Annotated in this window: 82 protein-coding genes (1 of these 82 only partly in view); 39 read left to right on the forward strand and 43 right to left on the reverse strand. The window is 49.9% G+C overall.

All coding sequences use genetic code 11. The features are described 5' to 3' along the window. The 5 genes from C8E01_RS11565 to C8E01_RS11585 all read left to right on the forward strand — a co-directional run. Positions 1-916, forward strand: partial view of a TROVE domain-containing protein gene (locus C8E01_RS11565; RefSeq protein WP_116543595.1) — the 3' portion only. The gene continues 602 nt to the left of window position 1, outside the view; only the last 916 of its 1518 coding nucleotides appear in the window; its start codon lies off the left edge, out of view; the stop codon is at positions 914-916. A 736-nt stretch (positions 917-1652) separates the two neighbouring features. Then, a complete protein-coding gene (locus tag C8E01_RS11570; protein ID WP_116543596.1) occupies positions 1653-3029 on the forward strand; it encodes a 3' terminal RNA ribose 2'-O-methyltransferase Hen1 in 1377 nt (458 codons plus the stop codon). Next, positions 3026-5569 (forward strand): polynucleotide kinase-phosphatase, encoded by a 2544-nt coding sequence (locus C8E01_RS11575; protein ID WP_116543597.1) that lies wholly within the window; start codon positions 3026-3028, stop codon positions 5567-5569. The genes C8E01_RS11570 and C8E01_RS11575 overlap by 4 nt, the downstream gene beginning before the upstream one ends. Positions 5570-5887: 318 nt before the next feature. Continuing rightward, positions 5888-7228 (forward strand): SWIM zinc finger family protein, encoded by a 1341-nt coding sequence (locus tag C8E01_RS11580; RefSeq protein ID WP_116543598.1) that lies wholly within the window; start codon positions 5888-5890, stop codon positions 7226-7228. Between the two features lie 17 nt (positions 7229-7245). Next, complete coding sequence (locus tag C8E01_RS11585) at positions 7246-10212, forward strand: DUF6493 family protein (RefSeq protein ID WP_116543599.1); 2967 nt, start codon at positions 7246-7248, stop codon at positions 10210-10212. A gap of 247 nt (positions 10213-10459) precedes the next feature. On the opposite strand, the gene C8E01_RS11590 is transcribed toward C8E01_RS11585, so the two are convergent. Then, entirely contained in the window at positions 10460-11299 is an 840-nt protein-coding gene (locus C8E01_RS11590) for a hypothetical protein (RefSeq protein ID WP_116543600.1), read from the reverse strand. A 439-nt stretch (positions 11300-11738) separates the two neighbouring features. Continuing rightward, complete coding sequence (locus C8E01_RS11595) at positions 11739-12782, reverse strand: helix-turn-helix transcriptional regulator (RefSeq protein WP_116543601.1); 1044 nt, start codon at positions 12780-12782, stop codon at positions 11739-11741. 102 nt (positions 12783-12884) lie between these two features. On the opposite strand from C8E01_RS11595, the gene C8E01_RS11600 reads away from it, so the two are divergent. From C8E01_RS11600 to C8E01_RS11645, 10 genes are all read left to right on the forward strand, one after another. Next, positions 12885-13166, forward strand: coding sequence for a multiubiquitin domain-containing protein (locus tag C8E01_RS11600; protein ID WP_116543602.1), 282 nt, complete (start codon positions 12885-12887; stop codon positions 13164-13166). Next, complete coding sequence (locus tag C8E01_RS11605) at positions 13141-14316, forward strand: ThiF family adenylyltransferase (protein WP_116543603.1); 1176 nt, start codon at positions 13141-13143, stop codon at positions 14314-14316. Before C8E01_RS11600 ends, C8E01_RS11605 begins: the two co-directional genes overlap by 26 nt. Beyond that, on the forward strand, positions 14297-14749 hold the full coding sequence (locus tag C8E01_RS11610) for a DUF6527 family protein (protein WP_207774894.1): 453 nt from the start codon (positions 14297-14299) through the stop codon (positions 14747-14749). The genes C8E01_RS11605 and C8E01_RS11610 overlap by 20 nt, the downstream gene beginning before the upstream one ends. 227 nt (positions 14750-14976) lie before the next feature. Further along, the gene (locus C8E01_RS11615; RefSeq protein ID WP_116543604.1) at positions 14977-15702 is read left to right on the forward strand and encodes a type IV toxin-antitoxin system AbiEi family antitoxin domain-containing protein; all 726 of its coding nucleotides are present in this window, start codon (positions 14977-14979) and stop codon (positions 15700-15702) included. After that, entirely contained in the window at positions 15699-16703 is a 1005-nt protein-coding gene (locus tag C8E01_RS11620) for a nucleotidyl transferase AbiEii/AbiGii toxin family protein (protein WP_116543605.1), read from the forward strand. The genes C8E01_RS11615 and C8E01_RS11620 overlap by 4 nt, the downstream gene beginning before the upstream one ends. Before the next feature lie 778 nt (positions 16704-17481). Next, complete coding sequence (locus C8E01_RS11625) at positions 17482-18951, forward strand: DUF3375 domain-containing protein (RefSeq protein WP_116543606.1); 1470 nt, start codon at positions 17482-17484, stop codon at positions 18949-18951. Positions 18952-18954: 3 nt separating this feature from the next. Then, positions 18955-19545: a DUF4194 domain-containing protein gene (locus C8E01_RS11630; RefSeq protein WP_116543607.1), complete on the forward strand. Its 591-nt coding sequence runs from the start codon at positions 18955-18957 to the stop codon at positions 19543-19545. Beyond that, on the forward strand, positions 19529-22936 hold the full coding sequence (locus C8E01_RS11635; RefSeq protein WP_116543608.1) for an ATP-binding protein: 3408 nt from the start codon (positions 19529-19531) through the stop codon (positions 22934-22936). The genes C8E01_RS11630 and C8E01_RS11635 overlap by 17 nt, the downstream gene beginning before the upstream one ends. A gap of 4 nt (positions 22937-22940) precedes the next feature. After that, on the forward strand, positions 22941-24098 hold the full coding sequence (locus C8E01_RS11640) for a Wadjet anti-phage system protein JetD domain-containing protein (protein WP_116543609.1): 1158 nt from the start codon (positions 22941-22943) through the stop codon (positions 24096-24098). 258 nt (positions 24099-24356) lie between these two features. Further along, complete coding sequence (locus C8E01_RS11645) at positions 24357-25244, forward strand: hypothetical protein (RefSeq protein ID WP_116543610.1); 888 nt, start codon at positions 24357-24359, stop codon at positions 25242-25244. Positions 25245-25518: 274 nt separating this feature from the next. Here C8E01_RS11645 and C8E01_RS11650 read toward each other — a convergent pair whose 3' ends face one another. The 7 genes from C8E01_RS11650 to C8E01_RS11680 all read right to left on the reverse strand — a co-directional run bounded on the left by C8E01_RS11650 (position 25519) and on the right by C8E01_RS11680 (position 35965). Further along, the gene (locus C8E01_RS11650; RefSeq protein WP_116543611.1) at positions 25519-26178 is read right to left on the reverse strand and encodes a HEPN domain-containing protein; all 660 of its coding nucleotides are present in this window, start codon (positions 26176-26178) and stop codon (positions 25519-25521) included. After that, positions 26162-27292 carry a DUF262 domain-containing protein gene (locus C8E01_RS11655; protein ID WP_116543612.1) on the reverse strand — a complete coding sequence of 377 codons (1131 nt, stop codon included), beginning with the start codon at positions 27290-27292 and terminating at the stop codon, positions 26162-26164. Before C8E01_RS11655 ends, C8E01_RS11650 begins: the two co-directional genes overlap by 17 nt. Positions 27293-27570: 278 nt before the next feature. Then, on the reverse strand, positions 27571-27795 hold the full coding sequence (locus tag C8E01_RS11660) for a hypothetical protein (protein WP_116543613.1): 225 nt from the start codon (positions 27793-27795) through the stop codon (positions 27571-27573). 196 nt (positions 27796-27991) lie between these two features. Further along, positions 27992-31783: a DEAD/DEAH box helicase family protein gene (locus C8E01_RS11665; protein WP_116543614.1), complete on the reverse strand. Its 3792-nt coding sequence runs from the start codon at positions 31781-31783 to the stop codon at positions 27992-27994. 1 nt (position 31784) lies between these two features. Then, entirely contained in the window at positions 31785-33068 is a 1284-nt protein-coding gene (locus C8E01_RS11670; protein ID WP_116543615.1) for a restriction endonuclease subunit S, read from the reverse strand. A 1-nt stretch (position 33069) separates the two neighbouring features. After that, positions 33070-35139: an HsdM family class I SAM-dependent methyltransferase gene (locus C8E01_RS11675; RefSeq protein ID WP_116543616.1), complete on the reverse strand. Its 2070-nt coding sequence runs from the start codon at positions 35137-35139 to the stop codon at positions 33070-33072. 400 nt (positions 35140-35539) lie between these two features. After that, positions 35540-35965, reverse strand: a complete 426-nt coding sequence (locus C8E01_RS11680; protein WP_116543617.1) for a helix-turn-helix domain-containing protein — start codon at positions 35963-35965, stop codon at positions 35540-35542. Positions 35966-36739: 774 nt separating this feature from the next. Here C8E01_RS11680 and C8E01_RS11685 point away from each other — a divergent pair. From C8E01_RS11685 to C8E01_RS11710, 6 genes are all read left to right on the forward strand, one after another. Continuing rightward, the gene (locus tag C8E01_RS11685; RefSeq protein WP_116543618.1) at positions 36740-37060 is read left to right on the forward strand and encodes a hypothetical protein; all 321 of its coding nucleotides are present in this window, start codon (positions 36740-36742) and stop codon (positions 37058-37060) included. 46 nt (positions 37061-37106) lie between these two features. Then, positions 37107-38471 carry a TlpA family protein disulfide reductase gene (locus tag C8E01_RS11690; protein ID WP_116543619.1) on the forward strand — a complete coding sequence of 455 codons (1365 nt, stop codon included), beginning with the start codon at positions 37107-37109 and terminating at the stop codon, positions 38469-38471. Between the two features lie 76 nt (positions 38472-38547). Beyond that, positions 38548-41769 (forward strand): SusC/RagA family TonB-linked outer membrane protein, encoded by a 3222-nt coding sequence (locus tag C8E01_RS11695; RefSeq protein ID WP_165820618.1) that lies wholly within the window; start codon positions 38548-38550, stop codon positions 41767-41769. Positions 41770-41779: 10 nt separating this feature from the next. Beyond that, positions 41780-43159 carry a RagB/SusD family nutrient uptake outer membrane protein gene (locus tag C8E01_RS11700; protein ID WP_116543621.1) on the forward strand — a complete coding sequence of 460 codons (1380 nt, stop codon included), beginning with the start codon at positions 41780-41782 and terminating at the stop codon, positions 43157-43159. Positions 43160-43176: 17 nt separating this feature from the next. After that, positions 43177-43638 carry a protein-disulfide reductase DsbD domain-containing protein gene (locus tag C8E01_RS22155; protein WP_116543622.1) on the forward strand — a complete coding sequence of 154 codons (462 nt, stop codon included), beginning with the start codon at positions 43177-43179 and terminating at the stop codon, positions 43636-43638. 1 nt (position 43639) lies between these two features. Continuing rightward, complete coding sequence (locus C8E01_RS11710; protein WP_116543623.1) at positions 43640-45646, forward strand: protein-disulfide reductase DsbD family protein; 2007 nt, start codon at positions 43640-43642, stop codon at positions 45644-45646. Between the two features lie 298 nt (positions 45647-45944). Here C8E01_RS11710 and C8E01_RS11715 read toward each other — a convergent pair whose 3' ends face one another. The 4 genes from C8E01_RS11715 to C8E01_RS21645 all read right to left on the reverse strand — a co-directional run bounded on the left by C8E01_RS11715 (position 45945) and on the right by C8E01_RS21645 (position 47745). Beyond that, entirely contained in the window at positions 45945-46229 is a 285-nt protein-coding gene (locus C8E01_RS11715) for a hypothetical protein (RefSeq protein ID WP_116543624.1), read from the reverse strand. A 26-nt stretch (positions 46230-46255) separates the two neighbouring features. Then, positions 46256-46882: a MauE/DoxX family redox-associated membrane protein gene (locus tag C8E01_RS11720; protein WP_116543625.1), complete on the reverse strand. Its 627-nt coding sequence runs from the start codon at positions 46880-46882 to the stop codon at positions 46256-46258. Positions 46883-46946: 64 nt separating this feature from the next. Next, positions 46947-47561, reverse strand: a complete 615-nt coding sequence (locus C8E01_RS11725) for a Crp/Fnr family transcriptional regulator (protein WP_116543626.1) — start codon at positions 47559-47561, stop codon at positions 46947-46949. A gap of 28 nt (positions 47562-47589) precedes the next feature. Further along, positions 47590-47745: a hypothetical protein gene (locus C8E01_RS21645; protein ID WP_165820619.1), complete on the reverse strand. Its 156-nt coding sequence runs from the start codon at positions 47743-47745 to the stop codon at positions 47590-47592. A 141-nt stretch (positions 47746-47886) separates the two neighbouring features. Between C8E01_RS21645 and C8E01_RS11730 the strand changes: the two genes are divergently transcribed. Together C8E01_RS11730 and C8E01_RS11735 are read left to right on the forward strand one after the other, a co-directional pair. Continuing rightward, positions 47887-48951: a sensor histidine kinase gene (locus C8E01_RS11730; protein ID WP_116543627.1), complete on the forward strand. Its 1065-nt coding sequence runs from the start codon at positions 47887-47889 to the stop codon at positions 48949-48951. After that, the gene (locus C8E01_RS11735) at positions 48948-49670 is read left to right on the forward strand and encodes a LytR/AlgR family response regulator transcription factor (protein ID WP_116543628.1); all 723 of its coding nucleotides are present in this window, start codon (positions 48948-48950) and stop codon (positions 49668-49670) included. Before C8E01_RS11730 ends, C8E01_RS11735 begins: the two co-directional genes overlap by 4 nt. A gap of 205 nt (positions 49671-49875) precedes the next feature. On the opposite strand, the gene C8E01_RS11740 is transcribed toward C8E01_RS11735, so the two are convergent. The 6 genes from C8E01_RS11740 to C8E01_RS11765 form a co-directional block, all read right to left on the reverse strand. Continuing rightward, a complete protein-coding gene (locus C8E01_RS11740) occupies positions 49876-50679 on the reverse strand; it encodes a DUF6602 domain-containing protein (protein ID WP_116543629.1) in 804 nt (267 codons plus the stop codon). Positions 50680-50776: 97 nt separating this feature from the next. Further along, entirely contained in the window at positions 50777-51415 is a 639-nt protein-coding gene (locus C8E01_RS11745; protein WP_116543630.1) for a hypothetical protein, read from the reverse strand. Between the two features lie 404 nt (positions 51416-51819). Next, positions 51820-54897 carry a lantibiotic dehydratase gene (locus C8E01_RS11750; protein ID WP_116543631.1) on the reverse strand — a complete coding sequence of 1026 codons (3078 nt, stop codon included), beginning with the start codon at positions 54895-54897 and terminating at the stop codon, positions 51820-51822. A 134-nt stretch (positions 54898-55031) separates the two neighbouring features. Further along, on the reverse strand, positions 55032-55655 hold the full coding sequence (locus tag C8E01_RS11755; RefSeq protein WP_116543632.1) for a P-loop NTPase family protein: 624 nt from the start codon (positions 55653-55655) through the stop codon (positions 55032-55034). Further along, entirely contained in the window at positions 55639-56424 is a 786-nt protein-coding gene (locus C8E01_RS11760) for a transcriptional regulator (RefSeq protein WP_116543633.1), read from the reverse strand. The genes C8E01_RS11755 and C8E01_RS11760 overlap by 17 nt, the downstream gene beginning before the upstream one ends. Beyond that, complete coding sequence (locus tag C8E01_RS11765; RefSeq protein WP_116543634.1) at positions 56421-56693, reverse strand: helix-turn-helix domain-containing protein; 273 nt, start codon at positions 56691-56693, stop codon at positions 56421-56423. Before C8E01_RS11765 ends, C8E01_RS11760 begins: the two co-directional genes overlap by 4 nt. Positions 56694-57023: 330 nt before the next feature. On the opposite strand from C8E01_RS11765, the gene C8E01_RS11770 reads away from it, so the two are divergent. From C8E01_RS11770 to C8E01_RS11845, 16 genes are all read left to right on the forward strand, one after another. Beyond that, complete coding sequence (locus tag C8E01_RS11770; RefSeq protein ID WP_116543635.1) at positions 57024-57422, forward strand: plasmid mobilization protein; 399 nt, start codon at positions 57024-57026, stop codon at positions 57420-57422. Beyond that, the gene (locus C8E01_RS11775; protein ID WP_116543636.1) at positions 57416-58678 is read left to right on the forward strand and encodes a relaxase/mobilization nuclease domain-containing protein; all 1263 of its coding nucleotides are present in this window, start codon (positions 57416-57418) and stop codon (positions 58676-58678) included. Before C8E01_RS11770 ends, C8E01_RS11775 begins: the two co-directional genes overlap by 7 nt. 4 nt (positions 58679-58682) lie before the next feature. Further along, on the forward strand, positions 58683-60620 hold the full coding sequence (gene mobC, locus C8E01_RS11780; RefSeq protein WP_116543637.1) for a conjugal transfer protein MobC: 1938 nt from the start codon (positions 58683-58685) through the stop codon (positions 60618-60620). Between the two features lie 227 nt (positions 60621-60847). Continuing rightward, positions 60848-61696 (forward strand): RteC domain-containing protein, encoded by an 849-nt coding sequence (locus tag C8E01_RS11785; RefSeq protein WP_116543638.1) that lies wholly within the window; start codon positions 60848-60850, stop codon positions 61694-61696. A gap of 227 nt (positions 61697-61923) precedes the next feature. Beyond that, positions 61924-62439, forward strand: a complete 516-nt coding sequence (locus C8E01_RS11790; RefSeq protein ID WP_116543639.1) for a hypothetical protein — start codon at positions 61924-61926, stop codon at positions 62437-62439. Positions 62440-62478: 39 nt separating this feature from the next. After that, positions 62479-62820 (forward strand): DUF4134 domain-containing protein, encoded by a 342-nt coding sequence (locus C8E01_RS11795; protein ID WP_116543640.1) that lies wholly within the window; start codon positions 62479-62481, stop codon positions 62818-62820. Positions 62821-62830: 10 nt separating this feature from the next. After that, entirely contained in the window at positions 62831-63178 is a 348-nt protein-coding gene (locus tag C8E01_RS11800; protein ID WP_116543641.1) for a DUF4133 domain-containing protein, read from the forward strand. Next, a complete protein-coding gene (locus C8E01_RS11805; RefSeq protein ID WP_116543642.1) occupies positions 63162-65660 on the forward strand; it encodes a TraG family conjugative transposon ATPase in 2499 nt (832 codons plus the stop codon). Before C8E01_RS11800 ends, C8E01_RS11805 begins: the two co-directional genes overlap by 17 nt. Beyond that, positions 65644-66333 carry a conjugal transfer protein TraI gene (locus C8E01_RS11810; RefSeq protein WP_116543643.1) on the forward strand — a complete coding sequence of 230 codons (690 nt, stop codon included), beginning with the start codon at positions 65644-65646 and terminating at the stop codon, positions 66331-66333. The genes C8E01_RS11805 and C8E01_RS11810 overlap by 17 nt, the downstream gene beginning before the upstream one ends. A gap of 1 nt (position 66334) precedes the next feature. After that, on the forward strand, positions 66335-66979 hold the full coding sequence (locus C8E01_RS11815) for a hypothetical protein (RefSeq protein ID WP_116543644.1): 645 nt from the start codon (positions 66335-66337) through the stop codon (positions 66977-66979). Continuing rightward, positions 66976-67614: a TerB family tellurite resistance protein gene (locus tag C8E01_RS11820; protein ID WP_116543645.1), complete on the forward strand. Its 639-nt coding sequence runs from the start codon at positions 66976-66978 to the stop codon at positions 67612-67614. The genes C8E01_RS11815 and C8E01_RS11820 overlap by 4 nt, the downstream gene beginning before the upstream one ends. Before the next feature lie 137 nt (positions 67615-67751). Continuing rightward, complete coding sequence (traJ, locus tag C8E01_RS11825; protein WP_243409542.1) at positions 67752-68846, forward strand: conjugative transposon protein TraJ; 1095 nt, start codon at positions 67752-67754, stop codon at positions 68844-68846. An 11-nt stretch (positions 68847-68857) separates the two neighbouring features. Next, a complete protein-coding gene (traK, locus tag C8E01_RS11830) occupies positions 68858-69475 on the forward strand; it encodes a conjugative transposon protein TraK (RefSeq protein WP_116543647.1) in 618 nt (205 codons plus the stop codon). A 62-nt stretch (positions 69476-69537) separates the two neighbouring features. Next, positions 69538-70833, forward strand: coding sequence for a conjugative transposon protein TraM (gene traM, locus C8E01_RS11835; RefSeq protein ID WP_116543648.1), 1296 nt, complete (start codon positions 69538-69540; stop codon positions 70831-70833). Between the two features lie 41 nt (positions 70834-70874). Further along, positions 70875-71699 (forward strand): conjugative transposon protein TraN, encoded by an 825-nt coding sequence (gene traN / locus C8E01_RS11840; RefSeq protein WP_116543649.1) that lies wholly within the window; start codon positions 70875-70877, stop codon positions 71697-71699. Between the two features lie 44 nt (positions 71700-71743). Beyond that, entirely contained in the window at positions 71744-72511 is a 768-nt protein-coding gene (locus C8E01_RS11845) for a hypothetical protein (protein ID WP_116543650.1), read from the forward strand. Positions 72512-72944: 433 nt separating this feature from the next. On the opposite strand, the gene C8E01_RS11855 is transcribed toward C8E01_RS11845, so the two are convergent. From C8E01_RS11855 to C8E01_RS11970, 24 genes are all read right to left on the reverse strand, one after another. Further along, positions 72945-73244: a hypothetical protein gene (locus C8E01_RS11855; protein ID WP_133242760.1), complete on the reverse strand. Its 300-nt coding sequence runs from the start codon at positions 73242-73244 to the stop codon at positions 72945-72947. 361 nt (positions 73245-73605) lie between these two features. After that, positions 73606-74478, reverse strand: coding sequence for a WG repeat-containing protein (locus tag C8E01_RS11860; RefSeq protein ID WP_116543653.1), 873 nt, complete (start codon positions 74476-74478; stop codon positions 73606-73608). Between the two features lie 3 nt (positions 74479-74481). Continuing rightward, entirely contained in the window at positions 74482-74991 is a 510-nt protein-coding gene (locus C8E01_RS11865) for a hypothetical protein (protein ID WP_116543654.1), read from the reverse strand. A 299-nt stretch (positions 74992-75290) separates the two neighbouring features. Beyond that, a complete protein-coding gene (locus C8E01_RS11870; protein ID WP_116543655.1) occupies positions 75291-76034 on the reverse strand; it encodes a LytR/AlgR family response regulator transcription factor in 744 nt (247 codons plus the stop codon). Then, on the reverse strand, positions 76027-76689 hold the full coding sequence (locus C8E01_RS21650) for a sensor histidine kinase (protein ID WP_243409543.1): 663 nt from the start codon (positions 76687-76689) through the stop codon (positions 76027-76029). Before C8E01_RS21650 ends, C8E01_RS11870 begins: the two co-directional genes overlap by 8 nt. 526 nt (positions 76690-77215) lie before the next feature. Continuing rightward, entirely contained in the window at positions 77216-79654 is a 2439-nt protein-coding gene (locus tag C8E01_RS11880) for an outer membrane beta-barrel family protein (protein WP_116543657.1), read from the reverse strand. A gap of 359 nt (positions 79655-80013) precedes the next feature. Continuing rightward, complete coding sequence (locus C8E01_RS11885; protein WP_116543658.1) at positions 80014-80142, reverse strand: transposase; 129 nt, start codon at positions 80140-80142, stop codon at positions 80014-80016. Positions 80143-80446: 304 nt separating this feature from the next. Then, positions 80447-80950: a hypothetical protein gene (locus C8E01_RS11890; protein ID WP_116543659.1), complete on the reverse strand. Its 504-nt coding sequence runs from the start codon at positions 80948-80950 to the stop codon at positions 80447-80449. A 161-nt stretch (positions 80951-81111) separates the two neighbouring features. Further along, on the reverse strand, positions 81112-81531 hold the full coding sequence (locus C8E01_RS11895) for a DUF1761 domain-containing protein (protein ID WP_116543660.1): 420 nt from the start codon (positions 81529-81531) through the stop codon (positions 81112-81114). Between the two features lie 7 nt (positions 81532-81538). Beyond that, positions 81539-81949, reverse strand: coding sequence for a DUF6157 family protein (locus C8E01_RS11900; RefSeq protein WP_116543661.1), 411 nt, complete (start codon positions 81947-81949; stop codon positions 81539-81541). 101 nt (positions 81950-82050) lie between these two features. After that, positions 82051-82413 carry a hypothetical protein gene (locus C8E01_RS11905; RefSeq protein WP_116543662.1) on the reverse strand — a complete coding sequence of 121 codons (363 nt, stop codon included), beginning with the start codon at positions 82411-82413 and terminating at the stop codon, positions 82051-82053. A 123-nt stretch (positions 82414-82536) separates the two neighbouring features. Further along, on the reverse strand, positions 82537-82725 hold the full coding sequence (locus C8E01_RS11910; RefSeq protein WP_116543663.1) for a hypothetical protein: 189 nt from the start codon (positions 82723-82725) through the stop codon (positions 82537-82539). A gap of 375 nt (positions 82726-83100) precedes the next feature. Beyond that, positions 83101-83916, reverse strand: coding sequence for an ankyrin repeat domain-containing protein (locus C8E01_RS11915; protein ID WP_243409544.1), 816 nt, complete (start codon positions 83914-83916; stop codon positions 83101-83103). A gap of 158 nt (positions 83917-84074) precedes the next feature. Next, a complete protein-coding gene (locus C8E01_RS11920) occupies positions 84075-84569 on the reverse strand; it encodes a hypothetical protein (protein ID WP_116543665.1) in 495 nt (164 codons plus the stop codon). Further along, positions 84566-84892 (reverse strand): hypothetical protein, encoded by a 327-nt coding sequence (locus tag C8E01_RS11925; RefSeq protein WP_133242761.1) that lies wholly within the window; start codon positions 84890-84892, stop codon positions 84566-84568. The genes C8E01_RS11920 and C8E01_RS11925 overlap by 4 nt, the downstream gene beginning before the upstream one ends. A gap of 110 nt (positions 84893-85002) precedes the next feature. Further along, positions 85003-85701, reverse strand: a complete 699-nt coding sequence (locus C8E01_RS11930) for a hypothetical protein (protein ID WP_116543667.1) — start codon at positions 85699-85701, stop codon at positions 85003-85005. A gap of 85 nt (positions 85702-85786) precedes the next feature. After that, entirely contained in the window at positions 85787-86197 is a 411-nt protein-coding gene (locus C8E01_RS11935) for an immunity 70 family protein (RefSeq protein ID WP_116543668.1), read from the reverse strand. A 99-nt stretch (positions 86198-86296) separates the two neighbouring features. Then, entirely contained in the window at positions 86297-86680 is a 384-nt protein-coding gene (locus tag C8E01_RS11940) for a hypothetical protein (RefSeq protein ID WP_116543669.1), read from the reverse strand. Between the two features lie 72 nt (positions 86681-86752). Beyond that, complete coding sequence (locus C8E01_RS11945; protein WP_116543670.1) at positions 86753-87148, reverse strand: hypothetical protein; 396 nt, start codon at positions 87146-87148, stop codon at positions 86753-86755. Continuing rightward, positions 87149-87571, reverse strand: a complete 423-nt coding sequence (locus C8E01_RS11950) for a hypothetical protein (protein ID WP_116543671.1) — start codon at positions 87569-87571, stop codon at positions 87149-87151. Positions 87572-87656: 85 nt separating this feature from the next. Continuing rightward, on the reverse strand, positions 87657-88202 hold the full coding sequence (locus tag C8E01_RS11955) for a hypothetical protein (RefSeq protein ID WP_116543672.1): 546 nt from the start codon (positions 88200-88202) through the stop codon (positions 87657-87659). A 70-nt stretch (positions 88203-88272) separates the two neighbouring features. Continuing rightward, complete coding sequence (locus tag C8E01_RS11960; RefSeq protein WP_116543673.1) at positions 88273-88890, reverse strand: hypothetical protein; 618 nt, start codon at positions 88888-88890, stop codon at positions 88273-88275. Positions 88891-88971: 81 nt separating this feature from the next. Beyond that, entirely contained in the window at positions 88972-89715 is a 744-nt protein-coding gene (locus tag C8E01_RS11965) for a hypothetical protein (protein ID WP_116543674.1), read from the reverse strand. Positions 89716-89788: 73 nt separating this feature from the next. Then, complete coding sequence (locus C8E01_RS11970; protein ID WP_165820622.1) at positions 89789-91045, reverse strand: erythromycin esterase family protein; 1257 nt, start codon at positions 91043-91045, stop codon at positions 89789-89791. Positions 91046-91669 lie beyond the last annotated feature (624 nt).

Genomic DNA, 91669 nt, shown 5'->3' on the forward strand with positions numbered 1-91669 from the left:
GGAGACGGAGCTCTCGGAACTAGGGCAGCGGCCATTTGAGAACGCCGAGGCCAAAGCCGCCGCGGTGCGGGCAAAGTGGGAAGAGTTGATCGACAGCGGCCGGCTGGGCTACATGGCCCTGCTGCGCAACCTGCGCAACATCCTGCAGGCAGAGGTATCGGCGGCGCACATGTTGCGGGTATGCGCTACCCTCTCCGATGCCCGCGCCGTGCAGCAGGCCAAACAGCTGCCCTTCCGCTTCCTGGCCGCTTACCGCGAGCTGCTGCCCCTCACCTCCGGCTATACCGCCATGGTGCTGGGGGCGCTGGAGCAGGCCGTGCAGGCGAGCGTACAAAACATGCAGGGCTTCAGCGAGGAGGTGCGCGTGGTGGTGGCCTGCGACGTGTCGGGCTCCATGCAGCGCCCGATCTCCAACCGCAGCAAGATCCTCAGCTACGACATCGGGCTGATGCTGGGCATGCTGCTGCAGCTCCGTTGCCGCAACGTGGTGACAGGTATGTTCGGCGACCGCTGGAAGGTGATCAACCTGCCACAGCGCCGGGTGCTATCGAACGTGCAGGAGTTCTACCGCCGCGAGGGCGAAGTGGGCTACTCCACCAACGGCTACCTGGTGATCCGCGACCTGATCAATCGCCGCGTGCAGGCCGACAAGGTGATGCTCTTTACCGACTGCCAGCTCTGGGACAACACCGGCTACAACCACAGCCTGACCGAGGAGTGGAAGAAGTACAAAGCCATTGCGCCCAATGCCAGGCTATACCTCTTCGACCTGGCCGGCTACGGCAGCTCGCCTCTCAACCTGGTGCGGGACGATGTGTTCCTAATCGCCGGCTGGAGCGACAAGGTGTTCGATGTGCTGGAGGCCATTGAAAAGGGCGGAGATGCCCTGGCAGTCATTGAGGAAATGGAACTATAAAACAAGAACAGGAGGTGCCGTAAGTGCGTGATACTTCGGTGAAGTCTAATATGACGAGCAGGTTCGAACCCTGCACGCTGCCTACAGCGTTACCACGTGCTGCCTTTCGCCCTCCTGTTTCTTTCATAAGATTTGAGCGGTGCCGTAGGTCGGAGTTACTTCGATTCAGGTTCGGATGATGCAGGTTCGACTCCTGCTTTTCGCTTCTTTCACAGGAACGGAAATGGTGTAAATGGCAACACGTCAAAAAAGCACTCCGGTCGCCTGTCGCCCGCTCATTTTAATAATAGAAAAGTGGTGCCGTAGACAAGGGTTACTTCGTGGGTCGCAGGTTCGATTCCTGCCAGGGCGCGAGCGCCTTGTAGCTCAGCTGGTAGAGCAACGCCTTGCAAAAGGTTTAGGTCCTTTGTCGTCTGTCGCCCACTTTTATAAAAAATAGAGTGCCGTAAAATGGAGATACTTCGCCTGTAACGCAAAAGACTCCATTTGCCCATCGCCTCTATACCTACTGCAGGTGCCGTAGGCAAGCGTTACTTCGACTGTTAACCGGCAGGTCGCGGGTTCGACTCCCGCCATTCCTTTGGGAATGTAGCTCAGTGGTAGAGCAGCATGTCGCTTGCTGCCTGTCGCCCTGCTTTTTGTATCTGAGGCCACCTTTGGCACGTAAGCCGAAGGGTTTTCAGGGATAAAACCTTATATTCATTTCAGCATACCGCTATAGCCGAAAACAAATCAGATGATCTTAGAAATCACCACCACCCACTCCCCGGCCACAGACCTGGGCTACCTGCTGCACAAGCACCCGGATAAGGTACAGTCTGTAGAGCTGGCGGCGGGGAAAGCGCATGTCTTTTACCCCGAGGCCACTGCCGAACGCTGCACCGCCTGCCTTATGCTCGACATCAACCCGGTAGACCTGGTGCGGGTGCGCAAAGGCAATTATGCACTGCAGGACCAGTACGTGAACGACCGCCCCTATACCAGCAACTCCTTTTTAAGTTCGGCCATCTCCAAAGCCTTTGGCTCGGCGCTCAACGGCAGGTGCAACCCTAGGCCGGAGCTGCCCCAGACGCCCATGCCCTTCACGCTGCGGCTGAGTTCGCTGCGTGTGGATGCGGAGTTGGAAGCCGTGGAGCGGCTCTTTGTGCCGCTGGGCTATGAATTGGAGGTGCAGACCATTCCGTTGGACACCGCTTTCCCCGGCTGGGGCCTGAGCAAGTACATCAACCTGACGCTGCACAAGACCTGCACGCTGCAGGAGCTGCTCTCCCATGTCTATGTGCTAATACCAGTACTCGACAACAGCCGTCACAGCTACGTCTCGCAGCACGACATCGAGATACTGATGCAGAAAGGCGAAGGCTGGCTGGAGCAGCACCCGGAGCGCGACTGGATCACCCGCCGCTTCCTGCGCAACCTGCGCACCTATGCCAACGAGGCCATTCTGCGCCTGGCTGGCGAAGAGGCCTTGCCGCTAACTGATTACCGGTCGCCGCTACAGGAGAGCCTGCACCAGCAGCGCCTCCGCCGTGCCTTTGAGCGACTGAAAGAGAGCGGTGCGCAACGTGTGCTGGATCTGGGCTGCGGCTCGGGCAAACTGCTGCAGCTCCTGCTCCGCGAAGGGCAGTTTAAGAAGATCACAGGTATGGACGTGTCGTTTTCAGAACTGCAGCTGGCCAAGGAAAACCTGCACCTGAACGAGGCCTCCCCTGCCCTGCGCGAGCGGCTCTCGCTTTTCCAGGGGTCGGTGACATACCTCGACGAGCGGCTGAAGGGCTACGACGCCGTGGCCCTGGTGGAGGTGATCGAGCACCTGGACGAGGAAAGGCTGCCGGCCATGGAGCGTGTCGTCTTTGGCTACGCTGCCCCGGATACGGTGGTACTCTCCACCCCCAATGCTGAATACAACGTCATTTATGAAAAGCTGGACGCAGAGGCCTTCCGACACGAGGATCACCGTTTTGAGTGGACGCGGGAGCAGTTCAGCAATTGGTGCGACCACATCTGCCGCAGCTTTGGTTACGAGGTCAGCCTGGAGCCGGTGGGCCAGGAAGAGCCAGGAGTTGGAGCACCCTCCCAACTGGCGGTATTTAAAAAGACGAAACAAGCATGAAAGAAATAAAACTACCCGAAATAGCCCTGGTCCTGCTGGTGGGGCCGAGCAGCGCCGGCAAGAGCACCTTCGCCAGAAAACACTTTTTAGGCACCGAAGTGATCTCCTCCGACTATTGCCGCGCCCTGGTATCGGATGATGAGAACGATCTGAGCGCCACCGGAGACGCTTTTGAAGTGCTGAACTTTCTGGCCGCCAAGCGCCTGAAGCGGGGCAAGCTGACGGTGATCGACGCGCTCAACCTGCACAAGGACGACCGCGCCAAACTCGTCAAGCTGGCCAAGGACAACTACGCCCTGGCAGCCGCCATTGTGCTTGACACGCCTATACGCAAGCTGCTGGAAAGGCACGATGGGCGCACTGACCGCAACTTCGGGCGCCAGGTGATCGAGAAGCATTACGATATGTACCGCCGCACGCTCAAGTCCATCAAGCGCGAAGGCTTTGGCTATACCTATGTGGTGGACCCGGAGGCGGAGCTGCGGATCATACGGCAGCCGCTCTGGAACAACAAAAAAGAAGAGACCGGCCCCTTCGACATCATCGGCGACGTGCACGGCTGTTTCGACGAGCTGCAGGAGCTCCTGACAAAGCTTGGCTATAACTTAAGTAAAGGTGCAGACGGACGCTACCAGGTACAGGCCCCTGCCGGCCGTAAGGCCATTTTCCTGGGTGACCTGACAGACCGCGGACCCAAGTCGCCGGAGGTGCTGCGCCTGGTGATGGACATGGTGCGAAGTGGCAGTGCCCTCTGCATCCGCGGCAACCATGACGACAAGCTGCTGCGCTACCTGCAAGGCAAGAACGTGAGCCTGGCGCACGGGCTGGAGAAATCGGTGCAGCAATTAACCGACACTTCTGATGATTTCAAACATGAAGTCAGCGCCTTCCTGGACGGACTTATCGCGCACTATGTGCTCGATGAGGGGAAACTGGTGGTGGCGCATGCCGGCCTGCCGGAAGAAATGCACGGACGGGCCGCCGCTGCGGTGCGCGCCTTCTGCCTCTACGGCGAAACGACCGGCGAGGTGGATGCGTTCGGGCTGCCGGTGCGCCACGACTGGGCCAAGGGCTACCGCGGAAAAGCTACTGTGGTCTACGGCCATACCCCGGTGCCGGGCATCGACTGGCTCAACAACACGCTCAACATCGACACCGGCTGCGTGTTCGGCGGCAGTCTGACGGCACTGCGCTATCCGGAGCGGGAGACCGTTTCCGTGGACAGCCAAGCAGTATACAGCGAACCCATCAGACCGGTTATACCTGAAACGACAACAACAGCGCCACAACCAGAGGACGACATGCTCGACATTAGCCTGGTGCGGGAGAAGTACATCGTGGAGACAGGTATTGGCAAGCGCGTGATTGTGCGGGAGGAGAACGCGGTGGCGGCGCTGGAGGTCATGAGTCGCTTTGCCGTAGACCCCAAGTGGCTGGTCTACCTGCCGCCGACTATGTCGCCGCCTGAAACCAGCGGGTTGCCCGAGTATTTGGAGCACCCGCTGGAGGTCTTCAGCTACTACCGCAAGAACGGTGTGCGGCACCTGATCTGTGAAGAAAAGCACATGGGCTCCCGCGCCATCGCCATCGTCTGCAAAGATCCGGAAGTGGCCGTGAAGCGTTTCGGCATGCAGCACGCGGCGCCGGGCATTATCTACACCCGCACGGGACGCCGCTTCTTTTCGGATATGGCGACAGAAACAGCTTTCCTGGAGGTGCTACAAAAAGCACTCACGGCGGCGGATTTCTGGGACAGCTTCGGCACCGATTGGGTGTGCCTGGATGGGGAGCTGCTGCCCTGGTCTTCCAAGGCAAAGGATCTGGTCGTAAACCAGTACGCAGCAGTCGGGGCTTCTGCCTCCAACAGCCTGGCCCGGGCTGGCGAAGTGCTGCAGCAGGCCCTGGCGCGAGGTCTGGAGGTGGATGAGATGCTGGAAATTGTCACGCAGCGGGCACAGGCCATTGATCAGTACATCACCTCCTACCGACACTATACCAGCGAAACGGAAGGAATCGAAGGGATGTCCTTTGCGCCTTTCCATATCCTGGCCTCAGAGGGGAAAGTGCACGCGGACCAGCCGCATACCTGGCACATGGAGCAGATCAGCCATATCTGCCGCCAGGACGAGCTCTTCCTGCTCCTGACCAGCCACCTGCTGGTGGACCTGGAGGATGCCGAGAGCGTCAATACCGCCGTGAACTGGTGGACGGAGCTGACAGCAGCCGGTGGCGAAGGCATGGTGGTCAAGCCGCTGGACTTTGTGCCGACATTCAAAGATAGGCTGATACAGCCGGCCATGAAGTGCCGCGGCAGCGAGTATTTGCGCATTGTCTACGGCCCGGAGTATGACCTAAGCGGTAACCTGGAGCGGCTCAAGCAGCGCCACGTCAAGGCCAAGCGGGAGCTGGCCCTGCAGGAATTTGCGCTGGGTGTGGAAGCACTGGAGCGCTTTGTAAGGCATGAGCCATTGCGCAGGGTGCACGAGTGTGTGTTCGGCGTGCTGGCGCTGGAGAGCGAATCAGTAGATCCGAGGCTATAGCTAAAAGACTCGAATGGATAGAAGTTTAAAGACGGTTTACTGTAACGTAAAACTTTGCGGCTACAATAAACCGTCTTTTTTATTTACCTCCTAATCAGGTGTGAATACATTCGTTAACTACCAGAATCATAAAGTACCGCGTCAATTAAGTCAGGTTAATAAAGGCCAAGGCGTGGACAATAAGTTTTCTACTTCACACGGTGAAGACTTTGCAGCATAATACTATCTTTAGCTTACTAAACAGAGATCGACCATCTAAGTAATTTACACTCATTTTTAAAGGGTTGATTTCCTATCCTCTATTGTTACGATTGCATTATGTCAGATACTATTGTTTACCAGTACAAGCAACCCTCCTTGCTCAACAAGGCAAATGGCCTTGACGAACTGTTCCTAGCCCAGTACAGTGAGGTTCAGAAAAAGGATGTCGACTGCTTTTTTTGGGGAAAGCTTACAAATCCCTACATCACCGCACGCTGCCTGATCACCCTTTCCAATGTGGTACAGTCCAGTTTTAACCTCTCCCCCTTCCAGTTAGCCTTGCTAAAAGACCCAATCGTAACAGCGGGTAACAGCAAGATCCGGTTTGAAGGCTTCTCTCACTGTGCCGGCGTATACGCCCGTGTTGATGTAGGGCCGGATGGCCATGACGGAGAGTTTCTGGCCAATGGCACAACCAATGTGGACTTCAATCAGCCCATGCTCTCGGCATTGAGCAGCATTGGCAAAAGCGATAAGGTGATGCTCTCAGTAGGCAAAAAAGAAGTCGCCCTGCTCAAAGATGAGCGTAAGGTAGTGGAACGCAAGGTACCGCTCCCAACCAAATGGATCAAGGGGCTCACCACCGTGCAACTCTACCTGGCCGAGGCTGAAAAAGCCTATACCTTTAACCGCTTACAGGCTTTACAGCTTTTCAAGAGCATCCCGAATGGCAAACCTAAGACAGATTACTACCTGACTGTGCGTGGCAATAAGCCTGCTTTCTCCCCGGTGAAATCAACTGCCGCTATCTGCATTGGAGGTATACACCGCTTGCGTTTGCTGGAGCCTCTTTTGCCTTTAGCAGACGAGCTCCGGGTTTTCCCACACCCCACTATGCAATCTACCACCTGGCAGCTATACTTTGGCAATGTGCGTTTCAGTCTTTCTCTTTCCCGTGATGCGTGGCGTGGCTTTTCAGGTGAAGGAGCCGCCTTAGAGGCATTGATTGCGGACGTTCCGGAGGAATGGATAGACCTGGTAGATAAATACAGTTATGCCAACCAGGAGTTCAACCCAACCCTGCTTGCCATACAGGAAGGATTGGACCTGCGGAAGATGGAAAACATCACAGGAAGGCTCTCTGCGATGGGCTTATTGGGCTTTGACCTGGATGAGAACCACTTCTTTTACAGAAGCCTTCCTTTCAAGCTAAACCGTATCCTGAACCTGAATCCGCGCATGAAAGACGCTGAAAAGCTTTTGTCCGAAGGGAAGGTGGAGTTGGTGCTTCAGACCGATATAAAGGTAGAAGCCCGAGTAGAAGGCAGCGGTGTTAACCACGTGGTGCTGCTGGAAGGAGAGAAAGAGCGCTGTACTTGTACCTGGTACAGTAAACATCAGGGAGAAAGAGGTCCTTGCAAACATATATTGTCTGTAAAAAAGAAACTGGCCTGTTAAAAGACCACCACAAGAATATGAAAGAGCAGCTTACCCACCTCATTGAAAACGAGCGTGAAGAGGACCTGATTCCATTTCTGAGATCATTGGACCCCAAGCAGAGGAAAAGCCTTGTCCCACATGTAAAGAAATTGAATAAAGAATACCTGGAGTATAAGTCAGTCACCCTAGATAATAAGACCACTTTTACGAGTATTGCCACAACGTCCCAACGACAAATGCTCGGGATCGCCTCCTTTGTGCTCTTTAACCTGTCCGAGTTTGAGCGATCATGGGCCGCCTCGCAAGTGTTGGAGAAAGAGACATTGGCCAGGATCAGCCACTGGTATTGCCCGCCCTGGTTCAGTGATTTCATAAACAAATACGGTGAGGCTGAGTACACGCCCTATTTTATAAGCTATGAATGGGTCATGGAGCTGACCGAGCAGGGTTACCTGGTTCCTGCCAAAAACCTGCTGGCAAAGCTTCTCCCTCAGGCAATATTTGAGAGGAACGGTAACGAATGGAGCTATAGGCCTGAGAACCTCCTTCTCCGGGAGGTAACGCTCCGAGAGCATATATGGTATTTATTTGAAATGGAGTCAGGCATTAACTGGAGTGACAGATACCTGAACTTCTCGAAAAACTCCGCTTCAGAGAAAACCGGTTGGATAGAAGCCTTTACAACCATGTCCAACCAAGGAAAGATAAACAGGGAACGACTCCTGAAAGAAACCCTGGCAGCTACTAACCGGAATTTCAATAAGACATTATCCGGCTGGTTTGCTGAGCTTTTCATCAAGCTGAACCCGACAAGAGAGGAGTTGCTGGCCTTACAAAGGGATTTACTGCACGTCTTCAATTCCCCGCATAGCAAGGTGGTCAACATGTCGCTGAAATACCTTAAAACACTGGCGGCAGAGCAGGCCTTTTACCTGGATGCGTTCCTGGAAAGCGCACCCCTATTGCTGACTTCAGAGACTAAAGGGGTGGTTGCCTCGACGCTGATGATACTGGACACACTGGCCAGGAAGAACAAAGACAAAGCCAACAGCATCAGCCAGGCGGTATGCCAGGCTTTTATACAGCCCGATGACGCCATCCAAAGCCGGGCGGCCAAGCTGGTGCAGCAGTATGGAGATCCCGCTGACGCAGCGGTGAGGGAAGCGGTGGCCACATATTACGATTCCCTCTTCGTTAATGCCAGAAACCTGTTGCAGGATTTAGTCAGCACATCAGCGATGTCGGAGACATCCCTTCCGGGGCTTTCTGAGGATGTTGTACACGAGCCAATTTTAGGTACTGAAAACCAAATAGAGTCTGTTCAGACCTTTGATGAGCTGGTCTACTTAGCAAGCCAGGCTTTTGACAATAACCAACCTTACCACTTTGATCTTCTGTCCGCGGCGCTAGTGGATCTGCAGCACGAGATCCGGGGAGAGAACATCTCAAAGCTGGAGCCGGCTTTTCAAAGGGCCTATAAACTTCTGCTCAGTGACTGGCAGAGCAACATGGGCTATCTGGAACATATGCTGGCCACCTTCTTTGTGAACTATGCTTATATGCTGCATGAAAACTACCCGGAAGAGACGCAGTCCCTGGCCGACATGCATAATAAATACATGAAGGAGGACCAGGAAAACAAGGAGCGGGGGTCCTTTTACAACCTGCGGCTATTCAGCTTTGAAGCCTGGAAAACGCATACGGAGAATCCTGTTTATGAGCCTCACAAGCAAATCCTGCTGACCGTAAAGGAAAAGCTCAAGCAAGGAGACAGCCTGCCCTTACTGTCGACGCCCACGCATGCTCCGGGCTGGATAGCCCCCACCGTTCTGGTAAACCGTCTGGCTCGGTATGCAGCAGCCGGTAAGAAGCCAGCTACTATGGATCTGCAGGTGGCCATTTCACGTTGTGCACTGGAGAATGCTGCTGAAGCCCTTGCTGCTGCGAAGGAGTTGCCGGGTGAATATGGCCGTCTCTTCCAGTTCCTGCTACAGCCGGACGTCTTACCCAATTCTCCTTTCGGTACACCCGCGGCCTGGACGTCCGCTGCATTATCCAAGACACCTAAACAGCTCCACCCGACAATCTTAGCGTCTTCCAATTCACAATTACCGCTTCAATATCTGACCGGACAATTTGAATGGCAGGCGCTGCTGGAGACCTATACTTACAAGAAATACGATTATGCAACCCAGCAAGAGCTCCAGCAGCAGGATACAAGAAAAGTACTGCGGGTGCATTTCGAGCAGGCAAAGTCAAAGCAACACGAGACCGGTCTCAAAGGTAAACTGATTAAGCTGCTCCCGCTCCAGAAGAGATCATCGCCGCTGGTGTATGAGTTCTTGATCCTGAAAGTGAATCACCTGGACGCCGAGCATAACGATATCCAACGCCTGCTGATGCTCACTCCCAATAACCCGGAGCCACTGCTGGCCCAGGTTATCGGCCACTGCCTCACCTACCCTTCCTTTTGGAGTGAGGCAGACAGAAAAATGGTGTTAGCTTCCATCAGCACCCTGCAGGAACTATGGCAGCACTTTGGAACGACTGCTCATTTGTTTGTGGCCACCTGTATGCTAAGCAGCGATAAAACCATTCGGGCTTTTGCCGCTGAGATCTGGATCAAGGGGGTAAGTGATGAAACCATCCAAAGTGAATTGATCGGTGAAATCATCGGCCTGCAGGAGCAGATTGAATTTGCCCCGCTGAAACGCTTTACTGATCTAATCATAAGCAACATGTTCCAGGTTTCGGGCAAACATAATGCGAAGCTGAAAGAACTAATCACTGCCCTGCTGCTTCAGTTGCCGGATGAACCGATCAAGCACCAGAAGAAACTGCTTGAACTTTACCTGGAGGTTGTTTCCCTGAATAAGTCAGCCGCAGACAAAGATCTCGCACCAAAGCTGGAGGCATGGAAGCATTCACCTGCTTTGCGTATAACGGTCAACAGAATCCTGCAGCTACTCCCTGTTGGCAAAAATACACTTTTGAAAGCATAGCATCTTCTGATACACGAGATCCCGGCTTTTTGCTATGCCCGCTTAGGCGTCAATATAGTACTAGCCATGGCCGCAGGCATGGAGCAGGCGCCCAGGCAAGGCTTTGCCCCGGAAGAGAATGAAAGGCTGGTTTTAGCAGATTAGGGCTGTAAGGAACTGAAGTACAGCGGAGCTACCGTTCCGCTGTACTTACAGGCTCCCCCGAAATCAGTTGATCCTTCTTACAGACAGGATTCAGAAGGACTTATTAGCTATTCCAGTAGTTAATCTCTCTACTGAACAGCGACTTCAATTTCCTGTTCTTTTTCCCATTCTTTTTGAAAGTCACCTCGTAAGCCCGCTGCTCAATCCAGTTGCCCGTCCCGTCGTACTCGTAATCGAACTCCTTGTAGTGGATACTACCGTCATGCCATCTACTCTGTGAGGCGATGACATCCCCATGTTGATTATACTTTGTCGTGGCTGGAAACTTGAATTGATGCGCGTTTTTAAAGCTTATCTTCAACGTATCAGAGGATAGCAGTTCGCCTCTGTTATTGATTACCTGCACGATGGCCTGATTCTCGCTTGGCCTATATGTACCCAACTCTACTCCGATCATATTGCCTGGCGGTTCATACAGTATGAATTCGGTTGGCAGGCCTGTTGCATCATTCGTCAGATGCACTTCCGTCACGACATTTCCTTGCTGGTTATAATAAGTGATGTTTACCAAATGCCCTAAAGCATCATAGGTGTAGATCGTGCGGACTTTGTTTGTCGGAAACCGAACCTTCAGCTGACTCAGGTGCTTCTCCAGTATGACCCGATTGACCCTGTCGTACCGGAAAGTGGTCACCGAGGTGACCTGTTTGTGCTCGTCCAGCACTTTCAGCGATACAGGCAGCCCCAGACTATCGAACTCCGTGATGTCTTGCTTTATGTCAACGCCATCCGTGTTGTAAAATGTCCGGATTTCGGTTATCTGTCTGGGCACACCCTGGTGCACGGCGGTTTCCTCGTTCAGGTGAAGAACAGAGAACAGGCTCTGCGCCCTCAGATTCAGGGTCGCACACAGCACAAATGATAAGGTCAGTAACGCTTTCATGACTGATCTCTTCCCATTCACCTGTGATCTAAAGTCTCTATGGGTGAAATAAAGCCCTCTTAGAAACCCACCTCCTGTAGATGCCATGTAATCAGCTTTTAGCATAAGTAAATTGAAGCTTACGGAGTACAAATATGTCCAGTTTTTTAATTAAACAACTGGACATTCACCTGACACCAGGTAAAACAACCAGGTGTATCCTAGGCAGGTTAAATCGGCAACATTAGGGACAAAGTAGAAATGCTTCAGCATAAATGCATACCGCTGATAGCTGATCCGGGATTTGCTCTGATAGTTATCCTGCCTGGTGGTCTCCTCATGGCTCATGTTCACCAACTCGGAAGTGGATAGATGGAGGAACTGATCTTTTAACCACTCCAGAATATTTAGCTCCTCAGACCGAAAAAAGAAGTGTCAAAGCGGGTGTCAGCTAAATATCCTAAAAATCAATGGCTTTCACCTCTTCACTATCAGGATAGTAAAACTGACAACACTCTGCCAGTATATTGGCTATTTGCTGCCTAAGAACTACAGGGCTTATTACCCTTACACCTTTCCCGAAGCTTAATATGGTGGAGATCAACTCATAGTTAATAACGACATTCAGCTTTATTCTCAATTCGTTGTTATCATCTACCAGCGTTTCCTGCGAGTTGTGAAGGTGCTGTGTTTTTACATAATTGCCGTCGTGTGGTGAGAAAGAAAGTATAACCTCTTCGACTTTCTCTCCTTCGAAGGATATTCCAATAACGTTTCTGAAATACAGTTCAGGATTGAGGCTCGTGTAATTCTCATAGCTGACATTGTGTGCAGGCTCAAGACTAACAATCCGGTCAAGCCCGAACTTCCTTAATTGCCCGTTTTCATGTTGCACGCAAAGCAAATACCACCTATTCCGGTATTCTTTAAGTAGATAAGGGCTAACTGTACGGGAATTTGGCATGCTGTCGTCAAACTTCAAATAAGAGAGTTTGACAGCCTTTCTGTTTCTAATAGCTTCAATAAGGAAATCAAGGTGCTCGTTTCCTTTTGAGTAAGGAGCCTTTTCAAAATCAATGAAGCTAAAGCCATCACGGGTCCCCTCCTGCTTTAGGTTCTTCACTAAGGTTATTACCTTGTCAATGGTAGAGGAGAACTGACTCAACACGTCCACGTGCTTGTACTGCCCTAGTGTAGCAGCGGCCATAGCGAGTGCATTGATCTCTACCTCGTTTAAGGGAAGCTTCTCTATTGAGAAATTGGGGTCCGTATAAAAGTACCCGTCTTCTTTCTTTAAGTACTCAATAGGGGCATTGTAATTAAGCTGCGAACAGTAACGCATTTGATAAATGTCATGGTCTAGGGTTCTCCTGCTTACCCTGATGTCTTTCGCTTCACCGATCCGATCAATCAACTCACGTTTGGACCAGTACTTTTTAGTCCTACTTCTCAGGCACGCATCAATCACCTGCATGCGAACGAGCGCATTCTTATTTTGAGGCATAAAAATTTATTTTTGAGAAAGATACAAAAAAACAGGTGAACGCAAATAGGCTGCGTTCACCTGTTTTAGCTTTGGGTCAACATCAAAGAAAAAAATAACATTATGAACAACACAGAGCAAAGTAAGAATGACGCTCCAGGACAGAATAAGGAGTACAACATTATTGTATCGGGAAGGCCAAGGACATTCAAGGGGAAGGAGATCTCCTTCAACGAAGTAGTTATGCTTGCCTATGGAGCAACACCTCAAAACCCCAACACAGCTTACACAGTCACTTACAAAAGAGGTGAAGGAAACAAGCCCGAGGGGTCTATGGATGCAGGAGATGTAGTGAAAGTAAAAGAAGGGATGATATTCAATGTCTCAGCAACTAATAAATCGTAGCCCCGACCTCAAACGCCTTTGGGATGAAGGCTTTGAGATGGAAGTCAAAGGTGGGTACTTACTGGTACACCATGTACCCTACCTGAATTCCTCAGGAGAAATAAAGTATGGCGTACTTGTTTCGACTTTAACCCTTGCTGGGGAAATGACATTCAAGCCGGATACGCACGTGGCCTACTTTGTAGGCGAGGCTCCCTGCCATAAGGACAGGCGTAGGATGGACCACATCATCAATTCCTCTGGTAGTTATCCGCTTATCGGCGAAGTTGTAGCAAACCACTACCTCTCCAGCAAGCCTGCTGCAGGATATGCTGACTACTACGAAAAGATGAGCACCTATGTCAATATCTTGTCAGCCCCTGCAGTTTCAGTGGACGATACAGTGACAGCCAGGACTTCTAAAGTGATTACAGTTGAAGGACCAGAGGCAACCTTCAGGTATGCCGACAGCAATTCAGCAAGAGCCAGGATAGACACGGTTTCTGCCAAGCTCAAAGGTCTGAAAGTTGCTATAGTGGGACTAGGGGGCACGGGCTCTTATATACTGGACCTTGTTGCTAAAACACCGGTTGAAGCGGTTCATCTTTTTGATGGGGACACGTTGTTGCAGCACAATGCTTTTCGGGCTCCTGGAGCCCCGTCTGTTGAGAAGCTGTTGGAGCGCATGAAAAAGGTAGACTATTTTAGGGAGATCTACTCAAACATGCATCTTAATATCACTGCCCATAGCCAATACATTGACGCCTCTAACGTTACGGCGCTTTCAAGCATGGACTTTGTTTTCCTTTGTCTGGACAGAGGAGAGGCGAAAGCCATGATCATCGACTATCTGTGTGAGCGGAACATTCCGTTCATTGACGTCGGCATAGGCATCCAAAGAGTGGAAGACGCACTACTGGGTGACGTAAGAGTAACAACTGGCACATCCAAGAAGAAAGACCATATAAAGAAGCGAATTCCCCTGGTCGATGAGGCAGAAAACGAATACAACACCAATATTCAGATAGCCGACTTGAACGCACTGAACGCAACCCTTGCCGTGATAAAATGGAAAAAGCTGTTCGGGTTTTACCAGGACTTTGAGCAGGAGCACCATTCAACTTACTCTATTAACGTAAACATGCTGTTGAGTGAAGACCGTGAGACATGAGTTTGTAGAGTACATACCCGAGGAACTGGAAAAAGGTGTTGTTTACATCTCTGTAGCTTACGGAATTGTAGCGCACAGCTGCTGTTGCGGCTGCGGAATGGAGGTGTCCACTCCGCTGTCACCCACAGACTGGAAGCTGACTTATGATGGGGAGTCGATTTCCCTTTATCCCTCCATAGGTAACTGGAACTTCTCCTGTAAATCGCATTATTGGATCACAAACAACAGGATAAAGTGGGCTGGCCAATGGAGCGCTACGAAGATAAAAGAGGGGCAACAACAAGAAAAGTATGAAAAGGCTGTTTATTATGAAAAGAAGAAAGCTAAGGCCAGTAAAGGAGAAAGAGAACTTCTAGAAGCAACAAAGGAAGAAAGCTGCACTTCCGCAAATGGCATTTGGGTAAAGATGAAAAAGTGGTTCTTTAATTTATAGGTACCAGTGGTAACTAGGTTCGCCTACTTGGCAAAGCGAAAACAGCTAAGGAGGTTTGAAAAGTAGCTGTATCGTTGCCTACCCCTGTTGATTCTTTGAACAGGCCTTTGAGAGGAACCAAATTATTACAACCTGCATTTGTCAAGTTTTATAACGTAAAAACTTGACACTCCATCAGACAATTGCTTACCTTTGCATGTGGTTACACGCTAAAGAGGAAGCAGAACATGAGTATTATGCAGCAAGTCCGGGAAAGAATTGAGCAGGCCCAGCCCGGGCAGCTGCTCACTTATGCCGACTTCCAGGTAAATGACAGTCATTTGGAGGCCCTAGCAGCCGCGCTTAGTAGATTGGCTAAGCAGGGGGTGATTAACCGCCTGGCAAAAGGCCGCTACTATAAGCCAAAGGAAACTGTTTTCGGGAAAGTGAGACCATCCGAAAAAGAGATCATCAAGAGCCTCAGCACCTCCAAAGGCAAAGTCAAAGGGTACGAGAGCGGTATGGGGCTTTACAACCAGCTGGGCCTGACAACGCAGGTGCCCCAGGAGGTGACGCTGATGACGCGCAAGCAGCGCCGGGTAGCCAACATTGGAAGAACCAGGATCCGCTATGTGCAGAGCCCCGCTAACTTCAGCGAGTCTGACATTGACAAGCTGCAGATTCTGGACGCATTGCGCGGATTCAAAAAGATTCCGGACCGCAACAGTAAGAATACCATCCTCATGCTGCTGGAGTATGTCAAAAAATTAGCCGAAGGCGACACGGATCGACTCATAGAGCTGGCGCTGGACTACAACCCCGCTACCCGCGCCCTACTGGGAGCCCTGCTGGAGCAAGTCGGTTATGCAGAGGAGGCAGACACGCTAAGGCAGTCATTGAACCCGCTGAGTAAATACAAACTAGGCATTAGCGAGAGCATATTGCCCAACAGGAAAGACTGGAATATCATATGAACCTGCACCAGAACCCGGAGGTGTTCCGGGACGCCATTACGACCACGGCAGAATTCCTGCAGATCAGGGATGTGTATGTAGAGAAAGACTACTGGGTGACGCTGGTGCTCTACCGCTTGGCCCACTCCCCCTTCGTAAAGCAGGCTATCTTCAAGGGCGGCACCTCCCTATCCAAGGCCTACAACCTGATTGAGCGTTTTTCCGAGGACATCGACCTGGCCATCAATGCCGACGAAGGCATGACCAACAACCAGGTCATGCAGCTGATCCGTAAAATCTCAAAAGAGATCACAAAGGACATGGTGGAGGTAGATGACCCTTATCGGACCAGCAAGGGCTCCCGCTTCCGAAAAACGCTTCACGACTATGGAGCCTCCGTACAGGGAGACTATGGTCAGGCCACCGACAAGATTCTGGTGGAAATCAACTCATTTGCCAGCCCCAACCCACACCAGCTCATGCCGATTAAGACCTACATCAGCCAGTTTATGGCTCAGCGCGGCTTGCTGGACCTGATCAGGCAATATGGACTAGCCCCATTTGAGGTGAACGTGGTCAGCCTAGAGCGTACCTTCACCGAGAAAGTGCTGGCATTGGTGCGGGCTTCCTATGCCGAGAAACCCCTAGATGAACTGGGCAGTAAGATCCGCCATGTCTACGACCTGCACGCCATGCTAAAAGCACCTGCAGTAGCCACTTTTCTGCACAGCGAGGACTTCTTCCAAATGATAAAGGCCGTGCAGGAAGATGATGCCCGCAACAGCGAGTTTCAAGGGGACTGGGCCGTGCAGCCGTTGGACGCCTGCCTGCTGTTTGCAGATGCAAGAGGAGTCTGGAATTCTTTGGAGACCGCCTATCAGCAGGAATTCCGTTCCCTCGTGTTTGGCACGTTGCCAAACTCGGAGGAGATAATTTCCGTCCTGGATTTGATCGCCGCACGTCTCAAAACATTTGGAGACATAGAGAGTTGGTACACGCTTAAATCAGATCTTGAGATTTAATTATGAAGATTTAAAAGCTGCGTTACAGCTACGGGTATCGGGTTGATCTTGTAATATCACTACCATTGAAGCTGTGGGGTTGTAGGTAATTTGAAAGAGTTATCTATAAATCCACAGCTTTTTTGTCTGTATCGTAATGAAAAAGCAAAGCAGATGCATTAAACTAGAGCAGAATGGATCAAAGTTTACCAACAACTAGGGATCATCGACAAGGCTGCCCACCGTTGTGGCACCGCCCACTCCAACCTAGAGCGGGGAATCAGACGTCAATCTGGGTAAGGATTGCCCGACCGCACCATGCGACCTCAACCGCCTGGCTAAGCAGAAATGGAAAATGAGGTGGTTAACCTTATCCTGGACATTCGAGGCACGCACCGCTACGGGAGGGTCAAGATCTGTTCTCACCTGCTACTGTTCCATTAGATTAAGACCTCCCTTCGACTGTGGTTCGGGTAATGGAAAGGGACAACACAAAGCATCTCCTGCATTACCACAAAAAAAGTTTTAAGCGCTATCACTATGCATAAGCATGTAGAAGTAGCCGAGATCTGCACCCGCTACTTGTTGATAATGGCTGCACCATTGAAAAAGCGTTAAATCTTAGTCAATACAGATAAAAACATTAGTAAAGCCATATATTTTAATTTATATTTGATATTGGCTACTTAATGCTATATGGTACCAGCACACTGCTAGAGTGGACCATGTTATTGGGAAGCACAGGGTCATTTTAGAAGGGAAGTGTCGTGTAGTTTGCGCAAGTCTAACCTCCACTTAAATGGAAACATTACTTAAATCAAAATCACTGACGGACACCTCCGTCAGCTTAAAACTGCTCAGGGCCAGGCAACTTCCCTTGATCGTCGCTTTCTTGTTTAAAGCCTTCAAGCAAACGCAGGAGGTTACGGTTCCTTATCAGCACCTCCTCCAAAAGCTTGGGGACTATTTAGAGGAACATAATTACAGCGAGGAGGACGAGGAGGCGCATGCTGAGCGCTTCTTTTCAGATTATGGCGATCGGGCCAAACTGTACCTGGACCGATGGATTGATGCCCACTACCTCCGTAACATGGTGGATGAATCCACCAAAGAGCCCTATGTGCTCTTGACAAAGCACACAGAGAAGGTTTTTCAGGTATTGGAGCTTCTCAAGGAAAAGGAATTTGTCGGTACCGAGTCCAAGTTCAAGGACATCTTCCACAAGCTACGCGACCTTGTAGAGCATGCCAACCCGGATCAGGAAAAGCGCCTGGCCGAACTGGAGAAAAAGAAACTGGCCATTGAGGAGGAGATCAGAAAAATCAAGGTAGACGGCTATGTCAGCACCTATGAGGACTATCAAATCAAATCTCGCTTCGAGGAGGTCAATCGTCTTGCCAATGACTTGATGGGTGATTTCAAAGAAGTGGAGGATAACTTCAAGGAAATCACGCAAAAAATATACGAAAAGCAGCAACAACATGGCTTGAGCAAGGGCCAGCTGCTAGCGGATACCTTTGATGCGCTCTATGCCTTAAAGAACACAGACCAGGGAAAGAGTTTCTATGCCTTCTGGCACTTTATGCTGGATGAGGAAAGTCAGCAGGAACTTCAACAGCTGACAAAGGAAGTTTACCACATACTGGAGGACCGGGAAATCGAAACCTCCTCCAAATTTCTGAAAAAGCTAAAGCCCTTCCTCCACACGGCTGCCCGCAAAGTATTAGACAAAAACAAATTGCTGGCAGATAAGCTGTCGCGTGAGATCATGGCCAAAAACCAGTTGGAGACGCGTAAATTCCGGGAGCTGATGGCAGCCATTCGCCAGCTTGCCCTCCAACGGCTTTCCTCCACCCCAGAAAGGGACACCTACCTCGCCTTAGCGGAAAACCCACAGGTATACCTTCCCCTGGAGCGTAAGCTAAGTGACAAGCCTGTCACCAACACGCACATTGCCTCGCCGACAGAGGCAGCACTCCAATTAGAGGACATCGAGGACTTTGCCAAGCTTTACCAGGCAGACCTGATCGACAAAGCCAAATTATTGACTAACATACACCAGCTGCTGCAAGAGCGCTCCCAGGTCTCCTTGAAAGAAGTAGTGGAGCACGCCGGTATAACCAAGGGCCTTGCCGAGCTGCTAGCGTATCTCACCCTTGTGAATAGCTCTGACAAGTTTTTCATCCATGCACATACCCGGGAAACCATTCTGTTTGACCCATTAGCAGGAAAGTACCTGGAAGTGCCTCAAGTATTATTTACCGCCTAAGCTATGACATACACCAACCCCGCCGTTGCGCCCTATGCCAAAGTAGCCGCCAAGCTCTTACAAGGCCCCGTATTCGAAGACCAAGCGGATCTGTGGGAGGACCTGATCCGCTATCAAGTAGAGATCAACCGGTATTTCGAGCAAATTGCGCTGGAGCTCATCATCGATTCCCGCGATGGCTACAGTTACTTAAAACAAATGGAGCTGGATGATAATGGCAGCACCATCGGACTTGTCAGACGCATGCCCCTGAGCTATGAGATGAGCCTCGTCTGCGTCCTCCTGCGCGAGTGGCTCGAGGAATTTGAATTAGGAGACTTGGATGCCGCGCGCCTGTACATCACCCCCAAGCAGTTTCGGGACAGAATGGACATGTTCTTTCAGGAGAAAACCAACGAGCTCAAGTTCATCAAAGAGCTGAACAATCACCTGGAGGCCTGTGAGAAAATGGGCTTTCTGAAGCTCGTTTACAAGGAGTCCTTGGACAAGGATGACTACCGATACGAAGTACGGCGCATCCTAAAAGCCCGCATCACCAACGATGAATTGGCACATTTCAAAACACAATTAGAGGAAGATGTACAGTCTCTTTAGCAACAAGCCCAGCGAGTCTGGCTACCGACTCCATCGATATGAAATTTGGAATTGGGGAACCTTCGACCGTGATGTCTACACCCTGGAGCCAGGCGGAGAGACCTCCTTGCTGATTGGAGCCAACGCTTCAGGCAAAACCACCCTGGTGGATGGTTTGCTGACACTCTTAGTCCCGGAGCGCAGAATGCGCTTTTATAACCAGACGGCCGGCGCGAAAGGAGAGCGCTCGGAAGAGAGTTATGTACTGGGCGAATACGGGGAAGCGGAGAATGCAGAAACCAAAGCAAGGGAGATTAAACGGCTTCGACAAGACAAACAACAGGCGCAGTCTGTGCTCCTGGCTGTGTTCCAAAATGAAGCCAGCTTCGTCACGCTCGCGCAAGTGCGGTGGTTCGCTGGGGGTGAGCTCAAAAGAACTTTTATCCTGGCGCATAAGGACCTCTCCATCGTAAAGGACTTTTCTAGCCTGGACAGCAACGGGGAGTGGAAAAAAAGGCTGAAGCAGGCTTATGCCAAGCAAAGCGCCAAAGCGCTTATTCATTTGACAGACAGCCCTGGGGAGTACGGGCGCCTCATGCGCAAAACCTTTGGCATGCTGTCAGAAAAGGCACACACGCTCTTCAGTCAGACCATCGGCCTGAAGGTGCTCGGCAACCTGGATGAATTTGTGCGGATGCAGATGCTCGAGGAAAAGGATGCAGAAGGGGAATTCCAGAAAATAAAGGACTACTTTAAGACGCTTAACGACGCGCACCTGGCCATCGTGAAGGCCCACCGGCAAATCGAGCTACTGGCTCCAATACGGGATAAGCATGTGTTACTGTCCACCTTAAAGGCAGATCAACTGCAGCAAGAAACCTATCAGTCTGCGCTCCCCCTCTGGTTTGCCCTGAAGCAAAAGCAACTGGTGGCGGATTACATACAGCAAAAGCAGCAGGAACGTGCTGACACGGAAGCTGTCATCCAGCAGCAAGAAGATGCCGAGGCAGCACTATCTGAAACAGAAAGGGAGCTGGATATCCAAATCCGCAACGATGAAGTGGGGAAACGGATCGCCGATCTGGAGAGCCAAAACAGAAACCTGACAATAGAAAAGAAAAGCCGGGAGCGTGAACTGCAGCGCTATAACGCCTTAGCGGCAGCGCTTGACTTACAGCAAAGTCCGGATACGGTGGCACTGTTTGAGGACCAGCGTCAGGAAGCGGTGGGGAAAAGGGAGAAGCTCAACGAACATCTTCAACATTGCAAAAACAAGGAATTTGAGGCACAAACGCGTCACAATAGCCTGCAGCTGCAATTCGATGGTGTTACAGATGAGTTAAAGCAGCTGCGGTCACAGAAGAACAACATTACAGGACGCACGGCCGCTATCCGGAAAGACCTGCTCCAAGCGCTTGGGCTGACAGCAGAGGAGTTGCCATTTTTTGGGGAACTCATCAAAGTGAAGGAAGAGGCAAAATCCTGGGAACCCGCTATCGAGCGGCTCTTACGTCATTTCGCGTTACAGATTGGTGTACCAGAGCCTTATTACGAGCAGGTAAACGCCTATGTCCAGCAACATAACCTGCAGGGCCGTATCGCCTACCAAAAGGTCAACAGCAAACCCTCCGCCCCTCCCCTGTTTCAGCAAGCGGGGGAAAAAGAACTCATCCACAAACTAGCGTTCAAAGAAGGGAACTATACCGAATGGCTTATCAACGAGATCAAAGCCAACTTTGGGTTTATTTGCACGGAGGACATGACAGAATGGAGCCTTTGTGAGAAAGCAGTGACCAAAACAGGTCTGATCAAACAGGGCAACCGCCATGAAAAGGATGATCGTCCAGAAAGGCTGAGCCGCGCGCATTATGTGCTGGGCTGGGATAACAAGGAAAAGATTGCCCGCCTGCAAGACCAGGCCGCAGAGCTACAGGAAAGTATTACACAGACTAATCATCAGGTCACCCACTTTAAAAATCAGCAGCAGAAGGCCACAAACAATGTGGCAGATCTGAACCGTCTTATCGACATACAGGAATTTGAGAAGCTTAACTGGTGGGAAATAGCTGAGAAAATACAAGCCAATGCAGCCTCCATCTCCGATCTAAAGCAAAGAAATGACAAAGTCAAGGCGCTGAAAGAACAGCAGCAGGACGTGCTGGGCCGGCTTAAGAAGGTAAGAGACCACTTGCAAGGCTTAAGAAACACCCTTCACACGCTATCCTTGGATCTGGACGAGAAGCAGCGGAAACTTCAGGAAGCAGAAAGCACCATCTCCCATTATGCTGGTACGGCCAATGCGGAGCACCTGTCCCGCTTTGAGCAGGTCTTTGTAAAAGAGCCAATAGTTGATCTAGCTACCTTGGCAGCGCTTCAATATGACGTAAGGGGAACGATCCAAAAGCAGTTGGATAACTTGAAGAACGCCATCCGAAAAGAGGAAAGTGCTGCAGAAGGGCTCATGCGTAAGTTCAAAACACCGGATACGGTCATCGCGGCTATGTTTCCTGATTGGCATGTGGACACGCACCGGCTATCAGAAAACGTGGAGTTTATAGAGGACTACATTTCCCTGCTAGCTCGCATCGAATCACAGGAGTTGGTGCAATACAAGAAGCAGTTCAAGAAATACCTCGACGAGGAGATGATCACCATGATGAGCGATCTCCAAGTTTGGCTCTACAAACAGGAAGATGAAATCAAGGAGAAGATAGATGTGCTGAACAGCTCCCTGCACCAGATCAACTTTAAAAATAATCCCCCTACCTTCATCAAACTGCAGGCAGAGGAAGACCACTCGCCGCATGTACGGGATTTCAAGCTGCGCTTAAAGACCTGGCAGCCGAACATGGCAGAATACCAGCGTACGCAGGACGATACCATCTTAGAAGAAAGCTTTAACAAGATCAAATCCCTGCTGGATGATTTGACAGCGAGCGAGAGCATCAGAAAAGAGGTCATGGACGTGCGCAACTGGTTCAAGTTTAAAGCCGTGGAGTACTACCGCGAAGATCCTGACAAACTGTTCCGCAGCTACACGGGCACGGCCAAGCTTTCGGGAGGGGAAGGCTCTCAGCTCACCTATACCATCCTGAGCTCTGCCATTGCCTATCAGTTTGGGATTCACAGCGATGGCCTGAACCCGAATTCTTTCCGCTTCATCTGTGTGGATGAAGCCTTCAGCAAGCAAGACGATGAAAAGGCCCGCTTCCTAATGGAGCTATGCAAGCAGCTGCACCTGCAGCTGATCGTCGTCTCGCCGGCCAAAGCAGAGGAAGTAGCCATCGTGGAGCCTTATATCGCCCGGGTGCACTTTGTGCAACGCAAGCATAACCGAAACTCTGTGGTGTATGATATGCCGATCAAGCAACTGCAAGAACACCGGCAGGTGTATTTTGAATCGCTGAACTAGCCTTATGATCACGGTAGAAGAAATCAAGCGCAAGGCTGACAAGCTATACCCGGAAGTGCTCCGAGCTGCTGTACTGGGAGAATCCCTGTTTCCGAAAGAGATCAGGGCAAATAAAAAGCTGTCCAGTGATTTTAGCGCCATGTCCCGCCAGCTGGCTCCCTTGATCGCGGAGTCGAAAGACAGAAAGGGCTATGGCTACTCCATCTGTTACGAGCAAGTCAAAACCCGCCTGCATGGAGTGCAGGACAGACCGGCCTCCATTGTCTTTGATACATTCGAAGACTACCTCCGATTCACTGGAAAGCAACGCCAATACCTCGCTTTTCTAGAGGATATAGAACTTATCCTTCACTGGATTCCCTCCCTGAAGGCCTGGGTCGTGCAGCAGGTACAACATGTCCTGGACTATCAGGGGCAGTGGCATGATCTGCTCGCTGTATGCGACTGGTTTTTGCAGGGGTATGAACCGGATCGCTACTACATCCGAGAGCTTCCAATTCCGGTCCACACCAAGTTCATTGAAGAGCACAAAGGAGTGTTGCGGAAGCTGTTGGACGAGCTTGTCCCGCACCTATCAGATCCCACAGCGACAGAATTTGAGAAACGCTTTAGGCTCAAGTTCGAGCAGCCCTGCATCCGGTTCCGCATCCTGGATGAAGAGCTGTACCTGGCAGGACAGCTGGATGATGTGTCCCTTCCCAGCGACAGCTTTGCCGCACTTACTATTCCGTGTGAGCATGTCTTTGTGGTGGAGAACCTGATGAACTTTTTAACCTTTCCAAAGGTCCCAGCCGCTATTGTGATCTGGGGCAAAGGATTTGCGGTGGAGAGCTTAAAAGAAGCAGCGTGGCTATCTTCCAAAAACATCTGCTATTGGAGTGATCTGGATGTACAGGGCTTCCAGATGCTCTCGCAGCTCCGCTCCTACTTTCCGCAAACAAGGTCCATGCTGATGGATCGTAAGGTCCTGGAGGATTATAAAGAATATATCGTAAAAGGCACTCCCTCTAATTGCCAAAGCTTGCCTCACCTGACGGAGGAAGAAAGGAATCTTTTTGAGTTGCTGTCAGCTGAAAACTTGAGGCTGGAACAAGAGCGGATTCCGCAGCAGGTGGTGATTGAGACTGCTTTGGTTATGTGTAATGGCTACTACCTGACCTGACGCTACTGCTTCTCTTTGAAGCATCAGTCTACAGGTTCATCTTTCATTCGCACCCCCTCTATAGTATAGTAAGAGTGTCGTAAGGCCCGCTTCTAGGAGGGCACATTCCGTTAGGTCAAACGCATTTAGGCTAGAGTGAGCATTCTGTTGCAGTAACTACTCAAAGGTCCAGTTGGTACAACACCAGCAAAAACGTGTTTCGCATTTGACAACTTTACTGAAAGTTTAACTAATATTAGCAGAAATTTTACAATCGAAATGGCGAAGGAAACCACAAAAAAAGAACAGGCAGAGCAATTCTCACAAAAGAAATGCTTTATTATCTCTCCTTTAGGGCTCGATGATTCAGAAACCAGAAGGAAAGCAGATGGCCTAATAAGCGCTGTGTTAGGACCTGTGTTAACGAGCTTAAATTTTAAGATGATTGCTCCGCACCACATTGATACACCAGGCTCAATTACAGGACAAGTAATACAACACCTTTTGGAAGATGATTTAGTAATTGCAAATCTAACCGAACTAAATCCAAATGTAATGTATGAGCTGGCCGTAAGACATGCAAAACGGCTTCCTGTTGTTTGTTTAGCTGAAAAGGGGACTAGGCTACCGTTTGACATTGCGGCAGAAAGGACGATTTTCTACGATAATGATATGGCGGGTGTCGAAGTGTTGAAACCAAAACTAGTAAATGCTATAAATGAAGCTTTGCTAGGAGACGAACATGACAATCCTATTTATAGAGTTGTAAGGGATTCAATCATGAAAGAGGTGACAGCCAAGGATGATGCCCAATCCTATATACTGCAGCGTTTGGACGAGATAAACACTCATATGAATGCTTTAAAAAATAAAAGCGATTCAATAAACAGGGTCCCATTTAGCCATGACCGTTCTCGCTTTAATTTCACCTTTACATTCCATGTCGACGAAGGCTTTGAAAATGCTACTCAAATAACAAGAATTATCGACAATGCAGGTTACAAACCAACATCAAGTTTAGTGGAGCAAATTGGTCCGAAATTGTACAGATGTTCCTTAACAGTTCCAGATTCGAATGCTGCAGATAATATTGTTGCTGCCTTGCAGGGTTCAAATTATGACATAAGGCAAGTAGAATTTAACTTGAAGCCTGGATCAGTTATGTAGAGGACCGTATATTTTGTGCTTGGCGCGGAAGCATTGTATAAATAAGCAGACCCTCACCAATAGCCAGGTGCATGCTCAACAGACTTATTCGTAATTTCTTTTTTAACTACAGCTCGCATTTATGCACATACAATTTGCAACTTTAATAATTACATGGTGGGGCACTCATTGTTGAATTAAAGCTTCTTACAAGTATAGAAATCCGATGCCATGCCCCAGCTACATTCTAGTCACTATATTTATAAAAGGTGAGTGAACACATTAACCTGACCTTTTACAAGTTTTCAGCTAGATATTGATCAACATAAGCTGTAACTTCAATCAAGAAGCTTTTATAATTTTCAACTACTTCTTCAGTTAATTGCGGATTGGAGTCCTCATGAATGATCGCATGTCTCCTACCTAATATTTCATTTAATTTATTTATATCAAATGGTGCATTTGCGAAAATATTGACCCCATTTATTTGCCTAAATAGCTTAATTAATTCTTCTAATCCAGTTTTACCAAGAGGAAATTTAGTATCAAAATACAGGTCTTCAGATACAGTCTCAGCATCGTCACAAAGTTTTAAAGTCCTCTGCGCAATTTCTCTAACTTCAGAAAGAGTATCCAAACTGTAAGCTGTGTGATTTTCTAATGTTTTTGAAATAATTTTTTTTGTAGAAAATAACCTAATGGAGTTTAATCTCAAATTAAGTTGTATTTCTTGATTAGTCTTACCTGATCTTTGAATTAAATAAACGTACTCCTTTAAAATAGACTCAATAAAAACTTGAAATTTGGTAACAGAAGAAACAACTGTAAGTTTTAAGAATAGCAATCGGTTTTTTTCATTTTCTGAATCTCTTTCATGAATAGCATAACTAATAAGAGTAACCAAATCCTCAACTGAATTATTAAATTCAATTGTTGCATCAAATCTGTAAGGCATTCTCTAGTGCTTTTAACCACGTATTAATTCTACCATTCAAAATATCTTTATCAGATGTTTTTAATGATATTGAATCAGCAAAGGTTACATCTGCTTTACCATCCAATACCCCATGATCTAAAAGATCAATAAGTAACTGTTTTATTGTATCTTTATTATCAACTAATTTGTCCTTATCGAACTTTGTAAAGCTTAATAGTATGGCGTCCGCTAATGCTTTGTTAGGTTTTAATTTAGCAGCTGTTAAATCTTTAAAAGAGTTTTCTAAGCCGAAAACAGCCTTCACTTTATCGATAGTTTTATTAAACTCAGCTTCTAAATTGCGAGCCTCCTCTAAACTTATATTTTTAGTTCCTTTCATATAACTGTTGATGAAAGTAACCATCCTTCCTGTATAACCATCGATTAGATAATTACCGCTATCACTTCTTTGTAGGTTCGCAAATAAAGAGAAGAATCTTATAACAAATTCAACATCCACAAATCGGTTATGTGGATGTTTTAAATTTAACATTGCTAACAGATCTGTATTAGTATTTACAATGTTTTTTGCTATATTATTTAAGTTACCTCTATATAAACAGTTTCTTAGCTCTTGATAATTTAAGGTGACAGCACCTTTATTTAATCTCATAAAAATATCATACTTAATATCTTCATGACTATCCTTCTTGATAACGTTTACCCTTAATAACCCATTTGCAAGTAAAGATTTAGCTTTAGGAGGTAGATCTTTAAACTTATTTTTTTCTAAATCTTTTAATATATCCAAATTCTTTAATCCAAATTCGTTTTGAAAGAATCGTAATAAAGAATTTAACCTCTGTAAACCATCAATAACTAGCCATTTTCCATCTTCTTCTTCAGCAAAATATATTGGGGGAATAGGAACATTCATTATGATAGACTCTATTAATTGAGATGCTTTATCATCATTCCAAACATACTGTCTTTGAAAAGGAACTTCTAAGATAATTTTTGGGTGTTCATTCTGCATCATCCCAACAATAAACTCCACAGAATAATCATAAGAAGCTGTATTTAGATATCTTTCTTCTTTTGGAATATCAAGAATTAGCTTTTCACCATCCTTTTCAAATATATCTTTGCTCATAAAAGGCTTCTGATTTATTAACCTAACACATCATCTATCATAATATCGTAGGATAAGTTACACTTTAATACTTAACCTTGATAGAAGTGTGAAGATACAATTTATATATATTATAAATTCATGTTAGTTAAAAAGCCTCTCATAAATAGCAACCACCACTGAAATAAGGCAGCATATTTCAATAACAAAAACGGTCATTTTGCGTTGTAGCAACTTACCTTTATCTAAGTAGGCCTTATACAAAAAAAGCCCCGCCTGAATGGTGGAGCTTTTAGGGTTTACTTAATTTCAGACAACTCTTTAAGTTTTGCCTGCCATTCATTAACGAGACGCTCTGATTCCTCTAGGTGCTCTTGGGTTAAATCTTCGTTTCTCTTCGTTTTTTCAATGTTAACCTTTGTCAACTCATTCAGCCTATCGTTAATTCTGTTCAGATCGTCCAATACGGCTCTTTCTTTCATCATTTTCTCGAGCTGTTTGCCCAGCCATTCAATATGATCCATAATTATATATTTAGTTAATGTATTCTGTTATCTGATTTTAGTTCCCAACTTCGGATACTGCCGTCAAAACTACTCCTTCCTAATCTTCACTAGCTTCAAAATGTAATTCTCGATTTGGACCAACCTAATGTACCCAGTTTGCTCTTTAGTAGCGATCAGATCTAGGTAGCTTATTAGTAGTAGTATCACCAACCATTTACGACTCGATGTAGCAACTTATTTTAGTTAAGTAGATTAGTAGTTCTTTTGGTTGATTTAAAAGAATGCTATTTTTTTCAAGGTCTTGTCGTTGGTCATCAGTGAGGTCAAATATCACAATCTGTTCTACACCCTCAAGCTCTGTTTTTACTAACACTATAGAACCTAGCTTGATTGCCACATTTGAGACTCCTTTGACACTTTCCAAAAGTTGAGCTGCTGCACCTACTTTCAATCCATCAATTTCAGCTTGTACCTTTTCAATATGCACTAATTCAAGGCTTCTTTTACCTTTATGATAGACTTCTTTAACCTCTTCTTTGCTGAAGAAATCCCGAACTGCAACTATACCTTTCTTGATCCATGAACCCTTTTCTAGAGTTCCTTTATCAGTAATCTTGAAACCTAAAGCTTGAGCAAATTCTGAGTAAGCTTCGAAAATATGTTCTGCCAATTTAATATCTTCGGTGTCAACAAAAATATATCCATCAGCTTGTTCGGTAAGTAACTTTTTGTTTTGACGTAACCTGATTGACCTTTCGAAGTCATCACAAAGTTGGGTAAGTATATCTTTTGTTTCTCTTATGAAGAAATCACCGAGATTCTTATTCCGTATTGTAAACTTCCTATACAGTCTAGTAAAATCAGAATAAATTTCTTCCTGAGAAAAAGCGGAGCCATCATCATTAATTTTGGCAATTAACCGTAACCCTGCCTCGTCCTGTTTTATAAACTCAAAAAGAGCGGTTATTTTAATCTCGAAGTCAGCAATTAGCTCGGCAATGGCTTCCTCTTCTTGATTACGTTTCTCGATGACTTTAAGAATACTGTATTTGTACTTATTCGGCTGATCTGGGTTCGTCGGTTTTGAATTTCTGGGGTTGTTGAGTTTATCCTTAAATTCTACCGGAGCAACAATACCAATACGATTATCAAAGTAAATTTCTACATCATCAACTATCTCAAACTGCTTATTTAACTGGTTGTAAAGTACGTTGTATTTACGCCAGAAGTCCAGCATGACCTTCTCACTATATTTAGGCTCTACGTCAATGACAAACTCAATTAGGTTGAGGATTTTGAAATAACCTAACAATTTTTCTTTGAGCTTCTTGGCCTCATCTTTTTGATTCCGTATATAATCATCAAATGCCTCTTCAAGAGCTAAAATTATTGAAAAGTCAGGATTAGATGTGTGATATTCTTTGAATCTTTGAAAATGGGTTTTGAATATAGTATGTGTATTTAAATCCTTGTACAGGTTTCGCAACTTCTCTTCATCTCCCAACGGATCAAAATCAGAAACTACTACGTTACTAAAATGCTCAAAAGCTGTTTTGATATTCTTTACATTAACATTCTTGTAGGAAAAATCAATAATCTTACAGTCATTCTTATTCTTAGTAGTTCTGTTTACCCTTGAAATAGTTTGAATAGCATTGATCCCCCTAATTTCTTTATCTAAAAAAAGGGTGTGCAATTTTGGTTCATCAAAGCCTGTCTGAAGCTTATCAACTACGATAATGAGCCCATTCTTTTTGATAGCGAAATTCTGAAGTACTTTTTCTTCACTCAATCCACCATTTAAACCACTTGCACTTCTATGCTCTTGATTGTCTGAATAAACAATATAGATAGGGGCATCTTCAAAGCGTTCGTACTTCTTTTCTTTTACTATCTCCGCAAAGTATTTGTCGATAAAGCCCTTATACTTGATTGCTGCCGGAATAGAAGAAACTGCCAACATTGCTTTGGCTGTACCTCTGATATTGTGATAAACGGAGCTAACCAATCGTTCTACAATGAACTTGGATATGGCTTCTATTCGCTGAGAATTGAGGTAAATTTTCTTTTTGCGTATGGAGTATTTTTTACCATAGTCATCAATTCCTGTATCAGTATCATCGGGTATCTCCTCAAAGCCATAACCTAAATCATCTTCAAAGCCCTCTAATTCATTGTCAGGTATCTCGAAATACATTTTAGCCGAAACAGGTACAATGCCTTTGATAGGGTTCAATATGTAGCCATCTTCTATAGCTTCCCGCATGGTGTAGCTGTCAAATGGAATCCAAATTTTCTCTGATTCCGCATATTTGTTAAACTCTCCAAAACGCGCCAATGTATGATCACTAGGTGTTGCAGTAAATCCTATGATTAGATTCTTTTTGCTTTGCTGTCTCTGGTATTCCTTGTTATGGTCGAAGCTGCTCTGCAACTCGTCAAATATGCTTATCATTTCCTCATGCTGAGCGCCACTGTTGCTTCGGTGGATCTCATCAATTAGGAACGCAATTCTCATTTTAGAAAGCTTCTTCACTACAGAAGCATCCAGAATATTATTTACTGAGGTGAATTTTTGGAGGTTAACAACCACTATCCTTTTATTACTGCTAAGGGCAGTGATGAAACTTTTCTTATCAGTGGCTTCTATGAACATTCCCTTCTGTATGTTCATGTTATGCAACTTAGAATCCAACTGATCCCGAAGCTGCAACCTGTCAACAACCAACATTACTTTGTCATAGACATACTCACCATCTTTGCGAAGATCTTTAAGTTGCAGTGCTGTCCAGCCAATAATATTACTTTTCCCAAAACCTGCTGCATACTGCATAAGGAGGGAATAAACGGTTTTGTTGTTTTGGTATTTCTGCCTTTTGGCAACCAGATCTTTTATTTGTTCTTCACCTAATCCTTTGGCTCTTAACTCTGATTCAAGTTTTTTTATGAAGTAGTCCGGTTCATCTTCATGCTCAAGAAATTCGCTGATTTTGGTGAGAATCTTATCTGTACCAAATTTCTGTTTGGGTCTCGGACTAATCAGCCTACCATCATTGTGTTTGTATTCTTTTGTTTTACTGTCTTGCTTTTTAATCAGTTCCCGTTCTATGAAGTTGTAATATAGAATTTCTTTCTCTATCATCTTCTTATCATAAAGGGATTTGAAGACCTCCTCAAAACGCTCGGTTTTAGAACCTTCTTTGTTTTTAAGTGGATATGTTTTGAAGTCCTTTAATACTTTCTTTTCATACTGTTCAAAATCATAGCTGCCATTCAGTACGGTGGTTTTGATATCATCAAAGTGATTGGAAATATTGCGGATGACAAAAGTTTCTGCAATATCCGTAGAGGTGATATGAATAGCCTTTTCAAAGATTTTTAAAAAGTCTTTTCGAATGGTATGAGATAGGTCGTTTTTGTCAGCAATTGTTAAGTATTCCTGAGCGGCATTGAGGTAATCTTTCACTACCTTCATCCGTCCGTTCTTCGTGGATGTTTGGTCATTCCAATTGCTTTTGAGTTCGCTATATCCTAAAAAGATACCATTAAGAAAAAATGACAAATCAGGACGGAAAGAAAAATACTGCTTACCATCATATTTGAAAGAATATGGGAGTTCCTGAACTACCGAAAAGATGTTTTGGTCAAATAGCTTGTCTTCCTCAAACTCACTACCACTTGGGTAGAACAGGTGAAGTTTAATTCCTTCAAATGTAACTGACTTGTTTGTATTAAAGAAAATGGCCATGTTCATAGAAGATTTTATCTTCTCGTCTAGGAACAAGGTAAAAGCATTCAGAAGATGTTTTTCGCTGGGGAACTTTTTGAGCAATTTTTTGTAATTGCTTTTGTTCAATTCGGTTTCAGAAATAAAGTATTTTAAGTCCTCTGTAATGAAGAATTGAGGCGAAACGGTGTTCGCCTTGGCCTCCTTGTAGCGGAGGCCGTCAGGCCGCTCGCAAAGGAAGTTGATGAGGTATTTGTCCTGTAAGTCTAATTCTTTCATCTTAATCCTGAGTTACCTTTATTTTACCCGTTACCACATCATTAATAAGCGTTTCGCGAAGCTCTTTGAAGGTGGTTATCTGGGTTTGAATATTTGCAATGATTTTTTCAATCAACCCCACTTTTTTTTCTAAAAATTTAGCGATATTGATTTGCTCCTCTAATGGTGGGATTGGGCATGGAAAATTATTTAGAACTGTAGGGTTCAAATGCGGAATACCCATACCTGTAGGAATTTGCTTCAATGTATAATCCAGTGTGTCTTTCAGAAAGTAAAAGAACCTTGAACTAACCCTTTTTTGAAATTTGATTTTAGCTATTGTACTTGAAATATACCCTTCTTTTGCTTTCAATATTTCTCCTACTGCAGCACCATCCCAAACTATAATCAGATCATTTTTTGTTGCCCTTAAAGATTTATCAGAACTGAAAGCAAAAGTGTCAAACTTCACATTTTCATTTCTTAGATATTCTAGACTTAGTAATGGTAAGGAATTTTCAAAATAAAAGTCTGAGGTGTTGAGATTTTTGCCCTTAATAGTTTTAGCAAAGCTTTTAAATCTCCTCACCTCCCAATGATCTGGTATCTGACCAATCCAATGTATTCTACTATCCTTCAGTTTTACATTTTTATTTAACCCTTTGGTAACCGTTTCATTAATAAGACTTTTACGCAACTCCCGATAATAGCCTATTTTCTTTTCCAAGAGACCTAATTTCTTATCAATTGCTTTAGTTTTGGTGTTGAGATAGTTTGCAATTGCAATTTGTTCTGGGAGAGGTGGATTAATGAAAAATAAATTGCGAACGGCATCCTGATTAATATTGGGGTCTTTTCTAGTTCCGTCAGCAAATAATTTCCAATCATTTCTAAAATACTTAAGAAAATACAAAATATAAGTAGGATTGAAATACCTAGTTGGAAGTATTGCACAAACAGACTGATTAATGGTCGACTCCTTTTTTAGTATCGAATTCTTTCCAATAGTCCCAAAGCCACCATACATAGCAACTAATATTGTATCAATTGGAAGAAATTTTAATCTACATTCTTTCAATGCCAAATCGGTAACCTTATATTCTACTTCATATAATTCACCATCGTTAAGGTCCGTTGTTCGAATCCAATTGTGTTCCCCACCTTCATAATAAAATCGATTGCTACTTGTTGGAGTCGTGCCAGATCGAGTTATAGAAACATCTTTTATTCGATCTATTGACCAATGATCTGGAATTGTAGGCAACCAAAATATTTTTGAATCTTTATATTTATTATAAGACCTCATCTTATATGCTTAATTCATTTTCGAGGTTTAATAATTCACTTTCCAAGGCTTCCAAATCGGCTATAACATTAGATACTTTTCTTAGCTTTTCAGGTGTATAGAATACCTTGTTGAAATTGATTTCAACCCCAATCACATTTTCGATATACTTAAATGGCTTGGTGACAAACTTGGTCATAAAACCATCTATCCATTGTTGGTTTTCATTATAATCTGGTGAGTAGGGAATAATTTCATAGTCCTTTTGCAGGTCTTTAGCGAGCTCTACCGTAATGGCTATATAAGCCTCCTTTGATTTGGTCGCTTTCTTGTAAGTTACTCTGATAACTATTTTTCCACAACCTAAATCGGTTTGTTTTCCATCTACTTCCTCAATGATAGTTTCTTTATCTTCATCATACCAGTAGGTTGCTTTTTTGGTCACAACTTTCAGGTCTTGCTCTTTGTAGTCTAGGGCTGTAAAGGTGGGTTGTACATCCTGATTAAACCTCGCTTCTAAATTTGAGTATTTTTCTTTGTCAAATTCCGTGATTACAAAATCTTCAATGGTGGTTGTGCCTGAGTCATCCTTTACAGTAATCTTTATAGGATCAAGCTTGATTGATTTTTCTTCAACTGTTTCGCCAGCCCGGTTTACTTTCATTGGCATTTCAAGAAACTTACCGCTAGCGTCCACATTAGTGAGCATGATGCTCTGACGATTGTAGTAGAAATGCCATTTATCGAACACCTTGCAAAACTTGTTATCCTGGAATTCTATATATGCTTTCACGATGGCAGCTCGATTGCCAGAATTCATCTGCTTTCGCTTCTTACCCTTACTTTTCTTGAGAGGTTCGTAAAGCTCACTGGCATTAATAAGGATTACTTTGTCCTTTCGCTCGATTGACTTATTCTTATTGAAAACCCATATGTAGGTATAAATGCCTGTGTTGAAAAATTCATCCGTTGGCATTTGAATAATGGCTTCTACCCAATCATTATCAAAGAAGTGTTTGCGGATGGTACTTTCACTGCTTCCTGCATCACCGCTGAAAAGAGTAGAACCATTGTGAACAACTACTGCAAGACCGTCATTGGCTAAGTGATAAAGAATATGCTGGGTAAAAAGAAACTGACCGTCAGAAATAGAAGGCAATGCTATAAATCGTTCGGTAGTATCATTTCGAATATCTTTTTGGTAACCTTTCCAATCTACACCGTAGGGTGGATTGGCCACCACAATGTCAAAGCGTTTTTCGATGAAAGAAATATTGGTGAGTGTGTTTCCGTATTTGATTTCGGAATCAGCCCTGAAACGACTTTCAATTTTAGCCAAAGCGTAAAGGCTGTCGCTCCAATCTTCACCGAATGTTTTTGTAGGGCGTTTGAATTTTTCTTTGATTTTGTCCTCCACACCAAATAATAAGTTGCCACCTCCGCATGTGGGGTCATAGATGGTCAGGAACTTACCATTATCTTCTATCTTGGAGGCAATGAGTTCAGAAATAAGTGAAATAATATCGTCAGGGGTATACTGTTCCCCTGCTGTCTCTGCCGAAATATCTGCCCACTTACGTTTGATATGTTCTTCTAAAGTAGTGATTTCAGAGTTGTTGAATGGGGTGAGGTCAATTTCACTCCATGCCTTTACTGTTTCAAATAGAATGCGCTTCTTTTTGAGTTGACCACTTATTCCTGATATGTCTAGGAACTTCTCTTCCTCAGTGCCTTTGTCAACACCCAATAAATACTTAGTTTCAGGATCAAAGGATTTTAGGTAGGCATGGAAGTCAATATCAAAGGTTTTGTCGTTCTTGCAGATGTCTTTGAGGCTTTTTCCCTTTCGGATAAGATAGTCATTATAACCCAAACCTTCCAATTGGAACATTTCAACAAAATCCTCAATATTATCTTTCCCAATTTCTTCTTCAAGCTTTTTGGCCTCCCTTATCAATCTGCTTTCTACCATCAGTAGGGCAAAGTAAGGCATCATGTATTTGGGAAAGTCACTCTGCTTAATTCCTGCTCCAATTAATAAATCTGCCGTTCTCCAAACTTCTGATTCGTGTACTAAAATATTATTATTCATTATCTAAAACTCTTACTTCTTTATCAAGATTTCTATGACAAATTACAGTAATCAAGAATTGCTTGACCACTATAATAGAACATAAAGATATAATGAATTAAGAAATTGAATACAAATAAAAAAACCACTCATAAAGATGTACTTTATAAGTGGCTGATTATTAGTTAAGCAATTCTAAAACTTAAAAACGACTACTATCAATGTACTTGGTTTTTATTCATAGCTCAATAGGTTCTTGCTTCAATTATAAAGGGCTGTCACTACTTGACCAAACAAAAAAGCAATTGCAGAACCTTAATTTAGGTACCATTTTTAAATATGATCCTGTTTGAATTCAAACCAAAGACCTATTTTTAATAAGTGAAGTTAATTAGATTAATAGGTTTAAATAGGAAAAGCTTTACTCCTTTTCTTTAAGCATTCGCTCCAACAACTCCACCTTCTCTCGTTCACTCTGTAGCAAGCGTTCATATAGCTTCTTATTCTCATCCATTACCTCCATCAATTTATCAATTGGGTTGAAGTTAAATGTTGACTTAAAAGCTACTGATGTTGAATTATCATGACTATTAAAAGTAGTTGAAACAATATTGATAGCAGCCTCCTCATCAAAATTCTTGATCGCCTCCGCCGATACTCCCAACACTTTCGCAATCCGCTCCAACGTTACTTCATCTACCTCCTCTTCCTGCTCGATGCGGGAGATGTTCTGCTGTGTGGTTCCCAGTTCGCTGGCTAAGGCGGATTGCTTCACTCCCAAAGCGGTCCGCATTCTTCTCACATGGTCGCCCAGGTGAAGTGGTCGTCTTCTGGCTGCTGTTTCCATAGGAATAATTTACGAAAATTATTTAATAAATCCAATTTTAATTCACTTGTATTTCACACGATGTCAGTTGTTTAATACAAGCGTACCACATTTCATACAAGTACTACTTCCTGCATATTCGTGCTAGGGTTTGGCTGTACCCGACGCTAATATACAGTTTTCAGACATAATAAATGCTGAATATTTCATCCTCCTGTACTGCCAAATACCAGCACAGCGAGGCCGCTAACAAAAGATAGACTGCAGCTACCCATAACATCAATCCCTCTTCAGGGAGCTAACTAAAGAAAAATGACCAGAAGTACCTTTTCTATTTCCTGTAAGACCCGCTCCACCTGTAGACGATGGTTACGGACTTCCTCCGTCGTCATCGCGCCTGGTGGGCGCTTCTCCTTCGGAAAGAAAAGGATCGTTCCTGCCCTGCCTCTGGCGACTTACTTCATCTTGTATACCCGCACCTCTATAATTTTCTCTGCCTATGAAAACGCTCCGATTCCTTTTCCGGCTCTACATCCGCTACCTGGCCCTTCCGGCCAAAAGCCGCCGCTCCCCCTATCGCCCCCGACACTAACCGGCCTTTGCGCACCGGCCTTATGTCGTTCCTGGATGCTGCTGATTTCACCCCCCGAGTAATCCAACCCCACTTCCCCCTTCTCGCCCTAACACCAGCTACAGGTTGAAATAGGGGTGAGTAGCACTTTGCTTTTTACGAATGCATCAGCTCCTGCCAGGGGCTGACCGAAACACGATTGCCCATCTTAAACCATGACACCTATGGAAAACGCAACCAAGTATCTCGCTACCCCGGCACCTGCCGACATCTTCCAGGACTTTTGTGCCTCCCACACGGAAGAGGCAGCTCAACTGGAAATTCGGCGCTGGTTCATTCTGGCCTTGAAAGCCAATTACGACGGCCTCACCTCTGTGCGCACCACCACGCTGATCGCTTTCTATGAACAGCTGCGCGCGGTGCTTTCCGCGATTTATCGGCTAGCGAACGAGCCGGGGACATCTCCTTCCCTGGCGCTGGCCCTGGAGGAGATCAGTTTGTCCCTGACACCCCACTGGACGCTGCTTGTGGCGCCCTCCGACTAAACAAACTTCCCCTAACAACCTATTCTTCACTTCTAAATAACGTACCATGCAACACACCACTTGTTCTTTTTACCCCTTTAAAACCGTACGCTGCCTGTCCTGGCTCTGGCTCGTACTGCTGTTCCTGGAGCCGGGCAAGGCCATTGCCCAGGGTCTTTCTACCGGCGCAGGACTTACCATCGGAGATGCCGTGCCAGAACTGCGCCTGACCAACATCCACAATGCCTCCAACACGGAAGCAAATCTGTCCGACTTTAAGGGCAAGCTGCTCCTGCTCGACTTCTGGGCGACCTGGTGTTCCCCCTGCATCACGTCCCTTTACAAGCTTGACTCCCTGCAGCAGGAATTCGGCGAGGCCCTGGTGGTGCTGCCAGTCACGGCGGAGCCTGTGAGCAAGGTGGCTCCCTTCTGGCAGAAGCGGGGCTGGCGCCTGCCGACCCTTACTGCGGACACCGTGCTGCACCGCCTTTTTCCCCACCGGGGTATTCCCCACCAGGTGTGGATCCGGGACGGCCGCGTGCTGGCCATCACCGGAGGCGAGTATGCCACGGCCCAGAACATCCGCGCAGCCCTCGACGGCACGGGTTTTCAATTCAAAGAAAAGCGGGAAGTCCGCTTGGAGAAGGATCAACCGCTTTTCGTCAACGGCAACGGCGGCACGGGCGAACAGCTGCTCTACCAATCCGCTCTCTCCACCCGCCTGCCGGTTGACATCGGTGGCACCGCCCACTATAAAGACCGCATCCTGGCTTACAATGTCCCACTACCGCAGCTCTACTTCAAAGCCTTTAGCGAAAAATTTCACTTTCACGACGAGCAAAACCGCCTGCTGCTCGAAGTATCTGATACGCTCCGCCAGCGCATCCTCTGGGAGAAATCTGAGAAGCTGACCGGAAACGATACCATCGATGCCCCATTTCGCAACTGGATGGACCGGAACCAGTATTGCTACAGCCTGGTGTTCCCAAGCGAGCAGCCCCGTGCGGTGATGAATGCCCTCATGCTGGAGGACCTCAACCGCCTCTTTGGCGCCTACCTGGGCGTACAAGGCTCCCTGCAGCGACGCAAGGTGGACTGCCTGGTGCTCGTGCGCACTACACGCCGTGACCTGCTGGCCAGCGCAGGAGGAGCCGCGCAACGCAACGTGGACGAGCAAACCTTTGAGCTGCGCAACAAACCCTTCCGCCACCTGCTGAGCGCCCTCCAGTACGAGAACATGTTCCAGCCCCTCCCCCTCGTGGACGAGACCGGCTACACGGGCCATATCGACATCCGCCTGCCGCAGCCCCTCAACGATCTGGACCAGCTGCGGCAGGCCCTGCAAGCCTATGGGCTGGACCTGCGCCCGGCACGGCGCAAGATGGACATGCTGGTCCTATCGGAGGTGCCCCCAACGCCACGCGCCAAATAAGCGGATGCTTCCCTCCTGCCCAATTACTTGCCTGACTGAACGAATACCATTTCTAATCTTTATAAACCACAACCAAATGAGACGAAGTTTACCATTCTTGCTTCTCTTCCTGGCGCCTGCCTGCGGCTATGCGCAGCAGCGCCTGGAAGGCACCGTGCGTGCCCAGCAGAGCGCCGCGCCGCTCGAAGGCGCCACGGTCCTGCTCAAAAGCGGACGCGCCGGCACCACCACCGACGGCGCAGGCGGTTTCTCACTCCCCATCACCAGCTTACCCGACACGCTGCTGGTCACGCTGCTGGGTTATGCGCCCCGCGAGTTTCCTGTCGCGTCGCTGCCGGCCTCCCCGTTGCAGCTCACGCTCGCGGAGCGCAGCACCAATCTACGGGAAGTCAGCGTGGTCTCCACCGGCTACCAGGACATTCCCCAGGAAAGGGCCACGGGCTCCTTCACCCAGGTGGACCGGGAGCTGCTCACCCGCAGCACCGGCCCGGACCTGCTCAGCCGCCTGGAAGGCGTGACCAACAGCCTGGACTTTGATCGCCGCGGCATGTACGGGGAGCGCACCGACAGCAAACCCGAGCTGCGCGTGCGTGGCCTGAGCACCCTCTATGCCAACCGCGCCCCGCTTATTGTAGTGGATAATTTCCCCTACGAAGGAGACATCGCCAACATCAACCCCCATGACGTGGAAAGCGTGACCGTGCTCAAAGATGCTGCGGCCGCCTCCATTTGGGGGGCCCGTGCCGGGAATGGGGTGATCGTCATCACCACCAAAAAAGGACGTTTCCGCCAGGCTCCCCAGGTCGCCTTCCTGTCCAATGTGCAGCTGACCGAAAAGCCGGATCTGCACTACAGCCGCAGCTTCCTGCCAGCCTCCGATTTCATCGACATCGAGCGACACCTCTTCGAGCGCAAATTCTATCCGGAAAACGACCGCAGAATACTCTCCCCGGCGGTGGAGACCTGGATACTGGAACGGGATGGCAAGCTGTCCCCCGAAGAGGCCAGCGCCCGCATCAACGCCATGCGCCAGGTGGACGTGCGCGAGGAGGCGCTCCGCCACCTCTACCGCCCGGCCATGCACCAGCAGTATGCCCTCAACCTGAACGGGGGAAGCGACACCTACCGCTACTACCTCTCGGCCGGATACGACCGTGGGCTCTCCTCCCTGATCGGCAACGCAGACCGCCGTGTGACGCTCACCAGCCAGAACACCATCCGCCTCCTGCCCAAACTGGACCTGACCGCGGGCCTGACCTACACCGGCCGCGAGGCAGCGGAGAATGGACTGGGTATCAGTGGCCTGAGCACCGCCGGCTGGACCAACATTTACCCCTATGCCCGGCTGGCCGATACCGAAGGTACCCCCTTGCCCATCGCGCGGGATTTGCGCAGCGCCTATACGAGCCGGGCGGAAGAGATGGGACTGCTGGACTGGCAGTTCCGCCCTCTGGATGAGATCCGGCTGCGCGACAAAACCAGCACCGTGACGGAGACGCGCCTGAACAGCAGCCTGGCCTACGAGCTGTTGCCTGGTCTGAAGGCCAGTGCGCTCTACCAGCACCAACTGCAAACCAACCATACCACGGACCTGAACAGCGTGGAGACCTATCACGCCCGCAACCTGATCAACCGCTACACGCAACCGGACGGCACCCGCATCATCCCCTTGGGCGGTATCCTGTCCGAATTTTCAGGCAGCCTGCTGGCCCAGTCCGGCCGCCTGCAGCTCGACTATGCCCGTGTGATGGGAAAACAGGGCTACCTGAACGCCCTGGCAGGGGCCGAGGTGCGGCAGACACGTCAGATCAACTACCCGGGCGCCCTTCTCTACGGCTATAATCCCGAGGTGGCGCAGGGGCAGACGGTACTGGACTTTCTTTCTTTCCACAGTACACGCCCTTCCTCCTCAGCGCGCATACCCGCTCCGGCCACGAAGCGTACCGAGCTCACCGACCGCTTCCTTTCCTACTACGCCAATGCCTCCTATGTCTTCCGGGACCGCTATACCCTGTCGGCCAGCAGCCGCTGGGACGCCTCCAACCTCTACGGGGTGCAGACCAACCAGAAAGGTGTCCCCCTCTGGTCGGCAGGCCTCAGCTGGTTGCTCAGCGAAGAACCCTTCCTGCAACAGGACTGGCTCTCCCAGCTCAGGCTGCGCACGACCTACGGCCTGGCCGGCAATACGGACAAAAGCGTGACCGCCTACCCCACGATCAGCTATGTGTCGTCGGACCTCCTGAGCCGCCTGCCCCACGCGATCCTGCGCAGCGCCGGCAACCCCCAACTGCGCTGGGAGAAGACCGAGACGTTTAATGCAGGGATCGATTTTGGCTTCTTCCGAGACCGCGTCTCAGGCAGCCTGGAGTATTACCGCAAACAGGGCACCGACCTGCTGGGCGATGTGTTCATCGACCCCACTTCGGGCATTGTCTCCGGCAACAGAGGTTATGTGCGCAACCGGATCAACTACGCGGACGTGCGCACCACCGGCTGGGACCTGGCGCTCCGCTCCGACAACCTCACCGGTACCTTTGGCTGGCAAACCCATTTCCTGGTCAGCCAGGTGCAGAGTAATGTGACCGGCTATGAGGAAAAGCAGCGGCCGGCGGTCAACTCCAACAGCTACTTCTTTGCCAGTCCGCCCCCGGTGGCAGGCAAGCCCATCACCCCGGTCTACAGCTACCCCTGGCATGGCCTCTCCCCCGAGTCGGGAGACCCACTGGTGCCCATGGAAGGGCAGCTGGGCACCAGCTACAGCGCCTACCAGCAAAGTTTGACACCGGAAGACCTCGTCTACCACGGCAGTGCCGTGCCCACCTGGTTCGGCAGCCTGCGCAACACCTTCAGCTGGAAGAACTTTTCCCTGAGCGCCAACCTGACCTGGAAGGCGGGGTATTTCTTCCGTCGCGGCAGCATGAACTATAGCAGCCTCATCAACAGTGGGGTGGCCCATGTGGACTACCAGGCCCGCTGGCAGCAGCCAGGGGATGAAACACGCACCCAAGTGCCGGCCATGCCCGCCTCGCTCAACTACAGCCGGGAGGATTACTACACGTACAGCGAGGTGCTGGTGGAAAAAGGCGACCATGTCCGGCTGCAGGACGCGCACCTGAGCTACACCTTCTCCCGCAGGCAGCAGCCCTCCCTGCCCTTTGGTGAGCTTAAGCTCTTCCTCTATGCCCGGGACCTGGGCATCCTCTGGCGGGCCAATGCCTATGGCCTGGACCCGGATTATGTGAACACCACCTATCCGCCGGCACGAAGCCTGTCTGCCGGCCTGCAGCTAACCTTTTAAATCATTGATCATGAAAAATAAGAACATCTACACCTGGGCCTTGTGCCTGCTCTCCCTGGCGGCACTGCCCGCCTGCGAGAAGGAGTTCCTCGAACTCAAACCCGACAGGACCCTGGTCGTGCCTTCCACCCTGGAAGACCTGCAGGCGCTGCTGGACCACGGCGCCGTCATGTACCAGGGCACCTCCCATGCACTCGCTGAGATCGGATCCGATGACTACTTTGTCTCCACGGCTACCTGGCGGCTGCTGCCCCGGCCAGAGGAGAAAAACGGCTATATCTGGGCCAAGGAAGTGGACCAGGGCCAGCCGGTAAACGACTGGGACTATGCCTACCGCCGCATCCTGTACGCCAACACCGTCCTGGAGGGGCTCCAGAAGCTGCAGCCTTCCCCAGCACAGCAGGAAGCCTGGTACCAGGCCAAGGGGATGGCGCTCTTTCACCGTGGCTGGGCCTTCTTCCAGCTGGCTCAGCTTTTTGCCAAACCCTACGATGCCACTACCGCCGCGCAGGACCCGGGCATCCCACTCCGCCTTTCTGCTGACGTGGCGGCTGTGCCGACCCGCCAGTCCGTAGCCGATACCTACCGCCAGATCCTCGAAGACCTGCAGGCGGCTGAGGCCCTGCTGCCGGAGCGCCCCATCGTTCCGCAGCGACCGGGCAAGGCGGCCGCCCGCCAGGTGCTGGCCCGCACCTACCTGCAGCTGGGAGACTATACCCAGGCCCTGGCCGCCACAGCGGGTGCCCTCCAGCTCGCCAGCGCCCTGCTCGATTACAATACCCTGGACAAAGGCGCAGCCTTTCCCTTCCCTGCCAAGGGGGAAGGAAACCCGGAGATCGTCTTTTACAGCAATCAGTATGCGCTGGAGATCCTGTATGCCGGACGGGTGCAGGTAGACTCGGTGCTGTACCAATCCTACGATACGCTGGATTTGCGCCGGCAGGCTTTCTTCTATTACGAGGGAGAAAAACTCACTTTCAAGGGGTCCTATGAGGGAGACTATAATTTGTCCACGGCACTTACCACCGGGGAACTTTACCTGACCAAAGCCGAGTGCCAGGCGCGGCTCGGGCAACCGGACGAGGCACTGCACACACTCAACCAGTTGCTGGCCCGCCGCTATAAGGCAGGGGCTTTCGAACCGCTCACCACGGCCAATACGCCTGATGCGCTCGCCCGCATCCTGGCCGAGCGCCGCAAGGAGCTGCTCTTCCGCGGGCTGCGCTGGCAGGACCTGCGCCGCCTCAACAAGGACCCCCGCTTTGCCAAAACACTCGTGCGCCTTATCGACGGCCAGCGCTATGAGCTGCCGCCCAACGACCCGCGCTACGTGTGGCCCATCCCGGACAATGTCGTGCAGGCCAGCGGCCTGCCCCAGAACCCCCGTTAACCTCAAAATTTTAGCCTATGCTTACCCCAAGAATCCTTTTACCCCTGCTGTGCTGGCTGCTCCTTTCTGGGAGCGGCCAGGCGCAGCACCTCCAGCCCGTGCAGTGGGCTTTCCAGGCCGAGCGCGTGTCTCCTCAAACTTATAAGGTGCTGCTTACCGCGACCATGGACAGCCCCTGGGCCATCTATGCGCCGCATACCCCGGAGGGAGGCCCCCTGCCTACCACCGTCACCCTCCACCCAAACCCCATGGTTTTGCCGCAGGGCGGCATCCGGGAGAAAGGCCAGCGCCAGCAGAAACACGACCGCACCTTTGGCGTGGAGGTGCATTACTACCGCGGCACGGTCACTTTCGAACAGCTCGTCAAATTGCGCAGCCCTGTTGCCTCCGCCCTGTCCGGCACGGTCGAGTTCATGGCCTGTGATGCCACGCGCTGCCTCCCGCCCCAAACGGTGGCCTTTACCATTCCCCTAGACTAAGATGATGACCTGGAACGCAACACCACAGCTCCCCCTCCTGCGCTATCCGGCCCTACTGGCCCTGCTATTCTTGTTCTCCCTGGCCCCGGCCGCCGCCCAGCCCCCGGTGCGCTGGCAGGTCTCGGCTAAACAGGAGACGGAAAACACCTATACCCTGACCCTGCAGGGAAGCCTATCCCCCGGCTGGCACGTGTATGCGGAAGCTAACCCGCAACTGGGACTGGAAGGCCTGCGCCTGGAGGCGACCGATCCATATTCTATTCTGGAGGCTCCCAGGCCCCTACTGCCCCTCACGCCGGGGCAGGACCCGCTCCTTGGAGACGAATGGGTGACCAGCTACCGTGATACGGTGGCCCTGGCGCAGAGCCTCTGCCTCCAGGGCCCGGTGCCGGCGACCCTCTCGCTGACCCTTACCGGCTTTGCCGCCAGCAGGGATACTTTCCTGCCGCTGCGCGAGGAGCTGTCTGTCGCATTGCCCGGCGGGCAGGAGCAAAGCACGCCGCTCGCTGGCCCCCTCCGGCTCGCCTCCCTGGAACTGGCGCGTGCCTCCGCCTGCGGGGAAACGGTAACCTCCGGCGACGGCTCCTTCCCCACCGTCTTCCTGCTGGGCTTCCTGGGGGGCCTGCTGGCCCTGCTCACCCCTTGCGTATTTCCGATGGTGCCGCTGACAGTCACCTACTTTACCAGCAGGGCCGGCAGCAAAAGGCAGGCCCTGCGCCACGGGGGACTTTTCGGCGCCTGCATCCTGGTCATTTACCTGGCCTGCAGCCTCCCCTTCCACGTACTGGACGGCGTAGAACCCGGCATTCTCAACAGCCTCTCCACCAATGTGTGGGTCAACCTGTTTTTCTTCGCCATTTTCATCGGCTTTGCCCTGTCCTTCTTCGGGGTGTTTGAGCTGACCCTACCCAGCAGCCTCACCAACCACGCGGACGCCAAAGCAGGGCTGGGCAGCCTGGGTGGCATCTTTTTCCTGGCCATCACCCTGGTGCTGGTCTCCTTTTCCTGCACCGGGCCTATCCTGGGCACGCTGCTGGTGGGCTCCCTCTCCTCCGATAGCGGCGCTTGGCAGCTGACAGCGGGCATGGGCGGCTTCGGGCTGGCCCTCGCCCTCCCCTTCGCCTTGCTGGCCCTCTTCCCCGGCTGGCTGCAGCGCCTGCCGCGCAGTGGAAGCTGGCTCAGCACCATGAAGAAATCACTGGCCTTCGTGGAGCTGGCCCTGGCGCTCAAGTTCCTGAGCAACGCGGACCTGGTGGCCCAGTGGGGACTGCTGAAGCGGGAGGTTTTTATCGGTCTGTGGCTGCTGCTGGCGATCGGCCTGGCCCTGTACCTGTTGGGGATCCTGCGCTTTCCAGGTGACCCCAAATCGCAGGAAATCGGCCGGGTGCGCCGCATGGCCGGGTTGCTGATCCTGATCTTCGCGCTCTACCTAGCGCCGGGTCTGGGCAACAGCCCGCAGGGCAGCCTGCGCCTGCTGAGCGGCTTTCCCCCACCCTGGCACTATAGCCTCTACAGCCGGGAGGATTCTCCTCAAAACGCGCAGGATTCGGTTCAACCTCACGTGGTAAACAACCTGGAGAAAGCCTTCGAACTGGCCAAAGAGCAGCAAAAACCCCTTCTACTCGACTTCACCGGCTATGCCTGCGTGAACTGCCGCAAGATGGAGGAGCAGGTGTGGACAGCTCCCGCTATTTCGAAACTGCTCCGGGAGGAAGTGATTCTGGTCTCGCTCTATGTGGATGACCGACAGCCTTTGCCGCTCACCGAGCGCTTCACGTACACCGGCGCGGATGGCACCTCCCGGGAGGTGCGCACCATAGGCGATAAATGGTCCACCTTCCAGGCCCTCCACTTCGGGCAAGTGACCCAACCGCTTTACGTACTCCTGAATCCGGACCAGCAGCTGCTCAACCAGCCCATCGGCTATACACCGGATGAGCAAGTGTATGGGGATTGGCTGCGCTGCGGCCTGGACGTCCCCTCCACCTCGAGACGGATCGTGCAATAAGCCGTGAAGAATGGTTAGTAGGGAAATCACTCTTTTGGGTTAACCTATAAATTTCTGCTGTTTGTTTATGTTAGGTTGTGGAGGGGAGCGTCCTGCGCTCCTCCTCCTATCCCTTCCAGCACCCATATTTTGTTGAAAGTGAGATAGATTAACCTAAAAGGCGTCCCCGCATTGCAGGGGCGTCTTTTCTCTTTCGCTGCCTCCTTCCAATTCCTTCACCGGCTAGATAAAAAAAAACAGGTACTCGGGGCTTTCATGTTCAGCCCCGGGTACCTGTTCCTAGTGGTCTAAGACAGTTTTAGAATGGTCTGCTTGCTCTATTCGTTACCTGTCCATTGGCATCCGCCTCAGACACGGTCTCGGGGATCGGTTCATTGTGACCTAACTGTAGCTCCACCATGCACAGCTTGCTGGTGTTAATGGGGCTGCAATCACCGCTCGGCCCGGCGGTCGGGCTGCCAATGGCGTCGCCTTCAACCAGGTACCAGCCGGACTGCAAGGTAGCCGGCGAACTGAAGGCCATCGTGCCGCCTGCCACCAACACAGCAGCCAGGGCAAGGAAATTTACTTTCAACTTTTTCATGCTCGGAAATTTAAGTTTTAAAAAAATTAATTATTGCCGCCACTTTGGTAGGCCGCCGCACCCGAGGAGGCGGCTCTCCCGATCCCGCCCGCTCCTTTCTCTTTCTTACACAGCACCACCCCATAGACCGCCACGGCGGTAAACAGCAGGTTAAACACCAGGTGCTCCCGCCATCCCAGCTGACTCAGCACACCGCCACAGGCGCAGGGCAGGTCTTGCCAGACACCCTGCACGGCCAGCGCCACATAGCCCGTGAAAAGCAGCAGCAGGCCGAGCGAAAGCCACAGCCCCGCTTGCGCGGAGCGCCGGAAAATGAGCAAGCCCGCTACCGCGAGCTCCGTGACAGGCAGCGCCCAGACCAGGTAAGGGACGAGCCAGTCAGGCAAGGGCTGGAGCGCTAGCTGCGCGGCGAATACCTCCACCTCGCGCAGCTTGCTCAGGGCCGCATAGATCCACAGCGTGAGCAGGGCCAGCTTCACCCACATCAGGAGGTGTTTCTCTGTGTTCTTCATGCTACTGCCTTTGATTGCTACTGATTGACAGCTCCCAGATGATCTGGCGGACCCGTAGTATTGACCAGTTCCTATACCCGGTTGTTCCGCTGAAAGCTTATGCGAAAGGTAGCGGCCAGGCAGAGCAAAATTGCTTGCCATAGGATAGGAAAGCAGGTAAGAAAGGATACAAAATGACGGAACAAAGGATCAGAATTGGATAGGTTCAGGGGTGGCCGTTCTCCCGGATCAGCCTGCTCAGCGACTGGGGCGTCACCCCCAGGTAGGAGGAGATCACCTCCTTGGAAACCTGCTGCTCAATCCGGGGGTGGGTCTGCAGCAGGTCCAGGTAGCGCTCCCAGGCCGAGCGCGTGAGCAGGTCCTGGCTCCGTTTTTTATGGAAGGCGTAGTAGTGCAGGAGAAGCTCCCGCAGCAGAGAATCGATGGCTGGCACTTGCGCTCTTAATGCCGTCAGCTGCCCATAAGACAGGGACAGCAGCACGCTGCCGGGCATTACCTCTAGGTAAAGGTCAGAAGGCTGCCGCTTCATGAAAGCATTGAGGGGCACGGCCCAGGAGGCCTGCTGCCACAAATACAGTGTGATGGCCCGGCCGGAGGCATCATCATAACAGTAGCCGCGCAGCAGCCCTTCCGCCACAAAGTACAGGTGCTCGGGCAACTGGCCAGTACTCAACAGCAGTTGCCGCTGCGTATAGCGGCTCTCCCCCAGCATGTCGGTTAGGAGCGCCTCCAGTTTTTCCGGCTCCCAGCTAATACCCTGCTCCTGCGCCCGAAGCCTTTTGATCAGCGCCTGTACCAGTTCCTTCACCTGCCTCGTCATGCCTCCTATTCAAAAGGGTAAAGTGGCGCTAGCGCAGTGCGCCCGTTAGGGTGGTGAGGGAGGTGGTGATGGTGACCGTTGTCGTGGTAGGGTCCTCGGATGGGAAATTACCAGCAGGTACATGTGCCCGGAAGGCAAACAGAGGTTTTGCCTGTACTTTCAGTTTTCTGATTTTTTGCTTCATGGCGTGTTTTTTTAAACAAACCTAGACGTCACTGTGCTGAAAGGGAAAAAATTTAGACGAACCCCGCTATAATTTACATGAAAATATCGCTATATTTATAAAAGCAATGTGAGTAGCTTGTTCTACCCTAATAAAACTACGATGGCACATTTCCCTTTCCGCCGGGTAGGGACGCATGGTCTGGCCTGGGCAGTCTTCATCGCTTACGAAGTCTCCATTATCTTTTTCACGGCCACCCCGAGCCGGGTGTACTGGTGGGAGTATGTCGGCTTCTACCTAGGCAACATGCTGCTGTTTTATGTGACCGCGCATGGGGTGCTCACCTATTGTTTTGGAACCCGCAAGGCTACCTGGCTGCTTTTCCTGCTCCTGCCCCTGGAGCTGGGCCTATACATCTTCCTCCAATTCGGGTTTGATCTCTTTTACAACCTTTTCCGTCCAGAACCGAAGCTCGTTCTGTTCCAGCAGAAATTTATCCTCAGCTACCTCTGGCGTGGGATTTACTTCATTGGCTTAAGCACCACCTATTGGCTGGTACGGCGCACGATCAAGCATGTGAAAACCATCACCCAGCTGCAGCTCCAGCAGCTGATCGCCCAGAAGGAGAAAGCGGAGCTGGAAAAGGATCTGGTCAAGGCCCAGAATGCCTACCTGCAGGCGCAGATCAACCCGCACTTTCTCTTTAACACGCTGAACTTTCTCTATAACCAGGCCATCGACACGTCGCCCAGGGTGTCGGAAGGGGTACTCCTGCTCTCCGAGGTAATGCGCTATGCGCTGGCAACCGTACACGAAGACGGCAAAACGGATCTAAAGTGTGAGCTGGACCACATCCAAAAGTACATTGCCCTCAACCAGCTTCGCTTTCAGCATCCGCTGCAACTCAGGCTGCAGGCGGAGGGGCAGCTGCAAGGGATGCGCATTCCGCCCCTGCTCCTGCTCACCCTCGTGGAAAATATGTTCCGCCATGGCGTTCTGACAGACCCGGCCTACCCGGCCAGCGTCAGCCTCCGAGAGAAAGGCGGCACCCTCTCCTTTCAGACAAGGAATAAGAAGAGGTCCTCCCCTGTCCAGGTTGGGCATCGCATCGGACTCCGCAATGTCAAAACCAGGCTCCTGAACGCGTATGGCCCCGGCCACCACTCCCTTGCCATTCAGGAGGACGCGCATTTCTATAAGGTTCAACTTCAAATCAACACGCTATGATTACTGCTTATATTGTAGATGACGAGGCGCACGCCATCCAGATCCTGACGCGCTATGTGGAACAAACCCCAGGGCTTTCCTTAGTGGGCGCTACGGACAACCCCCTGCAAGCCCTGCAGTTGATCAGCTCGGGCCAGGTGCGGCCGCAGCTGGTGTTTGTCGATGTGGACATGCCCCTGCTCTCAGGTATTGAGCTGGCGGATTTCCTGAGCCCCTATGCCAGCATCGTGTTTACCACCGCCTATGAGGAGTTCGCCCTGCAGGCCTTTGACAGGAACGCAGTGGATTACCTGCTCAAGCCCATCACCTATGAGCGTTTTCTCAAAACGGTCCAGCGTATCCAGACTAATACTCTTGTAGGTGCAGCACAGCAGGAGGACTATTTCTTTATCAAGAGCGATGTAAAGGGAAGGATCATGCGGCTGGACCTGCAGGATGTGCTATACGTGGAGGCCCTGCAGAATTACATCCGCATCCATACGATGCATGAGAAACATATCACCTACCTGACCATGAAGGAAATGGAGGCGTACCTGCCCCAAGAGCGTTTCCTGCGCGTGCAGAAGTCCTTTATCGTCAACACCTCCCGCGTGAAGGCGGTGGAGGGCCACCAGCTTATACTGGATAACGACGATGTGCTGCCGCTGGGCGCCAACTACCGCGCTGCGTTTCTGGAAAAGGTGAACGCTAGGCTTTGGAAGAGTAAGCGCTTGCCTTAAATTATCGGTTTACCCCTTACTTAAAACGCAATAGTTAGTTTATAGGGCTTTTCGTGTTTCAACTTTTTTATTCAACGGATTGCAGCTACCCGAAGGTGGCAATTACGGTGTGATTCGTCAGATAAACACCAAAGTTTAATAGAAGCACAACGTTTGATTTAATCATTGAGGAGCCGCTTACGGGTAGGTGCTGTTAGGCGTAGACTTATATTTTTGTCCAGCCCTTAGATAACTTTCCTGCATAGTCAAGATATGGAACAGTTTGTCGCCTGTTATTTTCTCTTTGAATAAAATTTAGTAGGTTCATATAAAAATACAGCAAACTTTCAGCATTGTCCTTACTTTCTTTAATAATAGAGTCAACGGGATTTAGAAGTCCTTTATTTAGAACAAAAACTCTATCAATCAGCGTAGGATCAATTTTCTCTTCTGTAGCAATTCGTCTAATTCTTTCAACTTCTTTTTTTGCCCAATCGCTGTCGGCAAGATCTGTGTCATAAGCAAAAACAGTATGGAAATATCGACAGGTCACCTTTTCTTCAACCGTTCTTTGTCTTTTAGAAATATCAACTGGTTGTCCAAAAGGCTTTAACGCTTTAAGTGTATTGACGCTTTTAAGAATTTTGCGAGTTTCTTCTTGAGTAAGCTTTGATTTTATTTCAATACTTGCAAGCAACGCTTCAGCTGGCAATATAAAATGACCTCCACTATAAAAAGGAATGTTCCTTGCATTGTCATAAATCATTACGTCCATCTGTTGACTACTATTGTTTCTTTTGTCGACAACTTCACCTTTGACAACAGAATATGTATTAGGTAAATTATCTTTAAAAAATTCAATAAGTGGATCTTCACGTTCCTCACCTTTCGTCAAACCATGATTAATTACCTTGGTCTTAACAAACTTTCCAACTATATCATAAACTGCACCAGCGAATTTAGTATTAAATGTTGCATGTGGTTCATAACCGCGTTTCTTGAAAGGAGTCCTATTGGGAACTTTACTCATATATGCCTAATTGTCATCAAAGTTTACACCTAACGGCTCGTGCATGATATGGGTGAGGCATAGCCGAAGCCTATATTATGAACTTTGTTGCCAGAAGTTATTTTCTCTTTAGTTCTGTTTCAAAGATGTTCTTTATAGCCACAAAGTCTTTCAGCTCCTGCACATCATCATAGAAAGAAGAGTATGTGTCTGGGTTATGAAAAATATACACTCTGTACTTGTCACCTATTTTGAACTCAACTGTGTAGCTTTGCCCGTCAGTTGTTTGAATAGCTTTTTCCACTCTTTTGCCATTGAGCATGGCGTACTTTTTCATTTTGAGGCTAAGTTCTTCTTGGCTTGGGAGTCTTGTCAAGTTGTTTTGAAGAAGCAATTTAACTAATTCTTCAAATCCATTTTGAGCTACTAATTCAAACTTCTTTATCCTGATTTTAGGGTAATTAGATTCTTTGTATTGTGTTCCTGTCCAAGAATCTCCTTTCAGTTCTAAAACTTTCAAGTCCTTGGTACTGCTCAATGTTTCATGCTCGTAGAATCGAATTTCAACTCTGTTACCTGATTTGTCTATGGGTTTTAGTTTGATTCGATTCTCAAATTCCTTGTTTGGTGAAAGATTAACAGAGTCAGATTTGATACCGTCAGTTACTAATGTTGTTACTCCATGAATTTCTATCTGTGAAAAGCTTTTCTCACAGAGCAGACACATCAGAAGAAGTAACAACGTCAATTTTTTCATGATTACAATTACTGGCAACTCGTAGCTAAATGGAAGTCTATTCGGCTTATCTGCACTATGTGCGGAGTACCAAATCAATTGCTACATAACGTGCAATTCTTCCATAGTGCTTTACTAATATAGTGCCTTTCCAGAAACTTAACAACTGACTTATTCTAATTTGTCAAATAGAAGATATTGCAGAAGGCATGACTCTGTAAATCATACCATGAAGGTGAATCAACAGGTGCTTATCTGATTGAGTACAGCAGTCTCTTGTGCCAGGAAATAGCCTCGATGATATTCAGCCAATTAAGGAAAAGTAAATAAGCGTATATAAACGCAGCTAAACGTTTCATAAAATGGATGTTTAGATGAAAGGGTGAAAACAGAACATAAGCTATGGAACCACTAATTAGCTGGTGTCAACCTGTGAACTGTTTCCCCTGCTTTATCCTGGCGGCAACCGATTGGTAATGCTTCCAAAGACAGTAATACAGCACCAGCTCCTGCTGCCTCGGCTGATCCACCAGCAGGCGGTTCAGATGCATGTGGATGAGGTCGGATACGAACTGCTTTTGTCTTTCGGGCTGGAGAAACCCGGCTTGCTGCGCCACATTCGTTAAACATTCCTTAAATCGTTTTTGGAACCGGCTCAACTTTGGAAGCAAGTCGGTGCCGCCTGCTCCTGGAAGGACGCCGGGAAGCTGGCTGATCTCCCTGTATTTGGAGGCAAGCTGCACTTGAAGCGCTTTTGTCGCCCCGAACTCCTTGAAAAAGGAAGAGTACATTTCCCCTAGCAAATCTACCCTCCCGTGAATATCCAGGCCGAAAGCTTCCAGCATAGTCTCCATGCCCTGGAAAGCCATGCCATAGTAGGCATAATTTTCCTCAGCGAAAGGTGCTTTCCTCAGATAGGCTGTCACCAGGGCACTGCTGGCACAGAACACCTGCTCCACGCTATCCATCAGGGCTGGATCGTATCGTTCGAGCTCCCGCTCATAGACGGCTAGCTGATAATCCTGCACGCTCCCTTGTGCTAGGAGCCTGCCCAGCTTCCGGCGCATTTGGTCCAGCACATGCGCCACTCTATCCGTTCCCCCTGCCAGGCATAGCCGTAGCCGCACATGATAGGCCGGATCGCGGTACCGCACATAAAACCACTGCCTGATGCTTCCCTCCTTTTCAAGCGTCCTGAGAAGGGGTTGCAGTGTCTGCGTCAGTATACTGTTAGCGCGGGCAGGGTGGCAGTAGATTTTAAAATACAACCAGCCATCTCCCGGCACCAGCTTCCGCTTTTTTAGCAAGGGCCTCCTTCTGGAAGAAGATGAAAGTACGCTGTGCCGGTATACCGGCTGCTCCTGGTACACCGCGGCCAGGAACTGCTGAACGTAGGGCTGACCCGCATTATCCACTACGGTAGGCGCCTCTTCACTTGCAAAAGGAAACTCCCGAAGTACTGCTTCCGATTTGCCTTTCAGGTTCTCTAGTAGCAGCAGGCGGTCCTTTTCCGCTTCCAGGTGAAAGACCAGCTGGTGGTCATGTTGCGTCAGGGCCAGGTAAGGCGGCCAATGCAGCGCTCGCGCCAATGCCAGCAGCTGCGCTTGTTGCTGCTCCGCCTTTGCCTGAAAGATCCGCTCCAGCTGCTCTTTTCCCAGCTGCCAGCTGGCCAGCTGCAGGATAGCCGATTGGTACTCCACCCGTGGATAATAGCTGAGCTTTGGGAAAAAGCGGCTCAGATCCAGACTGAAATTACTTTGAACGCCCTGGTACTGCAAATCACACAGAAAACGGAAGATGGCCAGGTCATCGCGCACAAAATTAAAAGCGGAGCCCAGACGCGGCACGACCACCTTTTGCAGGCGCTCGGACCACAACACCACTTCTCCTCTCTCCACCTGCACCCAAAGCTCTGACAACTGAATTTGTCGCTCCTCAGGGAGCGTGGACTGCACGAGCACCGGTATTTCATAGGAACGGATGGCTGCGCGCCGGTCAATATTGGCGGTGTGAGCATCCCCCACATGGGCAATCTCGGCAAATACCACCTCCGGGTTCGCCTGCTCTTCCATATGCGCGATTTCCCGCGTCATATCCTGCACGGCCGGGCTCAATGGCGTGAACCTGCCTAGCAGGGCTGTGGCACTCACGCCTCCCGCCTGCTCGATGTAGACCTGCTGGCCCAGTACCCGGAACAGTACCGCTGCGCTGGGCGGCAGTACGCCTTCGCCTTCCACTGCAGGTAGACTTTCCAGATCCTGTTCCGTCAAACGGATGGCAGCAGGGTAAGGGCCGGCTGCCTGCCATCTCTCCAGCAGCAGCGCATGCGCCGCCGACCACTCCAACATTTGCTTGCCGGTTTCAGGGCCAATGAAAGAAATGTCCTCCAGCAGCTTCGGTACCTGGTGGCTGACTGCCAGCTCGGCATACCCCACCCCCAACTCCGGGTCAAGCGCCACCAGTAGCGGCACCGCACGCTCCTCAAACTTTTTCGCAAAAGCGCTGACAAATTCCTGTAGCCCTGCAGGCGCTGCCTGTGGGACCAGGCGCTGCAGGCAGCGCAGTGCCTCCAAGATTTTATTCTGATAGGAGTTACACATATTGTCAGCTGCCAGACCTTTTTCCAGGTTGGCATAAAAGGTTTCCTGATGCTGCTCCTTGTTTGCTTTTAAGGAGACCAAGGTCTGCTGCCCGCATGCGTCCGGCTCCCCAGCCGCCCCAAGTTCCTGCAGCAATTGCTGCAAGCGCCGCGTCCTGGGCGTATCCACCCCATGCTTTTCACAAAGCCTTAGCAAACGCAGCAGGTAATCCTGCCCTGTGATATTAACCCCCAGATTAGAGACAAGCACCTGCTGGGCTAACAGCTGTTCCACATAGGCTGCGCTCTCCTCCGTCTCCACTCCTGCCTGGCACGAAACAAAGTCGATGATCACCTGCCTCGAGGGCCCGGTCTGACAAAACCGCAGCACAGCTTGAAGCAAAGCATCACTGGTGAGGCCGTCAACGGAAAATTTCCTCCTCCGCTGCCGGGCATCAACCTCAACGCGCAGGTAGCGAAAGCCGCCCTGCCCCTTGTAAAGCGATCGGTTCGGCCTGTAACGCTGAAAGGGCGCCAGCTCCTCAGCCAGCAGCTTCTCGGCTAAGGGCAAGGTGTCGGCAAAGGCCAGGCTAAGGTGTACTTTCAATGACCTCACTTCCAGTTGCAGGGGCTGCGGTGTGGCAGCCCCCCAGGAAGCGAGGGAGAAACCGGAAAAAAGACCAAAGGGCGTGGGCCGGAAACACATCCTGTTCAGGTACTTGGCCAGGCTCGACTTGACTTTCGGGGACAAGGCATCATAGTGGAACCCCGCCGCCTCCAAGGCATGGAAAAGGGAACGACTGGCAAGCTGCAAGGCCGCCCGAAAGTAAGGGTCCTGTAGCAGTTGGCCAAGGTCAGCCGTCGCATAGGTGGCATAGGAATACGCTGGTGTGCGCAGCAGCAGCCTGGGGTAAAGTTTGAACATAGCTAGGTGGTTAGAAGCAGTGGAACAGCCCTAATATAGCTAATTTTTAATATTTCAATAAATATTAGGCCGGCAGGGCCAGCTGATCTATTTTTATCTTCTTAAAAAACGCGAAGCATCAAGCGTGTATACCTTCACCGTCGTTTGTCTGGCGCATGCGTCGGAAAGTGGACCAGGTTGAACATCTCCCGCATCCGTGACCGCACCCGGGGGCCATACACCTGCTCGATCTCGGTGCTGGTGAGGTTGGTGGTCAGATGGGTTTTCAGACCGGAGGAGACAAACAAATCGTAGCGGCTGAGCAAGACCTCCCCCATCACCTGGCAGGAATTCCCATAGTGCCGCTGCACCTGTTCTGCGCCCAGGTCGTCAAAGCAGTACACGGCCGGTTTGCCGCCTCCGTTGCTGTAGCGCCCGATCACCTCAAAGCCGTCGCGCTGAAAGGCAAAGCTTACCTGTCGGCAGGACAGGATCCGGTACCGCTCGGCCGCGGGCAACACCAGGCGTAGCAGGGTCATCAGGCAGGTCTTGCCGCAGCCGATGGGGCCCGTGAGCAGGATCCCCTTCCGAAGATGGAGCCCCGCCGCTTCACCGGCCGCCTGGTCCCCGCTGAAGTAAGCCAGCAGCTTGCCCAGCAGCGCATGGTCCTCCTCGTAAAGCTGGAAATGCTCCCCGTACAGCCGCTTCCCCTGCCACTCCAGCCAGCGCAGCCGCGCCTTTTCCTGTTTGCCTTCCACCGGGTTAGAGGGGCGCTGCATAGTCTCTCACGTCTGGCTGATCCTTTGCACAAGCACCTGCCTCCCCCTGGCTGAAGGCGTTGCAGGCCCACTTGTGCGCCGCCGCCTGCCAGTCCTGCATGGGCTGGCTGCCCACTTTCCACCCGTTGGCGCTGTAGTGGTGAAAGAAGCGCAGGGCCTCCACCTCCCGGTAGGCACACGCCTGGAAAAAGCGCTGCACCTCTTCCAGCGCGGGCGGTGTGAGGGGTTGGCCTGCTTTCTTTTCTTTTTCGGCGCAAGCTTTTTCTTTTCTTTCGCTGCTTTCAGAAGCCTGCTCATCGGCTGTCCCGCTTTCACCTGCGCGCGCGTGTTCTCTCCTTTTTAAATTGTTTAGAAGCTTTAAGGGGTTTGTCTTGTTTATAGAAGGGCTCAGCTCCTGTTCACTTCCGGTACAGCCCGCATCCAGCTCCTGTCCAGCTCCGGTACAAGAAATATCCTGCTGCTGCCTGCCCTGCCCCTCCGCGGCGAATGCCAGCATATAGACCAGGCTGCCCCGGTAATGGTTATAGGAGGGCATGTAGTGCAGGAAGCCCCAGGCATGCAGCTCGCGGAGGCACTTGTGGTAGGTCACGCGCGAGTGGATGCGCGAGGTGGCCATCACCTCCTCCCGCGCAATGGAGATGGGGTTGCGGAAGCGGTGCAGGTTCCACTGCTGAAACAGGGCCATGTAGAGGCTGATGTGCGTAGGGTTGAGCCGGTAGTCACGGGAAACACGTCCGAAAAAGCCGGTCAGGTGGGAGATGTAGTTCATGACTGTGCCTCCTTTCCCTGCAGCAGCCGGTTGATGTCCTCTATCCGGTAGTAAAGCGTGCCGCCCACTTTCACGTAAGGCAAGGTGCCCTTGAGGCGCAGGGTCTGCAGCGTCGAGGGTGAGATTTGCAGCAGCCGGCGCACTTCGGCGGATTTGAGCACCGGCAGCAGCGCCTGACGCTGCGGTTTGCCCAGCAGCCCTTGCAGGTCTTTGAGCAATTGCCTGCGAAACAATTGCAGGTCTTCTTTGGTGATAAGTTCTACGGACATAGCAATAATATTTTGGTTAGGCCCCTAAGGTGGGGGATCCGCCACATCGCTCTTCACAAGTGCCCCACAAGAGGGGAAATTTTAGCTGCCTTTTCTCTCCCTACTCCGGCCGGGCTTGTGAATTCCGCTGCGCCCGACGGCCCATCTTCACTAAAAAAAACAGGAAGCGATGAACACGCTTCTATTTCTTCCGACGCCCGAAGCAGCAAAGGCCCTGGCTAACAAGCCGCTGCGGTTCGGTGCAGCGAGCAAGATGTACTTTCGCATACAAGATCGCTGCTCCCCGCACCCCTCGGAACTCGGGGTTTGATTTTATAAACGCGCATACCTATGGCTAGAAAGAAAACAAAAGACACAGCAGCCCTGCTCTCCCAGACCATCCTGTTTCGCGTCAGGCAGCAGGAGTATGAGAAGCTGCTCCAGCTGGCGCAGCAGAGCGACTGCCGCTCCGTGGGAGAGGTCGTTCGCCGCATCCTGGAGAACCGGCGCATCCTCCTTTTCCACAAGGACACCTCCCTGGACGGGGTGGTGGAAGAGCTGGCCAGCGTGCGGGAGGAGCTCCGGGCCATCGGCGTAAACATCAACCAGATCACGCGCCATTTCAATGCCTCCACCCAGGCCCACAAGCGCGTGTTCCTGGCGCAGCAGGCCCTGGAACAGTACCGGCTGGTCGGGCAGAAAATCAACACCTTGCTCACGCTCCTGTCTCAGCTGGCCCGTCGATGGTAGCGCGCATCAGCACCGGCAAGAGCATCCGCGGAGCCCTGCGCTACAACGAGCACAAAGTAGCCGAAGGGCAGGCGACGCTCTTGCTGGCCCATCGTTTTCTGCAGGACCCCCAGGTCCTAAACTGGGAGGACAAGCTACGGCGCTTTGAGCGGCTGACCGAGAAAAACCCGCGGGTCAAAACCAACTGCGTGCACATCTCCCTCAACTTTGCCCGGGGCGAGGAGCTTCCACAAGCGACGCTGCAGCGCCTGGCTACTGACTACATGGACCGCATCGGTTTTGGTGAGCAGCCCTACCTGGTCTATCAGCACCTGGATGCGGCCCATCCCCACCTGCACATCGTGACGACCAACCTCCAGCCGGACGGAACGCGCATCCCCCTGCACAACCTGGGCAGGGACCGCTCCGAGCCGGCCCGCAAAGCGCTGGAGCTGGCTTATCATTTGAAGCCGGCGGAAGGACAAACCGAAACGCCCCTCGACACGCTGCTCCGGCTGCCGCTTTCCCCTGCCCGCTATGGGGTTTCTGAAACAAAGCGCAGCATCGCCCATATCGTGAGCGTGGTGACCCGCACCTACAGCTATACCAGCCTGGCTGAGCTGAACGCGGCGCTGGGCGTCTTCCGGGTGCGGGCGGACCGGGGAGGCGAAGGGACGCAGATGTATCGCAAAGGCGGGCTGCACTACCGCCTCCTGGACCGGCAGGGCCAGCCAGTGGGCGTGCCATTCAAAGCCAGCAGCCTACCGGGCAGACCGACCCTGGCGTCTCTGGAAAAACGCTTTGCCCAGCACAAGCTGCTGCGCAAACCCCTGCGCGAAAAGCTCAAGCAGACGCTGGACGAAGCCCTGCAAAGCCAGCGGCCGCAGGACAGAGCCTCCCTGGCCGCCTGCCTGGAGCAGGTGGAGGTGCAGGTCCTTTTCCGGGAAAGCGCCACTGGGCAGGTGTATGGGGTAACCTTCCTGGATCACGGGCAAAGGGCGGTTTTCAACGGGAGCGAGCTGGGCAAGTCCTACAGCGCCAAGGCGCTCCTCGCCCGCTTGCCTGCAAGGCATGTTCCGGCCGGCCGGCAAGTGGGTAAACAGCAGGAAGAACCGCTGCACGCGACTGTACAGCGGCAAGCTTCCCTGCCTCACCAGGACTTCCAGGCCCAGGACTTGCTGCATGCGCTGCTGCAGGCGGAGCCGCAAACCGAGGCGCTGGCCTATGACCTGCGCAAACACCCCAGGAAACGCAAACGTCGAAGACCAAAGCTGTAATACCATGAATACCGGCGAAAACCTGCAGGGACTGCGCCAGGTCCTGGACTTTACGCGGCTGCTGAGCCTGGCGGTGCTGCTCCTGCACGGCTACATCGTCTGTCATGCCGCCTTCCGGGACCTGGACCTGACCCATCCGCTAATAGACCGGGTGGCCTGGAATGCCGCACAGGTTTCCTTCTTCCAGGAGCCCTGGCGCGCCAAAGCCGCCGCCGGACTCCTATTGGGGATTTCCCTGCTGGGTGCCCGCGGCAAAAAGGATGAGCGGCTAGGATACCGCCAGCTCCTGGCTTACCTGTTGCCGGGAGGGCTGCTCTACAGTGCCAGTCACCTGCTCTTGGTCAGTCCCGCTACGCGGGTCGCTGGCGCCTACCTGGGGACCACCCTACTGGGCTACCTGCTCCTGCTGGCCGGGGGTACGCGCTGCTCGCGCCTCCTGTGGCAGCGCCTCTCTGCCGACATTTTTAACCGCCACAACCAGTCCTTTCCCCAAGAGGAGCGGCTGCTGGAAAACAGCTACTCCGTGAACCTACCGGCCGAGTATACACTCAAGGGCAAGGTGCGCCGCAGCTGGATCAACCTCATCAATCCCTTCCGGGCGCTGCTGGTGATCGGCACGCCCGGGGCCGGCAAATCCTACTTTGTCATCCAGCATGTGATCACGCAGCACATTGCCAAAGGCTTTTCCCTGTTCCTCTATGATTTCAAGTACGATGACCTGACCCGCATCGCCTATAATGCGCTGCTCAGGCAACAAGACGAAAAGCGGAAATTTTACCTCATCAACTTCGATGACCTCGCGCGCACGCACCGCTGCAATCCGCTGGACCCGGTCTCCATGACAGACATTACGGACGCCACCGAGGCCTCCCGCACCATCATGCTGGGGCTTAACCGCGAGTGGATCAAAAAGCAGGGGGACTTCTTTGTGGAGTCCCCCATCAACTTCGTCACGGCCATCATCTGGTTTCTGCGCCGCTACCAAGAGGGGCGCTACTGCACGCTGCCCCATGTGATCGAACTTATGCAGACGGATTACGCCGAGCTTTTTGCCGTGCTGCGCACCGAGCCCGAGATCGAGGTGCTCATCAACCCTTTTGTTTCGGCCTTTGAGCACGAGGCCATGGAGCAGCTGGAGGGACAGGTGGCCAGCGCCAAGATCAGCATGGCGCGCCTGGCCTCGCCCCAGCTCTACTATGTGCTCTCGGGCAACGATTTCACACTGGACCTCAACAACCCGCAGGCTCCCAAAGTCATCTGCCTGGCCGGCAACCCCCAGAAGCAACAGGTGTATGGGGCGGTGCTCTCGCTGTATGTGTCGCGGGCCATCAAGCTGGTCAACCAGAAAGGCCGCCTTCCCAGCAGCCTGGTCTTTGATGAGTTTCCCACCATTTACTTCAATGGCATTGACAGCCTGATCGCCACGGCCCGCTCGAACCGGGTGGCCACCACCCTGGCGGTGCAGGACTACAGCCAGCTCAAGAAAGACTATGGCCGTGAGCAGGCGGAGGTGGTGATGAACATCGTGGGCAATATCATCAGCGGGCAGGTCTCGGGGGAGACGGCACGGCAGCTCTCGGAGCGCTTCGGTAAGATTGTGCAGGAGCGGCAGAGCCTGTCCATCAACAGCAGCGACACCTCCGTGAGCCGCTCCACCCAGCTGGATGCGGCCGTGCCTCCCGCTACCATTGCCTCCCTCTCCTCGGGCGAGTTTGTCGGCATCGTGGCCGATGAACCCGCCTGCCCGATACGCCTCAAGGCCTTTCACGCCACCATCTTAAATGACCACCAGGCCATTGCCCGGGAGGAAAAACGCTACTGCCCCATTCCCCAAATCCGGCAGGTGGACCCTGATACGGTGCAGCGGCAGTACCGGCAGGTCAAGCAAGAGGTACGGGACATCATTTCCTCCATCCTTACCAAAGGTTCATCACATTCTTAACATCTGTTTAAAATCACAAATTACTATATTTCAATTAATTATAAATACAATCATCCTGTCTTTCAGCTGGTTTCATCAAAATTTGCCAACATCCCCGCGCTGATTCCTTACCCCTTCTTAGTGGCTTTGCGCCGCCCAGCGGCAACAGCACAGGTTCACCCCTACCTGGCCTTAGCAGGCAATGGCTGGGGCTACAAGACCTTGGTACACCTATACAGCAAATTGATATGATACAGCAAGCAAACCAACTCTACGAGGAGCTGACGCAGCAGCTCCGGGAAACGGAGGCAATGCCTTTCTCCGCTCCAGCGCAACGCCAGGAACGGCTCCTGCAGCACATCCGGGAGGCCATCGATGTACTCAAGCAGCAGGTGATCACGCACACTTTCGCAGATGAAGCCGAAGAAATTCTCTTCTTCAAAGAGATCAAACCCAAATTTACCAGCCTGCTTATCTACCATGCCCGGCTGGCCCTGATCGAGCTCAAAAAACCCCTGGGAAGCCTGCAGGACCTACGCCGGCACTATGAGAACGAGCTGCTCCTGATCCGCGTCTTCTACGACCACCACGTGCAGCTCTACCAGTACCTGCTGTCGGGCTCCACTTACCTGGACAGCCGCCTTTTTGTGCGGGGGAGGGCGGACCTGCCTTTTCAGTACAGTACCTCCTCAATGGATACCGATACCCGTTTCAGCACGCACTATGATTACATCGTGGCGCGCCTGGAGGCCAACCGACGCCTGGGGGACTACCTGATCCAGACCATCCACCGACTTGAACAGGGACAGGTGGACTTCGCCGCCCCCCAAGCTGGGCCCGTTATGACCTGGACCGGCTCCAAGGTATACCTGATCGAGCTGGCCTATGGCCTGTTCGAGTCGGGCCAGATCAACAACGGCACGGCCGACCTGTGCGAGATCACCGAACGACTGGAGACATTTTTTGGAGTGAAGCTGGGCAATGTCTACCGCACCTTCCAGGAAGTGCGGCAGCGCAAAAAGGACAGCCGCACCAAGTTTCTGGACCTGATGCGCGAGCGTCTGTTGCACCGCATGGACGCGCTGGATGGTGCCTGATGCCAGCGCCTGACACAAAGGGCGTGGGTATATGGAAAAGGTCCGCTGGACTTTCCCACATGCCCACGCCATGGTAGTGGTGGGGTTTTAGTGGAAGAGGGTTTGAAAATTATTTTCCATTAATATTTCCCAAGTCCGGGATCCCTTGTGAAGAAGGGGCTGTGGCCTTCCCCACTTTTGTTTCACCAAGCCCGCCGCATGGGGCGTCGGGTTAAAACAAAACAGCCATGCTTACTGACATCTCCTGGTCCCACTTCTTTTTGACTGCCGGAACGGTCCTGGTGCTCTACTACCTGACCGTCCTGCTCCTCTTTTACAGACACGACATCAAGCACCAGCTTAGCCAGACTTTTCTTAGGGCAGGCCTGCCGGCCCCTCGGCCATCCCCCTCGCAGGAGTCCATCCTGGGTGCCGCCTTCCCCGAGGCGGCACCTTCCCTCTCTTCAGCCAGTGACCTACTGGTAGCGCCAGCTGAAGCGGCCCCGCCCCAAACGCTTTCAACTTTGAAGGCCGACCTGCTAACCGAGCTGGATTCCCTGTTGGAGAGTGCCGCTGAGATGGGCCTGGATAAAGCAGCGTTTCTCTCGCTCCTGCACCTGCTCGATGAGCGCCATATGCACACAGCGGATGAAAAGCTGGCCGTGCAGCGCTATCTGCTGGAGCAAGGCCCCGCGAAGCTCTCCTTTCCCCTTACGGCCACTGACCTGGCCGCAGCGGAAACCGATCTCCCCCATCCGGCCTAATCTGAAAAACAAATCATTCTTAACATAAAAATGCAACCGATGAAAAAGCTCTTCTCTTTACGCTCCCGCCCTTCTCAGGGTAGTGGCCCTGCGCTGCTGATTGTCGCGCTCCTCCTCTCCTCGCTGGCGGCTCAAGCCCAGACAGGCGATGGCCAGGCCGGCATCCAGCAGGCCACTAATATGATCAGCGGCTATTTTGACACGGGCACCAGTCTGATGTATGCCATTGGGGCCATTGTCGGCCTGGTGGGGGCCGTGAAAGTCTATCAGAAGTGGAACGCCGGGGAGCCTGACACAGGCAAAATTGCCGCCGCCTGGTTTGGCAGCTGCATCTTCCTGGTGATCGTGGCCACGGTTCTCAAATCTTTCTTTGGTGTTTAAGGCAAATCCGATGGCTACCAGTGTCTACCGTATCAACAAAGGCATCAACCGCCCCCTTGAGTTCAAGGGGTTGCGGGCCCAGTACATCGCCTACCTGGCCGTGGGGCTGGTAGGGCTGCTGCTGCTTTTCACGCTGCTCTACCTGATAGGAACGCCCCTGCTGGTCTGCCTGGCAGTAATCCTGCTGCTGGGAGGGGCGCTGTTTGCCGGCGTCTACCACCTCAACAAGCGGTTTGGGGAGCATGGGCTCGGCAAATGGCTTGCCCGCCGCAGCATCCCGGACTTCCTGCGTCTCCGGTCACGCGCCCTTTTCCTACACCTTAGCCGAAAGGAGTCCCGCCATGGCCGCAGCCGTTGAGTTAGAGCGCCTGCTGCCCATCTACGGGGTGGAGCAGGACACCATCCTCTCCCGCCGGGGAGACACCACCCTGGCCTTCGAACTGACCCTGCCTGAGATCTTTACCCTCTCGGATCAGGAGTATGAGGCTTTCCACCAGGCCCTGGTCAAGGCGATCCGTCTTTTGCCGCGCCACTGCGTGCTGCACAAGCAGGACTGGTTTGTGGAGAGTGCCCACCAGGCGGACTTTCAACAGGAAGGACAGGGCTTTCTTTCCCGGGCGAGCGAGCGCTTCTTTCACGAACGCCCTTTCTTCGAGCACCACTGCTACGTGCTGCTCACCAAAATCCCCGAGGACGTCAAACCCTCCTCCTCGCTGCTCTCCAGCCTGCTCCGTCGCTCGATTGCCCCGCAGCAGACCCTGCAGCCCCAGCTTTTCCAGGAGTTTGTGGACCAGGCAGGGCAGTTTGTGCGGGTGCTCGAGGACAGCGGATTTGTCTCACTCCGGCGGCTCCCGGACGATGAGCTGACCGGCACGTTGGAGCGGGCAGGCTTGCTCGAACGCTACTGCGGGCTGCTGCCGGCCGGCAGTGCCCCGCTGCTGCAGGACATCCACTTCCGTGAGGGTCTTCGCATCGGTGACCAGCACTGCCTGCTCTTTACGCTGGCAGACGCGGCCCACCTGCCGGCCTTGTGCGGGTCCCGGGTCAACTATGACCGTTACTCCACTGATCGCTCCCGCTGCAGCACAGGCTTTGCCTCCCCGCTGGGGCAGCTGCTGCCCTGCAATCACCTGTTGAACCAGTACATTTTCACAGGGGATGCCCCCGCCACGCTCGAGCGCCTGGAAAGCAAGCGCCTGCGCCTGCAGTCCCTGGCGGCCTATTCCCGTGGGAATGCGTTGGCACGGGAGGCTGCCCAGGAATTTCTCCACGAGGCCGTCAGCCAGCAACGGCTTCCCGTGAAAGCGCACTTCAACATCCTGGCCTGGACAGCCGAGCCTGGCAAATTAAAGGAGCTGCGCAACACGGTTTCCTCCGCCATCGCCCAGCTGGACGCCGCCCCCAAGCTGGAGACGGATGGGGCCCCACAGCTCTTCTGGGCCGGCCTTCCCGGCAATGCCGGTGACTTTCCGATGAACGAGACCTTTGACACGTTTCTGGAGCAGGCCTGCTGCTTTTTGAACCTGGAGACGGCCTACCGCTCCTCCCGCAGCCCGATTGGCCTGCGCCTGGGGGACCGCCTCACCGGCCGGCCCTTGCACGTGGACATCTCCGACGAGCCCGTACGGCAGGGTATCTGCACCAACCGCAACAAGTTCATCCTGGGCCCCTCGGGCAGCGGCAAGTCCTTTTTCACCAACCATCTGGTGCGCAGCTACCACGAGCAGGGCGCCCACATCGTGCTGGTGGACGTAGGGCACTCCTACAAAGGCCTATGTGAGCTGGTGAACGGTTATTACTTTACCTATGATGCCCAGTGTCCGCTCCGCTTCAACCCTTTTTACCTGGGGAAGGGAGATGCGCTTGACACCGAGAAAAAGGAAAGTATCAAGACCCTGCTGCTGGCCCTGTGGAAGAAAGACAGTGAGACCTTCACCCGAGCCGAGTACGTGGCCCTCTCCAACGCACTGGAGCTCTACTACCGGCAGCTCGAAGCGCGGCCGGCGCTGTTCCCCTGCTTCGACACCTTTTATGAATTTGTCAAGGACGGATTCCGGGCACGGCTGCAGGCGGATGGTGTAAAAGAAAAGGATTTTGATTTGGATAACTTCCTTTACGTGCTGCGCCCCTACTACCGGGGAGGTGAATTTGACTTCCTGCTCAACGCGCGTCAGAACCTGGAACTGCTGCAGGAGCGCTTTATCGTCTTTGAGCTCGATAACATCAAGGACCACCCGATCCTCTTCCCGGTGGTGACCATCATCATCATGGAGGTCTTTATCTCCAAAATGCGCAAGCTACAGGGGGTGCGGAAGGTGATTCTGATCGAGGAGGCCTGGAAGGCGATTGCCCGGGAAGGCATGGCCGAGTACATCCGCTACCTCTTCAAGACGGTGCGCAAATTCTACGGCGAGGCCATCGTCGTCACCCAGGAGGTGGAGGACATCATCTCCTCGCCCATCGTCAAGCAGGCGATCATCCATAACTCCGACTGCAAGATACTGCTGGACCAGCGCAAGTACCTGCAGCAGTTCGACGGCATTCAGCAGTTGCTGGGCCTCACCGAAAAGGAAAAGGCGCTGGTGCTTTCCGTCAACCGGGCCAATGACCCTGCCCGCACCTACAAGGAAGTCTTTATCAGCCTGGGAGGCGTCCTCTCCAAAGTCTACCGCACCGAAGTATCATTGGAGGAGTACCTGGCCTATACCACAGAGGAAAAGGAAAAGCTCCAGGTCCAGGAATATGCCGCCCGCTGGGGCGGTGACATTGCCAAAGGCATCGCCGAGCTGGCCCAACACATCCGCACGCAAAAAGAACAGCCCCATGAAAGCCACCCATAGAATTTTCCTGCTGACCCTGCTGCTCAGCACCGCAGCCAGCCTGCAACCGGCCTACGCGCAGGATCCCATCGCCGAGGCCATCAAGGCCGGCGTCAAGAAGGTGATCGTCGCGCTCGACTTGCAGGTCCAGCGCATCCAGAACGAGACCATCTGGCTGCAGAACGCCCAGAAGGTGATCGAGAACAAGCTCTCCGAGCTCCGGCTCACCGAAATCTCCGAGTGGACCGAGCGGCAGCGCAGCCTGTATTCGGACTACTACCAGGAGCTCTGGCAGGTCAAGCAGGCTATTGCCACCTACCAGCAGGTCCAGGAGATCATTACCCTGCAAGCGGCCCTGGTCTCCGAATACAGGCGCGCCTACGGGCTGTTCCGCCAGGACGGCCACCTCTCCCCGGGGGAGCTGGACTACCTCTACCGCGTGTACGCCGGCATCCTCTCTGAAAGCATCCAGCACCTGGACCAGGCCCTGCTGGTGACCAGCTCCCTGGCCACCCAGATGCGGGATGGGGAGCGCCTGGCGCGCCTGGAAGCCGCCGCCGCGGGCATCCGGCACACCTACAGCGAACTGCGCCGCTTCAATGCCAGCCAGCTGCAGCTGTGCCTGCAGCGCGCCCGGGCGCAGGGAGACCTGGAGGCGGTGCAGCGACTCTACGGCATCAACACAGGCAACTGACATGAAACAGCTCATGCTCCTTCCCTTGCTCCTGCTGGCAGGGTACGCGCTCCAGGCACAGACCTTTGCCGAGTGGTTCCGCCAGAAAGAGACCCAAAAAGAATACCTGGTGCAGCAGATCGCCGCCTTACAGGCTTATTCCGGTACCCTGCAGCAAGGCTATGCCCTTGTACGCCAGGGGCTGCAAACCGTGCACACGATCAAAAACGGCGACCTCGGCCTGCACCAGGACTTCTTTTCATCGCTTAAAGCAGTGAATCCATCCATCGCCCGGCTTTCGCAGCTACAGGACATCATAGCCTGGCAGGCGGTGGTGGAAACGGTCCTTGCGCAAACGCACTCCCTGCCCCTGCTCCATGCCAGCGAGCGCGCCTACCTCGAGCAGGTGCGGGCTTCTATGTTAAGCGGTCTTGCAGCGGATCGGGAGGAGCTGAGGCAACTGCTCACGGCCGGGGAGCGCGAGCTATCCGACGCGACGCGGCTCGAAAAGATCCTCCACCTCCATGCCCGTGCCCGCGAGAAGCTTGCCTTCACGCAGGCCTACCTTTCGGATGTGCAGGGACTGGTCCAACTGCGCGCGCGGCAGGGAATAGAAGCCAAGAAGCTGCAACAGATACATGGTTCACCTGAACGGATAAGAAAATGAAATACCTGTACGCCACCTTGCTGCTCCTTTTCCTGGGAGCCGGACTTCCCTACCGCGCCAGTGCGCAGGCAGACGAGATTCAGCAGTTGCTGCTCAACGTGGAAAAGCTCCGCCAGCTCCAAAGCATCCTTTCGGATATGAAGCAGGGCTATGACATCCTCCACCGGGGGTATGGCACCGTCCGGGATATCTCGGAAGGGAGCTTCAGCCTACACCACACGTTTCTGGAAGGCCTGCTGGCCGTAAGCCCGACGGTGCGTCACTACCGGCGCGTGGCCGAGACGATTACCCTGCAGCAACGCCTGGTCCAGGAATACCGCGGCGCCTTCCGCCGCTTCCGGGAGGCCGGCACCTTCACGCCGGGGGAACTGGCCTACCTGTCGGCTGTCTACGACAGGTTGCTAGCCGAGAGCCTGCGTCACCTGGAGGAACTGGTGCTCGTCCTGACGGCCGGGGAGCTGCGCATGGCAGAGGCCGAGCGGCTGGAGGCCATTGACCGCCTCTATGAAGCGACGGCCGATAAACTCGCCTTCCTCCGGCACTTTAACCGCCAGGCTTCCCGTCTGGCCCTCCTGCGGGCCAGGGAACAAAGCGACTGGCAGACCATGCAGCGTCTCTACCTCCCAACCCCCTAACCTTTTCAACGCAGATGAAAAAACACTTCCTTCTTTCCATGCTGCTGGGCCTGCTCTGGCCTACCGTTTCCCAGGCACAGGGGCTGGCGGACCGCATGCAGCCCCTGCACCAGGTGCTGGCCCAACTCCACGAGGAGATGCTTCCCCTCTGTGAGCAACTGATCGGCGTCGGGCGCGGCCTGGCTGGCTTTGCCGCCCTGTGGTACATCGCCTCCCGCATCTGGCGGCATATGGCCAATGCCGAGCCGGTGGATGTCTATCCCCTGCTTCGCCCCTTTGCCCTGGGCCTGGCCATCCTGCTCTTCCCAGGCGTGCTGGCACTCCTCAATGGGGTGCTGCAACCGACTGTCCACGCGACTGGCGCCATGGTGGCCGATTCCGACAAGGCCATTGCCCGCCTCCTCCAGCAAAAACAGGCGGCCATCCAGCAATCCGACGCCTGGCAGATGTATGTGGGGTTGGATGGGGCAGGCGACCGGGCGGAATGGTACCGCTATGCGCACCCCGAGGATCCGCTCGGGGAAGGCGAAGGCCTGCTTGAGAGCATCGGCAATGACATGAAGTTTGCCATGGCCCGGGCCTCGTTTAGCTTCCGTCACTCCATCAAGCAGTGGATGTCCGAGGTGCTCGAAGTGCTCTTCCAGGCGGCGGCCCTGTGCATCAACACCATCCGCACCTTTTACCTGGTAGTGCTCTCGGTACTGGGCCCCCTGGTCTTTGGTTTCGCCGTCTTTGACGGGCTGCACCATACCCTCACCGTGTGGATTGCCCGCTATATCAATGTCTTTTTGTGGCTCCCGGTGGCCAATCTTTTCGGTGCCATCATCGGCAAAATACAGGAGCACATGCTCATGCTCGACATCAGCCAGGTGGAGACGAGTGGCGACACCTTCTTCAGCGCCACCGACACGGCCTACCTCATCTTTCTGCTCATGGGCATTGTGGGTTATTTCACGGTACCCAACATCGCCAATTACATCGTCCACGCCGGCGGCGGCAATGCCCTGCTCTACAAGGTCACCAACCTGCTGAGCAGCGCCAGTCACACCACCGTCTCCGGCGGCGGCACGGCAGCCGGCTATGCAGCCGGCACGCTCGTTACCGGATCCCAGCACCTGGCCCAGGGCCTGGCCGATTTCTATGGTCCCGGCCAGACAGGCTCGTCCCCGACTAGTAACAACACGCCCAGCAGCTATCAGCAGGAGCGGCTATCCGGAAAACCCAACCCCTAATCCTTTGCGCTATGTTCAGAAAATTTCAGCACATCGACACCGCCTTTCGCTATATCCGCACCTTCAGCCTGGTGCTGGTCCTGGTATGCGCCACCCTCAGCTGCCTGTCCCTATATTACAGTTACCGGCAGGTCCGGCACGCGCAGGAGCGCGTCTACATCCTGGCAGGTGGAAAAGCCCTGGAGGCGTTCGCCGCCGGAGGCAGGGAGAACCTGCCCGTGGAGGCGCGGGAGCACGTGCGCCAGTTCCACCAGTATTTTTTCACGCTGGCTCCTGATGACAAAGCCATAGAGGCAACCATGAAGCGTGCCCTGTACCTGGCCGACCACTCGGCCAAGCAGGTGTATGACAACCTGCGGGAGAGCGGCTACTTTTATAACCTGATCACGGCCAACATCAGCCAGGAGATCACCATTGACAGCGTGCAGGTGGACACGGGCCAAACGCCCTACCGCTTTCGCTGCTATGCCCACCAGACACTGCTGCGCACCAGCTCGGTGATGACGCGCAACCTCATCACCGAAGGCTTCCTGCGCCCGGTGTCGCGCTCAGACAACAACCCCCATGGCTTTCTGATCGAGCGCTGGACCACGCTGGAGAACAAGCAACTGCACACCAAGCCCCGCTAGCATCCTCCGGACCGGGTACAACAAGTCCACAGACACCATCATCCACCTTAAACTAATAGACCATGAACACACCGACTGAAGCCACACTGCGCCAACGGAAATTTTTCCTGGTGCTGCCCCTGCTCGTATTTCCTTTCCTGACCCTGGCTTTCTGGGCACTTGGAGGCGGACGGGGTACCCCGTTTACCTTGCCTGCCGCTACCGAGAGCGGCGGACTCAGCCTCACGCTCCCGGACCCGCAGTTCAAGAAAGCAGAAGAGCTAGACAAGCTTAGACTGTACGAGCAGGCCCGCCGTGGCCTCTCCAAACCGGGAACTGACCCGGAGCGTGAGTCCCCGGCCACAGCCGGTCTGGTTTCCCTCGAAGCCAATGCCCTGGCTGCACCCGAACTGCTGGGCCCTACCGCGGCACTAGCAACTGGAAGCGCGCCCGAAAGCGCACTACTTCCTACTGATCCAACCGAAACGGAAATCAACCAGCGACTCGCGCAGCTCTCCGCATTGGCGGCCGGTACGAATCCGCGTACGGTGGCGCCAACCGCTCCTGCAACGGCGCTTTCCGCCAAACCCGAAAGTCGTTTCAGTGAGGATGTCAGTAGGCTGGAGGGGTTGATGCAGCGCATGGGCAGCCCCAGCGCGCCAAACCCTGAAATGCAGCAAATGGACGCCTTGCTCGAACGGATCCTGGATATCCAGCATCCGGAGCGTGTCAGCGGACAAAACCAGGAAACTGCGTCACAGGAATCTCCTCCAACACCGGTGCAGGGCCATGACCGTCAGGCGGCCATTACCCTCTTGGGAGCCCCTTCACCAGCTGCCCGCGCGCAAACAGATGATGTGGCCGCACCTGCTGCAGTCGGCTTTCACGTGCTGGAAACGCTGCAGTCCCCGCTTGGGGTGGGCGGCAATACGGTCGAAGCCGTGATGCTCTCCTCACAAACCCTTCAGCCGGGCAGCCTAGTCAAGCTGCGCCTGCTGGAGGACCTGCTACTAGAGGGCCATCGCATTCCCCGGGGCAGCTTTGTTTATGGTACCTGCCGCCTCCGCGGGGAGCGTCTCGCCATTGAGATCAATTCCGTGCTTTCCGGCAAGACAAGCTTCACCGTAGCGCTTGCTGCCTACGACCTGGACGGGCAGGAAGGACTCTATATTCCGGGTAGCAACATGCAGGAGGCAGCCCGGCAGGGAGCAGGCCGCGCGCTGCAGCAAAGCCTGCAACTCCCCTCCCTTTCCCCATCGGTGGGTGTACAGGCAGCCAGTGCCGGCATGGCAACCGCCCGGGACATGCTCATCCGGCAGACCCGGCAGGTCAAGGTGACGGTGAAGGCCGGCCACCGCCTGCTTTTGCGAAACCGCTAACGATGCATCTAAACTTCTTCCACTTCTAAACGGATCACACCATGAAAAAACACAGCTTGATTTTCTTCCTCTGCCTGCTTTTGCTGCAAGCCCCCCTCTATGCCCAGCCAGGTGCGCAGCCCCCGCTGGATCTGAGCGCTCGCCAGACAACCAGCCTGATCTTTCCTTACCCTATCCTGAGCGTGGACCGGGGCAGCGGTGATATCCTGGCCCAGGTTCCCGAGCAGACCGCCAATGTGCTCCAGGTCAAGGGGGCCCGGGAGCATTTCCCCAACACGAACCTGACCGTGATCACCAAGGACGGCAAACTCTACAGCTTTCCGGTGCGCTATGCCTCGGCTCCTGCCGCGACCCTGCTCTCCCTGGACTCGCTTACCCCCACCGAAGCTTCCGTGCTGCTGCCAGGCGGCAGGTTGCATGATGCTGAGCTAGATAACATTTCCCGCCAACTGGCCCAGGACGCCCGCTTCTACCATGGCATTAAAGCCAGGACAGGCGGCATGCGCTTTGCCTTAGAGGGGCTCTACTCAAAAGGGAACACGCTTGTCTACCGGCTGGTGCTCCATAACGCCTCCTCCCTTCCCTTCGAACTGGAGGCCGTGCGCTTTGCCACAAAGGACAGGCGGCAGGCCAGACGCGCGGCCTCCCAGGAGGTCGAGCTGCAGCCTTATTATGCCTGGGGCACCCAGGATGCTAGCATAGAAGCCGGGGCATCCCAAGTCTTCTTCTTTGCCTTGGAGCGCTTCCCACTTGGCCGCGGGAAAGAGCAGGTCATCGAGCTCTATGAGCGCAAGGGCTCCCGGCACTTAAGCCTCCGACTGCGAGATCGGCACCTGGTCCGGGCTTGCTCGCTGCTCTTTGAATAGTTTGTGCTTTATGTAATTTCTAACCTGATAAGCCCATTTCTCTTATGAACACAAAAAACTTTGATTTTCTGAAAGACGAGCTCAAGTATACCGGCTTTGGTGAGCAGCTCTACGGCGAGCTGGAGCAGCAGCTCAAGCAGCAGGCGCCCCAGTTCCAGCTCCGGCTGCAGCTGGCCTATCACAACAGCACGGTGGACCACACCCTGCATTTTCGCCGTTCAGACCAGACGGACCGGTACTTTTTCAACAAGTATGAGGCGGTACTGCGGTCCCCTGACCTGGATAAAGAAAGGAGCCACACTTTTTACATCAATCGCAACGGCGGCATCACCACCAAAGAAGCCTATAATCTTCTGCAGGGCCGCTCCGTCTACAAAGAACTGCTTAATGCCGAGGAACAGCCTTACAAGGCCTGGGTACAGTTGGATTTGAAAACACGGGAACCATCGGGCAACTACAAGGTCAAGCAGTACCATGACAACTACGGCTATGACCTGGATAAAACCCTGCAGCAGTTTCACATCAAGGAACTGCAGGACCCCCAGCAAAAAGAGATGCTGCTGCGCTCCCTCCGCAAAGGCAACCAGCACCCGGTCACGGCGCTGGAAGGCAGCGAAGCGGTCAAGCGCTTTGTGGAAGCCAGTCCCCAGTTTAAGACCATCAATGTTTACAACGAGCAGCGCCACGCGGTGATGCGGGAGACGATCCAGCAGCAAGAAACGCCTGACCGTCGCCAGGTACAGGAAAAAGCCGTCGGCTTAAAGGAGTCTGCGGAAAAACGACAGTCGCGCCGGAAAGGGATGACACCTTAAGTCCCTGAAAGGTGAAGGTCTTGGTGTATTCGTCCTGTTCTTGTTGGATCCACTGTCAGTACCAACCATACAAGACAAGGCTACACGGCAAAGCAGTTTATGTTCTCCTGCCTTGCCAGCCAGGTAAAGGGATCCAGCCAACATGACAAAGCCCCTACCGGTCAAGGTGGGGGCTTTGTCATGCTGGCTGGACAGAAGCAGCATTATGCTTTTAAACTTCATGGAGCTACACCGTCATATAAGTACGGGGCTCTATCGCTGGCGCTCCCTCCTGGTCATACTGCCAAGACTTGGAGCAAATAAGGCTTTCAATTGCATATAATTTTTCCAAGCCCATAGAGGTTCTCTCCAGGTTTATCCTGTTCCTTACTAAATCTGGATCATGGCCTTTATGAAAACCAAAAGTGCCATATTTTGAATACCCATTTACTTTTTAATTTACTCTGTCAATTAATCCCACATACATCGTCTTATTGATCACAGCATCTGAATAATAGGCTTTTCCAAGATAAGGTAGCATTTGCCGGGAAAATTCTATTATATTATAATTGTGATGTATGACAAGCCCAATAGCCATTGACGCCTCTTCCCCCATCCCTTTTGTGTCGGGCCAACCACCAAGATTGTGGAATAAATGAACCACAACCCGCTGATTCATTTTATCTCTGCGGGACATTTCTTTACCGTATTTCCTTATTTTATTTTTGTCTGATGGAAAGGCAGTACGCTTCATCGAGCTGTCCCGATAAACCTGATCCCAGTAATGGACGGGCTGCAAAACTTTTTTAAGGGAGTCTTACGACATGTCAGGTCTTACACCCTTGACAATACTGTTGTAGACTGATTGTGTCTGCTGCGCTCTTACATAAGAAGTATTCAGCAGGATGCTTGTTAACCGTTTAGAAAAATCACTTCGTTTAACCGTTTCGTTACCTCTCGTTTGGGCAGTACTCAATGGTTTATCATCTGTACACGAACACAGCAGTAGGAATAGCAATACTATTAGCTTATTCATGTGACAGCTTATTTGCTTAAAATATTAAAGATTATGGCTTAACTATAAGATGCCCTAGGTATTTTACATCTTTTGCCAGCTAACGTATTTCTTTGAATATTTTAGCTTTTACTTCTTCGTAAGAGAATTTTACAGCCACTACTTTTTCTCCGTTTTTATTGATAGCTCCCCATTTCTTCCCCTTCATAACCAGGGCTAAACCATTTTCAAAAGGCTCACACAAATCATACTCCAAGGGAATCACAACATCCCCGTTCATGTTGATGAAACCGAACTTACCCCCTTCTCTCACTTTGGAAAGACCATCCAGAAATTGACCAATCACCCTATATTTAAACTCCGTCAGTTGTTCCCCTCTTGCGTTAAATAAAGCTTGAGTACTGTGATTGTCTTTGCTAAGAACGATCAAGGCGTCATTTAACCATTCAAGGTAGTCATACTCACAAGGAATGACATCTTTGCCAGTTGAATCACGCAGCCCATACTTTGACCAGGTAATCCGAGTCGTATAGACACCTGCTTCTTCGGTTACACTATCCGTCTCCGTGACTACTATGTAAAATCCGTTTTGTAGTCTTATGTGTTTGTAAATAGGTTCGATTATGACCTGATTGCTGGTATTGATTACCCCCAGGTAATGCTCCCCCACATACGCCGCTTTGTAGCCGAATAGGAAGTTTCTGTTATCGATGTGTCTGATGTGGTGATACTTAAAAGGAATTACAATTTTGTTCTCCCGATTTATAACGCCAACACCACTGTCTCTTACAGTAATCGCATGCTCTCCTTTAAACTTATAGGCATACTGATACTGTGGTTCAATTACCACTTGTTTATTTTCATCCATGTACCCCCAAAAGCCGTTTTGATTAAATGGAACTAACTCTTGTGCAAATAAGGATGGGGCATAAATGAGAGTGAGTAATAATAAAATATAGTTGTAGATCTTCATGCTTTAGCCAAACTGTTCGCTTTTGGGTGTTTTTTCTTTTTCTATAAGCGCTAACCTATCCAGAAAATCAGATTTTTGGCTTTTTAGGCTTTTGCATATTCCAATCAAGTTACCCAATCCAATCAGAAAAAATAATCCTACTGCTACCTCAGCTAAAGCTTCATTTGAATTGCTGATAAGAAAGTTGGTTAGCATTCCAAAACTTACTAAAGTGAAGCCAATTATAAAAACCAGCAAGAACTTATTGCTAATGACGCTGCCCCTAATAAATAATTCGCCATTCTTGGACCCAAACTCGCCTTCAATCCGTCCATAGGCTTTCTTAAAGATGCCCTGTATAGGATTCAGCTTGAAACGGTTAAAATTAATGTGGCCACGATAAGGTTTTTTGGTGTTTGCAAAAGCTGTAGACAGTTCATCAAGATCCGTGTAAACTATTGATTGTAAATAACCGGAAAACTCCTGTTCCGACAATCGCAAACTCACCTCAAATTCTTCTTCAAACCCTATCATGCATTTATAATTGGACTGCAAGCTAACTATTCGATATACGGGAATTTACGCTTATCTACATTTTGTCCTTCCCTCCTATTACCTTTTATGCAACAGGTTGTCTAACAAGATCTGATGATCTGAGCGCGTGCACCCATTAGAAATATATTCTTCTGTTTATTTAATTGATTTTATCAATGGCGCTACCAATCGCTGATAACTGTACAGTTAGCGGCATGCACTTTACTGATTAGAAACTAAAATCCAAAATAGACCGATTTGACTGAAGTTCGACACCTATCTCAGTTAACGGAACATCATCATGACAACCCCTCGGCAATCTCTCGTTTAATTTGTTCCCGGTATGTGCTCCCGATCAAAATTTCCTCTTGCAATTCTGTCTCAATCATATTACCGTTAATCGCGCGAATCGCCGACTTGCGCACGATGTAGGAGCGGCTTACCCGAAGAAACTGCGCAGCAGGCAGCTTCTCCTCTATCTTTGCCATCGTCATGTGCGTCAGTATTTTTTGGTCGGGCAGGTATAGTTGAATGTAGTCTTTCATGCCCTTCACCAGAATCAAATCGTCTGTATTAATCTGGACAAGCTTTTTATCCTGCTTTACCCAGAAGTTGTGCTGATTGTTGACGCTTTTGGAGGTCACTTTTTCAGCAGACTGGTTGACAGCACGTTGCAACCGTACCTGCTCATCTACCTTGTTTACAGCTTTCAAAAACCGCTCAAAAGAAATCGGTTTGAGCAAGTAGTCCGCCACAGCCAGTTCGTACCCATCTAAGGCGTAATCGGGGTAGGCAGTAGTCAGGATAACCTGCAACTGCTGCGACTGTGTTAGCTTCAGCATTTCCAGCCCCGTCATTTCAGGCATGTTGATGTCCAGGAAAATCAGGTCGGGCTGCTCGTCGCGAATGGTGACGAGTGCCTCAATGGCATTGTCGCACACGGCTGCCAGCTGCAGAAAAGGCACCCGCGCCACATACTTGGCGATGATTTCCTGGGCGATGGGTTCGTCGTCTATGATAACGCAGCGGAGTGGCTTAGTCATGGGTATGGAGTGTTAGGCTGACCTTGTAGGAGTCGGCTGTTTCGATGATGTTCAGCTGGTGCTTGTCGGGGTAGAGCAAGGCAAGGCGGCGCTTTGTGTTCTCTATCCCTATACCAGCGGTGGCAGAGCGCTCTTTTTTAGTGGCGGGCTTGCTGTTCTCCACTTCAAACAATATCGTATCGCTCTCATGCTTTAAACTGATGTGCACCCATGCTTTGCCAATGGTGGCGTTGACACCGTGCTTAAAGGCATTCTCCACAAAGCTGATGAGCAAGAGCGGCACAATGGGCGTTTCTTTGTTTTCGATATGTTCAAAATCGTAGCTAATGGCCACGCGAGTGTTGTGGTGGCGAATCTGCTCCAGGTTGATATAATCGGTCAGAAATTCCACTTCCCGCCCGACAGGTATACGTTTGCCGCTGCTCTCGTAGAGCGAGAAGCGCAGCAAGTCCGATAGCTTGAGCACGACCTGCCCCGCCCTTTCGTTCTCCATCACCATGCCGTAAATGTTGTTGAGCGTGTTGAAGAGAAAGTGCGGGTGTATCTGCGCCCGCAGGAAGTTCAGCTCCATCTCGGTTTTCTCTTTCTGCAGCATGGAATTTCGTTTATTGGCTTCGTAGTTTCGTTTGAAGTAGTAATAGGCGGCGGCGATCATATTTGGCAACAGTACAAGTGACAATACCCAAATAAGATTCAAATAAGAAAATATGTCTGCTACCGACCTGATAGAGTTCGCCTTGGCGAATCGATTCAGCTGCTCCATATGAGGGAATGAACTTGCCAAGAAGTCCAGTGGTAGAATAATCACCAACACGCTTGCCACATAAACAACCAATAATACTATAGCACAAGCAATCCACCTACGTGCCCTAATAAGATAAGTACCAAACCTTACCACTCCCAGGTGGTTCGCATATACTAGTGAAACCATTAACACAGTATAAACCAAGGTTGGCAAGGCAATAAAGTTTGTGCCAAATATAAATGCGTTCCCATTCAGGCAAATCAGAAAAATTAGTCCCCAGACAATAATGTCAAGTGCTTTACCTTTAAGAGAAACCATCTGAACCAAACTTCCAGCCACTGCAGTCATAAAAATCTAAGAGATGCTTATACCTACAGCTAGGATAAGCCGCAGGTATAGGTATAGGTATAAGAAAAGCCAAGATAACGAAAATGGCTTAATTGGCTCTATTGACCACGTCCTCGTTGCCCAGCTTTTTGGTGGCTGCCGATTTCACGGTTTGCTTACCGAACCTGTATACCACGCCCAGCTGCACCCGCCTGGCATCGTCATAGCTCACGGAGCGTGTCTGAATGTTGGAGCTGTTCACCACACCGCCGTTCACGCTCCCCCTGAACACATCGAGCACCGCCAGGGTATACTGCAGCTGCTTGTTGAGCAGGTTTCCTTTCAGCGCTATGCGGGTGTAGTGGTTGCCCACCAGTTCAGCCAAGCCATAGTTAAACGGTCCCGTGTAATTGAAGCCTGTTTCCAGTTTCAGGTCGCGCGGAAGCGAAAAGCTGTTCTGCCAGCCTATCGTATGGTAAAAGCTGCTGGGTATAGCCAGGTCGCCAAAGTCTTTCTGCTGCATGGCAGACGTCATCAAAGCGCCCATACCAAACACACTGCCCGACCACCAGTTGGTCACTTGGTAGCTGTAGTTGACATTGCCCCCGACTGATGTCATATCAAAATTTCGGTTCTTCCAGTAAGCCACCCCGCCTTGGTTAATGGGCAGGTTCAGGAACACGTTCTGCTCCTGCCTGTACTCTAGCTCCACATATAGGTTGCTCTTGTAAATGCCGTTTACCGAGAAGGTATGCGTGTACTGTGGCAGCAATTCGGGGTTGCCCTCTTCAATGGTAAAGTCGTCGAGGTAGACTCTGTAAGGGGTGAGTACGCTAAACCCTGGTCGCTGCACTGTTTTACGGTAATTCAGCGTCATGACTAAATCGTCCGTTATGGGGCGGCTCAACATCAGCGTTGGGAAAAAGTCGGTGAACGAACGGTCGACTGGTTTGCGCTTGTTTACCTTGTCTTCTACCAGCATGGTGGCGTGCTCTGCCCGCATACCTGCTCGCAGGGTGGTTTTGCCCAGCTGCTTGTCCAGGGTGGTATAGCCTGCCAGAATGTTCTCCGTGAACACGTTCTCGAAACTAAAAGCTTCGTCGCGGATAAAGCGCCCGTCCTGCAAATAGTCCTGTGTCGGTTGCGTGCGGTTGCCTGACAGGGTCATCTTGCCCCCCGCAGTCACATTCCAGTTGTTCCGAAAAGGAAGTTCCCAGTCCATCTGCCCGACCATGATATTGGCCCTGCTTTGGTTGTCGTTTCTTACCCTTCTCAAAGACGCTAACAGACTGCCATCAGGACCATACATGTTTTGCGAAAGCATCTCGTTCGTGGTGTTGCCTTGAATCGGGGTATAGGTAAAGATAAGGTCAACCGATTTGCCCAGGCTATCGAGCTTTCCTGTGTAGTAAAGGCTGTAAGACTGTACATGTCGGGTGGAATATTCCCGCCCGTCTGCTACTAAGGTAGAGTCTGTAGTGCCGTTGAGCTGCTTGGCAAAGTCGATGCGCTTGCTAAGCGTGGTGTTGTCGTCCACTCTTGTCTGAACATAGTTGGCTTGTATACCGAGTGCGTGCTTATCAGACAGGGTATACTCCACCATACCTCTTACCGAGGGTATCGTATTGTTATACCGAAATAAGCCATACTCACGCAGTGCAGGACCGTTGACATTGAGGGGCACCCTGTAGCCATTGTGTTCGGAGTGCGTCAGTGACCTATTGTAGTTCAAGTTGAGGTTGCTTACCCATTTAGACTGCCGATAGGTGAGCGATGTACCGACCAGTCCCCTACCCCTGATGCTCTGCGACACCGTGCTTCTGGCAGAACCTGTCAGACCGAGCGTTCGTGCTTTTTTGGTAGTGATGCTGATAACAGTGCTGATGTTGGCGGGATAGCGGGAAGAGGGGTTGGTGATAAAGTCGATCTTCTCAATCTCGTCGCCTGTCATGGTCGCCATAATGGATTGCATGGTAGCGCCAGGCATCTGCACCTTGTCGAGCAAAATCAGGATACCGCCTTTCCCGTTCACCGACACGCTCTCGCCCTGTACCTGCACAAAGGGCATGGCCCGGAAAATATCCAGCAAGTTATCGGTTTGAAATGTGCTGGCCTCTACGTTCAAGGTATAGCGGTCGGGGCTGCGCTCCACCACCTGCCGCTGCGCCTGTACCAGCACTTCTCCTAGTTGGTTGGTGTTTCGCTGCAGCTGCAGAATGCCAATATCTTGGGTTGGATGGTCTGCCTGTACCTGTATCATTTTAGAATAAGTGGGCTGAAAACCCACATACCTTACTGCTACCAGATACTGTCCGTATGGCAGGTTTTCGAATACAAATTGTCCCTGTTCATCGGTGATTTTGCCTTTTACCAAGCTGCTGTCTATTGCTGTTAAAAGTGTTACGGTAGCAAAGGGTGCTGCATTCGATGCATCTTTCACAATACCATGCACTTTGCCCTGTGCTATCCCCGAGGCATGGGTAGCAACCGAAAGGCAGATACAGGTTAATAGAGTAACCAGTCGTTGGTGAGTGAGGGTCTGTTTCATAAGCTATTATTTTATACACAGACCAAATAAGTCACCTACCTCCTTTTCCCCGATTTTATTCGACGAAAGCGGCTCTGGTTTCGACGTTGTATAAACTTCTCAGCAGCAAATGCATTTTCTGCTCATCTTAGTGTTCATTAAGAAGAGCCCTTATTAATGCGAAAGTGTTGGTTGAGTTATGCCATTTGCCTGTCAATATCTACTTTAGTAACCGAAACAGAAACTCAGCTGGTGCAGGACAGTTGCTCGTCTTAGAACAAGGAAGCGCTGGCTTACTTAATTGTAACTCTGACGACTTAATGGATAACTTGGTTGTCTTTTATAGAGAAAATGGGGATCGTTTTATGGTCAGGGACGAATTAGCACAGCAGCCAATTAACCTCTAGGTTGCGGTGACACTCTTTCTCCAGGCAGCGCGAGGAGCGGATGCGGTTGAGATAGCCGTCTACCAGCGGCTTCAGCAAAACAGTCGGGGGTTGCCCGGGCATCTGTTCTCGGGTAAGTCATCACGGAAGCCTAGTTTTTCCAGAGGAAGGGAGTTTATGTAGGCGTCGATGCAGCGCAGCGCATCTCGTTGTCGGGGGAGATCAGCTCCTCCAGGCTGGCCACGCCACCGGGAGGCTCGCCGCGGCTAAAGGCTTGTTTGAATTTCATAGCTTAGCGGATAAGTATAGTATCCCTTAGTCACTTAGCTCGATAAAAGTTACAATAGGAAGATGTTATTAGACTGTCTGACGGACTAGGCCATAAGGCGGCGTAGCTGGCTTATGGGTGTGGTTAGCACTTTAGTATTTATTCTGGCTTATAAATTCGTATATCTGCTAACTTCTTGTTGTAGAAAGTGAAAGTGATTCCTTTTGAATAATAATTCATATTATAGTCTTCTTGCCCAGCAAAAGCTGACCCAGAGGAAATAATTGATTGTCCAATTCTATCTGGCTCGCCATAATTTTTTAACACGTCTTCAATAGTACTTTCTTTGTTAATTCCTTTGTCTGTTTGGCCATTGAACGGCTGATATTTGTTTGAAATGTAATAAAGGAATATTGTTCTCACCTGATTACCTGCTACAGTAAATTCAATTCCTTTGTCATAGAAATTATAGTATTCTTCGTCAGTCTTTGACGGTTTGCCAGTAATCTTAAGAACATTGCTAATGTTGTCGCCGACATTTATTCCCTGAACCCCATTACCTTCAACTATGGTAGTACCAATCTGATTTGTTGCCTGCTTTGATACTTTACAGCTAACAATAAGGGCAACAATGGCAAATACAAATAAGTAACTTTTTTTCATGTTTGATATTTGTGCTAACGGTTTTCATATTGGCGACGGGCGTGATTTTTAGCACTAAGGCTCAATCGAAGAACAAAAGTTGAATTTTGCACTTCTGTTGATACGAAGCTGTTCAGTCCGCCTATTGCCAATACGATGTTATCGGTTCGGCTTGTTTCCGCTTATTTTAAAATCGCATAAATTATAATTGTTACAAGCGTTATTCCCAAAGTCTGTGCTGTTCCTGTAATCGCTCCAAATGTCAAAGGCTTTTTCATTGTCGGGATTACGGCTGTGGTAAAAACTATTGCCATTGCAAAACCAATTCCTGCAATTAGTCCAATAGTCAAAGCGTCTGTATAGGAATTTGCGTTTGTCAGTTTCAGCAAAATCGAAATTGCAAGTGTCGTAACAAAACAGGAAATCAAAGGAACAAGATAGTAGATGTCTGTTTCTTTCCAATTTTCAGGTCGCTTGAAACCCATGGCTTCTTCCCACTTTTTCCCGAAAGCAAATTGTCTGTGCCAAATTCCGCAAAAAGCACAATACACAACAGTTCCAATGACAACGGCTAACCAATTTATTTCAGTAAATATGTTCATTGTTTTTCTATTTGCTCGATTTCATTGCTTTTACTTTCTTGATTTTTGTGTCCGCCAAAAATTTCTGGTATTCGTCTGTTCCCATTCCGTAAAGAGCGACTTTTCCGTTGATGTCGCTGTGAATACCAAAACCATATGTTTTTGTCAGCGGTGAAGCACGAAAACAAGGTTGTCCTTTTGAGAAAAATTGTTCTCTTGCTTGTTTGTACTCTACTTTTGCCAGGTCGTTTCTGTCTGCATACACCTGAAATAAAATATCGTCCGAAGTGTATTTATATGGGTTTTTGGAAATCAATTCGTACTGCATTTCAGCAACCGTTTTCTTGTATTTTGAAGGTGGTTGCGTTCCGCAGTTTGCTTTCGTGTCGTCCGCAACTTCTATAAAAGTGTCAAAGTAGTTGGTTGTATGTACTTTCATTTTTTCTGTCGTTTTGGTTTTATACACAGTCTTTTTAAGCTGACCGATAACGTCTGGGCTAGGGCACGTTTTAATGTGCTTTAGGTTTTGTTAGGTGTATGCTATTTTTTAATTTCTTCAATAGATGAATAAAAGGGAATAAATTCATCATAGTATTTTGCTACTAAATTCTCGAGCACTTGGTGCATTTTTAAACTCCCAACCCAATAAACTTTCTTATTTTCAGCTTTAGCATCAATATAGCAATCTTGAATTTCTGAACTAAATCCAATACCGTGAGGATATTTACATTCTCTAAGATCTAAGATTATATGTTTAATTCTTGGATAGAAACTTTCCTTCTTTATTATATCTATAGTATCTAAAAAAGCCGGGAAAAAGTATTCTTCAGGAAAATATATCTGAACTGTCTCTTCATCGATAAGTTCGTATTTATAGGGAATATAAGGATCTTCTTTTTCCATTGTAGTGACACCTAACGATTAGTCCAGATGGTGTTTCGTTGGAGGTTCGCTGTGCTCAGCAAATTTCCTCCAATGGCATCTGGACAGTGTTGGTCGAGGTTGTTTTCCCTTTTTTCTCCCGGGTTATGCGAACTTTTTCTTTTTATTTTTTTTAGGGAAAACAGCCTTTCTGGTTGGGTTATTTTCTCCTTTTAAATTCCTTCTAAGTGGCGCTTTAGCCGGAGGCAATGCCGTTAATGTTCGATTGGCGACGTTGCAGAAGGCGTCAGGCTCGGGGCTGGCCACCATCCAAAGAAAGACTAATTCAATCATTGGCCTCTCTATTGCTGGGCAACCCTCTGTAAAAGAGCCACTCGTGCCGAAGTCAGCCCCTTGACTTTGTCAATTCCCGACGCTAACTTCGCCCCACCAAAGTCTTGACTGGACGCCCCCGTCCGAAAACGCTGGCTTTCTCCCGGCACCGCCGAGCAAGACTTCGGGTCAGAAACCCCGTTTCTTCCTTTGGCTCTTTTCCTGATCGTTGCCCGCTTTAGTGGCCTTTGATGCCCTCCAGCCCCTGAAAACCTGAAAGACACGCCACTTTTGAAATTTGAAAATAATCCCAATCACGGCCAACGTGCTTGTGCATAATATGTGCGAGGCATAGCCGAAGCGTTAATTATGCACTGTGTTGGCGGATAGTCTTTTTTAATACTTTTCAAGGTATTCCTTAGGGTAGATAGAATAGTAATGCTTAGGAACTGGTGCTTTCCAATAATCCATCCCCCGCTCTTGAAGAAAAGCCACAATCTCCATTTTCTTTTTATACATTTCAGAATCCAGTGGGAATGTCCAATTCCTTAATTTGTGCATTATTTTAATCTCGCTTCCATCAGATTTATCGCCAAAGGTTAAATCATGTTTAGCACCCTTTACTATAAGCAGGTACATTACTATATCTACGTCCTGTCCATTCAAGGCAGCTCTTAAAGCAGAACCATTATGCCGTGTCACATAGTTAATATCGGCACCTGCCTCTACTAATAGCTTCACACTTTCAAATCGGTTTCCAGCTGCTGCTATCAAGGGTGTTGCTACCCTGTTAGGTTCTATAGCATCTGCATCAATGTTAGGGTTAGCGCCATACTTCAAAAGAAGCTTAACATATTCAGAAGTCTCACTTTTATCAGCTGCTTCCATCAAAGCAGAGGTGCCGCTGTAAGTATCCCTTATCTCTGGGTCAGCCCCGCTTTCGAGTAGAGCCTGTACAGATTTGTAGCGGTCTGTCAATACAGCCCAGATAAGCAGCGTCTTTCCAAACCTTGGCTCTTGAAGGTTTACATTTACTTTTCCTTGAGATACTAACTGCTTTATCTTCTTTACATTCTGCTGCTTTACTGCTTGTGCTAATTCCCAAGAGTCACCTTTAAAGAGTCGAATGTCGGAACCATAAAGCCCGTCAATCTGCCCATATGATGAATGGAAAGAAAGCACAATAAATAAGATGAAGAGCAGACTTTTCACTTCTTTCAAAAGGTTTAGATACTTTATATTACCGCCAACGTTTTGGCGCTTGGCGCAGTGGCGGATTTCGGAGCACAAAACTGTCAATAAACCACAAAAGTTGATGCGAGGCAGAATGTTCAATTAACCACGTCACCCGCCATTGAGCCAAACGCCTGTTATGCGGTCGGCTTTCTTCTCTTTCGTTGTTCATATTCACTTAAAAGTTTGTTTAGTATTCCTATTTTTTCATTGTCAACTGGTTCTGTTTGGCAAAGTTGGTCAACCATCATATTGATGTCGTAAAATTGATTGTCTGTTGTGATTTTTCCTTTCTCAATTAATTTGTCTATTCGTTGGAAATAGGATTTAAAAATGTCTATGTCATACTTGGTTTTGTCTTGCAGATACTTGTTGAATTTCAAGTCGCCTGTTTCTACCTGCATTTCTGTCAAGTCCCGAAACCATTGTTTTAGTCGTGTTAGTCGTCCTTTTTGGTAATGTTCTTCAGTTTGTATTTTAAGGCCTTTATAGTGTTCTTGAGTGTCAAAGTCAGCAGTCTTGATTTGCAATCCCTTGTTGTCAAGGTAATAATCAAGTGTCGCCAATACCAAGTCTCGATACTTTGAAAGTTCCGCCTGTTTTTCGTCTTTATTGAGTTTTCCTTCCTTCATTTTCGTGCTTGGTCTTTATATTGTTCAACAAATTCCTTAGCGTCTCGAAGATTGTCAGGATACTTCGCATAATTCTGATAGTTCGTCACTCCATTTTTGGTTTCAACTATTTCGTATATATGTTGATAATAAAATCCATTTTCAATTAGAAACTTAACTGTTTCCCATTTTTTGTCTTCTGTCTTTTTAGGTGGTCTAAATCTGTGAGGCAAAAGTGTCATTGATTTTCCGCACTCAGGGCAAGGATATGTTTGTTCAGAACCACTGTCAAATGGTCTGTTAAGTGTCAATCTACATTCTAAACAAACTTTTTTATGTCCCATTTTCTTTCTGTTATTGTGTCGTCCTTTAAGCTGCCGCATAACGGTTAGTGCAGCCGAAGCCCGAAGCGTAGCAAGGGTTAAAGCTGCACAGGGTTAGGCTCTGTATTTTCTTACCAGACGAACCGTTTAATTTCATTTGATTTTAAGTTTTTCAACGAATCAATCTGTTGACTATTAAGTTGTATAGCTCGAACTGGCACCTTGTCAAGTCTTTCAGCATTTACGTTGCGATACATTGGCTCTGAATCAGGTATATAGACATAAACAGAGTCAGTATCATTGGAATAGAAAAGCTCGAACTCTGAGTCGCCTTGACAGAAATAAGCTTCCTGAACTTTAAATTCCTTATTGAAGTATGGTATCGCAGAAATGTAAACTCTACGTCTTTCGTAGTCAGTACCGAAGTTGAACCCTGTCAGATGGATTGTTTTTCCATTCAATACTAAACTCGTCGAAATGTTATGTATTTGTTCTGGCCTTAAGACAGGCTCTGGCTCAGATGTTATCATGACAAAGCGTAAGAGCATAAGAGCGAAATAGATTATTCCTGGGCTAGAAAGGGCAAAGGATGAAATGCTAAGCCCCTTATTTACTCTTTTACTTCTACTCAATCTCCTAGCTGAAATAATGATAGCCAAGGTTGAAAATATTCCTATGCCAAAAAGCATTGGGAAGAAGAAAAAGAAATTATAGGCAAGCATTGGTCCCCCATCAAAATCAGTTGGAGGATTCAGAATGGTTATCATTAGAAGAGTTAATGAGATTGCTCCAAATACAAGTCCCAAATACTTTCTTATACTCTTTTTCATGTATTTTCTTCTTGGAAATTGAGCCTAACGTGCTGGGCTATAAGGTGGCGTCGCTGCCTTATAGGTTTTGTTGTAAGAAGATTTTTTATTCTATTATCAACTCGCTATCTTCTTCTTTTGCTTTTACAATAGCTTCAAATATTACTTCGAATAAATCTTCTCCGTCTGAAGTCACAAAATAATTTGATAGGTCTGTGATGTCTGGACTAATATTATCGCCCCACGGCGGTTGCTTTGACAAGTCTGTTTTATCCCAAACTACCTTTGATGGTCCAAACTTCTTTAAGCGTTCCCGAATCTCCTTTAACTCTTTCTCGGCACTTTCTAAATTCTTAACAGTCACTTTACCATTATAGAATTCGTTCAGGATTGTTGGATATTTTTTGCCAAACCAACTTCTCGCGAGACGAACCTCTATAGTGTCAAAAAAGGAAATCAGGAAGTCCTTTGAGCCTACTTCGTAGATATACTGATTTGTTCTTAAATGTACTCCCATCTTATCTTAGAAATTACTTACAACGTCTTGGTGTAGACCATGTGCGAGGCAATCAGCCGAAGCATAGGGTATAAACCTTGTTGGGCTACGATTTTTTTCTTAGTTACTTAACTCAAGAGTAACGCCGTTGAATTGGTCTCCCGTTTTAAGGGTTACTTCTTTGTCTTTATAATAATAAGGTTCCCACTTTTCAATTACAGCTTTATTGTCACTTGTCCATCCTAAAGTTTTATAGCCGTCTGGTAGTATGTATTCCTTCAGGTTAATATTTTCTTTATTAGCTGGTACAATAGCCCAAAACATTCTTGAGTAGCCGTGTGCTCCATGATCGAACTGGTACTCTACAATTCTATACTCTTGGTTAGGCGAAATTGAATCTGTACGCATGACGAAGGCTTCATCATTTTCATAATGCTCTGGATCACTCTCAAAGCATGAGGTTAAGAATAAGAGAAGAGGAAAAAGAAGGAATATTTTCTTCATAATTACAATTGAAGCCCAACGTGCTGGTGCAGCCGAAGCACGAAGTGGAGCAAGGGTTAAGGCTGCATTTTGTTATGTGTTGTTATTTTTTCTAAGTGTTTCTTCCAAAGAATCGATTAAATCATGTGCAGTTGTAGATTCTTCACTTGTCAACATCATGTTATTTTTATTTACTGCACTTCTAAAGTCATTAAGAAATTCGAACCATCCGTCTGTTGTCCCATTAACTAATCGTTTCGATTCTTCGAACTCTTTAGCTATAACCTGTTCATCTCTTTCACGCAGTGAATTAACTAAGTTGTCAAAAGAGGACCAGTAGTCAAATCCTTCATTCTTCTTCTGTGTCAGAACCATGAGGATTTTAACTGCAAGATAGAGGAGTGCAATAGGTGCAACTATCCATAACAGTACAAGCAACATCAAATCAGCGAAACTTGCAGGGCCACTTAAGAAGATGAACAGATTCATTTATTTCTCACTGATTATATCGGCTAATGCTACTAGATTCCCTCTTAATTGCCACGCTCGTTCTTCATAAGTGTGCACATCTGAATCAAGCAAGTTGCTTCTTTTAAGTATTGTCTCATCGATAAGTTCGGTGAGTAATGCATAAATGTTATGTGTTAAATAGTTTCTCTGTTTGCGAGTTATATCTAGTGCTATAGCTAAATTCTTATCAAACAATTTATGCTTATTCCCCAAATCAACTAGCTTACCTAAGGTAGAACCAACTACTTTTTCTTTAACTCCGTTGCGATACAGAAAGCGCATTAGTTCTGCTTCTAGCCTTCCTGCAGCCAAAGCAACTTTGCCTAACTCTGCATTAAAATCATCGCTCTTGAACAACAAATTGTAAAACTCAATACCTTCAGAGGGCTCTCCTTTGTACATTGGCTTTTAGCTAAAATTACACATAACGTGCTTGTGCAGCCGAAGCCCGAAGCGTAGCAAGGGTTAAGGCTGAACTGGGTTGTGTTTAGTTATTCTTCATTTTTGATTTGTAATAGTCTAAAATGAAAGCATTACCTATGATGTTGATGTTTTGGTAGTACTTGTCATTGTCTTCATGCACAAATTCATTATTTCTCACATCATCTTCGGTCATTGATTGAGCGATGCTTAACCCTAATAAAATTCTATCTTTAATTAGCTGCTCCTGTTGGCTTCTTGGAGGGTATTCTTCAACATATTTTGCAACAGTTGGCAATTCCTTACGGTTAAAAACATCTTGGCTCCCGCCTGCGACATCAATATATTCAGAACATAAGCATAATAATACTACAAGCACTCCCCGATTATAGAAGGCTCTTTCTTCTTCATAAAACCATTTATCTCCATTCAAAGTCAGATACTCCCAATATTTCAATGAAAATGATTCGGGTGGAACAAAGGCATTTCCAATGTCACCAAAATTCTCGTCGAAAATCCATAGAATATCCTTCTTCAACTGATTCAGTTCTGCCCAGTCGACTTCACGTACACTTCCGTCAGGTAGCTTTATAAACTTGTATCCTTCTTTCATTACTAATTGAACACAACGGCTTGTACATAAAGCGGGCAAGGCATAGCCGCAGCATGGTTTATGTACTGGGTTAGGCTCCGATATTTTTCTCTTTCTGGTGGTCCTCTATTCCGTTTATCGCAGCATGGAACTTAGCGACAAACCCATCTTCTATACCGTACTCGCTGAATTTTTTCACCGCCCAGTCGAAAACAGTGATTCCGAACCCCGTTTCTTTATGCACAATGATAGAATGAAAGTAAGGGTAAGAGTAAAGCCAGCCAAACTCACTTGACTGGTTGAACAAGTAACCTAATGTGGCTCCAAACTCACAAACAGAAACTAAGTACTGGTTGGAGTAATCTTTGGGGTCACTTTCCTTTATTATCTGTGCAACTGCTGCTTTGTCGTAATACCTATCTACTTTATCAAGTACTTCAAGGCTTAATCTATCAGCTTCTATGATGTTTTGATAGTCCTGTAAGGCTGCATCAGTTATTATTGCAATTGAATTCTTTACTTCCTGCAGCAATTCTTCTGGCAAATACTGAAGTTCATCCAGGTCAAGAGGTTGTTCTTCGTAGCCAGCTATGATATACATATCTGGACGAGTCATCTCAGGCTTGTCTTCTGTTGGATACCATGGGCTTAAATACTCTTTGAACAGCTTATCGCAGTGTGGAAGCTTTTTTCTGAATAGTCTTAACATCTATGATTTTATTGAAGCCTAACGGACTGGTGTATGCCACGTGTCCCGAAGGGCATGTGCTATACATGATGTTAGATGCTTTTATATTTGTCCAAAATTGTATCGGACAATTTGAAGTTTCAAATCCTCATCAAAAAGTATAAGTCTTGTTCCATCTGAAGAGCATTCGCAGAACCCAACTGCAATTACGGCGGCAGGTATCATACAGCTAAATTTTTCATTGAACAGATCTTTATCAAAAAAAGCCTGTTCATAAAGATTGAGAGCTGCATCGGCCAAGTCGTTCAGAGAGCTGTCCGCAACAATTTCATGGTTCAAGAAAAATAACTTACCTGAATATGTTCGTTCCGTCCAAGGTTCAAACGTGCTCATGTAAATGTCTTTGAAAGTCTGCGTATATTGGTTTTTTGTAAGATTGAAGCCCGAATCATTTCTCTTTAGTTCGTACTCTTTCTCAAGAGCAGCCATGACATATTTTTCGGTTAAATCCTTTGAACGAAAATTAATCTGAAGCTTAGATATTTTGCTTTTGTCTGACCCTTTAAAAACCAAACCGCTCTGGTTATAGATTATCTCAACGTATTTGGGTATTACATGTCTCGTTCCATGATGTCTGTCTTTAAAGCTGTGCTTTTTATGTTTTATAACTATGCCTTTTTCATTTAACAATCCATCAAGTTCTTCGACACTTGTTTCGGATATAAGTTGATAGCCATTTATTGTTAACATGCCATTTCCAACTACAATCTCATGTTGTTTCACTTGGCCATACCCCTTGTAGGTCAAGAAAAAGACTAATAACATTGTAAAAAACAACTTTTCCATATTACATGAATTGCATCTAACGGCTGGGCTATAAGGTGGCGTAGCTATCTTATAGGCTTTGTTGAACTAAGATCTAATTCATTTTTTCACTTGGTGTCATCTCGCTGATGAAGAAGATACCGTCGAACACCTGAGTCCAATCAGCTAAATCATTATTATGCCCGAACCCTTTCATTAGAAAGTAGTCGGAATAAGTGGGATTGTCTTTCCTGAAGCGCTTAAAATCCACGAAGGCGTATTGGTGAACCTTATCAATCCAGTTCTCGAAGCCCTTTTTTTGTGGAGAGTTTACTTTTGAGGGTGCAGGCTGCAGTACGTTCTGATGAAAACCGCTTCTGGAAGCAAGGCCTAGGACGTAGGTGCTGGCCTCGTTCAGGCTGTCGCTAGCAAAGACGGTACCCATCCAGTTTAGTCTCGACTTCTCGAATTTGAAGGCGGTAGTCGCGTTTTTGGAAATATGGGCATTGGCAGCCCAGACGATCACCTTTTCATTTGGAAACTTCTCTCGCAACAACCACTCCAAGTTTTCGGCCATCTGCCTGTCTCTGGTTTCGTTGGCTTCGCGCTGGTTTCTGGCTGTCCGGGTTACAGCCGCAAAGGTTTGGATATTCTTAAGCAAGAGCCAACCGTATTGATTCCTGTGCTCTTCCAATTGGTGAATAATCAGGCCAGCTTGATCCTCAAGGCTTCTCAACTCGGTGTCTTTACCGATAAGCCATCCTTTGGTGAGCCCCTCTACTGCAGGGAGGAACTCTTCTTGATAGGCTTTGGTATTAACAAACGGGATGTCTGTTTGCCGCAGGTAGGTATCAATGTAAGTCTTCAAATACCTAGGAGAATGATCTAAATAGACTTTGTTATCGAAGCCCGTTACCTGCAGTGGCGTATTGGTTTGGTAGGTGCTGGGGATGTAGTCGTAAAGCAGGTCGCTGCACTGCTTGCTCCTGGTCCAGATGGTGTAAAGATTGTCGTATAGGAACTTACTAATCTGCTCCTTCTCCTTGGGTATTTCGTCCCAGCCAGCGTTCAACCCGAAGAAGTCTCCTTCGAAGGCTATCACATTGAATCCTTTCTGTTCATGCAGATACTTGACCAATCTTGTTTTAGCCAAGAACGCGGCACCGTCTCCATGCCCCTGTTCGCCAAGCATTACTATTCTGGCGTCGCCAACAGCTTTACCTATCTGTTCCAGATCAGTATAATCGGCAAAATCAGGTTGTATAGAGTTTATAGGAATGGTGTTGCTTTCAACATACTTCTTAATTTGGCCTTGACCATATGATGATATAGAAGTTAGCGCTAGCAATGGGAGTATATAGATCTTCTTCATTATGTTTGATTTTGGTTCAACGGCCTCGTGCATGAGGCGTGCAAGGCCGTCGGCCGTAGCATGGCTTATGCACAATGTTCTACGTAGGAATTATTCCTTTTTATCAATTTTTAATATAAGCCAAACCCGTGGGTATAGGCGAAAATGAAAGGAAGTAAAAAACCTTCAATTGTGCATAATATCACAATTGCTATCCCTGCTTTTTCTTCGGTTTTAGTCCTTTGGTTAAATCGTTTCGCAACTAATTTGTAATTGTCATTCCTTATGTAAATAATGTAGTTCAATAGGATTATAAGAAATCCAAAGATGCCTCCAACGATTTTTGGGTCAAAGTTATTTCCTGGTCTATGTCCTAATAAGAAAGCCAAGATGAATATATTAGCAATCAAAAAAATTGAGAGTGCAAAAACTGCATTCCATTCCGGTATATCATCTTTGCGCCACTTGTAGAAAAGTAGATAGTAGTGGTAGTATAAATAGTTATAAAGACTCATATACACTCAACTTTTCTTTAATTTTTATTACGTAGAACGGGCCGCGTGCATGCGGAGCCTGAAGCGTTAGCGAAGGTTGAGCATGCATTGTGTTGTACCATTTAGTTTTTATACCTTATTCCAATGGAGC

The sequence above is a fragment of the Pontibacter virosus genome, assembly GCF_003096355.1.
In the GTDB taxonomy this organism is placed as follows: Bacteria; Bacteroidota; Bacteroidia; order Cytophagales; family Hymenobacteraceae; genus Pontibacter; species Pontibacter virosus.

Coding starts and splice junctions, on each gene's coding strand:
- C8E01_RS11570 (WP_116543596.1), top strand. CDS start 1,653: ATGATCTTAGAAATCACCACCACCCACTCCCCGGCCACAGACCTGGGC.
- C8E01_RS11575 (WP_116543597.1), top strand. CDS start 3,026: ATGAAAGAAATAAAACTACCCGAAATAGCCCTGGTCCTGCTGGTGGGG.
- C8E01_RS11580 (WP_116543598.1), top strand. CDS start 5,888: ATGTCAGATACTATTGTTTACCAGTACAAGCAACCCTCCTTGCTCAAC.
- C8E01_RS11585 (WP_116543599.1), top strand. CDS start 7,246: ATGAAAGAGCAGCTTACCCACCTCATTGAAAACGAGCGTGAAGAGGAC.
- C8E01_RS11590 (WP_116543600.1), bottom strand. CDS start 11,299: ATGAAAGCGTTACTGACCTTATCATTTGTGCTGTGTGCGACCCTGAAT.
- C8E01_RS11595 (WP_116543601.1), bottom strand. CDS start 12,782: ATGCCTCAAAATAAGAATGCGCTCGTTCGCATGCAGGTGATTGATGCG.
- C8E01_RS11600 (WP_116543602.1), top strand. CDS start 12,885: ATGAACAACACAGAGCAAAGTAAGAATGACGCTCCAGGACAGAATAAG.
- C8E01_RS11605 (WP_116543603.1), top strand. CDS start 13,141: ATGTCTCAGCAACTAATAAATCGTAGCCCCGACCTCAAACGCCTTTGG.
- C8E01_RS11615 (WP_116543604.1), top strand. CDS start 14,977: ATGAGTATTATGCAGCAAGTCCGGGAAAGAATTGAGCAGGCCCAGCCC.
- C8E01_RS11620 (WP_116543605.1), top strand. CDS start 15,699: ATGAACCTGCACCAGAACCCGGAGGTGTTCCGGGACGCCATTACGACC.
- C8E01_RS11625 (WP_116543606.1), top strand. CDS start 17,482: ATGGAAACATTACTTAAATCAAAATCACTGACGGACACCTCCGTCAGC.
- C8E01_RS11630 (WP_116543607.1), top strand. CDS start 18,955: ATGACATACACCAACCCCGCCGTTGCGCCCTATGCCAAAGTAGCCGCC.
- C8E01_RS11635 (WP_116543608.1), top strand. CDS start 19,529: ATGTACAGTCTCTTTAGCAACAAGCCCAGCGAGTCTGGCTACCGACTC.
- C8E01_RS11640 (WP_116543609.1), top strand. CDS start 22,941: ATGATCACGGTAGAAGAAATCAAGCGCAAGGCTGACAAGCTATACCCG.
- C8E01_RS11645 (WP_116543610.1), top strand. CDS start 24,357: ATGGCGAAGGAAACCACAAAAAAAGAACAGGCAGAGCAATTCTCACAA.
- C8E01_RS11650 (WP_116543611.1), bottom strand. CDS start 26,178: ATGCCTTACAGATTTGATGCAACAATTGAATTTAATAATTCAGTTGAG.
- C8E01_RS11655 (WP_116543612.1), bottom strand. CDS start 27,292: ATGAGCAAAGATATATTTGAAAAGGATGGTGAAAAGCTAATTCTTGAT.
- C8E01_RS11660 (WP_116543613.1), bottom strand. CDS start 27,795: ATGGATCATATTGAATGGCTGGGCAAACAGCTCGAGAAAATGATGAAA.
- C8E01_RS11665 (WP_116543614.1), bottom strand. CDS start 31,783: ATGAAAGAATTAGACTTACAGGACAAATACCTCATCAACTTCCTTTGC.
- C8E01_RS11670 (WP_116543615.1), bottom strand. CDS start 33,068: ATGAGGTCTTATAATAAATATAAAGATTCAAAAATATTTTGGTTGCCT.
- C8E01_RS11675 (WP_116543616.1), bottom strand. CDS start 35,139: ATGAATAATAATATTTTAGTACACGAATCAGAAGTTTGGAGAACGGCA.
- C8E01_RS11680 (WP_116543617.1), bottom strand. CDS start 35,965: ATGGAAACAGCAGCCAGAAGACGACCACTTCACCTGGGCGACCATGTG.
- C8E01_RS11685 (WP_116543618.1), top strand. CDS start 36,740: ATGGAAAACGCAACCAAGTATCTCGCTACCCCGGCACCTGCCGACATC.
- C8E01_RS11690 (WP_116543619.1), top strand. CDS start 37,107: ATGCAACACACCACTTGTTCTTTTTACCCCTTTAAAACCGTACGCTGC.
- C8E01_RS11695 (WP_165820618.1), top strand. CDS start 38,548: ATGAGACGAAGTTTACCATTCTTGCTTCTCTTCCTGGCGCCTGCCTGC.
- C8E01_RS11700 (WP_116543621.1), top strand. CDS start 41,780: ATGAAAAATAAGAACATCTACACCTGGGCCTTGTGCCTGCTCTCCCTG.
- C8E01_RS22155 (WP_116543622.1), top strand. CDS start 43,177: ATGCTTACCCCAAGAATCCTTTTACCCCTGCTGTGCTGGCTGCTCCTT.
- C8E01_RS11710 (WP_116543623.1), top strand. CDS start 43,640: ATGATGACCTGGAACGCAACACCACAGCTCCCCCTCCTGCGCTATCCG.
- C8E01_RS11715 (WP_116543624.1), bottom strand. CDS start 46,229: ATGAAAAAGTTGAAAGTAAATTTCCTTGCCCTGGCTGCTGTGTTGGTG.
- C8E01_RS11720 (WP_116543625.1), bottom strand. CDS start 46,882: ATGGCAAGCAATTTTGCTCTGCCTGGCCGCTACCTTTCGCATAAGCTT.
- C8E01_RS11725 (WP_116543626.1), bottom strand. CDS start 47,561: ATGACGAGGCAGGTGAAGGAACTGGTACAGGCGCTGATCAAAAGGCTT.
- C8E01_RS21645 (WP_165820619.1), bottom strand. CDS start 47,745: ATGAAGCAAAAAATCAGAAAACTGAAAGTACAGGCAAAACCTCTGTTT.
- C8E01_RS11730 (WP_116543627.1), top strand. CDS start 47,887: ATGGCACATTTCCCTTTCCGCCGGGTAGGGACGCATGGTCTGGCCTGG.
- C8E01_RS11735 (WP_116543628.1), top strand. CDS start 48,948: ATGATTACTGCTTATATTGTAGATGACGAGGCGCACGCCATCCAGATC.
- C8E01_RS11740 (WP_116543629.1), bottom strand. CDS start 50,679: ATGAGTAAAGTTCCCAATAGGACTCCTTTCAAGAAACGCGGTTATGAA.
- C8E01_RS11745 (WP_116543630.1), bottom strand. CDS start 51,415: ATGAAAAAATTGACGTTGTTACTTCTTCTGATGTGTCTGCTCTGTGAG.
- C8E01_RS11750 (WP_116543631.1), bottom strand. CDS start 54,897: ATGTTCAAACTTTACCCCAGGCTGCTGCTGCGCACACCAGCGTATTCC.
- C8E01_RS11755 (WP_116543632.1), bottom strand. CDS start 55,655: ATGCAGCGCCCCTCTAACCCGGTGGAAGGCAAACAGGAAAAGGCGCGG.
- C8E01_RS11760 (WP_116543633.1), bottom strand. CDS start 56,424: ATGAACTACATCTCCCACCTGACCGGCTTTTTCGGACGTGTTTCCCGT.
- C8E01_RS11765 (WP_116543634.1), bottom strand. CDS start 56,693: ATGTCCGTAGAACTTATCACCAAAGAAGACCTGCAATTGTTTCGCAGG.
- C8E01_RS11770 (WP_116543635.1), top strand. CDS start 57,024: ATGGCTAGAAAGAAAACAAAAGACACAGCAGCCCTGCTCTCCCAGACC.
- C8E01_RS11775 (WP_116543636.1), top strand. CDS start 57,416: ATGGTAGCGCGCATCAGCACCGGCAAGAGCATCCGCGGAGCCCTGCGC.
- mobC (WP_116543637.1), top strand. CDS start 58,683: ATGAATACCGGCGAAAACCTGCAGGGACTGCGCCAGGTCCTGGACTTT.
- C8E01_RS11785 (WP_116543638.1), top strand. CDS start 60,848: ATGATACAGCAAGCAAACCAACTCTACGAGGAGCTGACGCAGCAGCTC.
- C8E01_RS11790 (WP_116543639.1), top strand. CDS start 61,924: ATGCTTACTGACATCTCCTGGTCCCACTTCTTTTTGACTGCCGGAACG.
- C8E01_RS11795 (WP_116543640.1), top strand. CDS start 62,479: ATGAAAAAGCTCTTCTCTTTACGCTCCCGCCCTTCTCAGGGTAGTGGC.
- C8E01_RS11800 (WP_116543641.1), top strand. CDS start 62,831: ATGGCTACCAGTGTCTACCGTATCAACAAAGGCATCAACCGCCCCCTT.
- C8E01_RS11805 (WP_116543642.1), top strand. CDS start 63,162: ATGGCCGCAGCCGTTGAGTTAGAGCGCCTGCTGCCCATCTACGGGGTG.
- C8E01_RS11810 (WP_116543643.1), top strand. CDS start 65,644: ATGAAAGCCACCCATAGAATTTTCCTGCTGACCCTGCTGCTCAGCACC.
- C8E01_RS11815 (WP_116543644.1), top strand. CDS start 66,335: ATGAAACAGCTCATGCTCCTTCCCTTGCTCCTGCTGGCAGGGTACGCG.
- C8E01_RS11820 (WP_116543645.1), top strand. CDS start 66,976: ATGAAATACCTGTACGCCACCTTGCTGCTCCTTTTCCTGGGAGCCGGA.
- traJ (WP_243409542.1), top strand. CDS start 67,752: ATGCTTCCCCTCTGTGAGCAACTGATCGGCGTCGGGCGCGGCCTGGCT.
- traK (WP_116543647.1), top strand. CDS start 68,858: ATGTTCAGAAAATTTCAGCACATCGACACCGCCTTTCGCTATATCCGC.
- traM (WP_116543648.1), top strand. CDS start 69,538: ATGAACACACCGACTGAAGCCACACTGCGCCAACGGAAATTTTTCCTG.
- traN (WP_116543649.1), top strand. CDS start 70,875: ATGAAAAAACACAGCTTGATTTTCTTCCTCTGCCTGCTTTTGCTGCAA.
- C8E01_RS11845 (WP_116543650.1), top strand. CDS start 71,744: ATGAACACAAAAAACTTTGATTTTCTGAAAGACGAGCTCAAGTATACC.
- C8E01_RS11855 (WP_133242760.1), bottom strand. CDS start 73,244: ATGAAGCGTACTGCCTTTCCATCAGACAAAAATAAAATAAGGAAATAC.
- C8E01_RS11860 (WP_116543653.1), bottom strand. CDS start 74,478: ATGAAGATCTACAACTATATTTTATTATTACTCACTCTCATTTATGCC.
- C8E01_RS11865 (WP_116543654.1), bottom strand. CDS start 74,991: ATGATAGGGTTTGAAGAAGAATTTGAGGTGAGTTTGCGATTGTCGGAA.
- C8E01_RS11870 (WP_116543655.1), bottom strand. CDS start 76,034: ATGACTAAGCCACTCCGCTGCGTTATCATAGACGACGAACCCATCGCC.
- C8E01_RS21650 (WP_243409543.1), bottom strand. CDS start 76,689: ATGATCGCCGCCGCCTATTACTACTTCAAACGAAACTACGAAGCCAAT.
- C8E01_RS11880 (WP_116543657.1), bottom strand. CDS start 79,654: ATGAAACAGACCCTCACTCACCAACGACTGGTTACTCTATTAACCTGT.
- C8E01_RS11885 (WP_116543658.1), bottom strand. CDS start 80,142: ATGCCCGGGCAACCCCCGACTGTTTTGCTGAAGCCGCTGGTAGACGGC.
- C8E01_RS11890 (WP_116543659.1), bottom strand. CDS start 80,950: ATGAAAAAAAGTTACTTATTTGTATTTGCCATTGTTGCCCTTATTGTT.
- C8E01_RS11895 (WP_116543660.1), bottom strand. CDS start 81,531: ATGAACATATTTACTGAAATAAATTGGTTAGCCGTTGTCATTGGAACT.
- C8E01_RS11900 (WP_116543661.1), bottom strand. CDS start 81,949: ATGAAAGTACATACAACCAACTACTTTGACACTTTTATAGAAGTTGCG.
- C8E01_RS11905 (WP_116543662.1), bottom strand. CDS start 82,413: ATGGAAAAAGAAGATCCTTATATTCCCTATAAATACGAACTTATCGAT.
- C8E01_RS11910 (WP_116543663.1), bottom strand. CDS start 82,725: ATGATTGAATTAGTCTTTCTTTGGATGGTGGCCAGCCCCGAGCCTGAC.
- C8E01_RS11920 (WP_116543665.1), bottom strand. CDS start 84,569: ATGAAGGAAGGAAAACTCAATAAAGACGAAAAACAGGCGGAACTTTCA.
- C8E01_RS11925 (WP_133242761.1), bottom strand. CDS start 84,892: ATGGGACATAAAAAAGTTTGTTTAGAATGTAGATTGACACTTAACAGA.
- C8E01_RS11930 (WP_116543667.1), bottom strand. CDS start 85,701: ATGAAAAAGAGTATAAGAAAGTATTTGGGACTTGTATTTGGAGCAATC.
- C8E01_RS11935 (WP_116543668.1), bottom strand. CDS start 86,197: ATGGGAGTACATTTAAGAACAAATCAGTATATCTACGAAGTAGGCTCA.
- C8E01_RS11940 (WP_116543669.1), bottom strand. CDS start 86,680: ATGAAGAAAATATTCCTTCTTTTTCCTCTTCTCTTATTCTTAACCTCA.
- C8E01_RS11945 (WP_116543670.1), bottom strand. CDS start 87,148: ATGAATCTGTTCATCTTCTTAAGTGGCCCTGCAAGTTTCGCTGATTTG.
- C8E01_RS11950 (WP_116543671.1), bottom strand. CDS start 87,571: ATGTACAAAGGAGAGCCCTCTGAAGGTATTGAGTTTTACAATTTGTTG.
- C8E01_RS11955 (WP_116543672.1), bottom strand. CDS start 88,202: ATGAAAGAAGGATACAAGTTTATAAAGCTACCTGACGGAAGTGTACGT.
- C8E01_RS11960 (WP_116543673.1), bottom strand. CDS start 88,890: ATGTTAAGACTATTCAGAAAAAAGCTTCCACACTGCGATAAGCTGTTC.
- C8E01_RS11965 (WP_116543674.1), bottom strand. CDS start 89,715: ATGGAAAAGTTGTTTTTTACAATGTTATTAGTCTTTTTCTTGACCTAC.
- C8E01_RS11970 (WP_165820622.1), bottom strand. CDS start 91,045: ATGAAGAAGATCTATATACTCCCATTGCTAGCGCTAACTTCTATATCA.